93 protein-coding genes and 1 riboswitch (1 of these 94 running past the window's edge) are annotated in these 115,343 nt (G+C 58.1%); of the genes, 37 read left to right on the top strand and 56 right to left on the bottom strand.

Going from position 1 to position 115,343, the window contains the following annotated elements; all coding sequences use genetic code 11:
* The first annotated feature begins 165 nt into the window (after positions 1-165).
* Positions 166-1,317 (top strand): alpha/beta fold hydrolase, encoded by a 1,152-nt coding sequence (locus ACWJ62_RS08935; protein WP_449285862.1) that lies wholly within the window; start codon positions 166-168, stop codon positions 1,315-1,317.
* 153 nt (positions 1,318-1,470) lie between these two features.
* On the opposite strand, the gene ACWJ62_RS08930 is transcribed toward ACWJ62_RS08935, so the two are convergent.
* A complete protein-coding gene (locus ACWJ62_RS08930; protein WP_449285861.1) occupies positions 1,471-2,142 on the bottom strand; it encodes a haloacid dehalogenase type II in 672 nt (223 codons plus the stop codon).
* Between the two features lie 244 nt (positions 2,143-2,386).
* Between ACWJ62_RS08930 and ACWJ62_RS08925 the strand changes: the two genes are divergently transcribed.
* The 5 genes from ACWJ62_RS08925 to ACWJ62_RS08905 all read left to right on the top strand — a co-directional run bounded on the left by ACWJ62_RS08925 (position 2,387) and on the right by ACWJ62_RS08905 (position 8,042).
* Entirely contained in the window at positions 2,387-3,499 is a 1,113-nt protein-coding gene (locus ACWJ62_RS08925) for an alpha/beta hydrolase (protein WP_449285860.1), read from the top strand.
* 33 nt (positions 3,500-3,532) lie between these two features.
* Positions 3,533-4,444 (top strand): LysR family transcriptional regulator, encoded by a 912-nt coding sequence (locus tag ACWJ62_RS08920; RefSeq protein ID WP_449285859.1) that lies wholly within the window; start codon positions 3,533-3,535, stop codon positions 4,442-4,444.
* 243 nt (positions 4,445-4,687) lie between these two features.
* On the top strand, positions 4,688-5,908 hold the full coding sequence (locus tag ACWJ62_RS08915; RefSeq protein WP_449285858.1) for a Bcr/CflA family multidrug efflux MFS transporter: 1,221 nt from the start codon (positions 4,688-4,690) through the stop codon (positions 5,906-5,908).
* Between the two features lie 70 nt (positions 5,909-5,978).
* Positions 5,979-6,476, top strand: a complete 498-nt coding sequence (gene tpx / locus ACWJ62_RS08910) for a thiol peroxidase (protein ID WP_449285857.1) — start codon at positions 5,979-5,981, stop codon at positions 6,474-6,476.
* A gap of 276 nt (positions 6,477-6,752) precedes the next feature.
* Complete coding sequence (locus ACWJ62_RS08905; protein WP_449286168.1) at positions 6,753-8,042, top strand: MATE family efflux transporter; 1,290 nt, start codon at positions 6,753-6,755, stop codon at positions 8,040-8,042.
* Here ACWJ62_RS08905 and ACWJ62_RS08900 read toward each other — a convergent pair.
* On the bottom strand, positions 8,028-8,453 hold the full coding sequence (locus ACWJ62_RS08900) for a thioesterase family protein (RefSeq protein WP_008172718.1): 426 nt from the start codon (positions 8,451-8,453) through the stop codon (positions 8,028-8,030). The two genes, ACWJ62_RS08905 and ACWJ62_RS08900, sit on opposite strands and share 15 nt — an antisense overlap.
* Positions 8,454-8,745: 292 nt before the next feature.
* Between ACWJ62_RS08900 and ACWJ62_RS08895 the strand changes: the two genes are divergently transcribed.
* The 4 genes from ACWJ62_RS08895 (at position 8,746) to ACWJ62_RS08880 (ending at position 13,512) form a co-directional block, all read left to right on the top strand.
* Complete coding sequence (locus ACWJ62_RS08895) at positions 8,746-10,383, top strand: MBL fold metallo-hydrolase (protein WP_449285856.1); 1,638 nt, start codon at positions 8,746-8,748, stop codon at positions 10,381-10,383.
* A 191-nt stretch (positions 10,384-10,574) separates the two neighbouring features.
* Positions 10,575-11,960 carry a succinylglutamate desuccinylase/aspartoacylase family protein gene (locus ACWJ62_RS08890; RefSeq protein ID WP_449285855.1) on the top strand — a complete coding sequence of 462 codons (1,386 nt, stop codon included), beginning with the start codon at positions 10,575-10,577 and terminating at the stop codon, positions 11,958-11,960.
* 45 nt (positions 11,961-12,005) lie between these two features.
* Positions 12,006-12,974, top strand: a complete 969-nt coding sequence (locus ACWJ62_RS08885) for a DMT family transporter (protein WP_449285854.1) — start codon at positions 12,006-12,008, stop codon at positions 12,972-12,974.
* Positions 12,967-13,512 (top strand): carbohydrate-binding protein, encoded by a 546-nt coding sequence (locus ACWJ62_RS08880; RefSeq protein WP_449285853.1) that lies wholly within the window; start codon positions 12,967-12,969, stop codon positions 13,510-13,512. Before ACWJ62_RS08885 ends, ACWJ62_RS08880 begins: the two co-directional genes overlap by 8 nt.
* On the opposite strand, the gene ACWJ62_RS08875 is transcribed toward ACWJ62_RS08880, so the two are convergent.
* Entirely contained in the window at positions 13,506-14,711 is a 1,206-nt protein-coding gene (locus ACWJ62_RS08875; RefSeq protein WP_449285852.1) for a MalY/PatB family protein, read from the bottom strand. The genes ACWJ62_RS08880 and ACWJ62_RS08875 overlap by 7 nt on opposite strands.
* A 211-nt stretch (positions 14,712-14,922) precedes the next feature.
* Here ACWJ62_RS08875 and ACWJ62_RS08870 point away from each other — a divergent pair, with 211 nt between their 5' ends.
* Positions 14,923-15,810 (top strand): AEC family transporter, encoded by an 888-nt coding sequence (locus ACWJ62_RS08870; RefSeq protein ID WP_014578727.1) that lies wholly within the window; start codon positions 14,923-14,925, stop codon positions 15,808-15,810.
* Between the two features lie 16 nt (positions 15,811-15,826).
* Entirely contained in the window at positions 15,827-16,717 is an 891-nt protein-coding gene (locus tag ACWJ62_RS08865; RefSeq protein WP_219121048.1) for a prenyltransferase, read from the top strand.
* Here ACWJ62_RS08865 and ACWJ62_RS08860 read toward each other — a convergent pair.
* Positions 16,707-18,350 (bottom strand): methyl-accepting chemotaxis protein, encoded by a 1,644-nt coding sequence (locus tag ACWJ62_RS08860; protein WP_449286167.1) that lies wholly within the window; start codon positions 18,348-18,350, stop codon positions 16,707-16,709. The genes ACWJ62_RS08865 and ACWJ62_RS08860 overlap by 11 nt on opposite strands.
* A 222-nt stretch (positions 18,351-18,572) precedes the next feature.
* On the opposite strand from ACWJ62_RS08860, the gene ACWJ62_RS08855 reads away from it, so the two are divergent.
* Both ACWJ62_RS08855 and tsaA read left to right on the top strand, forming a co-directional pair.
* Positions 18,573-21,080 (top strand): acyl-CoA dehydrogenase, encoded by a 2,508-nt coding sequence (locus ACWJ62_RS08855; RefSeq protein ID WP_449285851.1) that lies wholly within the window; start codon positions 18,573-18,575, stop codon positions 21,078-21,080.
* A 64-nt stretch (positions 21,081-21,144) separates the two neighbouring features.
* Positions 21,145-21,585, top strand: a complete 441-nt coding sequence (tsaA, locus tag ACWJ62_RS08850; protein WP_449285850.1) for a tRNA (N6-threonylcarbamoyladenosine(37)-N6)-methyltransferase TrmO — start codon at positions 21,145-21,147, stop codon at positions 21,583-21,585.
* Here tsaA and ACWJ62_RS08845 read toward each other — a convergent pair.
* Positions 21,551-22,507, bottom strand: a complete 957-nt coding sequence (locus tag ACWJ62_RS08845) for a LysR substrate-binding domain-containing protein (protein WP_449285849.1) — start codon at positions 22,505-22,507, stop codon at positions 21,551-21,553. The two genes, tsaA and ACWJ62_RS08845, sit on opposite strands and share 35 nt — an antisense overlap.
* Before the next feature lie 226 nt (positions 22,508-22,733).
* Here ACWJ62_RS08845 and ACWJ62_RS08840 point away from each other — a divergent pair, with 226 nt between their 5' ends.
* The gene (locus tag ACWJ62_RS08840; protein ID WP_449285848.1) at positions 22,734-23,684 is read left to right on the top strand and encodes a DMT family transporter; all 951 of its coding nucleotides are present in this window, start codon (positions 22,734-22,736) and stop codon (positions 23,682-23,684) included.
* On the opposite strand, the gene ACWJ62_RS08835 is transcribed toward ACWJ62_RS08840, so the two are convergent.
* The 5 genes from ACWJ62_RS08835 to ACWJ62_RS08815 all read right to left on the bottom strand — a co-directional run bounded on the left by ACWJ62_RS08835 (position 23,641) and on the right by ACWJ62_RS08815 (position 28,391).
* A complete protein-coding gene (locus ACWJ62_RS08835; protein ID WP_449285847.1) occupies positions 23,641-24,096 on the bottom strand; it encodes a hypothetical protein in 456 nt (151 codons plus the stop codon). The two genes, ACWJ62_RS08840 and ACWJ62_RS08835, sit on opposite strands and share 44 nt — an antisense overlap.
* Before the next feature lie 206 nt (positions 24,097-24,302).
* Positions 24,303-25,991 carry a phosphoethanolamine transferase gene (locus ACWJ62_RS08830; protein ID WP_449285846.1) on the bottom strand — a complete coding sequence of 563 codons (1,689 nt, stop codon included), beginning with the start codon at positions 25,989-25,991 and terminating at the stop codon, positions 24,303-24,305.
* Positions 25,992-26,066: 75 nt separating this feature from the next.
* Entirely contained in the window at positions 26,067-26,633 is a 567-nt protein-coding gene (locus tag ACWJ62_RS08825) for a gamma-glutamylcyclotransferase (protein ID WP_449285845.1), read from the bottom strand.
* A gap of 36 nt (positions 26,634-26,669) precedes the next feature.
* Entirely contained in the window at positions 26,670-27,293 is a 624-nt protein-coding gene (locus tag ACWJ62_RS08820; protein WP_349519895.1) for a MarC family protein, read from the bottom strand.
* 93 nt (positions 27,294-27,386) lie between these two features.
* The gene (locus ACWJ62_RS08815; RefSeq protein ID WP_449285844.1) at positions 27,387-28,391 is read right to left on the bottom strand and encodes a GlxA family transcriptional regulator; all 1,005 of its coding nucleotides are present in this window, start codon (positions 28,389-28,391) and stop codon (positions 27,387-27,389) included.
* 112 nt (positions 28,392-28,503) lie between these two features.
* On the opposite strand from ACWJ62_RS08815, the gene ACWJ62_RS08810 reads away from it, so the two are divergent.
* Positions 28,504-29,400 (top strand): alpha/beta hydrolase, encoded by an 897-nt coding sequence (locus ACWJ62_RS08810; RefSeq protein WP_449285843.1) that lies wholly within the window; start codon positions 28,504-28,506, stop codon positions 29,398-29,400.
* Between the two features lie 21 nt (positions 29,401-29,421).
* On the opposite strand, the gene ACWJ62_RS08805 is transcribed toward ACWJ62_RS08810, so the two are convergent.
* From ACWJ62_RS08805 to ACWJ62_RS08775, 7 genes are all read right to left on the bottom strand, one after another.
* Positions 29,422-30,378, bottom strand: coding sequence for a transglutaminase family protein (locus ACWJ62_RS08805; protein ID WP_449285842.1), 957 nt, complete (start codon positions 30,376-30,378; stop codon positions 29,422-29,424).
* A gap of 10 nt (positions 30,379-30,388) precedes the next feature.
* Positions 30,389-32,815 (bottom strand): circularly permuted type 2 ATP-grasp protein, encoded by a 2,427-nt coding sequence (locus ACWJ62_RS08800; RefSeq protein WP_449286166.1) that lies wholly within the window; start codon positions 32,813-32,815, stop codon positions 30,389-30,391.
* A gap of 167 nt (positions 32,816-32,982) precedes the next feature.
* Positions 32,983-36,285, bottom strand: a complete 3,303-nt coding sequence (locus ACWJ62_RS08795; RefSeq protein ID WP_449285841.1) for a transglutaminase family protein — start codon at positions 36,283-36,285, stop codon at positions 32,983-32,985.
* A 35-nt stretch (positions 36,286-36,320) separates the two neighbouring features.
* Positions 36,321-37,259 carry an alpha-E domain-containing protein gene (locus ACWJ62_RS08790; RefSeq protein WP_449285840.1) on the bottom strand — a complete coding sequence of 313 codons (939 nt, stop codon included), beginning with the start codon at positions 37,257-37,259 and terminating at the stop codon, positions 36,321-36,323.
* Between the two features lies 1 nt (position 37,260).
* The gene (locus ACWJ62_RS08785) at positions 37,261-38,721 is read right to left on the bottom strand and encodes a circularly permuted type 2 ATP-grasp protein (protein ID WP_449285839.1); all 1,461 of its coding nucleotides are present in this window, start codon (positions 38,719-38,721) and stop codon (positions 37,261-37,263) included.
* Positions 38,722-38,735: 14 nt separating this feature from the next.
* Entirely contained in the window at positions 38,736-39,797 is a 1,062-nt protein-coding gene (locus ACWJ62_RS08780) for a zinc-binding metallopeptidase family protein (protein WP_449285838.1), read from the bottom strand.
* Between the two features lie 115 nt (positions 39,798-39,912).
* Positions 39,913-41,496, bottom strand: a complete 1,584-nt coding sequence (locus ACWJ62_RS08775) for a flavin-containing monooxygenase (RefSeq protein ID WP_449285837.1) — start codon at positions 41,494-41,496, stop codon at positions 39,913-39,915.
* A 170-nt stretch (positions 41,497-41,666) separates the two neighbouring features.
* On the opposite strand from ACWJ62_RS08775, the gene ACWJ62_RS08770 reads away from it, so the two are divergent.
* The 3 genes from ACWJ62_RS08770 (at position 41,667) to pntB (ending at position 45,408) form a co-directional block, all read left to right on the top strand.
* Positions 41,667-42,299, top strand: coding sequence for a TetR family transcriptional regulator (locus ACWJ62_RS08770; protein ID WP_449285836.1), 633 nt, complete (start codon positions 41,667-41,669; stop codon positions 42,297-42,299).
* A 127-nt stretch (positions 42,300-42,426) separates the two neighbouring features.
* A complete protein-coding gene (locus tag ACWJ62_RS08765; protein ID WP_449285835.1) occupies positions 42,427-44,004 on the top strand; it encodes a Re/Si-specific NAD(P)(+) transhydrogenase subunit alpha in 1,578 nt (525 codons plus the stop codon).
* 12 nt (positions 44,005-44,016) lie between these two features.
* A complete protein-coding gene (gene pntB, locus ACWJ62_RS08760; protein ID WP_449285834.1) occupies positions 44,017-45,408 on the top strand; it encodes a Re/Si-specific NAD(P)(+) transhydrogenase subunit beta in 1,392 nt (463 codons plus the stop codon).
* A gap of 30 nt (positions 45,409-45,438) precedes the next feature.
* Here the strand turns inward: pntB and bamE are convergent, their stop codons facing one another.
* Both bamE and ACWJ62_RS08750 read right to left on the bottom strand, forming a co-directional pair.
* The gene (gene bamE / locus ACWJ62_RS08755; RefSeq protein WP_449286165.1) at positions 45,439-45,744 is read right to left on the bottom strand and encodes an outer membrane protein assembly factor BamE domain-containing protein; all 306 of its coding nucleotides are present in this window, start codon (positions 45,742-45,744) and stop codon (positions 45,439-45,441) included.
* Positions 45,745-45,900: 156 nt separating this feature from the next.
* The gene (locus ACWJ62_RS08750; protein WP_449285833.1) at positions 45,901-47,013 is read right to left on the bottom strand and encodes an NADH:flavin oxidoreductase; all 1,113 of its coding nucleotides are present in this window, start codon (positions 47,011-47,013) and stop codon (positions 45,901-45,903) included.
* Positions 47,014-47,102: 89 nt separating this feature from the next.
* On the opposite strand from ACWJ62_RS08750, the gene ACWJ62_RS08745 reads away from it, so the two are divergent.
* Both ACWJ62_RS08745 and ACWJ62_RS08740 read left to right on the top strand, forming a co-directional pair.
* Complete coding sequence (locus ACWJ62_RS08745) at positions 47,103-47,573, top strand: winged helix-turn-helix transcriptional regulator (RefSeq protein ID WP_449285832.1); 471 nt, start codon at positions 47,103-47,105, stop codon at positions 47,571-47,573.
* A gap of 167 nt (positions 47,574-47,740) precedes the next feature.
* Positions 47,741-48,463, top strand: a complete 723-nt coding sequence (locus ACWJ62_RS08740) for an OmpW/AlkL family protein (protein WP_449285831.1) — start codon at positions 47,741-47,743, stop codon at positions 48,461-48,463.
* 148 nt (positions 48,464-48,611) lie between these two features.
* Here the strand turns inward: ACWJ62_RS08740 and ACWJ62_RS08735 are convergent, their stop codons facing one another.
* Entirely contained in the window at positions 48,612-49,934 is a 1,323-nt protein-coding gene (locus ACWJ62_RS08735) for a DEAD/DEAH box helicase (protein ID WP_014578759.1), read from the bottom strand.
* A 320-nt stretch (positions 49,935-50,254) separates the two neighbouring features.
* Between ACWJ62_RS08735 and ACWJ62_RS08730 the strand changes: the two genes are divergently transcribed.
* Positions 50,255-51,070: a prolipoprotein diacylglyceryl transferase family protein gene (locus tag ACWJ62_RS08730; protein ID WP_449285830.1), complete on the top strand. Its 816-nt coding sequence runs from the start codon at positions 50,255-50,257 to the stop codon at positions 51,068-51,070.
* Between the two features lie 39 nt (positions 51,071-51,109).
* Here ACWJ62_RS08730 and ACWJ62_RS08725 read toward each other — a convergent pair whose 3' ends face one another.
* Positions 51,110-51,565 carry a DUF302 domain-containing protein gene (locus ACWJ62_RS08725; protein ID WP_449285829.1) on the bottom strand — a complete coding sequence of 152 codons (456 nt, stop codon included), beginning with the start codon at positions 51,563-51,565 and terminating at the stop codon, positions 51,110-51,112.
* A gap of 69 nt (positions 51,566-51,634) precedes the next feature.
* Complete coding sequence (locus tag ACWJ62_RS08720; protein WP_449285828.1) at positions 51,635-52,651, bottom strand: lysophospholipid acyltransferase family protein; 1,017 nt, start codon at positions 52,649-52,651, stop codon at positions 51,635-51,637.
* Between the two features lie 93 nt (positions 52,652-52,744).
* On the opposite strand from ACWJ62_RS08720, the gene mltF reads away from it, so the two are divergent.
* Entirely contained in the window at positions 52,745-54,115 is a 1,371-nt protein-coding gene (gene mltF / locus ACWJ62_RS08715; RefSeq protein ID WP_449285827.1) for a membrane-bound lytic murein transglycosylase MltF, read from the top strand.
* Between the two features lie 52 nt (positions 54,116-54,167).
* On the top strand, positions 54,168-55,235 hold the full coding sequence (locus ACWJ62_RS08710) for a transporter substrate-binding domain-containing protein (protein WP_449285826.1): 1,068 nt from the start codon (positions 54,168-54,170) through the stop codon (positions 55,233-55,235).
* 26 nt (positions 55,236-55,261) lie between these two features.
* On the opposite strand, the gene ACWJ62_RS08705 is transcribed toward ACWJ62_RS08710, so the two are convergent.
* Positions 55,262-56,788 carry a flavin-containing monooxygenase gene (locus ACWJ62_RS08705; RefSeq protein ID WP_449285825.1) on the bottom strand — a complete coding sequence of 509 codons (1,527 nt, stop codon included), beginning with the start codon at positions 56,786-56,788 and terminating at the stop codon, positions 55,262-55,264.
* A gap of 154 nt (positions 56,789-56,942) precedes the next feature.
* The gene (locus ACWJ62_RS08700; protein ID WP_449285824.1) at positions 56,943-57,491 is read right to left on the bottom strand and encodes a YgjV family protein; all 549 of its coding nucleotides are present in this window, start codon (positions 57,489-57,491) and stop codon (positions 56,943-56,945) included.
* A 143-nt stretch (positions 57,492-57,634) separates the two neighbouring features.
* Here ACWJ62_RS08700 and ACWJ62_RS08695 point away from each other — a divergent pair, with 143 nt between their 5' ends.
* Positions 57,635-58,669: a histone deacetylase family protein gene (locus tag ACWJ62_RS08695; RefSeq protein WP_449285823.1), complete on the top strand. Its 1,035-nt coding sequence runs from the start codon at positions 57,635-57,637 to the stop codon at positions 58,667-58,669.
* Here the strand turns inward: ACWJ62_RS08695 and rlmE are convergent, their stop codons facing one another.
* Positions 58,670-59,290 carry a 23S rRNA (uridine(2552)-2'-O)-methyltransferase RlmE gene (rlmE, locus tag ACWJ62_RS08690; RefSeq protein WP_014578767.1) on the bottom strand — a complete coding sequence of 207 codons (621 nt, stop codon included), beginning with the start codon at positions 59,288-59,290 and terminating at the stop codon, positions 58,670-58,672.
* A 156-nt stretch (positions 59,291-59,446) separates the two neighbouring features.
* On the opposite strand from rlmE, the gene ACWJ62_RS08685 reads away from it, so the two are divergent.
* Positions 59,447-60,175 (top strand): TrmH family RNA methyltransferase, encoded by a 729-nt coding sequence (locus ACWJ62_RS08685; RefSeq protein WP_449285822.1) that lies wholly within the window; start codon positions 59,447-59,449, stop codon positions 60,173-60,175.
* 116 nt (positions 60,176-60,291) lie between these two features.
* Positions 60,292-60,960, top strand: a complete 669-nt coding sequence (locus tag ACWJ62_RS08680; protein ID WP_449286164.1) for a transglutaminase-like domain-containing protein — start codon at positions 60,292-60,294, stop codon at positions 60,958-60,960.
* A gap of 20 nt (positions 60,961-60,980) precedes the next feature.
* Here ACWJ62_RS08680 and ACWJ62_RS08675 read toward each other — a convergent pair whose 3' ends face one another.
* The 3 genes from ACWJ62_RS08675 to ahpF form a co-directional block, all read right to left on the bottom strand.
* Positions 60,981-62,111 carry an ABC transporter substrate-binding protein gene (locus ACWJ62_RS08675; protein WP_449285821.1) on the bottom strand — a complete coding sequence of 377 codons (1,131 nt, stop codon included), beginning with the start codon at positions 62,109-62,111 and terminating at the stop codon, positions 60,981-60,983.
* Positions 62,112-62,213: 102 nt separating this feature from the next.
* Positions 62,214-62,984: a hypothetical protein gene (locus ACWJ62_RS08670; protein ID WP_449285820.1), complete on the bottom strand. Its 771-nt coding sequence runs from the start codon at positions 62,982-62,984 to the stop codon at positions 62,214-62,216.
* A 175-nt stretch (positions 62,985-63,159) separates the two neighbouring features.
* A complete protein-coding gene (gene ahpF, locus ACWJ62_RS08665) occupies positions 63,160-64,746 on the bottom strand; it encodes an alkyl hydroperoxide reductase subunit F (RefSeq protein WP_449285819.1) in 1,587 nt (528 codons plus the stop codon).
* 259 nt (positions 64,747-65,005) lie between these two features.
* Between ahpF and ACWJ62_RS08660 the strand changes: the two genes are divergently transcribed.
* Complete coding sequence (locus ACWJ62_RS08660) at positions 65,006-65,761, top strand: DUF3581 domain-containing protein (protein WP_449285818.1); 756 nt, start codon at positions 65,006-65,008, stop codon at positions 65,759-65,761.
* Positions 65,742-66,218 carry a redoxin family protein gene (locus ACWJ62_RS08655; RefSeq protein WP_449285817.1) on the top strand — a complete coding sequence of 159 codons (477 nt, stop codon included), beginning with the start codon at positions 65,742-65,744 and terminating at the stop codon, positions 66,216-66,218. Before ACWJ62_RS08660 ends, ACWJ62_RS08655 begins: the two co-directional genes overlap by 20 nt.
* Positions 66,219-66,294: 76 nt before the next feature.
* On the opposite strand, the gene ahpC is transcribed toward ACWJ62_RS08655, so the two are convergent.
* The 6 genes from ahpC to ACWJ62_RS08625 all read right to left on the bottom strand — a co-directional run bounded on the left by ahpC (position 66,295) and on the right by ACWJ62_RS08625 (position 72,698).
* A complete protein-coding gene (gene ahpC / locus ACWJ62_RS08650) occupies positions 66,295-66,858 on the bottom strand; it encodes an alkyl hydroperoxide reductase subunit C (protein ID WP_227519241.1) in 564 nt (187 codons plus the stop codon).
* Positions 66,859-67,023: 165 nt separating this feature from the next.
* Positions 67,024-68,241: a BCCT family transporter gene (locus ACWJ62_RS08645; RefSeq protein WP_449285816.1), complete on the bottom strand. Its 1,218-nt coding sequence runs from the start codon at positions 68,239-68,241 to the stop codon at positions 67,024-67,026.
* Between the two features lie 210 nt (positions 68,242-68,451).
* Entirely contained in the window at positions 68,452-70,137 is a 1,686-nt protein-coding gene (betA, locus tag ACWJ62_RS08640; RefSeq protein ID WP_449285815.1) for a choline dehydrogenase, read from the bottom strand.
* A 27-nt stretch (positions 70,138-70,164) separates the two neighbouring features.
* A complete protein-coding gene (betB, locus tag ACWJ62_RS08635) occupies positions 70,165-71,634 on the bottom strand; it encodes a betaine-aldehyde dehydrogenase (RefSeq protein WP_449285814.1) in 1,470 nt (489 codons plus the stop codon).
* A gap of 63 nt (positions 71,635-71,697) precedes the next feature.
* Positions 71,698-72,291 carry a transcriptional regulator BetI gene (gene betI, locus ACWJ62_RS08630; RefSeq protein WP_449285813.1) on the bottom strand — a complete coding sequence of 198 codons (594 nt, stop codon included), beginning with the start codon at positions 72,289-72,291 and terminating at the stop codon, positions 71,698-71,700.
* A gap of 194 nt (positions 72,292-72,485) precedes the next feature.
* A complete protein-coding gene (locus ACWJ62_RS08625) occupies positions 72,486-72,698 on the bottom strand; it encodes an acetyltransferase (protein WP_449285812.1) in 213 nt (70 codons plus the stop codon).
* Between the two features lie 213 nt (positions 72,699-72,911).
* Here ACWJ62_RS08625 and ACWJ62_RS08620 point away from each other — a divergent pair, with 213 nt between their 5' ends.
* Positions 72,912-75,533 carry an EAL domain-containing protein gene (locus ACWJ62_RS08620; RefSeq protein ID WP_449285811.1) on the top strand — a complete coding sequence of 874 codons (2,622 nt, stop codon included), beginning with the start codon at positions 72,912-72,914 and terminating at the stop codon, positions 75,531-75,533.
* Positions 75,534-75,569: 36 nt separating this feature from the next.
* On the opposite strand, the gene ACWJ62_RS08615 is transcribed toward ACWJ62_RS08620, so the two are convergent.
* Together ACWJ62_RS08615 and ACWJ62_RS08610 are read right to left on the bottom strand one after the other, a co-directional pair.
* Positions 75,570-76,031, bottom strand: a complete 462-nt coding sequence (locus ACWJ62_RS08615) for a methyltransferase family protein (protein ID WP_449285810.1) — start codon at positions 76,029-76,031, stop codon at positions 75,570-75,572.
* A gap of 6 nt (positions 76,032-76,037) precedes the next feature.
* Positions 76,038-76,811 (bottom strand): CLCA_X family protein, encoded by a 774-nt coding sequence (locus tag ACWJ62_RS08610; protein WP_449285809.1) that lies wholly within the window; start codon positions 76,809-76,811, stop codon positions 76,038-76,040.
* A 164-nt stretch (positions 76,812-76,975) separates the two neighbouring features.
* Between ACWJ62_RS08610 and ACWJ62_RS08605 the strand changes: the two genes are divergently transcribed.
* From ACWJ62_RS08605 to ACWJ62_RS08590, 4 genes are all read left to right on the top strand, one after another.
* Positions 76,976-79,078, top strand: coding sequence for a molybdopterin-dependent oxidoreductase (locus ACWJ62_RS08605; RefSeq protein WP_449285808.1), 2,103 nt, complete (start codon positions 76,976-76,978; stop codon positions 79,076-79,078).
* A gap of 329 nt (positions 79,079-79,407) precedes the next feature.
* Entirely contained in the window at positions 79,408-81,681 is a 2,274-nt protein-coding gene (gene ggpS / locus ACWJ62_RS08600; protein ID WP_449285807.1) for a glucosylglycerol-phosphate synthase, read from the top strand.
* 40 nt (positions 81,682-81,721) lie between these two features.
* The gene (gene gtfA / locus ACWJ62_RS08595) at positions 81,722-83,164 is read left to right on the top strand and encodes a sucrose phosphorylase (RefSeq protein ID WP_449285806.1); all 1,443 of its coding nucleotides are present in this window, start codon (positions 81,722-81,724) and stop codon (positions 83,162-83,164) included.
* Between the two features lie 178 nt (positions 83,165-83,342).
* Complete coding sequence (locus tag ACWJ62_RS08590; RefSeq protein ID WP_449285805.1) at positions 83,343-85,058, top strand: diguanylate cyclase; 1,716 nt, start codon at positions 83,343-83,345, stop codon at positions 85,056-85,058.
* A 166-nt stretch (positions 85,059-85,224) separates the two neighbouring features.
* Here the strand turns inward: ACWJ62_RS08590 and ACWJ62_RS08585 are convergent, their stop codons facing one another.
* The 11 genes from ACWJ62_RS08585 to urtA form a co-directional block, all read right to left on the bottom strand.
* Positions 85,225-86,283, bottom strand: coding sequence for a ribonucleotide-diphosphate reductase subunit beta (locus ACWJ62_RS08585; RefSeq protein WP_449285804.1), 1,059 nt, complete (start codon positions 86,281-86,283; stop codon positions 85,225-85,227).
* Between the two features lie 123 nt (positions 86,284-86,406).
* On the bottom strand, positions 86,407-89,172 hold the full coding sequence (locus ACWJ62_RS08580) for a ribonucleoside-diphosphate reductase subunit alpha (protein ID WP_449285803.1): 2,766 nt from the start codon (positions 89,170-89,172) through the stop codon (positions 86,407-86,409).
* A gap of 197 nt (positions 89,173-89,369) precedes the next feature.
* A riboswitch (cobalamin riboswitch) is annotated at positions 89,370-89,548 on the bottom strand.
* Between the two features lie 159 nt (positions 89,549-89,707).
* The gene (locus ACWJ62_RS08575; protein ID WP_449285802.1) at positions 89,708-90,061 is read right to left on the bottom strand and encodes a zinc ribbon domain-containing protein; all 354 of its coding nucleotides are present in this window, start codon (positions 90,059-90,061) and stop codon (positions 89,708-89,710) included.
* A gap of 5 nt (positions 90,062-90,066) precedes the next feature.
* Positions 90,067-91,299, bottom strand: coding sequence for a formamidase (gene fmdA, locus ACWJ62_RS08570; protein ID WP_449285801.1), 1,233 nt, complete (start codon positions 91,297-91,299; stop codon positions 90,067-90,069).
* Between the two features lie 104 nt (positions 91,300-91,403).
* A complete protein-coding gene (locus ACWJ62_RS08565) occupies positions 91,404-92,447 on the bottom strand; it encodes an AAA family ATPase (RefSeq protein WP_449285800.1) in 1,044 nt (347 codons plus the stop codon).
* A 15-nt stretch (positions 92,448-92,462) separates the two neighbouring features.
* Positions 92,463-93,509, bottom strand: a complete 1,047-nt coding sequence (locus ACWJ62_RS08560) for an aliphatic amidase (protein WP_449285799.1) — start codon at positions 93,507-93,509, stop codon at positions 92,463-92,465.
* Positions 93,510-93,535: 26 nt separating this feature from the next.
* Entirely contained in the window at positions 93,536-94,225 is a 690-nt protein-coding gene (gene urtE, locus ACWJ62_RS08555) for an urea ABC transporter ATP-binding subunit UrtE (RefSeq protein WP_449285798.1), read from the bottom strand.
* A 2-nt stretch (positions 94,226-94,227) separates the two neighbouring features.
* Complete coding sequence (urtD, locus tag ACWJ62_RS08550; protein ID WP_449285797.1) at positions 94,228-94,986, bottom strand: urea ABC transporter ATP-binding protein UrtD; 759 nt, start codon at positions 94,984-94,986, stop codon at positions 94,228-94,230.
* On the bottom strand, positions 94,986-96,185 hold the full coding sequence (gene urtC / locus ACWJ62_RS08545; RefSeq protein ID WP_449285796.1) for an urea ABC transporter permease subunit UrtC: 1,200 nt from the start codon (positions 96,183-96,185) through the stop codon (positions 94,986-94,988). Before urtC ends, urtD begins: the two co-directional genes overlap by 1 nt.
* A gap of 9 nt (positions 96,186-96,194) precedes the next feature.
* Positions 96,195-97,121, bottom strand: coding sequence for an urea ABC transporter permease subunit UrtB (gene urtB, locus ACWJ62_RS08540; RefSeq protein WP_449285795.1), 927 nt, complete (start codon positions 97,119-97,121; stop codon positions 96,195-96,197).
* A gap of 92 nt (positions 97,122-97,213) precedes the next feature.
* Positions 97,214-98,485: an urea ABC transporter substrate-binding protein gene (gene urtA, locus ACWJ62_RS08535; protein ID WP_449285794.1), complete on the bottom strand. Its 1,272-nt coding sequence runs from the start codon at positions 98,483-98,485 to the stop codon at positions 97,214-97,216.
* A gap of 297 nt (positions 98,486-98,782) precedes the next feature.
* Between urtA and ACWJ62_RS08530 the strand changes: the two genes are divergently transcribed.
* From ACWJ62_RS08530 to ACWJ62_RS08520, 3 genes are all read left to right on the top strand, one after another.
* Entirely contained in the window at positions 98,783-102,166 is a 3,384-nt protein-coding gene (locus tag ACWJ62_RS08530) for a hybrid sensor histidine kinase/response regulator (RefSeq protein WP_449285793.1), read from the top strand.
* On the top strand, positions 102,153-103,058 hold the full coding sequence (locus tag ACWJ62_RS08525) for a response regulator (RefSeq protein ID WP_449285792.1): 906 nt from the start codon (positions 102,153-102,155) through the stop codon (positions 103,056-103,058). Before ACWJ62_RS08530 ends, ACWJ62_RS08525 begins: the two co-directional genes overlap by 14 nt.
* Positions 103,059-103,166: 108 nt before the next feature.
* Complete coding sequence (locus ACWJ62_RS08520; protein WP_449286163.1) at positions 103,167-103,853, top strand: DUF3047 domain-containing protein; 687 nt, start codon at positions 103,167-103,169, stop codon at positions 103,851-103,853.
* A 13-nt stretch (positions 103,854-103,866) separates the two neighbouring features.
* On the opposite strand, the gene ACWJ62_RS08515 is transcribed toward ACWJ62_RS08520, so the two are convergent.
* The 9 genes from ACWJ62_RS08515 to glmS form a co-directional block, all read right to left on the bottom strand.
* The gene (locus tag ACWJ62_RS08515; protein WP_449285791.1) at positions 103,867-104,703 is read right to left on the bottom strand and encodes a substrate-binding periplasmic protein; all 837 of its coding nucleotides are present in this window, start codon (positions 104,701-104,703) and stop codon (positions 103,867-103,869) included.
* A gap of 91 nt (positions 104,704-104,794) precedes the next feature.
* Positions 104,795-106,300, bottom strand: coding sequence for a sodium/proton antiporter NhaB (nhaB, locus tag ACWJ62_RS08510; RefSeq protein WP_449285790.1), 1,506 nt, complete (start codon positions 106,298-106,300; stop codon positions 104,795-104,797).
* A 341-nt stretch (positions 106,301-106,641) separates the two neighbouring features.
* The gene (locus ACWJ62_RS08505; RefSeq protein ID WP_449285789.1) at positions 106,642-108,795 is read right to left on the bottom strand and encodes a TonB-dependent siderophore receptor; all 2,154 of its coding nucleotides are present in this window, start codon (positions 108,793-108,795) and stop codon (positions 106,642-106,644) included.
* Between the two features lie 106 nt (positions 108,796-108,901).
* Positions 108,902-109,861 carry a helix-turn-helix transcriptional regulator gene (locus tag ACWJ62_RS08500; protein WP_449285788.1) on the bottom strand — a complete coding sequence of 320 codons (960 nt, stop codon included), beginning with the start codon at positions 109,859-109,861 and terminating at the stop codon, positions 108,902-108,904.
* A gap of 55 nt (positions 109,862-109,916) precedes the next feature.
* Entirely contained in the window at positions 109,917-110,387 is a 471-nt protein-coding gene (locus ACWJ62_RS08495; RefSeq protein ID WP_449285787.1) for a hypothetical protein, read from the bottom strand.
* Positions 110,388-110,486: 99 nt separating this feature from the next.
* Entirely contained in the window at positions 110,487-111,119 is a 633-nt protein-coding gene (locus tag ACWJ62_RS08490) for a hypothetical protein (protein ID WP_449285786.1), read from the bottom strand.
* Positions 111,120-111,183: 64 nt separating this feature from the next.
* Positions 111,184-112,887: a S8 family serine peptidase gene (locus ACWJ62_RS08485; RefSeq protein ID WP_449285785.1), complete on the bottom strand. Its 1,704-nt coding sequence runs from the start codon at positions 112,885-112,887 to the stop codon at positions 111,184-111,186.
* Between the two features lie 16 nt (positions 112,888-112,903).
* On the bottom strand, positions 112,904-113,815 hold the full coding sequence (locus tag ACWJ62_RS08480) for a hypothetical protein (protein ID WP_449285784.1): 912 nt from the start codon (positions 113,813-113,815) through the stop codon (positions 112,904-112,906).
* A 570-nt stretch (positions 113,816-114,385) separates the two neighbouring features.
* Positions 114,386-115,343: the 3' portion of a glutamine--fructose-6-phosphate transaminase (isomerizing) gene (gene glmS, locus ACWJ62_RS08475; protein WP_449285783.1), read on the bottom strand. It continues 875 nt past the right edge of the window; only the last 958 of its 1,833 coding nucleotides appear in the window; the start codon falls outside the window, past its right edge; its stop codon occupies positions 114,386-114,388.

The following is a 115,343-nucleotide window of genomic DNA, read 5'->3' as shown; positions in this document are numbered from 1 at the left end:
CTCGTTGGGCAGTGGCCTGAAGTGACCGGTTTGCCCACCGGTTTGGACACTTCTGCCATGGCCCCGAAGGGTGCATTTGCCCTATTCTTGCCCCAGCCTGCGGGTTCAGGCTTTAGCACGTTGTGTTCGTCATCATTCTGAATCATTGTCTTTTTGGATAGTCCCATGGCCAATCTCTTCAAATCAGCCGCTGATCGCGCAGCGGGCGTTACCCGCCAGACAGCGTTGTACGCAGGCAACGCCTTTGACCGGGTATTCCGGGCCGCCAGCCTGGTTCAGGCCGGGCAGACTCCTTTTGAAACCCTGCATACCGACGGTCTGGTCAGTCTGCGTTACTACCCGCCACTGGCCGAGGATTTTATCGAGCTGGACGGGGAGACCATCGCGGTTGAGCGAAAAGCGCACAGGACACCGATTGTGATCGTGCCACCGCTGGCGGTGAATATGCTGATCTATGATCTGTTTCCCCAGCGCAGTCTGGTGCGGTTTCTGCGGGCCAAGGGGTTCGAGGTCTATCTGATCGACTGGGGCACGCCAACCCGGGAGCACAGCCACTATAACTTGCATACCTATGTGGCCGAGTTGTTGCCGGCCTATCTGAACCGGGTGCGGGAACACAGCGGTGAGCAGGAGCTATCGCTGCATGGCTGGAGCATGGGCGGCATGTTCACGCTGTTCTATTCTGCTCTCAGCAACGATCAGCACGTTCGCAACGCCATCGTGCTGGGCTCGCCGATCGACAGTCACGCGTCAGGGATTCTGGGGCTTGTGAATCAGCGCATGGCAGACGTGGCCGGATTTGTCCGGGAACGGACCGGCTTTCGGCTTCACGATGTCAAACCACACTGGTTTCATACCCCGGGCTGGGCCAATACCATCGGTTTCAAGCTGACCAATCCGATTGCCAGCGTGATGAGTTACTGGGAGCTGATCATCCGGCTGGGTGACCGGGAGTTTGTCACCAGCCACGCCACCACGTCGGCGTTTCTTGACCGTATGGTGGCTTATCCCGGCGGGATCATTCAGGACACGGTGGTTCGGGTCTGGATCGACAACCAGTTGTCCAAGGGGGAAATACAGATCGGCGAAGACGTTGCGAGGCTGGACAATGTGAGTGCCAACTTACTGGCCATCGCTGGCGGCGACGATACGCTCGTGACGCCGGGTGCGGCGAAGCGGGTGATGGATCATGTGAACTCTTCGGACAAGACCTTCCGGGTTGTGCCGGGTGGTCATATGGGCATTCTTGCCGGGAGCAAAGCTCCGCGTCAGAGTTGGTTGGAGTTGGCGGATTGGCTGGCTGTTCGGTCAGACTGAGTCCTCTGCCTCGGATGCTTTGGAGATTGCCGGCAGGTGTTGGGGTAGGCTTTCCAAAACACGCTACGAGCACATCCATGTGCGCTTGTTTCGGGCCGTCCTTGGCCCTCTACAGTTTTGGAAAGCCTACCCCAACACCCGCCTCCTCTTACTTCAGAGGTTTTTCAGTGTTGCCTCTAGTTCTGAAAGACTGTTGATCACCGCTGATGGCTTAATCCCCCAGTCTTCAAATACCTTGTTCGGATCCCTCTGTACCCAGATTGCGAGTAATCCTGCAGCTCGGGCGCCGATAACATCCCAGGCATTACTGGACACAAGACACAGGGGTTTTTCCCAGGCACCAGTGGCTCGCCGGGCATAGGTATATACAGCCGGGTCGGGTTTGAAGGTTTTGATGTCGTCCACCGAAACAAGTCCCTCAAACTGGTCCAACAGGTCGTTGTGCCCCAACACCTTCTCTAACGCCGGGTAGCTTCCATTGGAAAACGCAAACAGCGGATACTGCCCTTTCAATGTTTTCAATGCCGTCAACGCATCATCGAACGCGGGCAACGATAAGTAAGCTGCCATCAGGGCGTTTTCGCGCTCTTCGGACAGGGTCAGTTTGTGGGTGGCCATGGCGTAGCGCAGAGCTTGCCGGGTACAGACACCGAAGTCTTCGTAGACTTTCATCAGGCCCTTTCGGAAGGAAAACTCCAGCTGCTTCTCCCGCCACAGAGCTGCAACGGATTCTGCCCTGTCGCCGGCATCCTCCGACAGAAGGCGGGACATGCCCATGGGGTCAACCAGGGTTCCGTAGACATCGAAAGCGAGAGTCATGCTCATCGTTGGGGCTCCTCATCCGGAAGGCGGTTCGGGATCGTATACTGAAATCACAGTATCGGAATTTGAACGATCACTCAACGCAGTCAGCAATGACGACAGTAAAAACGAAAGGAGCGAATCTCACTCGCCGGTTATGACTATTCTCAGGAATTTGCTCGTTTTACTCGTGCTGGCGACCACGGCCGCCTGCGCCACCAGCACTGAACTCTACAGCCCCGGGCCATCAACGTTGGGCGCCAAACCTGTGACTGATTTCGACCGCTATGTGGAATCTGTCCGGGCCTATGTCGATACCAACCTGGTTCCGGTGGAAGGGTTTGAGCGGGAACAGCAGGTTCTTTGGAACCTGCCGTACCAGATAGCACCGGCGGCAAATTGCAGCTCCGGGCAACGAACCGGTCTACTGCTCGTTCATGGTTTGAGCGATTCACCCTTTGTTTTCCGGGATCTGGCCAGACATCTGGCGGATCAGTGCGTGGAAGTCCGGACTCTGTTGCTGCAGGGACACGGCACCCGTCCCGGCGATATGGTGACGGCCAGCGCCGACGTCTGGCGTGATCAGGTACGCCATCACTTCGTCGCCTTGTCGCAGGATGTGGACCGGGCGTTTATTGGCGGCTTTTCACTGGGCGGCGCCCTGGCCACGGATTACGCTCTTTCGGAGACGGGGCCAAGACCGGCGGGCCTGATTGCGGTCGCGCCCGCCTGGCAGCTCAATGGTCTTCGGGATTACCTCTGGCTGGCGCCCATTGCCGACGTCTTTGGTGATTTCGTGGAAAAAGAACCCGAGCTTAATCCGGTGAAGTACGAGTCGTTTTCCTTCAACGCGGGCAGCCAGATCGGCGATGTCATCTCTTCCGCGCAGAGCCGGATGAAGCAACATGAAAGCCTTGAGATACCTTTGTTTCTGGCGGCAACCGAGGCCGACTCGGTGATCAATCTCGAGTATCTGGTCACGCAGTTCCGGGAGCGGTTTACCAATCCCGGAAACGCCATGGTGATTTTTCGGGACATCCGTGAATCCTGGCCGGACGCACAGGCCGATCAGCGCATCCGTTTCCTGAACAGCTATCTGCCTGACGCCAATATCCTGGAGTTCTCTCACCAGTCTCTGCTGATTGCGCCGGAGAACGAACTCTATGGCCTCGGCGCGCCGCTGCAGCGTTGCCTGGAACCGAACAACATTTCCCTTGAGGGGTGCCGGCAATTGCCGGAGCAAGATCTCTGGTTCAGCGCCTGGCACGACACTGAACGACCGGTATTTACCAGCCGGCTGACCTACAACCCCTGGTTCGATAATCTGGCTCGGGCCATCGCGTCCTTTATCCGGTCAAACGAGTCGATAAAGACGCCGTAGCACCGCGGGAGTCCTCGGGTTACACTGCCATTCATGAACCCGATTGATACATTCAACCTGGATTTCCGGGCCCTGAGTACTTTTCTGGCGGTGCTTGACGAAGGCAGCGTGTCCCGTGCTGCGATACGTCTGGGTGTTACCCAGTCGGCGGTGAGCCACACGTTGGAGCGCCTGCGCCAGGCTTTGGGTGACCCCCTGTTCGTGAAGTCCGGGCGCGGCATTGTGCCAACCCGCTACGCACTGCAGGCGGGGCCGCATATTCGCCAGATTCTGGATGACCTGCAGTCCTTGTCATCAGGCCCGCCGTTCAGCCCCGCCACGGCCGAATTCACCTTCACGATTGCTGCCAATGACTACCAGCGGGACCTGCTTTTGCCCGGCCTGGTGCGTACCTTGCGGCAGGAGGCTCCAGGCATCAGTCTCCAGGTGATTCCGTCCGGCATTCCTCGGGCAGACCTGTTGCGAAAGGATGTCTGTGATCTGGTGATTTCTCCGCACGCGCCGGAGGCGACCGACATTATGCAGCGGGGCCTGATGGCCGATCGTATGGTGGTGTTCTATGACCCCGAGTACCGGAAACCACCAGCGGATCTGCCGGAATACCTGAAGGCGGATCATATCGCCCTGCTGTTTGCCACTGGCGAGAAGCCAACGGTGGAAACCGCCATGGATACCCGTGGCCTGGTTCGCCGCAATGTGGTGACGGTTTCCAACTTTTCGGGCCTGCCGGAATTCCTGCGGGGCACGGATATGCTGGCCACGGCGCCAGAAGGCATGAGCAAACACTTACTCCGCGATTTCGCCTGGGTTCCCCTGCCCTTTGATTTCAAACCCTTTACCCTGCTGATGTTGTGGCACCGCCGCAACCAGAACGATCCTGCCCACAAGTGGCTGCGGAACCAGGTGAATGCCGTTGCTGCTACGCTCAACGGTCTGAAAAGTTAATCAATTAGTTTTGCTCATAGGTTGTATGAGCTTTGCTGGCGTTATCTTCTTACCCCCTCTCACCTAGACTGCCATTACTCGGCGGTCGGCCAGGTTGGGAAAGGCTTTCCAAAACACGCTACGAGCACATCCATGTGCGCTTGTTTCGGGCCATCCTTGGCCCTCTACAGTTTTGGAAAGCCTTTCCCAACCTGACCTGTCGTTACTCTTTCGGTAACTCTCTGAAAACGCATTAGGAAACACATGCTGACTTTGACCAGTGTCTGGACAACGGTACTTCTCGCCGCCGCTGTGGCCCTTGGGCCGCTGGCGACTGATATGTATCTGCCGGCACTGCCACAGATAGGTTCTGACTTTGGCACCGGCACCGATCAGGTTCAGCTGACACTGAGTCTGTACATGGTGGGCTTTGCCATTGCACAGCTTATTTGCGGTCCGTTAGCGGACCGTTTTGGTCGCAAGCCGATCATGATTGGTGGTTTCGTGCTTTTCGCCATTGCCAGTATTGGCTGTGCCCTGGCGACGAACATCGAAACGCTGATTCTGTGCCGTTTCCTGCAAGCGCTTGGCGGTTCTGCCGGCCCGGTTCTGGGTCGGGCGGCGATTCGGGATATCTATACGCCCCGCGAAGCCGCCAAGATTCTCGCCATCCTGGCCAGTATCATGGCCCTGGCGCCGGCGGTTGCACCGACCATTGGCGGGATACTGACGGCCAACCTCGGCTGGTCATCGGTGTTCCTCGCATTGGGTGGCTACGCCCTGGTAATGGCTGTGGTAGTCGCGTTTGGCATTCCAGAGCCCATGCGTCCGGAGCATCGCCAATCGCTGAAGCTCTGCAGCCTGCTGCGGAACTATCGGATCATCGCGAAGGACATCAGCTTCGTGGGCTACACCCTGACCAATGCCCTGATCTTCTCCGGCCTGTTCGCCTTCCTGTCGGGCTCTTCGTTCGTGCTTATCGACTTCCTCGGCGTGCCAACAGAACAGTTCGGCCTCTACTTCGCCTGCATGGTGGCCGGCTACATTATCGGTAACCTGACCGCCGTTAGCCTCGGGCGTCGCCTGCTGCCGGACCAGATCCTGGTTCGTGGCCTGATCATCGCCGTCGGCGGCGGCAGTCTGATGGCCGTGCTGGCACTGAGTGAGGTGTTCAACGTCTGGGCGGTCATTCTGCCCCAAGCCCTGTTCATGATCGGTACTGGCATGGTGCTGCCTCAGACCATGGCGGGCGCTCTGGCTAACTTTCCCACCATGGCCGGCTCCGCCTCAGCGCTGTTCGGCTTCACTCAGATGGGCGTCGCCGCCGTCGCCGGCGTGCTGGTCGGCCACCTGCACGATGGCACCTCCCTGGTTATGGCTTTGATCATCGCCGCCTGCGCAGCACTTGCGATGGCCTGTTATCTGGTACTGGTTCAGCGTTATCCTGCGAAAGGTTTCGAACCCCAAAGTGCGACCGGCAATTAAGGCAAAATCATCCAAAATGGTCTACACAGAGTACGTAAGACTCTAAACCCGACACCGAGGAGTAAATACCATGAGCAGCGTTAACCTGGACGGCAACCCCATTGATGTGAGCGGTAAATTCCTCGAGGCAGGCGACAACGCGCCCCCCTTTACCCTGACCAACAGCGGCCTGGAAGAAGTCAAACTCGATAGCTGGGCCGGCAAGCGCAAGATCCTGAACATCATCCCGAGCATTGACACCGGCGTCTGCGCCGCCTCCACCCGGAAGTTCAACGAAAAGGCCGGCAGCCTGGACAACACCGTGGTCCTCGTGGTCTCCGCCGACCTGCCTTTCGCGGCTGCCCGATTCTGCGGTGCGGAAGGTCTGAAAAACGTCGAAACCCTGTCAACCTTCCGGAACTACAGCTTCCAGCAGGACTACGGCGTCGCCATGCAGGACGGCCCCCTGGCCGGTCTCTGCGCCCGGGCAGTGGTTGTGCTGGATGAAGACAACAAGGTTCTGCACAGCCAACTGGTTGATGAGATCAAGGATGAGCCGGATTACGATGCGGCGCTGAAGGTGCTGTAACGCTTCTTATCGTCCTGAGCGCCGGACATATCTCCGGTTTTCGGGGCAGTTGGATGGGGGCGGGCTTCTGAAACCGTGCGGAGCCATGGATGGCGGAGCCGAGCGTACAGGGATGTATTCACAGCGTGTTTCAGAAGCCCGCCCCCAGCCGACTGCATGCTCCAAAACCAGAACCTGTTAGAATCCCCGCCCAAAGCCCGAACCCCAATCGAAGGCCCCATTCACCCCGTGCAGACCAACACTGACAACCGATCACTGGCCCGCCGGCTCTACAGCATGACCTGGCCCATGCTCTTCGGGGTACTGTCCCTGATGACCTTTCAGCTGGCCGACAGTGCTTTTGTGGGTCAGCTGGGTCGGGATCCGCTGGCGGCCCTGGGTTTCACACTGCCGATGCAGCAACTGATCATCGGCCTTCAGGTGGGACTGGGTATCGCCACCACGGCGATCGTTTCCCGCACACTGGGAGCCGGCGATGAAACTCGGGCTTACCGGCTGGGCGGGCTGATCATTACCGTTGGCGGCAGCCTCGTTTTCGTCATTTGCGTGACTCTCTGGTTTCTCCAGGGGCCCATCATGACCGCGCTTGGCGCGGAAGACTCACTTCTACCCCTGATCCGCCAGTACTGGATTCCCTGGCTGATGGCTGCCTGGACCGGCGCGTTCCTGTACTTCGGCTACAGCGTGTGCCGCTCCCACGGCGATACCAAATTGCCTGGGTACATGATGGTGGCCACAAGTCTGACCAACATCGCCCTGGATCCACTCTACATTTTTGTTTTCGGCTGGGGACTGCCCGGCGCCGCCTGGGCAACCATCACGTCGTTCGGAATCGGCTGTCTGGTGATCTACCCGAAACTTCTGAAACGCCAATGGATCCGGTTCGATTTGCGGGAGCTTGCTCTCTGGAAGGCCCTTAAACAGCTGAACGGCATCATGGCCCCGGCCATGGTCAGCCAGCTTATGCCGGCTGTCTCGGCCATGCTGGCGACAGCTTTGGTGGCCGGATTTGGCTCCGCCGCCGTCGCCGCCTGGGGTCTGGGCACTCGCCTGGAATTTTTCTCCATTGTGGTGGTGCTCGCCCTGACCATGTCGATGCCGCCGATGATTGGCCGAATGCTGGGTGCCGGCGATATCGAGCAGATCCGTAAACTGGTGCGCCTTGCGGTCCGGTTTGTGGTGGTCTGGCAACTGGCCATTGGCCTGACCTGGGTGGTCGCTTCCGGGTTGGTGTCGGAACTGTTCTCCAGCGACAGTGATGTTCAAGAGGTTCTCGCCGGTTATCTGGTGCGGGTACCTCTGAGTTACAGCGGTCTGGGCGTGTGCATGCTGATGGTGTCGGTGTGCAATGCCCTTGGCATGGCGATGCGGGCCCTGCTGGTATCCACCCTGCGCCTGTTCCTGTGTTTCCTGCCCCTGCTCTGGATCGGTAGCCAGATCAACGGAGTCTACGGGCTTATGAGCGGCGCACTGGTGGGCAATCTGTTTGCAGGCGCCATGGCTTACAGCTTTTACCGTGCCGGCATGACGCGCCTTAAGGCCAAGATATCCTCAGGCAAAGCGTGAGCGGAAACTCTCGGGCACCGGCACCACTTCCTTGCGGTGGTAGTTGAAGAAGACGAAGCCGTACTTCGCCAGTGCCACTGGCTGGCCGCTCTCGGCCTTGGTGACTCGGAACACGAAATCCCCGCCATACTTGTTGAAGTCCATCAGGCCCACTTCAAAGCGCAGCATTTCCGGGAAGAAGGACTCCGACTGGTACATGGTGGCCAGATCGGTGACGATAATGCCGGTGCCGTCCTTGCTGGCTTCCTGGATGCCATAGCTGACCAGGAACTGGGCCCGGGCCTCGGAGAGCATGGAGATGAGGGCGTCGTTGCCGAGGTGGTTGGCGCCATTGATGTCGGTGATTCTGACGGGCATCCTGGTTTCGAAGCAGAAGACGTCATCCGGGAAGGAGAGTTTGATTCGGGCCACGGGGGTTCCTGTTTTCACTGGGTATCTTGGGGCGAATCATACGCTGTTCGACTTTAGTGTTCATCTCGGGACGTTTTGTGTCAGATCGGTTATCTTGCCTTTTACCCTTGGCGCCTTTGGATTCGGTGTAGCGACGGCGGGGAAAGGCCTTCCAAAACACGCTCCTAGCGGCACGTCCATGTGACGCTTGACTGTCGCCATCCATGGCGACAGACAGTTTTGGAAGGCCTTTCCCCGCCATCGTTCGTACTTTGTAGGCGCACTCTATTATAAAAACTGCGATCGGAGTTTTATGGATATTCGCCCTGCTGCCACATTGGTTCTGGTTCGTGATACGACCGAAGGCCTTGAAGTCTTGCTGCTGCAACGTACCTGGGACGCCGTGTTTATGCCCGGCTATTTTGTGTTCCCTGGCGGACGGGTCGAGGAGAACGAGACTCACGGCCAGGACCATATTATCGGGACCGTAGACGCCGAGATCAGTCAGACCATGAGTGTCGACGAGGGCGGCGCAGACTATATGTTGGCGGCGGTTCGGGAGTGTTTTGAGGAATCCGGGGTTCTGGTTGCGGTGGATAAGCAGGGCAGCCCGATAGCCGGGGATCATCCAGCTCATGCGGATCGGAAATCAGTGTTCGACGGCGATCTGTCTCTGGCCAGTCTGTGTAAAAAGCACGGCCTGGCGATTCCGTTGGACCGGCTGGCCTATCTCGGCCACTGGATCACGCCGCCGGGGCCGCCACGGCGTTTCGATACACGGTTTTTCGTGACGCCCGCCCCGGAAGGTCAGTTGGCCAGTCATGACGGGGTGGAAACGATTGATCATGCCTGGATCCGTCCGGAGCAGGCCCTTGAGGATCATCGCAATGGTCAGTGTTTGCTGGGGTTGCCGACGATCCGGACGCTGCGGGTACTCAGTGATTTCGACACCGCTGAGGCGCTGATGCGCTACGCCCATGCCAATCCGCCGGAGCCCTATCCAAGTAAGCCCTGGCCGGCGATGAAAAAGGGCAAGCCGGTGACGCTGGAACCGGGTGCGCCGGCCTACGATGAGGCGGCCAAGCTGGATCCGGAAGGTGAAGGTTCCACCCGGGCGGAGATTATTCCGGGTGAGGCGGTAGAGGTTGCCGCCAGGGTCGTCCGGCTGACGGCACCCAACCCGGGCATGATGACCGGGCCGGGCACCAACACCTACATCCTGGGCCATGAACGATTTACGGTGATTGATCCCGGTCCCGCCAACGAGACTCAAATCGAGCGGATTCTGGAGGTGACCGGTGGCGTGATTGATCAGGTTCTGGTGACCCACACGCACCAGGACCATTCGCCGGCCGTTGCTGCCCTGAAAGAGCGCACCGGTTGCCGGGTATTCGGTTGGCCGGCACCCCCGGGTGCCGGCCAGGACCAGACGTTCCGGGCCGACGACGAGCCGGAGCACGGTGATCTGATTGTAACCGAAGCCGGGGTTCTGAAGGTGCTGCATACCCCGGGCCATGCGTCGAACCACCTGTGTTTTCTGCTGGTCGACCAGAACCTTCTGTTTTCCGGTGACCACATCATGCAGGGCTCGACCGTGGTGATTAATCCGCCGGACGGCGACATGAAGGCCTACATCGAGTCGCTGTACGACCTGCTAGCGGAATCAACCCGCTACATTGCCCCGGCCCATGGGTTCCTGATGGGCCATCCGGAGGCGGTGATCGATTTCCTGATCACCCACCGCCTGTCCCGGGAGCACAAGGTGGCCCGTGCGCTGGAAGCCCTCACTCCGGTGGACCTGAAAGCCCTTACCGCCAAAGCCTATGACGATGTTCCGGCGGCCATCCATGGCCTCGCGGCACGGTCCGCCCTGGCGCATTTGCTAAAACTGGAGGCCGAGCACAGGGCGTTCCGGGAGAACGAGCTCTGGCATGCCATACACGAGAGCTAACGCGGTCGTAACGAAAGCACACCGGATTTCGCAAAACACCCATACTGTTCATCACGTTTCAGGCGTATAAAAGGATCCGTTATCACTTGCCCGGATTTCATGAAAGTGGCATTAAACCTTTGTCACAGCGGTATTCATGACCGACAGAGGCACTCTATCCTTGAGCGCACACTGACGAACCGTGAGGAATTATGCTGTTTGAGCGGCTTAAAAAACCGTCCCCCCGGATCCTGCTGATCGGCCTGGTGATACCCTGGCTGTCGGCACCGCTTTTGGCCGAAACCGATTCGGCAAAGGCCAGCAAAAAATCCGAAGTGCTGGTTGCCGAACTGGCCGAGGACGAGAGCGTCGAGGACGTTGAGCAGTCGGCTCCCTTGCAGACCAAAGGGCAGGAACAAAAATCCCGGAAACCGGAAGCCCCACAGGGCGGTGCCGGTGTCGATACGCCCTCAGCAGCATCACGGAAAGTGGCGCCGAATATCGATCTGAAACAGGTGGCGCCACCACCGGAGGCTCAGGCCTCAGCGCCGGATGACACGGACGCGGATGCCGCCGAATCCGAGGTCATGGCAACCGAAGCGGTGGCCGAACCCGAGCCGCAACCCGAAATTCGCGAGGGCAAGGTATTCACCCTGCTCGACAACGATGTCATGCCGGGCACGTCTACCCGCCTGGCCTGGACGCCAGGCATCCAGATTGCTGGCCTGTCCCAGACCACGCCGGTACTGGTGGTTAACGGTATCAACGCCGGCCCAACCCTGTGCCTCACCGGCGCAGTCCACGGGGACGAGCTGAACGGCATCGAAATCATCCGCCAGACCATGTACGACCTGAACCCGGAGAAACTGTCAGGCACGGTGGTGGGCGTGCCGATTGTGAACCTGCCTGGATTCCAGCAAGGCAGCCGCTATTTGCCCGATCGTCGGGATCTCAACCGGCATTTCCCGGGCAGCCCCAACGGCAGCCTGGCGGACCGGATTGCCCACTCACTATTCGAGAACGTGATTCGCAAGTGCGACATGCTGGTCGACATCCATACCGGCTCACTGAAGCGGACCAATCTGCCACAGCTTCGCGCCGACATGAACAATCCGGATGTGGCGGAATTTACCCGCGGCTTTGACCGCATGGCGGTGGTGCACAGCTCGGGTTCTGCCGGCATGTTGCGCACGGCCGCGGTGGAAGCCGGCATTCGCACCGTTACGCTGGAAGCGGGCGAGTCCCACCGTATCCAGCAACACCAGATCAGCGCCGGCGTTAACAGCCTCACCAGCCTGATGGAGCGCCAGGGCATGATCTCCCGAATGTTCGTGTGGGGCGATCCGGAACCCGTCTACTACGATTCCGACTGGATCCGGGCCGATCACGGCGGGATCCTGTTCAGCGAAATTGAGTTGGGGGCCAATGTATCGGAAGGTGAGATTCTCGGTTACGTCTCCGACCCGATCACCAACGCCCAGCACCCCATCCGGTCCACCAGTGATGGCCGTGTGATCGGTATGGCCGTGGACCAGGTCGTGATGGCCGGTTTCGCCGCCTACCACATTGGTACGGAGGCAGAAGTTCCCGGAGAGTAGTATGCTAGGCTTTTTTCGGGCATCACCAACCCCAGAGGAGCCTTTGTGTCTTCCGAGAACGCCGGAGTTTTTTCACGTATTCCCGGCCTGGCCTACATCGGGCTGGTTCTCACCCCGCTATTCTGGGCCGGCAACGCCGTGGTGGCCCGGGGTACGGTCGAGAACATCCCACCGTTATCCATGTCCTTCTGGCGGTGGGTGATCGCACTGGCTATCCTGCTGCCCTTCGGGCTTCCCGGTATCTGGCGCCACCGCCAGATTATTCGCCAGCGCTTCGGTTCCATGCTGGCGCTGGCGACCTTCAGCGTGGGAGCGTTCAATACCCTGCTGTATCTGGCGGCCACCACAACCACCGCGACCAACATTGCCCTGATCAATGCCACCATTCCTATTTTCGTAGCTCTGCTTGCCTGGATCCTCCTCGGCGACCGGACCCGGCCGATTCAGGCGTTGGGTATCGCGCTGGCGATTACCGGCATCGTTACCGTAATCGCGCGCGGCGACCTCTCGGTGTTGACCAATCTCCGGGCCCAACCGGGCGATCTGATCATGGTGGCGGCAGTATTCAGCTGGGGCCTGTTCTCGGTACTACTGAGACGACAGGCCGTGCCTCTGCCTGCGCTGACCTTTTTGACCACGCAGATTCTTCTGGGCACGCTGGTTGTGCTGCCGTTCTACCTGACAGATCTGATTTTCTTCTCCGGAGGCTTCGAGCTGTCAAAAAGCACCGCCATGCCATTACTGTACTTCGCGATCTTCCCGGGGATCCTGGCCTATGGATTCTGGAACCACGGTGTGCATAAAATTGGCCCGGCCAGGGCGGCCATCTTTATGTATCTGACGCCTGTCTTTGCCTCGATTCTGGCAGGCATTTTCCTGGCAGAATCACTCGGGCTGTTTCATGTTTTCGGCGGTGCACTGATCCTTGCCGGGCTGGTGCTGGCCACACAAACCCGAAAACGCACCCACTATCCATCCCCAGAGCAATTAGCAAAAGGAGACACCCATGATTGAACGTATCCCAGGAAACTCTCGCAGCTTCTTTTGCCTGGTTCTGGTCCTGTTAACCGCTGGCCTGTCTGCGCCGGCTGCCGCAGATCCCTGCGACCCGGACGCGGCCACGTGGAACCCCGATCATTATTACCCCGAAGACGCCGTGGTTTTCCACAAAGGGCATTGGTACGAATCCAGAGAGATGCACAAAGGACTGGAGCCGGGTATCACGTTTGACTGGATCAAGCTCGACTCAGTGCCCGACTGCAGCAACCTGCCCGAGAGCGGAAAAAGGGCCGATGCAAACGACAAACCGAATGACGGAAAGCCGGGATTCAATCCGACCGACGAGAAATCCCATCGGGGCGAAACAGCGTCAGGGATGTGTGTAAGGCCGGAACAATGGCTGTTTTCGAAAAGCTACGAGGAGGGTGACCTGGCCAGCCACGGTGGGCAGATCTGGGAAGCCACCGGGCCAACTCGGGGAGACATGCCAGACATGGACGAACCCCCTCACTGGAAACTGGTTGAAGAGCACTGTGCCCTTCAAAATCAGTGATCTGACGAGTCCCTGTTCAGGGCCGCTTCAATGCGGCCGATGACCTCCTCAAGGACCGACCTCGGGCAGCCGATATTCAGGCGCATAAACCCACTGCCCGGGTCTCCGAAGGAGAGTCCGGGATTCATGCCCACACCGGCCTTTCGAACAAAAAAGCGTTTCAGATCCGCATCGTCCAGCCCAAGCTCGCGGCAATCCAGCCACATAAGATACGTGCCCTCCGGAGCAGACACCCGAATGCCGGACAGGCGCTGGCCAACCGCGTCCACCACATAGTCACGGTTTGCCTGCAGATAGGCCATCAGATCGTCCAGCCAGGGACCGCCATGGCGATAACCGGCCTCAAACCCGGCAATACTGAACGGATTACACTGGGGCAGATGCATCGATTCGAACACGGCCTTCATGGCCTTTCGCCGGTCCGCATCGGGAATCACCAGCGCCGACAGTCCCAGCCCGGGCATATTGAAACTCTTGCTGGGAGCGACCGCCATGACCAGTGCATCGTCAGGGCCGGCCAGGTTGGCCAGCATCGTGTGGCGGGGTCTATCCGTGAATGTCAGGTCGCAATGAATCTCGTCGGAGACCACCACCAGCCGGTGCCGGCGGGCGATATCCAGTACCGCCGTCAGCTCTTCCTCCGACCATACGCGACCCACCGGGTTGTGGGGCGAACACAGCAGCAGGATCCGGGCATCGGGACGCGCTGCACACTGTTCAAGATGATCCAGATCCATGCGGTAATGTCCCGGGTCCCCGGTGTCCCGGTCTTCCGGTACCAGCGGATTCTCGATAACCAGCCGACCACTGTGCCGGACCGAACTGAAGAACGGCGGATACACCGGCGGCTGAATGATCACACCCTCGCCAGGCCCGGCGTAGGCCATACACGCGGCGTTGATCGATGGCACCACGCCCGGCGCCATCAGTATCCATTCGCGCTGGATCTCCCAGCCGTGACGGCTGGCAAACCAGTCAATCATCGACTGATAAAGACTGTCCGGAAACAGGGTGTAACCGTAAACCGGGTGTGCCGCCCGCTTGGCCAATGCACGGGTGACCGCCTCCGGTGCCGCAAAGTCCATGTCGGCCACCCACACCGGAACTACATCCTCAGTGCCAAAAACGGCCTGGCGGGCGTCGAACTTCACGGAACAGGTGCTCTCACGGGAAACCGGGGCATCGAAAGGGCTGGACACAAGGACTCTCCAGAGCAGATAGCAATATTGGAAACCGGTATTGTGGTGGGCCCGACCAGGCACCGCAAGCGCCTGCACGAACACAACCATTGTGTTCGTCTCCGGCTTTGGTCGAACATCGTCGATTAACACTTGCCCAGATGGGCCGATACTTGCGAACCTAACGGTTTATCCAACAAAAACTTCCAAACACTCTCCCGGAGCCTGTTCAATGATTGGCCAGATTCTGTCCACCATGTTGCCGGTGTTCCTGATCGCCGGATGCGGCGCCCTCTATGGTCGTTATCGGACGCCCGATATTCAGGGGCTGAACGTTCTCAACATGGAGCTGTTTGTGCCCATGCTGGTCTTTGCCGTTCTTGCTGACCAGCAGGCTCCGCTGCAGGAGTATGCCCGGCTGGCACTGGCGGCCACCGTGGTCGTGCTCGGATCAGGTATTGTTCTCTACCCGCTGGCCAGGGTTCTGAAGCTGAACCTGAAAACCTTCCTGCCGCCGATGATGTTCAACAATTCCGGCAACATGGGGATTCCGCTCCTGGTACTGGCGTTCGGTGATGAAGCCCTGCCTGCTGCGATCGTGCTGTTTATCGTGGAAATGCTGCTGCACTTTTCGGTGGGGCTTTACATGCTCGACCCCCATACGTCGATCATCAAACGGCTCAAGCTACCGATCGTTTTTGCCAGTATTGCCGGGCTCTCGGTCAATCTCGGCGGCGTGCCCCTGCCGGAATGGCTGCTGGAAACCCTGAACATGCTGGGGGGTGTCTGCATCCCGCTGATGCTCTTTGCCCTCGGCGTGCGCATGCTTGATATTGATTTCAGTGACTGGAAGCTGGGCATGCTGGGCGCCGTCGCCTGCCCCGCCAGCGGCCTGATACTGGCCTGGCCGATGATTGCGGTGCTGGATCTTCCGGGCATGCAGATAGCCGCGCTGTGGGTATTTGCGGCCCTGCCACCGGCTGTACTCAACTACATGGTGGCGGAACAGTATCGTCAGGAGCCACACAAGGTCGCGTCGCTGGTATTATTGAGCAACCTGGGCAGTCTCATCGTTATGCCGGTTGTGCTCGGGCTGGTGTTTGCCGCCGGCTACGTTTGATCAGAGGAAGGACCCGATGTCTGAAACCGTTGCGGTGGTGCGCGCCTCCCGCCCGAACTTTCTGATACTCGCACCACTGTGTGCCGGTCTCGGTGTGGCCCTGGCCTGGCAGCAGGGCGCATCGCCGGCCCTGATTGACACCTTGCTGGTTCTGATTGGCGCCCTCCTGGCCCATGCCGCCGTTAACCTGCTCAATGAATACGAAGATTTCATCTCCGGACTGGACCTGATCACCCGGCGCACGCCTTTCTCCGGCGGCAGTGGCGCTCTGCCGGAGGTTCCGTCCGCCGCCCGGCAGGTCCTGTTGGCCGCATCCGGTACGCTGGCACTGGTTGTGGCCATTGGCCTCTACTTTCTGTGGCTCCGGGGCCTGCCCATGCTGGTGCTGGGTGCCGCAGGCGTGGTGCTGGTACTTACCTACACCCGCTGGATTACCCGTTCGCCACTGATCTGCCTGCTTGCTCCCGGGCTGGGATTCGGCCCCGTGATGATCCTGGGCAGCCTGATCGCCCTGGGGGCACGGCTCGATGCTGCGGCCGTTGCGGCCTCTGCCATCAGTCTGCTGTTGGTAAGCGAGTTACTGCTGATCAATCAGATTCCGGATGCCGATGCAGACCGGAAAGTCGGCCGGCGGCATCTGGTCATTACCATGGGCCAGCCGGCCGCTGCCCGCCTGGCAGGCCTGCTTTTACTTGGCAGCTACGGCCTACTCGGCTCGGCAATCTGGGTCGGCTGGTTGCCGACCTGGACGGCCATCGCCCTTGCGCCATTGCCGGCAGCGATCTGGGTTAGCACCAGGCTGCGGGGCGCCCTGAGCAATCCCGCACAGCTGAACACCCTTCTGGGCATCAACGTCGCGGTGCTGTTAGCCACCCTCGCGTTGTTGATCTGCGGGCTCAGCCTTTAAACCGGAAGACGCTGACCCGCGAACGCAGCTGCCCGGCAAGCACCGCCAGATCCCGGCTGGCCCCGGCCACCTGCTCGGAACCGGCTGACGTTTCCACCGTGGCGTCGTGGATGCGGCTGATGTTGCGGTTGACCTCTTCCGCAACGGAACTCTGCTCTTCCGAGGCGCTGGCAATCTGGGCGTTCATGTCGTTGATGGCGCCGACTTCATTGCGGATTCTGGCGAGGGCAGCTTCCGCCTCGCTGGTCTTGTCGACCGTGTTACGTGCCAATTCACGACTGCTTTCCATCACGTTGGTCGCCTCGCCGGCACCGGTCTGCAGGTTGCCGATCATTTCCTGGATCTCCCGGGTGGAATCCTGGGTCCGCGACGCCAGGGAACGCACCTCGTCCGCCACCACCGCGAAACCCCGACCGTGAGTACCCGCGCGGGCGGCTTCAATGGCAGCATTCAGTGCCAGCAGGTTGGTCTGTTCGGCGATGGCATTGATCACTTCTATGATCTTCTCGATGTTGGCGCTGTCCTCAGACACCCGCTGCACGGTCCGGGTTGCCTTTTCCAGGGTTTCCGCCAGCTCGCCGATGGAGGCCGCGGTTTCCTGGACCACGCGATTCCCGCTTTCAACCTCGGTATCGGCCTTCTGGGTAGCGGTGGCCGCGCTGGCCGCGAAACCGGCCACTTCGTTTACCGTGGCCGCCATCTGGTTCACGGCTGTGGCCATCTGTTCCGCTTCGCTGGCCTGCAGACGGATCTGACGGCTGTTGTTGTCGGAGGTCGCTTCCAGTTCAGAAGACGAGCTGGACAGTTCCTCCGCCGCTGAGCGGACCTCCCGGATAATGCCGCCCAGTCGCTCCACGGTATCCTGCAACGCGCCCATCACGCTGTCCGGGTAGCGGGTTTGAATATCCTGGTCCAGCTCTCCGTCAGCCAGCTGGCGAATCGCCTGGGCAACATCCTCCGGTTCACCGCCAAGAATCTTCTTCAACCTGCGGATGATTACCAATGCCACAAGTGCACCCAGAACGACCGCAAGACCTGTTACCGACAGGTTCAGGGCATTAAACGTGCTCGCCGCCTCACGCACTTCATCAACACCGGTGGTCACCACGTCTTCCTGGTAGTCGATAAAGGCGTTGACCCGTTTGAGCCACTCCGAATAGGCGCCGGAGACATCGCTGAGAAGAAATGCCCTGGCCTGATCGATGTTGCCGGCCAGTCGCAGCTCGAGCAGTTCATCGGTTAACGTGAGGGCCCTGAGTTCAATGTCTTTTATCGCCGCCAGCAGTTGCTTTTCCCGGCTGGTAGCACCTTCCTCCCGGAACATTTCATCCATGGGGCCAGCAGAATCGCGGTAAAACGCCTTCAACCGTTCGATGTCAGCGAGGTGTGTTTGCAGGTCCCGCTCGTTCTCCACCAGCACCGCATCCCGGATGGCTATCGCCCGATCGTGGACACTGCCGCGAAAGTTGATCGCGTACCGCTGTTTCACGGCAGCGCCGTCACCCACATCGGTCAGGGTCCTGTCGATGAAACCGACCCGCTGGTTGCCAATCAGACTGACCGCAATTACCAGGGACAGAATCAGTCCAAAACCAAGGGCTAGGCGTTTCGCAACGGTAAACTGACCAAGCATCATTAGGCTCCGGGCACATTTTTATTGAATGAGCCTATGACTTCTTTAAAAATGGCAAACTGGATCAATCAATAGAGCCTTCACCCCCGTTTTTTAACAATCCTTTTCATTACTGCAATCAATCTTTACATCTCACGCCCCGAGCCCTTGCAACTGCCTGAACTTTAACCGATGGTTAAAGTAGCTTCTGAGCAATTGCATTCACGATACGGAGGTCTCCCCATGAGTGTTCTTCTCCTGCTGATCAGTGCCCTGGTGCTGATCTATCTGGGTATCGGCGGCACTACAGCCGCTGCCGTCATGTCTCTTGCGACCGTTGTGGGCCTGTTCCAGGATGAATGGCATCTGATCAGCATTCTCTGCGGCGGTGTGCTGCTGGCCCTGGCGTTGATTCTGGTTATCCCTGGCGACTTGCGTCTCGACAAGCTCAGCCGCCCGCTGCTCGGCTGGGTACGCAGCCGACTGCCCAAACTCTCGGACACCGAAGCCGAGGCCCTGAAGTCCGGGTCGGTCGATTGGGACGGTGAGCTCTTTTCCGGCAAGCCCAAGTGGAACAAGCTGCTGGACGCCAAGCCGGCACACCTCACCAGCGAGGAACAGGCCTTCCTGGATGGCCCGGTGGAAAAGCTCTGCGCCATGCTCGACGACTGGAAGATCACCCACGAGCAGTACGACCTGCCGGACAAGGTCTGGAAGTTTATCCGTGAGAACGGCTTTTTCGGCCTGGTGATTCCCAAAGAAGACGGCGGCCTGGGGTTCTCCAACACCGCCCACTCAGAAATCGTGATGAAGATTTCCACCCGGAGCGTATCGGCTGCCGTTACCGTGATGGTGCCCAACTCCCTCGGCCCGGGCGAGTTGCTGATGCACTACGGCACCGATGAGCAGAAACAGCATTATCTGCCTAGACTGGCCGGCGGCGACGAGATTCCCTGTTTCGCCCTCACCTCCCCGGTGGCCGGCTCCGACGCCGGCGCCATTCCGGATAAGGGCATCGTCTGCAAGGGCAAATGGAACGGCAAGGAAGTGTTGGGCCTGAAAGTCACCTGGAACAAGCGCTACATCACCCTTGCCCCGGTGGCGACACTGATCGGCCTGGCCATCAAGGTCTATGATCCGGACAAGCTGCTGGGCGATTCGGATGAGATCGGCGTGACCTGTGTACTGGTGCCGAAGGACACCGACGGCGTCAACGCCGGTGCCCGCCACCTGCCCATGAACACCGTATTCATGAATGGTCCCACCTGGGGCAACGACGTGTTCATTCCCATGGAACAGGTCATCGGCGGCCAGGACATGCTCGGCAAGGGCTGGACCATGCTGCTGGAATGCCTGTCCATCGGCCGCTCCATTTCCCTTCCCGCCCTAGGCACCGGTGCCGGCAAGGTCGCCAGCCTGGCCACTGGCTCCTACGCCTACACCCGGGAACAGTTCGGCCGGACGATCAGTCAGTTTGAAGGCGTGCAGGAAGCCCTGGAGCCCATCGCAGGCTACACCTACATGATGGACGCTGCCCGGCTGCTGACCTCTGGCATGCTGGACCGTGGCGTGCGGCCCTCCGTACCGTCCGCCGTGCTGAAATACCGCAATACCGACCTGATGCGGGAAGTTATCAACCATGCCATGGACGTGGTGGCAGGCCGGGGCGTCATCACCGGTCCGCGCAACTTCCTGGCCCGGGCCTACCAGGCGGTGCCCATCGGGATCACCGTGGAAGGCGCCAATATTCTTACCCGGAGCCTGATGATCTTCGGCCAGGGCTCCATCCGCTGCCATCCGTTCATTGTTGAGGAAATCGAAGCAGCGGGCATGGAAGATGAGGACAAGGCCGCGAAGAAATTCGACGGTATCTTCTACCGGCATCTGGCCCATACCACCCGCAATGCCTTGCGGGCTTGTCTGTTGGGACTGACCAAAGGATGGGCCGAATCGGTGCCACGGCAAGGCAACATCAAGTCCAGCTATCGGCAGCTGGCGCGGTTCTCAGCAGCTTTCGCCCTCATGACCGATGTCACCCTGCTAACGGTCGGTGGCGGCCTCAAGGCCCGTCAGCGGCTTTCCGGCCGTATGGCTGACTGCCTGGTGCAGCTGTACTACGCCACCGCTGTCATCAAGCAATGGCATGAGGAAGGCTATCCGGACGATCAGCGGCCGCTGGTGGAATGGTGCCTGAAGACCTGCCTGCGGGACCTCCAGGGCTCCATGCGCGAAGCCATCATCAACTTCCCGGTGCCGGCCCTGCGCTGGCCCCTGCGCCTGCTGGTGTTCCCGCTCGGTGCCACCGGCCTGAACGGCCCGGACGACAAGCTGGGCGCACAGGTCGCGGAATCCATCGTCAAGGACACCCCGGTACGCCAGCGCATCAGTCGCGGTGCCTACACCACCATGGACCCGGAAGATCCGCTCGGGCGGGTGCTCAATGCTTACAAGCTGGCCAACGAGACCGCGGACATGCGCAGCCGGCTGCATGACGCCATGCGTAACCGCGATGAAGACGAACTGGGCGGCATTGACCTGTTGATGGGGCATCAGCGCAAGGAACTGGTTGACTGGGCCTGTGCCCAGGGCGTGGTCAAGGCAGACGAGTGCGACAAACTGCTGGAAGCCCTGGAAGCGCTCTACGATGTGATCCGCGTGGATGCGTTTGATGCCGATGGCCTGAAAGCACTCTCACGCTGTGCCAAGGGCAAGCGCAAGGTGGTCGAACGCCCACCCAGAGAAGAGAAGTGACGAGCAATAAAGTGTGGTTCAGTCGATGAGCGACCCTGGCGATTTGCGTCCGAATGAGGAGGCCGTGGAACTTGAACCGGCCTCCGATGCAACACTGCGATTCATCGGCACCATTCATACCCCCTGGCGCGATCGCAAGGACTGCCCGCGCCAGGGCCGCCTTGACGGCCCGGAGTGCCAGCTGGTTCTGAACCCTGTCTGGCACAACGCGCTGGCGGGGCTCGAAGACTACGACACCATTGAGGTGCTTTACTGGCTCGACCAGAGCCGCCGGGACCTGATTCGGCAAAGCCCCAGAAGCGACGGCCAGACCTTCGGCACCTTCGCCCTGCGCTCCCCGGTGCGACCCAACCCGATTGGCACGTCCATGGTCAAACTGGTTCGCGTAGAACAGGGAACGCTGACTGTGCGCGGCCTGGACTGTCTGGACGGAACGCCACTGCTGGACATCAAGCCAGACCGCTGCGCCTTCAGCCCGAAGGCACCGCCAAAAGCCGACTCCTGATGGCCTCATCCACCAGCCAGCGTCGCAGGGTCTGGATGCCACGCTCCTGCCGTCGACTGGTCTTCCAGGCAAAATAAAAGGTGTCACCGGTTGCCACCGAATGGGCCGGAAGGCGCACAAAATCCTCCGAATCCCGCCGGGTACTCAGCATGTAATCGTTGGTCAGGGCCACCCCCTGATGAAACCTCGCTGCCTCCAGCGCCAACAGCATATGGCTGAAGTGCTGCACCCGAACGCCACCGGGCAGTCGCTCACCCACTGCGTCATACCAGGCTTGCCAGTCCCCGGTGGCACGGTCAAAAATACTGTGGGTCGATAGCAACGGAAAGCACGCCAGCTCCTCAGGCGACAAAGGCGGCTCATCCCGCACCTCCAACTGATCATCCCGACCAAGTTCCCGCCGCATCCGCTTCCAGTAATCCTGACTGCAGACCGGAAACAACCGCTCCTCATACAGCTTGTCATAACTGAAAGCCGGGGCATCCGTGCGGATAGTGATAAAGCAATCCGCCACCCGATCCGACAACACCGGGTTCCCACTGCTCATTTCAAGCGCCAGATCCAGCTGGGGATGCTGTCGCTGCAGGTAAGGCAGCCGCGGCACCAGCCAGCGCACCGCAAACGAGCTGAACACCGACAACCGCAGCCGGGCCTCCTCATGCCCCAACAACTGCTCACTGGCCCGCTCAATCTGCAACAGCGCTGAACTGACCGCATCCAGGTACTGCCGACCCTCATCCGTCAGCGACAGTGTCCGCCCGCTACGCCAGAACAACTGCTCGCCCAGGTAGGTCTCCAGCTGCTTGATCTGATGGCTGACGGCGCTCTGGCTCACCGCCAGCTCATCGGCAGCGAGGGAAAAGCTGTTGAGACGGGCAACGGCTTCGAATACAGGCAGTGCTTTTAGAGGTGGGAGTTTCATTATCTAATTTTCTAATGGGTTCTGAATAATGATCATTTTATCGGATATTAAAACGCAAATAGACTCCCACTGCGAATCACGGGAGCGCGTTGAGTTGCCTGCTTCCGAAAATGCTCGGAGCCAGGGAAGGCGGAGAGCAAGCGTACACGGACGTACTTGCAGCGGTTTTCGGAAGCAGGCAACTCAACGCGCTCTTCCACTAAGTCAGAAGTCAGGGGGAAATAAAATGTCAGGAAAAACCGTAAACAGCGCCATCCTGCTGCTCGTGATCGGCAACGCCATGGCATTGATCTCTGACGTGTTCATCAAACTCCTCGAACCTGGCGCCCCAGTGTTCCAGTTTGCCTTCCTGCGCTGCCTGATCACCCTGGCCCTCCTGCTGCCAATGGCAGGGCAACTGGACCGGAAAAACCTGTTCGCCGGCCTGAAAATCCACACCTTCCGGGCCCACATCCACCTGGCCGGCCTGCTGTGCATGGTGATCGCGCTGGCCAACCTGCCGCTGGCGACCGCCAACGCCGTGTTCTACGCCGCGCCCATCCTGGTGATGGTGCTCTCGGTGTTCCTGTTCCGGGAAAAGCTCACTCCACTGAGTGTCAGCGCTGTGTTCAGCGGCTTTGCCGGTATTGTGCTCATCCTGCGGCCGGTGGAATTCAACTGGGCGGCCGTGGCGGCGCTTGGCTCTGCCTTTGCCCTGGCCATCAACGCCGTGCTGGTCCGGAAACTGCCGAAACAGCAGAGCACCGTTCACAAACTGTTCCTGAATTACCTGCTGATTCTGCCCGCGGCTGGTGCGCTGGCCTGGTGGGAAGGCGCCCAATGGGATTCTGGCATCCTGATCGGTGCCATAGGCTCGGCGCTGTTTATTCTCGGTTACAACATCACCGTACTGCTGGCCTATCGGCAGGTGGATGCCAACCAGGTCACCAGTGCCGAATACACGGGCCTTATCTGGGCCGTGGGGATTGGCTGGATCTGTTTCGGTGAAGTGCCCGACCTGTGGTTCCTGGCCGGCAGCCTGATGATTGTGGTGCCGCTGCTGCTGATTGGTCTGCAGCACCGGCGCAAGGAACCTGCAAGGGGGTTCAACCCGGCTCCGGGGCAACAGGGACGCCGGAACCAGGAGGAATCATTCAGTGCCGGGAAGATTCAATTAGCACGTGAGTGTCGTGAATAATCCGACCGATACGGGCCTCCGGCGGCAATCCGTCACCATAGCCCAGTTTGATGCGGTAATGGCCCGAATGGTGACCGTGCCAGTCGCGCCGACGATCGTATCTGTCGCGATAGCCATCCCGCTTGTGTTTCTTGCCCCATCCGCGCTTGTCACCGTGGTATCTGTGGCGATCGTGGTACTTTCGGTCCCATTTATGCTGCTTGTAGTGCCGTGGTTTTTGGTGGCGCCGATTGTGACGGTCGTCTCGGTAGTGGGCCTGCAGGAACTTTTTCTGGTGGCCTGGAGGTAGCGCACTCCCCCGCTCATGGTGCGGTTGCCAGCCATGACCGCGGCGGTCATCGTCACCGGCCATCACCGGAGCCGATGCCATCAGGAATGCCGTTACCAGGCTTCCGATCAACAGTCGCTTCATGATGATTCTCCCGTTCTGCTCAGAGACAGATCTCGCATCCGGACCCAGTGCCGGATGCCTCTGAACCCAGATTATCGAAGCGGGAGCGAATGTCAGTGCCTTGGGGCCGGCTTTGCAGGATCTTTACGCAAGGCCCCGTCAGCTTGACGTTTGAATGTCAGGTAGTGTCGTATTTTCGGGCAGAACGCGAAAAAAAGTTCGGCGCCTCAGGTGGTTCTGCAGTCCTCGAAAATATTGAGCGACGGCTTGATCGCCTCGGTCGTCACGTTCATCAGGCCAAGCATGGAGGAGAACAGATTGTCGTGGCTCAGCGGTTGCGATGCGGTCCGGTTGACGCACTCAGCATCAATCCGGTTATCCATCCGGAAACCGTCTGACAACCACACCACCATGGGCACGTGCGTCTGGGCCTCCGGCGCAAACATGAAGGGAATACCGTGCAGGTAGATGCCACCCTCGCCCAGTGACTCGCCATGATCAGAGACATACACGAGGGCGGTGTTGTAATCCGCCTGCATGGATTTCAGCATGCGCACGGTTTCTCCGAGCAATCGGTCGGTTACCAGGATGCTGTCATCGTAGGCGTTGATGATGGCCTGTTGGTCACAGCTCTGCAGTTCATTGCTCTGACACTCGGGCAGGAACTTTTTCTGGTCCGGTTTGCTGCGTTTGTAGTACTCGGGACCATGACTGCCAAGCTGATGCAGCACCATGAAATGGTCATTGTTGTCTGCGGCATCGAGCTGCTGATGGGCACCCTTCAGCAGCACCAGATCATCACAGTACTCGCCCTGGCAAAGGTCGGTATCCTCCGGACGAACGGTCGGAATCCGGTCACACATGCCCTTGCAGCCGGAGTTATTATCCAGCCAGGTACTGACAATGCCGGCGCGGGTCATGACATCCAGGAAGTTATCACTGTTCTTGGCCACGGCTTCATCGTAATCCGATCTGCCCAGCCACGAAAACATACAGGGCACCGACAAGGCCGTTGCGGTCCCGCAGGAGGATACCCGGGGAAAATTGACCAGTGTTCCGCCCGATTGCCGGGCCAGTTTACTGAGCTCCGGGGTGGTATTGCGCTGATAGCCATTCAGACCAAAATGGTCTGCGCGCGCAGTTTCACCAAGAACGAAAACCACCAGATTCGGTCTGCTGCGATCGGAAACCGGGAGAGAAACCGTCGCATCCAGCCCCACCTGCTGGTATTCCTGGGGAAACTGCGCCGCAGCCACCTTGCTACCCAGCGATGCCAGGGCAGCAACACTGTTCACCGGCACCACAAGATCCTTGATGTCGCGGTGATTGCGGAACGTTGAAGCCATCTCCTGATAGCTGGTCAACGCCAGTACCAGAATCAGAGCGATATCAACAATGATCGGGGCCAGCCAATGGGTGATCCTTTTCAGGCCGGCCGGCCACCTCACGCGCACCAGATAGAGCAGCACAACCGGAATCACGAAAAAGAGCGCCATGTGCACAATCAGTCCGAGGCTCAGCAGGCCGCGAGCCTCCTGCACATCGGTTTCGAACACGTTCTGCAGCATGTGCTTGTCGATCAACACACCGTAGGCGTTCATGAAATACCCACTGAGCGCCGCGCTCAAAAACAGAAACACCAGTATCGGTTTCAGGATAAAACGTGCCGAAAACAGGCTGATCAGGAGATGGTTGGCCAGCAGCAACAAAAACGCGAGTTTGAACATCAGCATCGGCTGATCAAAGCCGACGTATCGATTAATGGCGGTGTAGAAAGGAACGTTGTACAGAGCGGTCAGGGCAAGGGCACTGATCAACACCAGCCAATGAGGTTTGATTGCAGGCCATTGAAACCGACCGGTTTCGCCATGCAAAAACGGCTGCGCGTGAAGAGTGCGTTTCGAGGACAAGCCCATGGGATTTCCCGGGATAAGTGTTATTCAAGATCTGGCGAGTGTGCTCTCCGAACCTTAAAGCAAACTTAAACGGACTTAGCTCAACTCATCACGCAGGTGGGCTTCGATGGCAAAGGTGTGCGGGCAATCCGCACCCATTGCCCTCAGGGACTCTGCAAGGCGCAAGAGATACTCGGCATTTGGGCCACTGGGGCCCGAGGCTGAGGCGATCTGGCGGGCAATATCCGCATCTGGCGCGTGGCCCAGGAAGGCTTCGTTGTCCTCGGTGGCAATGTAAACCAGGCCCTCGGCATGGCTGCCATCGTTGAAGGTGAGCGTGATGCTCAGGCGCAGATAACCGTTCTTTTCACGGACATCCAGGTGCTCGAACACCCTGGGCGATACCCGAAAGGCCATGCCCTTGCAGACCGCATTCGGCTTTTCTACCAGGGTAACCACGCGGCCGGGAGCCTCCGGCGTGCCCCGATGATCGTGGGAACCCTGCCAGAACCGTCTTTCCCACCCGCGAATCGACGCCGGGCGCTGCTCCAGAAAGGGGAAATCCACCTTGTAGATCAGCGAGCCGTAACCAAACAGCCACACCGACTCCACGCCGGAGAAATCGTATCGTTTGCGATTGTGCTCAATGGTATTGGCCGACATCAGACACCCTGCAGCGAAAACCTGTCCCGCGATACTCTAGGTGGAGGCAATGAAACCCGCAATGCCCGTCAGCACGATTTCAGCCGCCATGGCAGAGAGAATCAGACCGCTGATCTTGGACATGATGTTCAGGCCGGTCTTGCCCAGCACCTTCTCGAGGTAGCCGGACAGGTGCAGCAACACCGCGAGGATCAACAGGCTCGATACCAGCCCCAGAAGCCCGCCTGCCACTTCGGATACCCGGTTAAGCTCGGCGCCATACACCATGATCGCACCAATGGTGGCCGGCCCGATCATCACCGGAATGGCCAGTGGCACAACGGCAATGTCATCCCGATCCTCATCCGGCAAACCGGTGGCATGGTTCCGGGTGCCACTGGTTACCAGGCTGATGGCGGTCAGGAACAGCAGACTACCGGCACCGATCCGGAACGAATTGAGGGTAATGCCGATGGCACTGAACAGCAGCGGGCCGGCAAAGAACAGAATCACGCCCATCATAAAGGCCGACACACAGGCACGGCGGATAATCGATGTCTTTTCGGTTGCTGGCAGGCCTCGGGTCAGCGCCAGGAACATGGTCACCACGAAAAACGGCGCCAAAAGGAACAAAAAGCGAATGGTGCTGCTGATATAGGTGGAGAAAAAGGTTTCAAGCATTCCGAGTATTCCAGCGGTCAATGAAAGCGGGCAAGCATAGCTTGCTACCACGTTTTCTGCCGTAAGGAAGTGGACGTATGACGGCTCTTCGAATCACACGGCCAACGGTGTCACATAACTGAAGCGCTTACGATACTGTTCCATTGTGCAGCCCACCGTTCGCTTGAATAAACGCCGGAACGAGCTGGCATCCTCATAGCCCACGCTCCAGATAATGCGGGCGGTCTGTTCACGGCTGGATTCCAGTTTGTGTTTGGCGGCTTCAATTCGCAGATGCTGGAGATAGCCAATGGGCGTTTCCCCCGTAGCCTCCCTGAACCGGCGCTTGAAGGTGCGCGTACCCAATCCGGCGACCTCGGCAATATCATCGATGCTGACCGGGTCGGAGTAATGATGCTCCAGCCAGGTTTGAGCCTTGCGGATGGCATCGTCCTGATGGGCCTTCCGGCTGTAGAAGGCCATATACGGCGTCTGTTCGACTCGGCGACCATCCAGAACCAGCATCTTGCTACAGGCCAGGGCAACTGAGGGAGAGGCAAAACGTTCCACCAGGTAAAGACACAAATCCACAAACGCCGTCGCACCACCGGCACAGATAATCTGGCCGTTATCCACCAGCAGTTGATCTTCATCCAGCCGAATATCCGGGTAACGGCCGCGAAAGAGCGGTGCGGCCCGCCAGTGTGTGGTGGCCACCTGATCGCCCAGCAAACCGGCCTCCGCGAGTACAAAACTGCCCGTGCACACACTTGCCAGAACAACACCCTGCTCAAAGGCCTCCTTCAGCCAGCCATACAGAGGTATGGCTGGCGCCAGGGTTCGTTCCAGCAGCTCCGCGCTGACAGCAGCTTCAACGGACGAGCCAACCACAATCAGGTCTGGCCGGAAGCTTTCACGACAAACCGTTGGTGTGACCAGAGCACCGCTGTAACCACGGACCGGCTGATTATCCACGGTCACCACCTGACAGTTGAACAGGGGATCACTGCGGACGCCTGGTACGCGAGCGCAATAGTTCGCCACGGTGAAGAAATCCATCACACCGTGTACACCGGAAGCATGGCAGTTAGGCAAGGCAACGATAGCAATGTTCATCATGGGAAAATGGCCCTTTCCGCACTTTATATGTCAAATATGACACTCCTGCTGACAACCGGCAAGCCCTAACCTGAAGCTGTCATCCACTACAGCTCGAAGAAGGACTTTCTCCATGACCTCACAACTGAATACACAGACACAGATCCCACGCCACTCAAGCCAATCCAGAAAACCCGTCACTGCGGGGCTTTCCGCGACTCGTCTGGCGCTGCAACTCTATGCCCGGGTATCGCCGCAAAAAGCCGGAAAATTGGTGAACCGTATGGCCTTCAGGCCCTCCCGTCTGTCTCTGCCTGTGCGCTACGAGCACTGGCTGGACAACACCGACAGCTATACTCAGCTTCAACACGGTTCCCGAACCATTCCAGTCTATTCCTGGGGAGAAGGTCCGGTGATTCTGGGGGTCCATGGCTGGGGAGGCGCGGGCGTTCAGTTCGGCGCCTGGATTGAACCGCTAATTGAAGCCGGTTATCGGGTGGTTCTCTTCGATGCTCCGGCCCATGGCCGGGCACAGGGGGAGAGCACAGACCTGCTCGAAATGGCAGACGTGACGACTCACGTGTCTGCCAGCGTGGGCGGTGTCCGAGGTGTACTGGCGCATTCCCTCGGATGTATCGTAGCAGCGCGGGCCGTCACCAACGGGCTTCACACCGACTACCTGGCTATGCTGGCACCACCGGTCAGCCTGAAGGCTGCTATGGAGAACCTTGGCAGGCAGTTGGCCCTCAGTCCCGAAGTACTGGCCGTTCACCTCGAACTCATGGAAGACCGGTTCGGCCCCTCGATTTGGGAGAAGCTGAATCTTGAGACGCTGTGCCGCGGGCTGAACCAGCCCGGCCTGGTTGCCATTGACGACACCGACACGTCCATTTCACCGGATGAGAGCCAACGCGTGGCTGAAACCTGGGCTAAGGCAGATCTTCTGCGCACCAGTGGTCTTGGCCATCATCGGATTCTCTCAAGCCCAATGGTCATGGAAACGGTGCTGAAAAGTCTGGGCCGGGGGTGATGCCGTGCCAGAAAGCCGCGGTCACCCGGGTGACAGTTCTTCCAGGTAGGTTTCGCCATCGGCGTACAGCGAGGCGAACTCCTCCTCGGGCACCACGGTGACCGCAATCTCCGGTTCATGCTCGCCGCCGCCGAGGAGCACGCCCCGCATCGGGGTGATATCGGAAAAATCCCGTCCCCAGCCGAGGGTAATGTGCTCCAGATCCGGGCTCAGGGCATTGGTGGGGTCCAGCTCCAACCAGCCGAACTCCGGTACGAACACAGCAACCCAGGCATGGGTGGCGTCGGCACCCACCAATCTCTCCTTGCCCTCGGGCGGGTGCGTAAGTATGTACCCGCTCATATAACGGGCGGCCAGGCCAATCGAGCGCAGACAGGCAATCATGATGTGGGAGAAATCCTGGCAGACGCCTCGGCGGGCCTTGAAAGCCTGCTCGACCGGGGTGAAGGTTTCCGTTGCCGTCGCATCAAAACTAAAGTCGCGATGAATCATCCGCATCAGCGCATCCGCTGCCTCCACCAAAGGTCGCCCCGGAAGAAAGGCCTCCCGGGCGTAAGCAGCGTACTGCGAATCTATAGGCACATTAGTGGAGACAAACCGGAATGCCGTGGCCTGAAGATGGTCCGGCGGAAACTTCCTATCTGCCCGATACCGCAGGCTGTCGCGCACGCTCTCCCAAGGGGCTTTTGCAGCGGATGCTGAAGGTTTCGGCCGGTCGCGTAGCTCTACCCAGAACTCGCTGATGATCTCCAGGTACTCGTGGTCGGCGGTGAAATGAATCTTGGTAATCCGGTTGCCAAAGCAGTCCAGGAAGGAACGCCTTGCCGAGGGTTCCGGTGAGATCGCCAGGTGATGCTCAAGATTCCGCTGCCAGGGCAACGCCCGCGGCGTGAGCCTCAGCAAATGGTGGGACTCCCCCACCACCTGATCGTACTGGTAGAGGGTCTCATGACGCACATGGTAACGGACAAATGTCATGACAGGCGCCTTAATCCGGTTTCACAGACCGGTCGGAATACCGGGTGTGAATAAAACACTGCCGCTGGATTTCATCAGACACACGATAGGCCTCCGACCGGATGTCACACAATAGCTCCGCCAGGGCTTCACAGGCTTTGTCCGGGCGCTTGCGCTCAAACGGATGTAAATCAAGCGCTCGCAGCCGCTGCAGCGATTCGTTCAGATCCGGCGGAAACAGCTGGCCGGTTTTACGCCCCATCTCCGGCAGGTCCTTCTGCAGCTGCCGCAGCTGGAACATCACCGAATGAGGGTTGCTCGCGTCTATTACCAGGGTATGGAGTACCCCCAGAAGCTCCGGAGTCCGGCGGTACCGGGTGCGGTAGGTCACTTCCGAGTTGGCCACTTCCAACAGCCACTCGAGCATGGCATGGCGGCTGAACCGGTCGCTGAACAGGGGCACGCAAATCAGCGTACAGAGATTGGCCAGTCGCTCCAGACGCCGGCCGATCACCAGGAAAACCCAGCTGGCATCCCGCGTGATGTCATCCATGGCAAAGCCTGCCAGTGAGATGCAGTCAAGCAACACCAGATTCAACGCCCGGATCGACTGGTCCGGCGTGGTTGGCGCAGGGCTCAGGGGCTTACCCACCCGATTGAGCGTGTGCCAGTTGTCGGAGGACAGCCGGTCACGGACCTGACTGGCATTGAACAACAAGGCCTGGAGGATGGACGCGATCGAGCCCGGAAACTTGAGATCGCTGACCGCCCTGAGCAACATTCCGGGAAGCGGCTCCGGCACCGCATCCTCTTCCGGTTCCGGAAGCGTCCCGAACTGCTCGGCTGCCTGTTGCAGCCCGAGCAGGGCTTCTTCACTGGCCTGATCGTGGCCCGACAGGCGGTTGAAGGCCGCCCGCAATAACCGGGCAGTCCCCTCGGCCCGCTCCGAGTGCCGGCCCATCCAGAACAGGTTTTCACCCACCCGGGAGGGCGTGTCCCGCTCTCCGTCGAGCAGGTCAGACACCTGCAGCCGTTTCTTGATCAGCGACTTGGAGGGGGCCGTGTAGCGGGCCTGGACCCAGGTATCCTTAGACAGTCCGCCCCTTTGCATGGAGATCACCTCAACGCCCTCCTCCACGGCCACGCGGGTCAGGCCACCGGGCATAACCCGCCAGCCAGAGGGCGTGGCAGCCGCAAATAGCCGCAGGCCGATGGACCGGGTGGCCAGCGGCTGCTCCGGATCTCCCTTCCAGACCGGCGCCTGGGAAAGATGGACGAGCTCCTGGCCGACAAAGGCATGGGGATGGGCATGCATCTTCTTGATCAGGGCGTCCCGCTCTGCACCTTTCACCTGGTAACCGAACACCGGCTCCATTCGCATGCTCGCGAAGGCCGGTTTAATGACCAGCTCGTCCAGGTGCTCGATGACATATTCCAGAGCCGGTTTCTCACCACACCACCAGGACGCCACCGAAGGCATAGCCAGAGGCGAACCCAGCAATTTCTTCGAAATCTCCGGCAAAAACCCGAATAACGCCGCACTCTCAAGCACCCCGGAACCCAGGGCATTTGCCATCAGCACCTTGCCTGCACGCACCGCGCCCAGAAGCCCGGGAATCCCCAGCACGGAATCGGCGCGAAGCTCCAGGGGATCACAGAAGCCATCGTCCAGCCGGCGATAAATGGCGTGTACCCGCCTCAGGCCCTGAAGCGTTTTCAGGTAGACCGTGTCATCTCGCACGGTCAGATCCTGGCCCTCGACCAGCGGCAAACCCAGGTAACGGGCCAGGAACACATGTTCGAAATAGGTTTCGTTGAAACGGCCCGGGGTCAATAGAACACAGAGCGGCGATTCGGCTCCCGCCGGCGACATGCTTGCCAGACTGCTCTGGAAACCCTGGAAGAACTCCGACAGGTTGGTCACCGGCAGGTTGTGGAATGGCGCCGGGAACGCTCGGGAAATCACCAGCCGGTTCTGCAGGGCGTAACCGGCGCCCGAGGGCGCCTGGGTACGATCGGCCATCACCCACCAGCCGCCGTCCGGTGCGCGCGCCAGATCCACGGCATACAGGTGCAGGAACCGGCCACCAGCAGGCTGAATCCCCTGGCAGGGCCACTGGAAACCCGCCTGCCCATAGACCAGGGCCGGAGGCATGAGACCTTCTTTTAACAGCGACTGCTCGCCGTAAAGATCGGCCAGAACGCTGTCCAGAAGCTCTGCACGCTGGGCGACGGCTTTCGAGAGCCACTGCCACTCATCGGCGCCCAACACCAGCGGCAGCAGATCCACTTCCCAGGGCCGGGAATCTCCACGAGGGTCCTCGTAGACGTTGTAGGTGACACCGTCTTCGGCAATGGCATTCGAAACAGCCTGGGCCCTGATGTTGAGACTGTCCACCGACTCAAGGTTGAGCTGCTTCAGCAATGGCCGCCAGTGTGACTTCGGTCCGGAGCCCATGGAACCAAGCTCATCAAACCGATCCGGCACCGGGTGGTACTGGCGTAGGATGTCAGTTTCTGCGCGCTGCTTCGCCACCGTGAATTCAGGCTCCGTTGGTCAATGAGCTGGAAGCATAGCCGCTTTGCAGTCTCCCGGGCCAGTATCAAACGGTAAGTTCCCGCGTGTTATTTGTGATATCGCAGATCCAGGGTGAACGGGAACTCCCGATGCTCCGGAACCGGCCGCAGGGGTTGTTGTCCGGAGCTGTGACCCATCCGGAAGAAACGCGCCATACGCCGGCCTTCGGCCTCGAACGAATTTACCGGCAGAGTCTCGAAATTCCGGCCACCGGGGTGGGTTACGTGGTACTCGCAACCCCCGAGGCTGCGTTCGTTCCAGGTATCCACGATATCAAACACCAGCGGCCCATCCACACCAATGGTCGGGTGCATGCACTGCGACGGCTGCCAGGCCCGGTAGCGGACACCGGCGACCGATTCACCCACCATCCCGGTTGGCTGAAGTGGCAGCGGCACCTGATTGCAGGTGATCTGGTAACGATCCGGGGCAGCGCCGCGCACCTTCACCTGCAAGCGTTCCAGGGAAGAGTCCACGTAGCGGGCGGTGCCACCGATCGCGCCGTGCTCCCCCGTCACATGCCAGGGCTCCAACGCCGAGCGCAGCTCAAGGGTTATGCCTTTGACCTTGTAATCGCCGATCCGGGGGAACCGGAACTCGAAATGGGGCGCGAACCACTCGCTCTCGAGCGGGTAACCCTGGGCCTTCATATCGTCGATGACGTCTTCGAAGTCCTGCCAGACATTGTGAGGCAGCAGGAACCGGTCGTGCAGCTCGGTCCCCCAGCGCACCAGCCCGCTGGGTTTGTAGGGCTGCTCCCAGAATCGTGCCACCAGCGCCCGAAGCAGCAGCTGCTGGGTCAGGCTCATGCGGGCATGAGGCGGCATCTCGAAGGCCCGCAATTCGAGCAGACCATGACGTCCACCCGGGCCATCCGGGGAATAGAGCTTGTCGATACAGAACTCGGCCCTGTGGGTATTGCCGGTGACGTCCGTGAGCAGGTCCCGGAGCAAGCGATCTACCACCCAGGGTGCGACTTTTTTGCCCGCCGGGCATAGCCGCTCCATCTCCCTGAACGCCAGCTCCATTTCGAACACATGGTCGTTGCGCGCCTCATCAATCCGCGGCGCCTGGGAACTGGGGCCGATAAACAGGCCGGAAAACAGATAGGACAGGCTGGGGTGGTTGTGCCAGTAGCTGATCAGGCTGCGCAGCAGATCCGGACGCCTCAGGAACGGGGAATCCTCTGCCTTTTGCGAACCCAGCACAAAATGGTTGCCGCCACCGGTGCCGGTATGACGGCCATCCATCATGAACTTCTCGGAGGTGAGCCGGCACTCGTAGGCGTCGGCATAGAGCGTCTCGGTCTGTTCGACCAGCTCGTCCCAGGTCCGAACCGGCTGCACATTCACTTCGATCACCCCGGGGTCCGGCGTGATGCGGAAATGACTCAACCGGTGATCCGAGGGCGGTTCGTACCCCTCAAGCAGGACCGTCTGCTGCAGCTCTTTAGCGGTGTTCTCGATGGCGGAAACCAGGGCAAGGTAAGGCTCCAGCTTTTCCAGCGGCGGCATAAAAATACGAAGAACGCCCTCCCGGGGCTCCACGCACAGGGCGGTGCGGACAATCTCCGGTGCCGACTTTCCTTTTTTCGGCGGCTCCCGTTCCGGCAACACCTGCCCGGCCTGGCCCCGGCTGTTCCATTGCCGGATCTCCTCGCTGGCCGGCAGGGGGCCACGGGGGGCAAAGGGGTCCTGTTCGTGGATCCAGGGGTAATCGGCTTCTTCCACCCAGGGCTGGCTGTCGAGGGGCAGCCGGTGGCCCATGGGGGAGCCGCCCGGAATCAGGTAACAGCGTTCACTGCGCAGGAACCAGGGGCCGGTTTCCCAGGCCTGCTCCTTTTCCGAAACACGCAGTGGCAGCACATAGCCGACGGGCTCATCCAGACCCCGGCTGAAAATCTGCTGAAGCTGCTTGCGCTCAAGAGCGTTCTCGAGTTTGGCATCGAAAGGATCAACGTTCACCGGCAGCCGTCGTTCCCGCCAGAGGTAGTAGAAGGCATCCTCAAAGGCCGGAAACAGCTGCTTATCGTCAACACCCAACTGTTTCGTCAAGGCCAGCAGAAACCGATGCGCCGCTTCCGGGGTCGCCTTGCCTTCGGCGCGTTCATCCGCCAACCAGCGCTCGTCCCGCCAGATCGGCTCGCCATCCTTGCGCCAGTAACAGTTCAGGGACCAGCGGGGCAGCGGCTCTCCCGGGTACCACTTACCCTGGCCGAAATGGACCAACCCGCCGGCACCGTAGCGGTCCCGCATCCGGTGATAGAGCTCGATGGCCTTCTTCCGCTTGGTAGGACCCATCGCCTCGGTGTTCCACTCCGGCTCGTCCCGGTCGTGATTCGCCACGAAGGTGGGTTCACCGCCCTGGGTCAGGCGCACATCCAGCTCTGCCAGACGCTGGTCCACGTCATGGCCCAGCCCAACGATGCGTTGCCACTGGGCCTCGCTATAGGGTTTGGTCACCCGTGGTGCTTCCCAGATGCGCTGGACGCTCATCTGGTGCTCGAACTCGACCCCGGACTCCTCAACCATGCCGGTAATCGGCGCCGCTGAGGACGGATCAGGGCTGCAGGCCAGGGGGATATGCCCTTCCCCCGCAAACAAGCCGGACGTCGGATCCAGACCTACCCAACCCGCGCCGGGCAGAAAGACTTCGCACCAGGCGTGCAAATCGGTGAAGTCTTCCTCAGCGCCCGAAGGGCCATCCAGTGCTTTCTGATCCGCCTTGAGCTGAATCAGGTAGCCGGAGACAAACCGCGCCGCCAGCCCCAGATGCCGAAGCGTCTGAACCAGCAACCAGGTCGAATCCCGACAGGAGCCGGAGCCGTTTTTCAGGGTTTCTTCCGGGGTCTGTACACCCGGCTCCATCCGGATCAGGTAATCAATACGGTCAGCAAGGCTCTGGTTCACACCCACCAGGAAATCCACGCTGGGGGTTTCCTTGCGGTCTATGGTGGCCATCCACTTCCGGAATTCCGGGGTTTCCGGCAGTTTCTGTAAATAAGGCGCAAGCTCTGCCGTCTGCCATTCCTCGTAGTCAAAGGGGATGGTCTCCGCCCGGGGCTCCAGAAAGAAGTCGAAGGGATTGATCACGGCCATCTCGGCAACAAGGTCCACCGTGATCTTCAGCTCGCCAGTTTTTTCCGGGAACACAAGGCGAGCCAGATAGTTGGCCTGCGGGTCCTGTTGCCAGTTGAGAAAATAACCTTCGGGCTCAACCTTCAGCGAGTAACTGAGGATGCGGGTACGCGCGTGCGGACAGGGACGCAAACGAACGATCTGGGGCCCCAGGGTGATCGGTCGCTCATAGCGATAGTGGGTGGTATGACTCAGGGCAACATGAATCGACATGGAACCTATCTCGCAGGCGAATAAAATTGGGAGTTTCAGGCTGTCTCGTAGACAGGAAACCACGTCTCTACAATATCGTCGTGAAGCTCACCGATCTCCAATTGCAGGTTTTCCAGGAACAGGATCACGTCTTCCTTGCGGATCAGCGCATCCACGTCGCCCTCTCGGGTGTGACGAACCGCCTGCAAAGCCGTGCGAAGCGGAATCTCGTTCCTGGGCAGGCGGCCAAGGGCACCGGCCACTTCGCTGAGGCTGTGTAACACAGACCTCGGAAACGGCTCGTTCTGCAGTAGGAACCGAATCACCAGAGGCCCGCTGACCTTGCGCCTTACGTTGTGTCGGTACATCTGGAAGGCACTCTGATAACGCAGAACACTGGTCCACAGAAGCCCGCCGTAGGTTTCGGTGCCATCCCAGCCATCCAGGAACTGCAGGGCTCCCACCTCAATCTGCCGCGTGGCCATATCCGCGCGCTCCAGGTTGCGACCGACCCGGATAAAGTCGTACCCCGCATCGTGGCTCATACAGCCGGCCAGCAGGCCATTGAGCATCTGGCAGCGACCCACGATTTCGTTGAGGAATTCGTACCTCGCCCGCTTACCAACCCCCTGATCTATGTGCTCCAGAATGTACCGGTATAGCTCGTTGATCACCTCCCAGGCGTCGGTTGGAATCTGGTCCCGGGTGGTGCGCACGTTCTCCCGCGCGGCCTTGATGCAGGACGCAATGGAGCTCGGGTTGTAGCCATCCGCCATCAGAAACTTCACACAGTTGCGCTCATCGGCCTTCTGATGATGCTGGTCAAACAGTGCGCCCATGCCCGTCACCGCCACCAGTCCCTTCCAGGACAGTTGGGTTTCCCGGGGCATATCCAGGGCCAGGGAATTAAAGGCCATGATCATCCGGGCACTATTCTCGGCCCGCTCAAGGTATCTGGCCATCCAGTACAGTCGTTCCGCTACACGTGACAGCACATCAATTCTCCTCGTCCACGATCCAGGTATCCTTGCTTCCACCGCCCTGTGAAGAATTCACCACCAGGGAGCCTTTTCGCATTGCCACCCGTGTTAGCCCACCGGACGTTACGTAGGTTCTCACGCCCTGCAGCACGAAGGGCCTCAGGTCCAGATGACGGGGCGCCAGGCCCTCATCGCAAAGGGTTGGAGCCACGGACAAGCTCAAAGTGGGCTGGGCGATGTAATTGCGCGGATTCTTCTTGATCAGTCCGGCAAACTCTGTGCGCTGCTTCTTGGTGGAATGCGGCCCCACCAGCATGCCGTAGCCACCGGACTCATTCGCCGGCTTGACCACCAGTTCATCGAGGTGCTCAAGGACATACTCCTGATCCTGCTTGTTCACACACAGCCAGGTGGGCACGTTCGGGATGATGGGCTCTTCATCCAGGTAGTAACGAATCATGTCCGGCACGAATGCATAGATCACCTTGTCGTCGGCCACACCGGCACCCGGCGCATTGGCGAGGCCAACCTTACCGTTGCGCCACGCCCGCATCAGGCCGGGCACGCCCAGAGTGGAATCGGCGCGGAACTCTTCCGGATCGAGGAAATCGTCATCAATGCGGCGATAGATCACATCCACACGTTCCAGCCCTTCAACCGTGCGCATGTAAACACAGTCATCCTCGCCAACCACCAGATCGGCCCCCTCGACCAGTTCAGCGCCCATGCGCTGGGCAAGGAAAGAGTGCTCGAAATAGGCAGAGTTGAAAATACCCGGCGTCAGCACCGCAATTTTCGGATGGTCCTGGGGCCGTGGGGAGATCGACGCCAACATGTCGAACAGCTGGTTGGTGTAGTCATCCACCGGCAGGATGCTGGTGTTCTCGAACAGCTCCGGGAACACCCGCTTGGTCAGCTGGCGGTTCTCCAGCATGTAGGAGACACCGGAGGGAACCCGCAGGTTGTCCTCCAGGACGTACACGGTGCCATCCTTGTCCCGAACCAGATCTGATCCGCAAATGTGCGCCCAGACCCCCAGTGGCGGCGTAAACCCCCGACACTGCTCGCGGAAGTTCTTGGAGTTGGCGAACACGTACTTGGGGATAACCTTGTCCTTGACGATATTCTGATCGTTGTAGATGTCGTTGATGAACATGTTGAGCGCCGTCAGGCGCTGCGCCAGACCCTGTTCGATGGTTTCCCACTCCCTCAGCGAGATCACCCGGGGAATGATGTCGAAGGGCCAGGCCCGGTCGATGTTCTCGCCCTCGCTGTAGATGGTGAAGCTGATCCCCGTTTCCAGGATCGCCAGTTCAGCCGCCTGCTGGCGCGCCTGGATTTCTTCAGAGCCGAGATTGCCCAGGTAGTCGGTAATCGCCGTGGCCGCAGCCCGGGGACTCCCCTTTGCAGCAATCAGCTCATCGTAGAAGTCATTTGGATCGTAGTTTTTCCAATCAATCGATTTGTTCTTTTTCATTTGGGGTCCTTTCGTTAACCACCGTGAGCTATTCGGTGTACCAGGCGGAGCTTCTCCACCACCGGAGCCGCAAGCACGAAGGGGTAGGCGTCCTCATGCCCCATGCTTCGGTTAAGGCTGTTGAGCGCAAGCGTCAGGGGTAACCAGTGCTTGATCAGTGCATCGAAATCGTGAGCCTGGTAGGGATCAAACGCAGGGTCTGCTTCGCTGTTCATTACCGGGCGCTGCCGGGCATTCACACGCATCCCGAACTGCCAGGCAGTCTCTAATGTATCCACCATATGCAGGTAATGTGCCCAGGTCTCGGCCCAGTCCTCCCAGGCATGGCTGCTGGCATAGGCGCTGATGTACCAGCTCTGCCAGTCACCGGGCGGCCCGTACTGATAATGCTGGTCCATGGCTTGTCTGTAATCTCTGGTGTCGTCACCAAATACTTCCCGCACCGGGCTCAGCCAGGACCCGGACCGCACCAGCAGATCCCAGTAGTAGTGGCCGGATTCGTGGCGGAAGTGCCCCAAAACAGTGCGATAGGGTTCGGCCATCTGGCTCCGCATTCGCTCGCGCTCCACGGGGTCCGCCTCGGCAATGTTCATGGTTATCACACCATTGGCGTGGCCGGTTTTTACTTTCGCGCGTTCATCGAACATCGCCGGCTGGTCGGCCAGAAAATCAAATGCCAGCCCGTACTGGTCCTCATTACGGGGTTCGCAGGGCAGCTCCAGGCGCAACACCGAATACACCAGACGCCGCTTTTCCTTCTCCAGACGCCGCCAGAAATCATTGTTCTTCGGGATGCTAAGATCGGGGATGGTGCGGTTCAGTCGGCAGGCGACGCAGAAGGCATGGGAGTCCGGGCCAGGGATCAGCCAGTTGCAGGCACCCTGGGTCTGATAGTTGCCACACAGGCGGTAAAGTGCGCCCCGGGCGACGGCCGCCCAGGTGCCATCATCGTTTGGCTCGATAGCCAGCAAGTCCATGACATCCGGGGCAAAGCCGAGGCCACACCCGCAATTGGTACAACGGCTGTTTTCAAAATACAGCAGGTTGGCGCATCGGCCACAGTGAAACAGCTTCATCAGGGGACATCCTTGGCCGAGAGCGGCAAGACCGTCCTTTCAGTATTGGCCAAAAGGGCCAAAACGCAACCTGGGCAGGCGCGAAAACTGCCCGAAAGTCCCCTGCTGCCAACCGTTAAACGGCCAAAGCCGATTCGCTCTCGCTAACCCCGGATTCTGGTGCACAAACCAGATATTGAGCCGCATCAAAGCGTCGTGTCTGCTGGCGGAACTGCCAGGTGAAGCCCGGCCAAAGGGTGGTGTTCTTTCCATTCTCGTTCACATACCAGCTTTTGCAGCCGGTTTGCCACACGGAATCACCAAGCTTGGCATGAATGGAGGCATTGTAGCGGCTCTGGGCGTCCTGCCTCACTTCCAGGGTGCTCCATTGATGCCGCTGCTTTTGTTTGAGGGCATCCAGCACGTACTGAATCTGGCTCTCAATCATATACACCATGGAGCTGTGGCCGAGGCCGGTATTCGGTCCCATCAGCATGAAGAAATTTGGAAAGCCACTGATGGTGGTGCCTTTATACGCTTCGGCGCCATCCTTCCAGGCATCGAGCAAATCCTGACCATTACGGCCAAAGATCATGCCCGCCGGGATCGGATCCTGGGCCCTGAAGCCGGTGCCGTAGATGAGGCAGTCCACCTGTCGCTGGTTACCTTGACCGTCGATCACGGTGTTACCCTGAACCTCACGGATACCCTCGGTCACCACATCCACATGGTCCTGGGCCAGCGCCGGATAATAGTTGTTGGAAATCAGCACCCGTTTGCAGCCGAAATGGAAATCCGGGGTCACCTTTCTGCGCAAAACCTTGTCCGGAATCTGGTTGCGAATATGCCGGCGGGCCTGCAGTTCACCCAGCTTCAGAATCCGCGGGTTGCCCACAAAACCCAGTACCCGCGCCTCAAGCGACCAGTAAATACTCTGCCGGAATGCATTGAGTGTTTGCGGGAACATCCGGAACAGCCGCTTCTCCATTGGCCGGATGGCACGGTCCGGCTTGGGCATGATCCACGGTGGTGTGCGCTGGTACAGGTCTACCTTTGCCGCCTGCTTCGCCACTTCCGGAACAAACTGAATGGCCGAGGCACCGGTGCCAATCACCGCCACCCGCTTGCCCCTCAGGTCATAGTCGTGATCCCAGTCCTGGGAGTGGAAACGCTTGCCCGTGAAGGACTCAATCCCCTCGATCTCCGGATAGGCAGGCGTGCTCAATCCCCCCATCCCGGAAACAAGGATATCGGCCCTCAACGTACTGAATTCCGGCAGTTCCTTATCGGTGCGATCCAACCGGTCTCCCGGCTTCACGCCTCTCTTTTGCATGTACGACCAAAGCGCCGGGCTATCACAGGTTTCAACCATCCACCGATGATCGTTCTCGTCAAATCGCGCCCCCACCACGTGGGTGTTCAGCCGGATGTGCTTCACCAGCCCGTATTTCTCGGCACAATGCTTCAGGTAGGCCTTGATCTCGCGCTGCTGGGCGTACATCCGGCTCCAGTTCGGGTTCTGCTCGAAGGAGAAGGAGTAGAGTGCAGACTGTACGTCACAGGCACACCCCGGGTAATGGTTCTGGTGCCAGGTGCCGCCGATGTCGTCGCTTTGTTCGAAGATCACGAAATCGTTGTAACCGGCTTCCTTGAGTTTGATGGCCATGCCAAGGCCGGAGAAGCCCGTGCCGATGATGGCGATCTGTCTGCTCTGTGTCATTGCTGCACTCCTGCTGGCCTTGTCTGTTGTTGTCCGGCGGGTCATCATGGCCGGTAGACACATGTATACACAGACGGGTAGACAGCTGTATACCAACGGAGCAGCAAATGGCCTACGTTGACTAACACTTGGCCCAGGCTGCAGGCCCGATGTCCAAAAATGAGAAAAAGATGAGCGTAATAACCGGCGGAAAACTGAAACTCATCCAGGCGGCGCTTCGGCTGATTACCGAAACCCGTAGCCTGACATCGCTGGGATTGCGGGAACTTGCCCGGGAAGCGGGGCTAAATCCGAACACCTTCTACCGGCACTTCAAAAGCCTGGACGAATTCGGCCTGCAGGTGCTGGGTTACATTGCCGAGGAAATGAAAGCCGGAGTCCGGGACTTGCGCCAGATGGCCGATTCTTCCGAACAGGCGTCACGGGATACGGTGGCCTTCGTGTACCACTATTTCCTGGCCAATCCGGCGGCCACGACCGTCGCCGTCCGGGAACTTCACGGCCCCTCGCCGGCACTGCGCCGGGCGCTCGAATCCCAGCTGGAGGCCAGCGCCCGCGAGATGGCCGAGGATATTATCGAGCGACAACTGGTCAGCGACGTGCCACCGGAGACCATTCATGAAATCTCGCGCATGACCATTCGGTACATTCTGTTCCGGGCGATGGACTACATCGAGAAACCCGCACAGCGGGAAACCATCCAGGCCGAAACCGAGCGTTTCATCAATCGGCAATTCCGGGGCGCCATTCTGGACGGCCTGTCGGAATCGGTGATTCACTCGCTGCGCCACCGCCTTCCCTAACCTTCGGTCCCGTCATTTCACCGTAAAGGTTCTCATTTAGGTGTTTCTCAGCAAATCTGGTACCATCTCCGGCTACGTAAAAACCGAGACATCCATTGAGTCGGTCGTTCCGGAGGACGCGCTTAACATGAAAATCGGTATCCCCAAGGAAATCTTCGAGGATGAGAGGCGGGTGGCTGCAACGCCACCCTCCGCTCACAAATTAGTCGGGCTTGGTTACGACGTGATCGTGGAGGCCGGCGCCGGCGAGGCGGCCAACTACTCCGATGCTGCCTATGAAAAAGTGGGCGCAGCCATCGCTTCAGACACCGGTTCTCTCTGGAAAGAAGCCGACTTTATTCTGAAAGTCCGCGCGCCCATGGAAAATCCGGCGCTGGGTAAACACGAAGCGGATCTGATGAAAGAGGGCGCGTTTCTGGTCAGCTACATCTGGCCAGCGCAAAACCCGGAACTCCTGGAGAAGCTGGCCGCCAGAAAGATCACCTCTTTTGCTATCGACAGCCTGCCCCGCATCAGCCGCGCCCAGAAGATGGACGCCCTCAGCGCCATGGCCAACATTGCCGGCTATCGGGCGGTGATCGAAGCGGCCAACCATTTCGGGCGTTTCTTTACCGGCCAGGTTACGGCTGCCGGCAAGGTGCCACCGGCCAAGATCATGGTGATCGGTGCCGGCGTTGCCGGCCTGGCTGCCATTGGTGCTGCCAACAGCATGGGCGCCATCGTGCGGGCCTTTGATACCCGCCTGGAAGTGAAAGAACAGGTTGAAAGCATGGGCGCCCAGTTCCTGGTGCTGGACTTCGAAGACGAGGACGGCAGCGGTGGCGGCGGCTACGCCAAGCAGATGAGCGACGAGTTCATCAAGGCGGAAATGGAACTGTTCGCCGAACAGGCCAAAGAGGTGGACATCATCATCACCACCGCTTTGATTCCCGGCAAGCCAGCGCCGAAGCTGATTACCGCAGACATGGTGAAATCCATGAAGCCCGGCAGCGTGATTGTGGATCTGGCGTCCGAACGGGGCGGCAACTGCGAGCTCACCGAGCCCGGCAAAGTGGCGCACCAGCACGGCGTTACACTGATCGGCTACACCGACCTGCCCAGCCGCATGGCCAAGGTGGCCAGTGAGCTCTACGCCACGAACCTGGTGCATCTGCTGACCGAGCTGACACCCGAGAAGGACGGCAAGCCGGTGGTGAACATGGAAGACGATGTCATCCGTGGTCTTACCGTGGTTCATGAAGACGACATCACCTGGCCACCACCACAACCGGAGGCGCCGGTCAGTCCCAAGCCGGCACCAGGTACGGAGGAGCCGTCGGCCGCTGACAAGGCAGCCGCCAAGAAAGACGCCGATCGCCGAAGCCTTATTGGCAAAGGTGTGCTTCTGGCCGTGACCGCTCTTGCACTCTATGGCGTTGGCGCCCACGCGCCAGAAAGCTTCCTGCAGCACTTTACCGTGTTTGTTCTGTCCTGCTTTATCGGTTGGCAGGTTATCTGGAACGTCACGCCGTCCCTGCATACGCCTCTTATGAGCGTAACCAACGCGATCAGTGGCATCATCGTGATCGGTGCCATTCTGCACCTCGCGCAGGCGGAAAACGTTGCCGTCGGGATCATGGCCTTTGTCGCGGTGCTGATTGCCAGCATCAACGTAGGGGGCGGCTTCCGGGTCACCCATCGCATGCTCAAAATGTTCCGCAAGTAGGAGACGCCCGATATGAGCACAGGACTGGTGAGCGTGGCCTACGTGGTCGCAAGTATCTTGTTTATTCTCAGCCTCGGTGGCCTTAGCCACCAGGAATCGGCACGACGCGGCAATCTCTACGGCGTTGCCGGCATCATCATCGCTGTGGGGGCAACCCTGGCCAGCGTTGACGGCGGCATCGTCTCGATCGTGGTTGCCGTCTTGCTGGGTGCCGGCATCGGCATTGCCATCGCCAACAAGGTGGAAATGACCCAGATGCCACAGCTGGTGGCCCTGCTTCACAGCTTTGTGGGCGCGGCAGCCGTGTTTGTCGGCTTTTCAGGCTACATCGAACCGCTGATTGCAACCTCAGGAGCCGAGCACACCATTAAACTGGTGGAAGTCTTCGTTGGTATCTTCATTGGCGCGGTGACCTTCACGGGTTCCCTGGTGGCCTGCGGTAAACTTGATGGTCGCATCGACAGCAAAGCCCTGACCCTTCCCGGCCGGCACCTGATGAACCTGGCAGCCGTCATAGTCTGTGTCTTCCTCGGGGCCTGGTTCCTGGGTACCGACAGCATGGCTCTGGGCATCGTGGCGCTCGTCCTGATGACCGTCATTGCCTCGGTCCTCGGCATTCATCTGATCATGGCCATCGGCGGTGCCGACATGCCTGTGGTGGTCTCCATGCTCAACAGCTACTCCGGTTGGGCGGCGGCCTCCATCGGTTTCATGCTGGGCAACGATCTGCTGATTGTCGTTGGTGCCCTGGTGGGCAGCAGCGGTGCCATCCTCAGCTACATCATGTGCAAGGCGATGAATCGCTCGTTCATCAGCGTGATTCTGGGTGGCTTCGGCCAGACCAGCAGCAGCTCGGCTGCAGCCGATGCTGACCAGACCGTGCATGAATCCAGTGTGGATGAAGTCTGTGAAGAGCTGCGCAACGCCCAGTCGGTGATCATCGTGCCCGGTTATGGCATGGCGGTCGCCCAGGCTCAGAACGGCGTCAGCGAAATGACCAAGATTCTTCGGGACCGTGGCGTCAACGTGCGCTTTGGCATCCATCCGGTGGCCGGCCGTCTGCCAGGACATATGAACGTGCTTTTGGCGGAAGCCCACGTTCCTTATGACATCGTTCTGGAAATGGACGAAATCAATGATGATTTCCCGGATACCGACGTGGTGCTGGTCATTGGCGCCAATGACACGGTAAACCCGGCGGCAGCAGAAGATCCCGGTAGCCCGATTGCCGGCATGCCGGTGCTGGAGGTCTGGAAGGCTGGACAGGTTGTCGTGCTCAAGCGGGGCATGGCCACCGGCTATTCCGGCGTCGAGAACCCGCTGTTCTTCAAGGACAACACGCGCATGTTGTTCGGCGATGCCAAGGACAGCATCGACAAGCTGGTAGGAGGTTTGCGGGGCTGAAGGCAGCCCCGCGCCTGATCTTTTGCCAGTTTATTCGGTGGTGTTGTAAACGTAAGACGAGACTGTGCCGTCCTGGTTGAACCGAACAACCAGGTCGGTAGTTTCTGCATCACCGAAGGCAGACCACTTGTACTTGCCATAGGTCCAGGTGCGTTTGCCGTCTTCAATACCGGTGCGCCACGGCTCGCCAAACATCTCCTGGATATCCGCCCGCGTGGTTTCACCAATCTGGATCTGATCCACATTGTGGGTAGCAAAATCTTTCCCGACGGTCGCACAGCCCACCATGACCGCCATAAGCAACGCCACCGTCAGTGTTTTGATCAAACCAATCATAGACATACCAATCCCTCATATCGGGGTGAATTTCACCCATCATAACGCGTCTCTGATCAGACGCGATTACGAAGACGACAGATTCACCGGACACAAAAAAGCCGCAGGCCCGAAGACACTGCGGCAGGTTTCGATCGTCCGATCGAAAGGGGTTAATCAATAAAGCTTGGCGAGGGACTTCTTGGCGAAAGATTCCACCTCGTTCAGTCGGCCTTCTTTCACCTTGATCAGCCATTCTGGATCCTGCAGAAGTGCCCGACCCACGGCGATCAGTTCAAACTCGTGGTTGTTCATTCGCTCCACCAGCTCATCGATGCCGGCTTTCTCAACGGCTTCCTGCTTGCTGGCAAAGGTGCCGCTGATGAAGTCTTCCGTCAGTCCGACACTGCCCACAGACATGGTCGGTTTGCCGGAAAGCTTCTGGGTCCAGCCTGCGAGATTCAGATCCGAGCCTTCAAACTCCGGCTCCCAGAAACGACGGGTGGAGGCGTGGAAAATGTCCACACCGGCTTCCACCAGAGGCTTCAGGAACCGCTCGAGTTCCTCAGGGCTATTAACCAGTTTGGCTTCGTAATCCTGCTGCTTCCACTGAGAAAACCGGAGCATGATCGGGAAGTCCGGGCCTACCCGATGACGCACCGCCTCGACGATTTCCACCACGAAACGCAGGCGGTTTTCCAGGCTTCCGCCGTACTCATCATCGCGCTGGTTAGTGCCTTCCCAAAGGAACTGGTCCAGCAGGTAGCCGTGGGCGCCATGGATCTCGACACCGTCAAAACCCAGGGCCTTGGCATCCTGGGCCGCATCGGCAAACGCGACAACGACATCCTCGATGTCTTCTTTGCTCATGGCCTTGCCGTTGGGCTTGCCAGGTGCGAACAAACCGGAAGGACTGTAACCGGGCACCGAAGGATCCGGCGGTGTGCCCTCCTTCCTGACAGCGCCCACGTGCCAGAGCTGCGGGAAAATCGCGCCGCCGGCCTCATGGACCGCGTCGACCACATGTTTCCAGCCCTCGAGAGCGTCGGTGCCATGAAACGCCGGCACATTCGGATAGCCATTGGCGGCCGCGTGATTGACGGTCGTGCCTTCAGTAATGATCAGGCCAACGCCCGCTTCGGCCCGACGGCGGTAATAGGACACCACGCTCTCGCCCGGGACTCCCTCTGGGGAGAAGTTACGGGTCATGGGCGCCATCGCCACTCGGTTTCGCAGTTTGAGGTTGTGAAGTTCAAACGGTTCGAAAAGCGGGCCAAGATTCATGCTCATGGTAGTGTGCAACCTCACTAATTTGGTTTCGTTAAGCAACCCTATTAAATCTGGTTTTAAAATGCAACCCTATTCGGTACACTCCGGTTATGGCCAGAAAACGTTTTGATGACTCCAGCTGTTCCGTCGCCCGCGCCCTCAATGAAGTGGGCGACTGGTGGTCCCTCCTGATTGTGCTACACGCCATGTATGGCACCCGCCGGTTCGTGGATTTCCAGCAGGAACTGGGCATTGCCAAAAATATCCTGTGTGATCGCCTGGCACGGCTGGTGGACAATGAAGTGCTGCGCAAGGTGGATGTGGGCGAACACGGGTCACGCTTTGAATACCGCTTGACCGAAAAAGGCAGGGATCTTTTCCCGGTCGTTATCGCTCTTCGTCAGTGGGGGGACAAGTGGAACCCTGCTCCGGATGAGGCCCCGCTGGACCTGCGCGACCGCGCCACCGGTCGACCAATTCACACGGTGGAGGTCCAGAACGCCGATGGCCAGACCCTGTCCATCCGGGATGTGTTTGTTCCGGACGAGAACCTGCCCGTGCGTAAAAAGAACTCTGCCTGACTATTCGAAATAACCGCAGCAATCGAATCACCGTCCGTTTTTTTGAGTTGAATCAATCCGCTGATCAAACTCGCTCACCTGCCCGGACATTCTTGCGCTAAATCAAGTTTCCATTTCCCGATGTCATTAATCTGCAGTCATCAACGATTCAGGTTAAGGAGATGGATATGTCCCGTACATTCAAACTTGGTGTTCTGGCTGCAGCGGTAATGGCTGCTGCTCCCGCTGTTCAGGCGTACGAAGCTGGTGATTTTATCGGCCGCGTTGGTGTGGCAACGGTTGATCCGGATTCTTCCAGTAGCAACTTGAACTCCAACGCGCTTGGCGAAATTGACGGCGCCCAGGTCAGCGTCGATTCCGACACCCAGCTTGGACTGACCGCAAGCTACATGCTGACAGACCAGATCGCTGTTGGCGTGCTTGCCGCGACCCCGTTCAAGCACGACATCAACGGTGACGGAGCGGCGCTCGGTGGTACCGGCAAGTTGGCAGAAACTAAACACTTGCCGCCCACCATCACACTGCAATACTTCCCGATGCCCAGCGGTAGCAAATTCCAGCCCTATGTTGGTGCTGGCGTGAACTACACCAACTTCTTTGAAGAGAAGACCACCCAGACGCTAACGACCACCTATGACGCTGTAGCAGGAAATCCGGGTATTGATGGTACAGACATCAAGCTGGATGACAGCTTCGGTCTGGCAGCCGAAATTGGTCTTGACTACATGATCACCGAAAACGTCGGTATCAACGCGGCGGTCTGGTGGATCGACATCGACACCGAAGCCACCATCAATGCCTATGCGGGCAATGCGGTAGCCGATACCAGCACGATCGACGTGGATATCGACCCCTGGGTCTACATGGTAGGCGTGTCCTATAAGTTCTGATCCCCGTGCCTCTGCCAGTCGCCACGGTCTGTTGGCTGGCGGAAGGTGCGTTTTCCTATGCGGGGCTTCTCCGGCCCCGCTTTTTTTGCCTACCTGAAAACAGAAAAACGGAGCCGAAGCTCCGTTTTTAGTAACTGCCAATCAGCCCTCAGGCACTCTGGCGCTGAGCCGGACGACTCCGCTGACCACCGCCATTCTGGCTACGGCCACCGCTGCGACCACCCGGCTTGGCGCCGAAGCTCTTCGGCTTTCCGCCGGGACGACCATTGCCGCCGCCATTACCATTACGGTTACGGGCGCGACTGGGATCGGCCTTGGCCTTGGGCTTCAGCGGCAGGTTGTTGGTAGGCTCGAAGCCTTCCACTTCCGTGCGCGGCAGCTGCTTTTTAATCAGTCTTTCGATACCGGCGAGCATCTTGCCTTCATCGGCACTGACCAGCGACAGGGCGTGACCACTTTCACCGGCACGGCCGGTACGGCCGATACGGTGCACGTAATCTTCCGGTACGTTGGGCAGTTCAAAGTTCACTACCTGGGGCAGCTGCTTGATGTCCAGGCCACGGGCGGCGATATCCGTCGCCACCAGCACACGTACTTCGCCAGCTTTAAAATCCGCCAGCGCACGGGTACGGGCACCCTGTGACTTGTTGCCATGGATGGCAGCGGCGGTAATACCGTCCTTCTCCAGCTTCTGGGTCAGGCGATTGGCACCATGCTTGGTGCGGGTGAAAACCAGCACCTGATCCCAGCTGTTATCGCGAACCAGCTTGCTCAGCAACGCTGTTTTCTGGCTCTGATCTACCGGATAGACAGACTGCTTGATATTTTCGGCAGAGGTATTCCGAGCCGCGACTTCAACCTGAACCGGGTTATCCAGCAGACCTTCTGCCAGAGTCCGGATCTCGTTGGAGAAGGTGGCGGAGAACAGCAGGTTCTGGCGCTTGGCCGGCAACAACGAAAGGATCTTGCGAATGTCGCGGATAAAGCCCATGTCCAGCATGCGATCGGCTTCGTCCAGAACCAGGATTTCCACTTCGTTGAAGCGCACAGCATTCTGCTGATACAGGTCCATCAGACGACCCGGTGTTGCCACCAGCACGTCCAGGCCTTTGCGCAGCTTCATCATCTGCGGATTGATTTTCACACCACCGAAGACCACGGCGGCCTTGGTTGGAATGTATTTGCTGTAAAGATTCACGCTGTCATGAACCTGCGCCGCCAGTTCACGGGTGGGCGTCAGAATCAGGGCGCGGGGGCCTTTGCCAGTGCGCGGGTTTTCACCCAGACGCTGCAGCAAGGGCAAGGTAAAACCGGCTGTTTTGCCGGTACCGGTCTGGGCAGCAGCCATAACGTCCCGGCCAGAAAGCACGGCAGGAATGGCCTGGGCCTGAATGGGAGACGGGGTTTCATAACCCTGGTCAGACGTGGCACGGACCAGCTGCTCGGACAAACCGAGTGAAGAAAAACTCATATAAGATCAACTCTTGATTATTCTGCCTCCACGACCACCGTTTTCGGCGAATGCGGGCAGATGCCATGAACATTCATGGAATAAAAGACGACTACGGTCACGCGCCGTTATCGGGGTGACGTCCTCTGACAGGTCGTATGGAAAGGTCGCACGGGCTTAAAGCCTTAAACTGCGGAATCCCTAGAGGCAGGATGCAGGCACATTAACAGAGGCCCGGCGAATTAGCCATAGGTGATTATAATAAGCATCCGAAGGAACCTGGATTGCATCTTCGAGTCAGACTGCCTTCACGAAACCGAACCACAGAGGGATTTGTCAGAATGAGCGTCAGTATCGGCCCATTGAGCCTGTCCATCGGCCACCTGCTCCTGGTTATCGCCTTCGGCCTGGCTCTGCTGGTTGGAGGGATACTCGGCCGCAAATATCGGGTGCCGGTGGCCGGATCGGTGGCCGATATCTTTGTAGTCGCGATGCTGAGCGCCCGGATCGGTTTCGTAATCAGCTACTTCGAGCATTACCAGAACGACCTGCTGGGCATCATTGATATCCGTGACGGCGGTTTCGATGCGCTCTGGGGTGTCATCGGCGCCATCATCTTCACCGGCTTTCTGATGTGGCGCAGAAAAGCACAACGCAAGCCACTGGCCACGGCCGCGATAACAGGCGCCCTGTTCTGGGCCGGCACCGCAGGCACCATTACACTGATCGAACAGCAGGCCCGCGGCATGCCGGACGTTACCCTGCGCTCGCTCAATGGTGAAGTGATCAATATGTCCCAGTTGGCTCCGGGCCGACCCATGGTGGTCAATCTCTGGGCGACCTGGTGCCCACCCTGCATCCGGGAAATGCCCGTGCTGGAGGGAGCTCAACACATCTATCCGGATATCGCGTTTGTGTTTGCCAACCAGCGGGAACAGCCCGAGACCATCCGTTCCTTTCTTGAGGAAAGCCGCCTGAACCTGAACAACCTTTACCGGGACGATCAGGCTCAGCTGGCGCGAGCCGTGGGCAGCAATGGCTTGCCAACAACGCTTTTCTACAATGCCCAGGGCGAACTAATCGATTCCCACATGGGCGAACTGTCACGGGCAACCCTGGCCAGGGGCCTGAAAAAAATCCGGGCACCCGACGAGTGAATCAGGCCCGCTGTGCCCTACAACCGGGTGGGGTTTTATCTATTGGGTTGCCGCTTTGGCAAAATTTCCCAGTGCGCCGCTCACTTTCCCGAGCACCTCATCGCATCCTTCAATGCCATGGCGGCTCTTGAGGTATTGCGGGTCGTTGTACCCCAGCCACACGTCTCCGTTGGCATCCTCCCAGATCAGGGCTTTTTGGGGCAGGTCGATGGCGACACTCTGGGCGCACTGCATCAGCGGTGTACCGACTTTGGGGTTGCCGAAAATAACCACTTCGGTCGGACGCAATTCCAGACCGGCTTTTTCGGCGCCCTGCTGATGATTAACGCGGGCCATGACCGTCATGCCCTTCTCTTTTAGCACAGACTCGAGTTTGTCCGCCGTGGCTTTGACATCGTGACTGCTTTTGACCGCGACCAACCCATCTGCAGCATGAGTGAGCGTGGCGAACAACAGAGTCGATGCCACCAGAACCAGTCTGAGAACGCAGCGCATAGTATCCTCCCAAGCGTTTTCTTAAGATATCAGGATAGAACAGCGGCGGGCGTTACGCATGAAAGCGCATCAGTAAATCCCTGCCGCACCCTCTGGCCTGCTCTTGAATCGCTTGTGCAGCCATAGATACTGATCGGGCTGCTCCCGAACGGTGGCTTCAATAAAGCGGTTCCAGACTTTGGCGTCCTGTTCTGGATTTTCTCCGAAGGATTCCTGAATCGGAGAGAACACGACCCGGTAACTGCCATCGGGCATTCGCAAGTGACTCACGCAAATGACCGCGGCGCCGGACTCCCTCGCAATGTAACTCGGCGACGTAATACAGCCGGCACTGACCCCGAAAAAGGGCACGAACACCTCGGACTTCTTGCCAAAATCCTGGTCACAGGCAAACCAGACCTGCCCACCTTCTTTCAGGAACGACAACATGGGTCTTATCTGACGCTTGGTGAATGGGCGGATACCAAAATGCCGCCGGCGGCCACGTTCGATCATACGGTCGATCACCGGATTGTTGTTGGGGCGATACATGTAACCCGGCTTCTCGAGCTTGCAGGCAATCAAAGGCAGTGCAAAATCGAAAATACTGTAGTGCCCGCCGATCAGCAGTACCCCCTTACCGCGTCGTTTCGCTTCTTCAAGGTGCTCGGTGCCATGTACCGAGGCGCTCTCGCAGTAGGGGGCCATATCCCGCCACCAGGCATGAACGCTTTCCAGAACGCCACGGGCCGAGGCCACAAACGCATCCTCCACCAGTTGGCTACGGGTCGCTTGATCGAGTTCCGGCATGCAGGCCGCCAGGTTGGCGTCCGCAACCCTGGCACGGGACCGCATTTTTCTGGAAAGCAGCCTGCCCAGCCAGCGACCAAAACGCTGCTTGAGCCCCATCGGAAGAAACGATAAAAGCCAGAGCATAAAGACAAGGACCCAGGCACCCCAGAAGACAGGATGCCAGAGCGCAAGTTTTTTACTTTTTCTGCCGGACGCCATACAACGGTCGCCTTTGGTAATGAGGAAGCGGTTGGCCAGCCTGACACATTCCAGGTCAGCTGGATACTTGAGTTCCTCACCCTCCCTGATTGACAAAAGGGGATCCAATTCCGGAATTCTAGAGTATGGTTTAGAGGAGATACGTGTTTATACGTAGAAGTCATTTCAAAAGATAGGAAATTCCTCGCTATGTTCCGATGGAAGTTCGCCGCGGGTCTTGTGATCCTGCCACTCCTGCTTTCCGGCTGCAGTGACAACACCAGCACCAGCCAACCGACGACAACGGATATCAAGCCACCGTCGGAAACGGGAGTACTCAAAGTGGCTACCCGCAATGGCTCCACAACCTATTACGTGGATCGGCATGAGAACCCCGTCGGTCCAGAGCACGCACTGATCAGCGCCTATGCCGAGAGTCGGGGCTGGCAGGTAGAATGGACCATGCTTGATTCCACCAGCGACGTTCTGGCGGCGTTGGAATCTGGCAACACCCATCTGGCCGCAGCGGGACTGACGCACCTCGCCTCCCGCGATGAGCAATTTGTTCGAGGCCCTGCCCACACCGAGATTACCGAACAACTGGTTTGCCATCGCGATGCGCGACCCATGCCCCGGAAGCCTGAGGACATTCCGGGCACCGATATTGTGGTAACCGCCGGCTCCAGCTACGTCGAAACCCTGAACAAGCTGAATGAACAGCATCCGGGAATCGAGTTTCAGGAAGATGCAGATCGCACTACCGAAGTGATCCTCTCGGATGTTGCCGAGCGGGAGGTCGGCTGCACTGTCGCCGATTCCAACATTGTTCAGGTGATGCGCCGGCATTTTCCCCATCTGGAAGTGGCGATGACGCTCACGCAGGGTCGGAATCTGGGCTGGTATATGCCCAAGGCTTCCGGGGATCTGGCCTCCGACGCCCACGAGTGGATGAACAGCGTCGATGGCGATGAGGCCATAGGCCTGATGGAGAACCGCTACTATTCCTACATCGGCGACTTTGATTTCGTGGATCTGCGGGCCCTGAATCGCCGGATTGAGGATCGGCTGCCGGAATTTATTGATCAGTTCCGGGAAGCGGAGGCCAAAACCGGGATGCCGGCAGACCTGCTGGCCGCTCTCGCTTATCAGGAGTCCCATTGGGATCCGGCGGCAAAATCGCCCACCGGTGTCCGCGGCATCATGATGCTGACCCGACGGACCGCCGAATCCCTGGGTGTCACCAACCGTCTGGACCCCGAGGCCGCCATTGATGGCGGCGCCCGTTACCTGGCCGACCGGCACCGCCGCCTGCCCGAGACCATTCCGGAGCCGGACCGCACCTTTCTGGCGCTGGCCAGCTACAACATTGGCCGGGGGCACCTGCTGGATGCCCGGGAGCTGGCCCGGAGCCTGAACCGGAATCCGGACTCATGGCAGGAAATGACCGAGGTTTTACCCCTCAAGGCGGACAAACGGTACTATCCAAGCACCCGCTACGGATACGCTCGGGGCTATGAGCCCGTGCATTACGTGCAGCGCATTCGCAACTACCGGGATGTAATACGTTCCGCCTTCGAATAAGCAATCGATTATTAACAGGGAGAGCGGCCCGAAACCGGGGCCGCACACAGATATGGCACAACGGATTCTGCTTTGTTTTCTTCTGTTCACGCTGGCGGCCACCAACCAGCTTCACGCCCAAAGTACCCCGCTGAAGGTCGGCATCACCGAGGTGCCGCCCTTTGTCATGCAAACCGAAGACGGACGCTGGGAGGGCATCAGCGTTGACCTCTGGCAGGAAGTGGCAGCCGGGATGAACCGGGAGTTTGAATTCATCCCGATGAGTTTCAACGAACTGTTGGATGCCACCGAAAACGGCCAGATTGATGTGGCCGTCGGCGCTCTGACCATGACCGCAGATCGGGAAAGCCGGTTTGATTTCAGCCACCCTTTCTACCAGACCGGGCTATCCATAGCGGTTCCACCGGTGCCGGAGCAAAGTCTGCTGGCCAGCCTCAAGGCTCTGATAAGCTGGCAGTTTGTGAGCGTCGTAATGGCCCTGGGCGCCCTGCTACTGGCAGTCGGCTTTTTGCTTTGGCTGGTTGAGCGTCGTCGCAATCCGGAACAGTTCGGCGGCTCCACCGCCGAGGGTATAGGTTCAAGCTTCTGGTGGGCGGCCGTGACCATGACCACAGTGGGCTATGGCGACAAGGCTCCGGTCTCGTTTGCCGGGCGTCTGATCGCCCTGGTCTGGATGTTTGCCGGCTTGATCATGGTCGCCAGTTTCACCGCAGCAATCACCTCCTCACTGACCGTTAGCAATCTGCGCACCGGTATCGAAGGCGCGGGTGATCTGCCCGGCAAGGTCGTTGCTACCATTGGCAAGACCGCCAGCCAGCGCTACCTGGAAGAACAACGCATTCGCTATCAACCTTACCCGGACCTCACTACTGCCATGACCTCGGTTGCCGAGGGCAAGAGCGATGCCATCGTCTACGACCGGCCGCTGATGCAGTATCGCAACCAGCAGCTGGGCGACCAGCGGCTGACCATCCTGCCAGGGGTATTCGCAGAGCAACTGTATGCACTGGCACTGCCCGAAGGCAGTGCACTACGAGCACCGGTTTCCCAACAGATTTTGCGGGTAACGGAGTCCGACGATTGGGGCGCCATTCAAGCCGCGTACCTGGGCAACAACTGATGTAACAGATGGGCCCGCTTCCGCGCTCAGGTCCCGAACAGGGCCGAGCGCAAGGGCCGCAAGAAGCCGCCGGATTCTTTGTGACTCGCGTGAGTCCGCTTGCCGTCGAATTCCAGGTAGCCATCCTCAATCGGCTCGAAACGCAGAACTTTCACATCCTCCAGGTAATTCTGAGACGACTTCCAGGGCCCGTGAGTGCCCTGGCGGGGCAGACGATCGGCGGCCCGGCGAATATAGCCGGCGTCGAGAGAGCCAAGCACGGTGTCGTCGCCGCGACTGTTCTCAGTATCTCTGGCCACCACGGTATGATAGCCACGCTTGTCCATCAGGTTCATAAGTCGGCACAGATACTCGGCGGCAATGTCCACCTTCAGGGTCCAGGAGATGTTGGTGTACCCGAAGATCATGCCGGCATTGGGCACCCCCTCTACCATCACGTTCTTGTAGATGACCTTGTCTTTCATCACGACGTCCTGGCCATTCACCGTCGGCCGGATTCCGCCCAGCATCTGGATATCCAGGCCGGTTGCCGGAATGATGATATCCGCTTCCAGTTCCTCGCCGGATTTCAGGCGTATGCCGGTTTTCGTAAAGCGATCAATATGATCGGTGGCGATGGAGGCCTTGCCCGCTTTCATGGCCTGGAAAAGATCCCCGTCTTTTACCACGCACAGGCGCTGGTCCCAGGGATTGTAATCCGGGGTGAAATGCCGCATGTCGGCGGTGTTGCCAACCTTGCGTTTGATGATGCTAAGGAACAGCCGGCGCATGAACTGCGGGCTCTTTCTGGAGCGCTGGTAAAGGAAACGGGAAATGGAAATATTCCGGGCCCTGGTCAGCCGGTAGGCGGTCTTCTCGGGCAGAATTTTCTGCAGGAACAGGGTCACCTTGTCGGTGGAGGGCAAAGGCATCAGATAGGTCGGTGAGCGCTGGAGCATGGTTACATGCGAGGCCTTCTCGGCCATCGTCGGAACCAGGGTTATGGCGGTTGCGCCGCTGCCAATAACCACCACTTTCTTGCCCGCGTAGTCCAGATCCTCCGGCCAGTGTTGCGGTTGCACAATCTGGCCGCGGAAATCGCTTTCGCCCGGAAAGTCCGGTTTGTAGCCCTGATCATAGTTGTAATAGCCGGTACACCCGACCATGAAGTTGGCGGTGTAGTGCTCGGTTTCGCCGGTTTCTTCGTTCAGGGCCGTAAGCTTCCAGCATTTTTCGACGCCCGACCAATCCGCCGTTTTGACCGCCAGGCCAAAGCGGATGTGGCGCTCGACATCATGCTCCCTGGCGGTCTCCGCCACATAGTTCTTGATCGATGCGCCGTCCGCCAGCACCTTGCCACCAGTCCAGGGGCGGAAATTGTAGCCGAAGGTGAACATGTCGGAATCCGAGCGGATACCCGGGTAACGAAACAGATCCCAGGTGCCACCCAGTGACTGCCGGCGCTCAAGTATGGCAAATGACTTCCCGGGGCATTCACGTTTCAGGTGGCACGCCATGCCAATGCCGGAAACGCCGGCGCCGATGATCAGTACATCGAAATGCTGGTTACTCATTACCCGTCCTCTCGGATTCCAGTCCGTTTTTATAATTGATGGCCTGAAATCAAGATAGCTCAGGCCAGGCTGCGCGGGAATTGGCCAAAGTGGTCCCGGCCCGCGGTTGTTTCAGTCAGTCTTGAGATGAGAAACCGCAAACCAGCAAAACCTTTCAGCTCCCGGGAGTGAAATCCGGATACTTCTTCTGCAGCCGATAGAGCCGGATAATGGTGATGATGTTGGTGACCAGCACCATGCCCTCGGCCAGGGTGCCACCCACGGAACCAATAACGATGTTGTTGAGCATCCAGGCCAGGGCCGCAAACCCAAGCACGATTCGCAGGGGAATACCCCGGAGCATGAACATGCCCACGGTGCCGAAAACCGCAGCGGCGAGGGGGAATACGTCGGTGATGGATTTCCAGGTCGCCCAGGCGACCACCAGATTGATCGCCAGCATGACCAGCATAATGGGCCAGTTGCCCTGATACTTGCGCGCCAGGGTAATGCGAACAATCACCAGAACGGTCAGTGCCGAGGCGGTCCAGCTCTCGAAAAACGCGAACATCAGGGCAAAGGCAACGTTGGCGGAGATCAGCAGCACCATCAACCGGTCGTCATTCTTGTTCGCGAAGCCGGCAATGCAGAAACCCAGCGCTACAAGACCGCACACCTGGCCCAGCGCCTCGGCGAGGGTCATGTCCGCGATCAGATCAATCATCCTTCACCGGCCTGTCGCTCGTCGCCATATCGGTAATCCCCTCTGCCCGCAAAAGCTTTCAGCCTGCCACAATCAGGGCCTTTGAGCCATCAAGCTCCCTGTGCCAAAGTGCTCACGTCATTCAGCAAGGACCACCCAAGACCATGAAAACCGTATTCTCTCCCCTGCACAGCCGCCGACATGTCAAAACCGAACTGGATGGCGGACTGCTGATCGAGCCCCACGAGAAGCCTTCCCGTGCCGAAACCATCCTGGCACGGGTGAAGGACCAGGCCATTGGAGAAATTCTGGAACCGGAAGAATTTGGTCTGGAGCCTGTCAAACGGGTGCACACAGCCGATTACGTGGCGTTCCTGGAAACCTGCTGGGGGGAATGGCTCGCTGCCGGCAAACCGGGCGAAGCCATCCCGGCAGTCTGGGCCGGGCGTGGCATGCGCCATCGGCTGCCCAAAGACATCGACGGCCGTCTGGGCTACTACAGCTTTGCAGCGGAGACGTCGATCTCGGATGGCACCTGGGAAGCCGCCCGGGCATCCGCCAATGTGGCCCTGACCGCCCAGAAACTGGTTGCCGAAGGCGAGCGCGCCGCCTTTGCCCTGTGCCGGCCGCCCGGACATCATGCCCACGCCGATCTGTTCGGCGGTTACTGTTTCTTCAACAATGCCGCGATCGTGGCCCAGGCCTTTCGTGACCAGGGCTATGACAAGGTCGCCGTGCTGGATGTGGACTTCCACCACGGCAACGGCACCCAGGCGATCTTCTACGATCGCAACGACGTGCTGACCATCAGCCTGCATGGCGATCCGGACCTGGTATTTCCCCATTTTCTGGGCTTTGAAGATGAAACTGGCGAGGGCGCCGGAAAAGGCTACAACCTGAATATGGTCTATCCGCCCAACACGCCCTACAGCGTCTGGAGTCAGGGGTTGGAGAAGGCCTGCGAGCGGATAAAGGCATTCCAACCGGACGCCCTGGTGGTTGCCCTGGGTGTCGACACCTTCGAAGAAGACCCGATTTCGTTCTTCAAACTGACCTCCGGCGACTACCTGACCCTGGGCCAGCGTCTTGCCCGGCTTGGACTGCCGACGGTCTTTACCATGGAAGGCGGCTACGACGTCGACGCCATCGGCGTCAATGCGGTGAACGTCATGCAGGGGTTCGACCGGGCTGCAGCTTGATCAGCCCTTGAAGCCCTTGCCAAGGATGTAGACTTCCCGGGAGCGGGAACGGGAGGAATCCGGCTTGCGCACCACAACCTTGTCGAATACGGCGCGCACGGATTTCAGGTACTCGTCGTATCCTTCGCCCTGAAACACCTTGGCCAGGAAGCTGCCCTTGGGCTTGAGCACCTGGCTTGCCATGTCCAGGGCCAGTTCCACCAGATACATGGACGAGGCCTGATCGGCAACGGTCACGCCGCTGATGTTCGGGGCCATGTCGGAAATCACCACGTCTACCGGGTCATCGCCCAGGGTGGCCATGATCGACTCGAACACGTCATTCTCGGTGAAATCACCCTGGATGAAATCCACACCGGCAATGGCATCCATGGGGAGAATGTCCGAGGCAATGACACGGCCCTTGTGGCCCACCAGTTTGGCCGCCACCTGTGACCAGCCACCGGGCGCCGAGCCCAGATCCACAACCACCATATTGGGATGGATCAGCCGGTCCTTCTTGTTGATTTCAAGGAGCTTGTAACTGGCGCGGGAGCGGTAGCCATCCACCTGCGCCTGTTTCACGAAGGGGTCGTTGACGTGCTCTTCAAGCCAGCGGTTACTGCTTTTGGATCGGGCCATGGGGTCTCTTCACAACGGGAAAGCCGAGCCGTAATTGTACGTGCCGCGCCGGGCGGCGGCAAAATCCTGACAACCGGGACGGCCACACGTACAATCCTGCCTGCATTTTGTGATTTTTCAGAACCCACCAAGCCCACCTGACGGGAGACCGCCCTCGTGAATCTGGCCGACATCAAAAAACTGCACCAGAAAAAGTACCGGCAGTCGTTTGGCCACTACCTCGTGGAGGGCGAGCACCTGATTCTTGAGCTGCAAAAAGCAGCCGCCCGCCAACCCGCGCTGGGGGCCTCGGAGCTTTACGTCACCGGCGCCTATGAGCACTGGCAAAGCCCGTTCAAGAGCTATGTCATCACCGATCGACAGATGGCACAGCTTGCCGATACCCGAACCCCACAGGGAATCCTGGCGGTGGTTCCCATCCCCGAACGCTCGACGGAACCCGTGCCCGGCGAAAAAGCAATCTATCTGCACGAGGTTCAGGACCCCGGGAACCTGGGCACGATATTGCGCACGCTCGCCTGGTTTGGCGGTTTCCGGTGTCTGTTGAGCCCCGGCAGTGTGGACCCCTTCAATCCGAAGGTGGTGCGTGCCAGCATGGGCGCGCTCTTTCACGTCCCGCTTGAAACCGACGTTGATCTGGCCAGCCTTCCCGACCGATACCAGAGCCTTGCCTGCCTCGACCTCAATGGCGGGTCAATGGCCTCACCGGCCTTCCGCCAGCACAACTGTTATCTGTTTGGTAACGAGGCCCGGGGTGTGCCACGCGAAGCTCTCGACCAACTTCAGGCAGTGCCCTACAGCATTCAGGGCCAGGGGCAGATCGAATCCCTGAACCTGGCCTCGGCGGTTAACATGTGCACCTACGAATTAATGCGAGACCAGTAAACTGCAAATCTCATGCTATGAGCACTTTCCCCAATCGTTCTGGCGGATACCGCCATTGCCTGTGCATCGACAATTGAGCACGATCAGATTCTGATCCCGAGACCGGACTGATGACTATGGAACGCTATCTCCAGCCCACCGCCTTTTTTGACTATGACCATCCCCGGCTGCAGGCCTGGATCGAGTCACAGCTGGAGGGTGTTCCTGATGAGCCGGTGGAACAGATCAAGGCGCTCTATCTCGCTGTTCGTGACAGCATCAGCTACAACCCCTACGTATTCCGGACCGATGCCAACACGTTCAGTGCCAGTTACGCCCTCGAAAACGGCGAGACCTACTGCATCCCGAAGGCGGTTCTGCTGGGCGCCGCCGCGCGATCCATTGGCGTTCCAAGCCGGCTGGGTCTGGCCGATGTGCGCAACCATCTCTCAAGCCCGAAACTGATCGAATGGCTGCAGTCGGACATTTTCCGGATGCACGGGTTTATCGAGCTGCACCTGAACGGCCAATGGGTCAAGGCGACGCCGGCGTTCAATCGCCAACTGTGCGAGCTGATGAAGGTGGAGCCGCTGGAATTTGATGGGGTGCACGATTCCATGTTCCAGGAGTTCACCGAGGACGGCCACGCGCATATGGAGTATGTGAACGACCATGGCCTGTTCGACGACGTGCCCCACGAGTTCATCGTCTCCGGTGTCCGGGCAGCCTACAGTCATCTCTTTGCGGACGAGGAGGAACCTGAAATGCCCGAGGGGAGCCTTGAGCAGGATATATCGAGGCCCTAGAGTCTGCTCTGATTCAGGAACTAGTCTCTACCCTGCAGCGCCCTCGCCATTGCATCCAATAGGGCATCAGGATTGGGCACGGGCTTCGCGATCCCTGTCTCATCGACGCGGCTGAACTGCCGGAAATCAACAGCGCTCCAATCTTCCGGATCCATAATACGTTGCACCCGGTCTACATTTTCCCGGGTTGCAGGTTCCAGCTGGTATCTGAAAACATAGTCCGGCGACATATCACCGAAATCCCGGCCATGGTGGTAGTCGTGCAGCAGGAGCAAGGCAAGTCCACCGCCCATAAAATGTCGGCCCAGGCTGACCAGCAACTCACCCTGCCGGATTTTTTCCAGAGCCTCTGGTTCCCAGTCGATGCCGCCCACCAACAGATCTTTCCCCGGATCCCGGCCGGCATTTCGGGCGGCTTCGATGGCGCCCAGTGCCATGCCATCGCTTGCGCTCCAGATGGAGACAGTATTCGGATAGCGTTCGAGCAGGACTTCTGTTTTTTCCCGGGCCAGCTCACGGCTCCAATTCGCATACACAAGCTGCAGGAGTTCACTGCGCTGCTGGACGGCGGCCGCCAGCAACCCCCGGTTCCGATCCTTGGCGGCAGAGGAATCCAGTGTTCCCGAGAGGGCCACCATGGGAAGAGTGGACTGCAAGGCGAGACCCAATTGTTCGGCTTGTTTGCCCAGCAGCGTTACCAGTACACGACCAGCGGCAATATTGTCCGGCGAAAGGTGGCCGAGCCAGCTCGGCAAGACGGTTCGGGGCATCCCAATGCTGGCTCGGGCGGCGTCAGGCACATCAGTATTGAAGGTGAACGTCTTTACACCGGCCCCATCCGCGAGCCTGAGCATGGATTCGGTGACATGCTCCTTGCACATGAACAGCAGGTAGTCCGGCTTCTCTTCACGGCTCAACACCTCCTTTGCCATGCGAAGATAGCTGAATCGATGACTTTCCCGATCGTATTGAACCTCCAGGTCAACCTCGAGATCCTCCGCCACCGCCTCCATGAAACCGGCCACCAGTTGCCAGAAACGGGAGTCGTCCGGGGACAGAAAAACAACGCTGGGCCTGGTGCCGGCGTCTGCCAAAGGACCTGTGAACAGGAGCAGGAAACTGATCAGCAAGCGGGCTGAAAAGGACTTCATGTAATGAATCACCCTCTGGACTATCTGGCGGCGTTGGCTTTTACGGGGCCTAAGCTACCGAGCTGTCGTGTAACAGACAAGCGCGGATCCGTAACCAATGTCTCAGTTCAGGAGGGAATGTTCAGCGGCCGGAGCGGGGTCTTCAAACTCGACATACAGCTGGCCGGCCAATTGCTCGTAAAGACCGGCCTCTTTGAGTCCCTTCATTTGAGCCGAGAGTTTGCTCAGGAATTGCCGGTTTGCTTCAGTGTTATGGCAGGTTAGCCGATCGTAACTTTCAAGAAGGGGCGTCTTCGGATCGTAGCTGAGCTGGTCCATGAAAGGCCGGACGTCCGGAACCGCAGCAATCATGGCGCCGAATCGCTGGTGCTCGAGCATGGCCAGGTTCTGGGCATCGCTCTTGGACCAGATCACATTAACGTCGTAGCCCTCCAACGCTCCGTCCAGATAGGTCTCATGACCAATGACCGCACCCACGGTTTGCCCCTCCAGTTGCGACAGGGAACTGATGGGATCTTCCTCTTGCGGGGTAAACAGGTAATAGGTGAATTTGCCGAGTGGAAAACTGGCGATAACCGCATCTTCGCCCAGCCGCCGCTCCAGGACCTCGGTAAAGGAATAGATGCAGTCTGCGCCATGCTGCTCGAACACCATCATGGCCCGTTTGTAGGGAAAGAACTGCTCGGTCACAGTCACATCAAGGTTTTCCAGGGCCCTTTGCAGGATTTTCTGGTAAACACCGTCCCGGTTTTCGGTCAGCAGACTGGTGATATCCGGAACCGCGATCCGTACCACCGGATCCGCCACTGCAGGCGCACTCAGTATGATTGCGGCAAACAGGAGTATCCGGAATGCAGAGAGGTAGCGTTTCATGACTCGCGCATCAGTCCATGACGACAAATAAGTGACTATTTTTCATACAGGTTCCGCAGTATGGCAATGTCGTTTTCTATACGCCAGAAAAACCTTGTTAAATATGGGGGTTTGAACAAAAAAGGCACCGGATAGCTCCGGTGCCTTTCTCTCTCATCAGGCGGCATCCAGTCGATTACGCCGCTTCGTCCTCGCTCTCGTCCACAGAGTTGCGGATCAGGAAGTCAAAGGCGCTAAGAGCAGCTTTGGAACCTTCACCCATGGAGATCACAATCTGCTTGAAAGGCACGGTCGTCGCGTCACCCGCTGCAAAAACGCCCGGAATGGAGGTTTCATTGCGGTCGTTGACGATGATCTCGCCGTGCTGGCTCAGTTCGATGTCACCCTTCAACCATTCGGTGTTGGGCACCAGGCCAATCTGAACAAACACACCTTCCAGGGAGATGTGATGCTGCTCACCGGAGGTCCGATCGGTGTAATTCAGGCCGTTGACCTTGCCATTTTCCCCAGTAATCTCGGTGGTCTGTCCGGAAGTGACAATTTCCACGTTCTTCAGGCTGCGAAGTTTCTTCTGCAACACCTCATCAGCGCGCATCTCGGCACCGAACTCGATCAGGGTTACATGGCCCACGATACCGGCCAGGTCGATGGCTGCCTCGACACCGGAGTTACCGCCGCCGATCACCGCCACGCGCTTGCCCTTGAACAGAGGGCCATCGCAGTGCGGGCAGTAGGCCACACCCTTGTTGCGATACTCTTCCTCTCCCGGAACGCCCATCTGGCGCCAGCGGGCACCGGTGGACAGAACCAGGCTGCGTGCCTTGAGCGTGGCACCGTTTTCCAGCCGCACCTGGTGGGGCATGCCCGGGCGTGAGGCCGGGATCAGCTTCTCAGCGCGCTGCATGTTCATGATATCCACGTCGTATTCCTTGACGTTCTGCTCCATGGCCGCCACCAGTTTCGGGCCCTCGGTGTAGGGTACGGAAATCAGGTTCTCAATGCCCATGGTGTCCGCCACCTGGCCACCGAAACGCTCGGCCGCGATGCCGGTGGAAATGCCCTTCCGCGCAGCGTAGATGGCAGCAGAAGCGCCAGCCGGGCCGCCACCAATGATCAGGACTTCAAAGGCCTCTTTCTGATTGATTTTCTCGGCGTCTTTCTCGCTGGAGCTGGTGTCCAGCTTGGCGACAATTTCTTCCAGGGTCATACGGCCCTGGCCCCAGGGCTCACCGTTCATGTAGACGCTGGGAACTGCCATCACTTCGCGCTGCTCCACTTCATCCTGGAACAGGGCCCCATCGATAGAGGTGTTCTTGATGTTCGGGTTCAGCACGCTCATCAGGTTCAGGGCCTGAACCACGTCCGGGCAGTTCTGGCAGGACAGGGAGAAATAGGTTTCGAACTCGAATCGACCTTCCAGAGACTGTATTTGCTCAATTACATCCTGGGATGCCTTGGACGGATGACCACCCACCTGCAGCAATGCCAGTACCAGCGAGGTAAATTCGTGGCCCATGGGAATGCCAGCAAAGCGAACGCCAATGTCAGTTCCTACACGATTGATAGCAAAGGATGGACGGCGCACATCATTGGATTCCTCGGTGCGCAGGCTGATCTTGGAAGACATGGGCTCCAGTTCTTCCAGCAACTCACGAAGTTCCTGGGATTTCTTGCCGTCGTCATAGGCTGCGACCAGCTCAATCGGCTGCTGCAGCTTGTCCATGTAGGCTTTCAGCTGTTCCTTGATGTTGGCATCCAACATAGTCTGACTTCTCCTTTAAATTTCGAAACTAAGTGTTTGAATTAAATACGGTGATTAACTTGAGTTGGTGCAAAGATACGGCCCTGCAACCCAATGCTCAAATTAATTGACCCAAACTGTTTGATAGGGCTTTGCTATGCCTTCAGACTCACCGCTGCTCGGAGCTTGACCAATAGCTCATATCCACCGAAAGCCTGCCGCAGTATGATGTTGTCATATCGTCGCAACATCATTCTCTGGTACCCAGAATAGGCAACGCATGTTTCTAGACCGTTTCCACTCCGTCCAGGACGGACACGTCGTAATTTCCGCCCTACAGGCAAGCCAGTTCGCCAAGGAAATCGCGGGGGATTTCAATCCCATCCATGATCCGGATGCCCGCCGTTTCTGCGTTCCCGGCGACCTGCTTTTTGCCATCGTGCTGGCGCGCTTCGGGCTGTCGGAAAACATGACCTTCCGGTTCCGCAGCCTGCTCGGAGAGAATGTACCACTCAAGTTCGTTGAAACCGGGGACACGATTGAAGTCTGCGACGATGCCGGCAAAGTCTATATCGAGGTGGTTCGCAGTGGCGCGACCACCGACGACGAACAGCTGATCGAGACCATTTCCCGCGCCTATGTGGCCGCCTCCGGAAAAAACTTCCCCCATACTCTTAAACCGTTAATGGAGTCGAACGGGGTGATGTTCAATCCCGACCGGCCCATGGTGATGTACGAGAGCATGAGCCTGGCCCTGGATAACCTGGATCTGCCCTCCCCCGGTCTGGAATTGCACAACGCCACGCTCGAGGCAGCCGGCAAGCGCGGGAACGTTCTTCTGGAATACCGCCTGACCGCAAACAACAAACCGGTGGGCGAAGTGACAAAACGGCTCGTATTAAGTGGCTTGCGGCCCTATTGCGCAGAGGCGATGGCAGGCGTGATTGAAGAGTTCTATCGCCTCAAGGCCCGTGGCGCCGACTATTTCAACGAGGACAACAGTGGAGACCACAGCAATGCCAATTCAGCCCGGTGACACCCTGCCAGACATCGAACTTCAGGTAATGGGCGAGAAAGGCCCCGAGAAAGTCCGCACCAGCGAACTCTTTGCCGGCAAGAAAGCCGTCCTGTTTGCCGTACCGGGTGCTTTTACCCCAACCTGTTCAGCCGCCCATTTACCCGGCTTTGTGGTAAATGCCGACAAACTGCGCGCCAAAGGCGTGGACAGCATCGTCTGCACATCGGTCAACGATGCCTTCGTAATGGACGCCTGGGGCAAGGCCCATAATGCCGAAGAGATCGTCATGCTGGCCGATGGCGTGGCAGAGTTCGCCAAGGCTCTGGATCTGACTCAGGATCGGACCGCGAACGGTATGGGTATTCGCAGCCAGCGCTACGCCATGATCGTGAACGACGGTAAGGTTGAGCTGCTGAATATCGATGCCCAGGGATTGGACCAGACCAGCGCCGAAAGCATTCTCGAGGCCCTCTGAGCCTCACTTTTCGCCAGACACAAAAAACCCCGGAAATTCCGGGGTTTTTCGTTCATAAGCTTTCCGGAAGGAGAGCTTAGATCTTGCCAACCAGGTCCAGAGACGGAGCCAGTGTTTCTTCGCCTTCTTTCCACTTGGCCGGGCAGACTTCACCCGGGTGCTTGCGCACGTATTGGGCAGCCTTGACCTTGTCCATCAGGTAGTCGGCGTCACGACCAACGCCTTCGGCGCTGATTTCAACAGACTGAATGATGCCATCCGGATCGATCAGGAAGGTAGCCCGATCTGCCAGGCCCTGGCCTTCACGCATCACACCGAAGTTGTTGGTGATGGTGCCGGTCTGGTCTCCTACCATGTAGTACTGGATCTTGCCGATAGTCTCGGAATTGTCGTGCCACGCCTTATGGGTAAAGTGGGTGTCAGTGGACACGGAGAATACTTCAACGCCCAGCTTCTGCAGCTCCTCGTACTTGTCTGCAACGTCGCCCAGCTCGGTGGGGCATACGAAAGTGAAGTCGGCCGGGTAGAAGAAAAATACCGCCCACTTGCCTTTCACGTCGGCTTCGCTGATCTCGACGAACTCGCCGTTTTTGAAGGCGGTGGCGTTGAACGGTTTGATCTCGCTGTTAATGATGCCCATTAAAAAACTCCTTGTTGGTGGATTCATAGGTTAATGAATTGATGGCGCACACAGTACGGATATCGGCGATGCGGATAAAATTGATAATTCCCAACCCAGAGATAGGCAAAACCTATCCCTGGCTTCCATCCGGGAATTTTCTTCCGCCACCCCATCTATGGGGCCTTAACCCGCCAGTTCAATCTTTCCGAAGTCCAGAATATTCTCTTTCGGTGACGCTTTAATGGCAGCCACTTCCGCCCGTTTCTTCGCCAGGATAAAGAACAAACAGCTGAAGTAAAGTGCAATCACCAGGGCGCCAACCCACTGAATTCGAAGGAAATCCAGCTGGAACAGCATGGTCAGGCCGACCATCGCCAGGAAATTGAACACCACATAGTTCACCCGGCCCAGGCGCTCGGCGGTGAGATTGAGGTTGTCTGTGTACAACCGGATCAGTGAATCCAGCGAGTTCACTACCATCAACACACCTACGGAGATCATGGCAAGGTTGGTAAACGCCGCAATCTGCAGGCCCTCAGCATGGTAGTGGTAAAGCACGGTAAACCACACACCAATGGCGATGGACGGTACCACCAGCATGGCAATCAGCAGCTGCCAGGTACGGATACCACTCACAAAGCGGGCCGTAAACTGGCCGATCATGATGCTCCAGGCAAACCACCAGAACAGGTAGAACTCGTGGTAGTCATTGATGGGCAGGGCAAACTGGTGGATGTTGGCGAAGTACTCGCCGATCAGTCCGGCGGTGCCAAAGAAATCCGCCGGTGAGCCCGCACCCATCACAAACGCCCGGAACCACATACCCACGATCAGGGCAATAAACAGCAGGCTCGAACCGAGGCTGAGGATGCGCACATACTTGATCTTGGAACTGGAGTAGACCGCCAGCGCAATCGCCGCAAACACGATGAAGTAGAACGCCGGCACCACGGACTCGCCATCACCCAACATGGGCAGATACCAGGGCAGATTCACCAGCAACAGATAAGCGGTGAACGCGCAGGTGCCGATGATCACCACGTTGTTCACAACCTTCACCAGTGGGATTTCAAAGAACTGCACCCGCGGCTCGATGATCGCGAAGTAAAAACAGGTCAGGAAATAAAACCCCCAGATCAGGAATGCCCAGAACCCGAACTCTATGGCCAGCGGGTTGGCAAAGCCGTACTCAGGGCTGGCAGACAGATCGCCGTAGCCACCGAACTCGGTCAGCGGGAACATGATCAGCCCCACATCCAGACCGGAGGTGAACAGGATGGCAATAAAGGTGAAAGTTCTGACCGGCGTTACGCCGATGCACTGGATGTCCCACCATTTGTACAGGATCAGCACAATGGCGGCGAAGGTGAAGATCAAACCTGCAGATAACCAGAGTGTCATAACGTCCTCCGGTTGCTTTGTTTCTTTGTAATGAACAGCATGGGTGTTCCTCCTCTACTTTGTAAGCGCTGCTTCTTTCGAATCGGACACAAACCCAGGACTTGCCTATCGGGCGCCCGAAAACGGCAGAACACCGTCGCGCTGATAGGGAAATCCTGAGGGCTTGCAAAACCCCGGGCGCGTTGCACGCCCGGGTGGGATGACGACGCGCTAAACCAGCGCGCGCTTTGCCTGTCCCGGTCGCTGACGTGTCTGCCACTGGTCGTCCATCACCACAGGCGCGTCAGAAGGTTGCAGGGGCTCCCTGCCCCGGATCAGGTCGGCTGCCCGCTCGGCCACCATGATGGTGGGCGAATTCAGGTTGCCGTTGGGTATGGTCGGGAAGATGGACGAATCCACTACCCTGAGATTTCGGATGCCGTGTACCCGCGTGTCCGGGTCCACCACGGCCAGCTCGTCGGTGCCCATCTTGCAGGAGCAGGACGGGTGATAGGCGCTCTCCACCGCCTGGCGGACAAAGGCATCGATTTCCTCGTCGGTCTGGACCTCGGCACCGGGCTGGATCTCCGCTCCCCGATACTCGTCCATGGCCGGCTGACTGATGATTTCCCGGGTCAGGCGAACACAGTCCCGGAAGCCCTCCCGGTCTGCCTCGTGCTGGAGATAGTTGAAGCGGATGGTCGGCGCCTGTTTCGGGTCGGCCGATTGCACATGCACAAAACCCCGACTTTTCGGCTTGTTGTGGCCAATGTGGAGCTGGAATCCGTCTCCGTTGAAAGCTTCTTTACCGTCGTAGCGCATGGCTGCCGGTAAGAAGTGATATTGCAGGTCGGGCCACTCGACGCCGGCCTTGGACCGGATAAAGCCACAGGACTCGAAGTGATTGGTGGCGCCCAGACCGTCCTTGCGCAGGATCCAGCGCACACCAATCTTGAGCTTGTTCCACCAATCCAGCTTGCCGTTGAGAGACACCGGCTGTTTGCAGCGGTACTGGAAGTAGAACTCAAGATGGTCCTGCAGGTTTTCACCGACACCGGGTAACTCGTGCTTTACCTCAATACCGGCCTGCTCCAGCACCTCGCGCTTGCCAATCCCCGACAGCTGGAGCAGATGCGGTGAGCCGATCGAACCGGCCGACAGTATGACCTCCTCGGCGGCCTTGGCCTCGTGTACCTTGCCACCCTGCTCGTAACGGACACCGGTGGCGGTCTTGCCATCCAGCAACACCTTGTGGACCAGGGCATGGGTGACCACAGTCAGGTTCGAGCGCCCCATCGCCGGGCGCAGGTAGGCGTTGGCGGTGGACCAGCGACGACCGTTCTTGACGGTCATGTGCATGGCGCCGAAACCTTCCTGCCGGTTTCCGTTGTAATCATCGGTCTCAAAATAACCGGCATCGGAACCCGCGTTGATAAACGCCTTGTAGAGCGGATTCTGCATGTTGTTGCCGTTATTCACACCGAGCGGGCCTTTATCGCCCCGGTAATCATCGGCGCCAAACGCCCAGGTTTCGGCCTTTTTGAAATACGGCAGCACGTTGCGGTAATGCCAGCCGGTGGCGCCCTCGAAATCCCATTCGTCAAAATCCCGGGCGTGGCCACGGACATACACCATCCCGTTGATGGAGGAGGAACCGCCCAGAACCTTGCCCCGGGGGCAGTGCATGCGGCGGTTGTCCAGGAACGGTTCCGGCTCGGTCTCGAACTGCCAGGCGTATTTCTTGGTGTTCATGGGAATGGACAGGGCGGTGGGCATCTGGATAAAGATGCTCTTGTCGCTGCCGCCGGTTTCCAGCAGCAGCACCCGGTGGCGCGCGTCCTCGGTCAGACGGTTGGCCAGTACACAACCGGCGGAACCCGCACCCACAATGATGTAGTCGTATCGGTTTTCTGTCATACGCGTTCTCCTGTGTCGAGTGCGGGCTTAAAACGGGGCGTCCAGATCCTGCATTCCGATATAAACGGACTTGATCTGGGTGTAGTGAGCGATGGTCTCGCGCCCGTTTTCCCGGCCAATACCGGAGAGCTTGTAGCCGCCCACCGGCATTTCCGCCGGGGAGGCACCGTAGCTGTTGATCCAGCAGATGCCGGCCTCGATCTGGTGAATCACGCGGTGAGCCCGGCGGATATCGTTGGTGAACACGCCAGCGGCCAGACCGGTATCGGTGTTGTTGGCCCGGGCAATTACCTCGTCTTCGTCGGAGAAGGTCAGTACCGACATCACCGGCCCGAAGATCTCTTCCTTCACGATGGTCATGTCATCGGTGCAGTCGGTGAAGATGGTGGGCTCAACGAAATAGCCCCCTTTCGAATCCTCCGGCTCAAAGGCCCGGCCACCGTGGCTGAGGGTGGCGCCTTCGGAAAGGCCTTTGGCGATGTAATCAAGCACCAGATCCCGGTGTTTTGCGGAGATGAGCGCGCCGAAATTGGTGTCCGGATTCATGGGGTCGCCAGGCTTGATATTGTTGCGGGTGCGTTCCAGCAGACGTTCGATAAAGCGCGGGTACAGATCTTCATGAACAAACACCCGGGTGCCGTTGGTGCAGATCTCACCCTGGGTGTAGAAGTTGCCCACCATGGCGGCAGAAATGGCGTTCTCGAGGTCCGCATCGTCAAAGATGATCAGCGGTGACTTCCCGCCCAGCTCCATGGTGACGTCCTTCAGGGTGGAGGATGCCGCTGCCATCACCTTCTTGCCGGTAGCAACTTCTCCCGTGAAGGAGACCTTGGCAATCTCGGGGTGGTGGGTCAGCCACTGGCCCACTTCGGCGGCGCCCTGCACCACGTTGAACACGCCCGCCGGCACGCCCGCTTCGGTAAAGATTTCCGCCAGCTTCACCGCACCCATCGGGGTTTCCTCGGAGGGTTTGAAAATCATGGCGTTGCCGCAGGCCAGAGCCGGCGCGGATTTCCAGCAGGCGATCTGGATCGGGTAGTTCCAGGCGCCTATGCCGGCGCAGATTCCCAGGGGCTCACGGCGGGTGTAGTAAAAATCACCGCCCAGGTCCTGCTGGTTACCTTCGATGGACGGCGCCAGGCCGGCAAAGAATTCAATCGCGTCGGTAGCGGTGACCACATCCACGGCTTCCGCCTCCTGCCAGGGCTTGCCGGTATCGCGTACTTCCGCTGCGGCCAGCTCATCATTGCGCTCCCTCAAGAGCGCGACCGCCCGCAACAGGATCCGGCTGCGTTCAATGGCAGTCATTGCCGACCACTCGGCAAAGCCGGCGCGGGCACTTTCGATGGCGGCCTGCTGAACGGACTCATCCGCCACCTCGACCTCATAGATAACCTGACCGGTGGCCGGATTCACCACGGGGAAGGTTTCGCCGGTGCTGTTGGCCAAGAAACGGCCATGGACGAAATTCTGAACAACAGGAAGAGATGCAGACATAGTTGGTAATTAACCTCGGTTCGGTGTCTTCAGGCCTTGTGGGCCGTTCGAATCTATCGCGGCTCAGGCGGTGGCCTGGGCCAGTGTCTCGTGGACAAATTTCTTGCAGAGCCGCTCGCCGGCCTCAAAACTTTCTAACGGGTCCAGGCTAAGCGCACTGCGCAGCCAGAACCCGTCGATCATTGCCGCGGTTTGCCGGGCGGCCTCAGTCGCTGCGCCAGGTTCAAGCGCCTGTGCGAAGGAATATCGCAGGTTGCTGTACAACCGGGCGTTGTTGATCTGCTGCAGCCGCTTGAGCCCCGGCTCATGCATCGACCGGGCCCAGAAGCTCAGCCAGGTCTTGGCCGCCAGCGCAGAGCGCTGAAACTCGGAAAAGTTCGACTCGATGATGCAATTGAGCCGCTGTTCCGGGGAGCGGTCGGTCTTGGCCATACGCTCCCGGAGTTCCTTGCCCAGTTGATCGAGCAGATAACGCAGGGCCGCTTCAATCAGACCCTGCTTGCCGCCGAAATAATGGCTGATAATCCCGGAGGACATGCCCGCCCGTTTGCTGATGCTCACAATCGTGGTGTTCTGCATTCCCAGCTCGGCAATCGAATGCATGGTAGCTTCAATCAGCTGCTGCTTGCGTGTGTCTTTAACCCCAACTTTTGGCATGGCGGCTTCGGTTACTCGTCTTGATTCCGGTGTTGAAAAGCAGCGTGAATTAGCCCTGCTTTTATTAATTGAACGTTCAATTAATAAAAAGGTTACAGAAGCCAAACGAGGAATTCAAACCTGTTTAAAAACGGACAAGCTGAGGACCACGCTAACGTGGCCCTCATCACTGATGCGGCAAGGGAAAGCGAATATCAGCTATGGCGCCGGTAGTCGGGGTCTGTCCAGCACATTGGCAGAGCTTCGCCGGAAGGAAAAGCCAACTCGGATTTGGAGTAGGGTTCAGGATCCTGCGCCTCCTCCCCGTAATGAAGACTGCCACTCACCTGCTGGATATGGGGATCAAACAGTGCCTGGGTGTCCAGTACCTCAATCAGGTGCCCGGTTGCTTTTTCAGCGACAAACATAGAGGCCTCCGTGGGAAAGGATTTATCCTTTCAACGTAGCAGATGGGGCGCAATCCAGACAGGCGCCCTGGGCCGTCGGTAGCACCAAAGAAACGGAACACAGCGCCTGGAAACTCGAAATATGAGACATTTCGCTACATTAAATATGGGTTCTCGGCTTTTCTAAGGGGGAAACATTGTTAAGCTGAACCGTACGATAAAAAGAAAAGCCTGATGGCGATAAAACGGGGTCTACTGTTCGTGATCCTCAACACTGCTCTGCGTATCCTTGTTCTGATCCTGGTTTCCTGCGCGTTCCAGTTTGCCCGTGCGGATGCCGGCCCGATTACACTCGCCCCTGACGAACCGATCGAAAGCCATTTCCAGTATTGGGAAGACACCAGTGCCGAAGCCACCCTGGAAGCTGTACGCGCCCTTCCCGCGTCGGCATGGCAGGCAAGACCCTCCAGCAAGGCCACCTTCGGCATCACAGATTCCGCCTACTGGTTGCGGCTTCAGGTGCGTAACCAGACAGAACATGATCAACTGCTGATCGCGGAGCTGGCCTACTCCCAGCTCGATGACGTAGTGTTCCACGAGCTCTCCGGAAACACTGTACTTCGCGAATACCAGACCGGCGACACCCGTCCTTTCTATCCAAGGGATGTAGACCATCCCAACATGCTGTTGAGATTCCAGGTAGCCCCGGACACCTTGAAAACACTCTACATTCGGGTCGCTACCCAGGGGACGATGGTCGTGCCGTTGCGGATATGGCAACAGAATGATTTTTACGAGGCCGCTGCCAACGAGCAGAAACTGCATTTCTTTTATTACGGCAGCCTGGCAGTCATCATTCTGATCAACCTGGCCGTGTTCCTGACACTTCGCGAAAAGCTATACCTGTACTACGCCCTGGCCATCTTCGGGTATTTCCTGTTCTTCGCCGCTCTCCGCGGCTACACGCTTCAGCATATCTATCCGGATGCACCAGCCCTTCACGCCCATCTGCTGATGCTCAGTATCCCCTTCCTGGCGATGTTCTCAATCCTGTTCTGCATGGAGTTCCTGAAAGTTCGCTCACACAGTCCGCGGCTTTACCGGGCCCTGCAAGCCATGCTGACTTTCGAACTCCTGTACTTCCTGAGCGCCCCGCTTTTGAACTACGACACCGGCATCCGGGTGGCGGCGGTCTCTGCGTTCGGGTTCTTCTCGCTGCTGCTGCTGGCAGGCCCTGTTGCCTGGGCTGCCGGTGTTCGTGCAGGGGTATTCTTCACGATTGCCTGGACACCTCTCACGGTGGGGGTATCGGCAACGGCAGGTCGGGCGCTCGGTCTGTTGCCAGAGAATTTCTTTACCGAATACGCCATGCAGATTGGCTCCGGACTTGAAGCCTTCATTCTGACCCTTGCCCTGGCGGACCGCCTGTACCGGGAAAGGGAGCAGAAGATCCAGGCCCAGGCCGACATCCTTCAGCAGCAGAAAGCCCGGAACCAGGCCCAGAACAAGCTAAACGAAGCGCTTACCCATGACCCCGTTACCGGCCTTCCCAACCGGAACCGGTTCGAATGGATGGTCGATGAGCAGCTGCAACAGCATCCCAATGGCCGCTACCTGGTGGGGGTGACCCGCGTAACCCAGTTAACAGAAATCAACCGGACCCTGGGCCTTGAGCGCAGCGAGCGCTTGCTAAAAGCGATGGCCGAACAGATGACAAGACTGGCAGCCGCACTGCCTATGGTGCACTCTGCCATCAATTCCGATGGTAAAGAGGAGCGTGTCTATCAGCTGTCCGGAGACAGCTTTGGCCTGCTGGTGGATGTCAGCAAAACCGGAGACGACTTCAGGTCGCTGGATAATGCTCTGAAGCAGCTGGCTGAACCGGTTTTGCTGGATAACATCGCCATCGAGCCCAATCCGCGGTTCGGCGCGGCCAGCTACCCGGAACACGGCAAAAAAGCGGCCCTGTTGATCCGCAATGCCCATGTCGGGATGGAAATGGCGCCCCTCGGCCCCTATCAAACCGGCCTGTATTCCAGGAAGAACGACATCTACGACGAAAGCCGACTGACGTTGATGTCAGACCTGCGAGAGGCGCTGCACAGAAACCAGACCCAACTCTACTATCAGCCCAAAATCAGCCTTCTGACAGGCAAGGTGGTGGGTGTTGAAGCCCTGATCCGCTGGCACCACCCGGATCGAGGCTGGGTGCCGCCGATTGAGTTTGTTCCGATGGCGGAGAAAACCGGTGTGATCAAACATCTGACACGATGGGTAGTGGATCAGGCTCTGAACGATCTGAAGGAACTCCATACCCTCGATCCGGCTCTGACCGTTTCTGTGAATATCTCTGCCCGGGATCTAAGCTCTCCAGAACTGATAGGCCTGTTCGAAACCCGCATAAAGCGATATCAGCTGCGAGCAGAACAGGTCATCGTCGAGCTCACCGAAACCGCGGCCATGGATGATCCCCACAGAGGCCTGAAAGCCCTGAACGAATTGACGGCTATCGGGCTTAAGCTCTCGATTGACGACTTTGGCGCCGGCTACTCGTCGCTCTCCTATCTCAAGAAACTGCCCGCCAGCGAAATCAAACTGGACCGGGCCCTGCTACAGGACATCGAGTCCAGCGAGGGCGCCAGGATGATTGTCGAAACCGCCATCAGGATGGGCCAGGGCCTGGGCTATCAGGTGGTGGCCGAGGGTATCGAAACCGAAAACTCGGCCCGCCTTCTGAACCAGTTGGGAGCAGAAATGCTCCAGGGCTACTGGATCTGCTCGCCGAAGTCGCTGGACGATCTCAAGACATGGCTGGAGGTTGAAAGCAAGGCTTCTAGCCTGGAACGGCTCCGTTAGTTGGGTTGCTCACGCGCACTGCCACTGAACTGCTGCTCATATCCAGCGGCGAACCTCGGCACTGTAGGTCGCATAGGTGGCACCAAATTTGTCCCGCATGAACCGCTCTTCCGGAACGATCTGGAAATGATTCATGTAGAGGACAAATGCTGGCAAGAAAAGCAGGGCCGGCAGGTTGCCAAGCCACAGCCCCCAGGCGCAAAGCACCAGCAGGAATCCCAGGTACATCGGGTTTCTGCTGTACCGATAGACACCAGAAACCACGAGACTTTCAGACTGCTCGGGAGCCCTGGGGTCTACCGTTGTGCCCGCCTTTCTGAACGCCGAGACACCAAGAACCGCGATCGCTATGCCCGTCAGTGCAACGCCGGACGCCAACCAGCCTGCCGCTGGAATGGCGATTGGGAAGTCTGGCGAAATCCGGGACAGAGCCCACATCCCAACCGCCACAATAGCAACAAGAACCACCGGCGGTAATTTCAGCTCAAGCGCTGTCACAAGCCATTACTCCTCTGCTGAACGGAGCGCCCGGCCAAGGGCGGTATAATAATTGTAAAAAGCGTTGTTGACGCGTTCGCGTTCCGCGCCCACCGGGTACAGACCCAGTTTTGCCTCTTCAGACTCCCGGGTTCCGCTCACCAGAAAAGCGTTCTTCACGTCGGCATCCTGCACAAACGCTTCAAACGCCCGGGCGCAAAGCTCTTCGGGCAAGCTGAAATATTGAGTCCCTGCCGCTTTGTCCGCCTTCACCGAGCGCCGGAAGAGTTCACTGGGCTCTGAACCTTTTTCGTCCAGAAGAATCGCCTTGAAGCAGGCCTGCAGTCGATCATTCAGCGGATGCCTGACCGCGTCGTCGCGGCCGAGCCAGAGTTTTGAAGCAAACTGGCCTCTCTGTGACTCGCCGAAAAGCTTCTCGCCAATGTAGTGATCGAAAGCGTGAAACCACTCGTGGGCTATGCTCCCGGGGCCGGCGTTCTTGGCCAGGGAGAAACTGCGGGTGGCAGGCGTGTAATGGGCCGACACGCCAGGCCGACCGCCAATGCCGTATTGCAAAGCCAGGGTTCCACGCAGGGAAACCAGCGACTCGGTCCCGCCAAGAATGGTCATCAGGTCGCACAGGGCATCGTAGAACAACGACGCACTGCGCTGTTTCTCCGGCTCTGTGACCCAGCGGCCAATCTCGATGGAACGGAACTGGAAACGACGTCGCACGTCGAGAAATGTTGCCTGCGCTCCGGCACGATGGTCCGGGCCCCGACGGTAAAAGGATTTAGCCATGGCGCTATTGTACGATGAAATCCCAGCCTGTCTTTCAGGCACCGGGAGAAACATTATTTGGCGAGATTGACCGGTTTTATGTGAATTATGACCGTCTGATTTTCCGCCGGCTTGTGCCACACTGCCAGAACCAATAACGACAATATCCGGACCGAGTGTTTGCCATGACTGACACCCAGACCCATTACCGCACCTGCAACATCTGTGAAGCCATGTGTGGCCTCGAAATCAAGCATCGGGGTAACGAGATCCTGTCCATCAAGGGCGATAACAACGACCCGTTCAGCCATGGCCATATCTGCCCGAAAGCCGTCGCACTGCAGGATTTCTACAACGACAAGGACCGCCTGAAAACACCCATGAGGCGCACCGCCGACGGCTGGCAGGAGATCAGTTGGGATGAAGCTTTCGGGGAAATCGCCTCGCGGTTTCGCGGCATTCAGCAGGAACACGGGCAGGATGCGGTCGGGGTTTATCTGGGTAATCCAAACGCCCATAACTTCGGCAACGCCATCATGCTGCCGCGGTTCTTCAAGGCTATGGGCACCAATAACCGCTACAGCTCCGCCTCCGCCGACCAGTTACCACACCACGTGGCCTCCAATTACATGCTCGGCGCCGGCATGCTCATTCCGGTCCCGGACATCGACCACACGGATTTCATGCTGATCATTGGCGCCAACCCGATTGTCTCCAACGGAAGCCTGATGACCGCGCCGGGGGTGGGTAAACGGCTGAAAGCCATCCAGCAACGGGGTGGCAAGGTAGTGGTGGTGGATCCGCGTCGTACTGAAACCGCTAAAAAAGCCGACCAGCACCTGTTTATCCGCCCGGAAACCGACGCCCTGTTCATGCTGGCTATGGTCCACACGCTGTTCCAGGAAAAACTGGTTACCCTGGGCCACCTGGAAGACCGGATCGACGGGCTTGAGCAATTGGCCGAGGCCGTCAAACCCTATTCCCCCGAGACTGTGGCAGAGGCCTGCGGCATGACCGCCGATGCTATTCGCGAGCTGGCACGGGATATGGCCGCCGCCAAAAGCGCCGTTTGCTACAGCCGTATGGGCGCCTCGACCCAATCGTTCGGCGGTCTCTGCCAGTGGCTGAACAACGTGCTGAACATTCTCACCGGCAACTTCGATAGCCGCGGTGGCGCCATGTTCCCCCAGCCGGCCTTTGATCTGGTGCGGGACAAGAAGGGCAAGCCCAGCTCTTATGGCCGTTATGAGTCCCGGGTGCGAAAACTGCCCTACTTCAACAACGAGTTCCCGGTCGCTACCCTGGCTGATGAGATCCTGACCCCGGGAGAGGGACAGATTCGCGCGATGATTACCATCGCCGGCAATCCCGTGCTCTCGGCGCCTGGTGGAGCTCGCCTGGAAGAAGCCTTCGATGCGCTGGATTTCATGGTGTCGGTGGATATCTATCTGAACGAAACCACCCGCCATGCGGACATCATCCTGCCGGCCACTACCGGGCTGGAAGTGCCCCATTTTGATGTCTTCTTCAACTCCTTCGCGGTTCGCAACACCGCGAAATTCTCGGAACCGATGTTCGAAAAAGCGCCAAACCAGAAACACGACTGGGAAATTCTGCGGGATCTGGCCCTGCAGTTAACGAGCCTGGAAGACGATGGCGTAACGCCGGAGGCCATGCTGGACCTGGGCCTGAAACACGGCGCCTACGGAAAAGAGGGCATGAGCCTGGAGACCCTGAAAGCCAACCCCCATGGTGTGGATCTGGGACCACTGCAGCCCTGCCTGGCGCAGCGCATCCAGACCGAAGACGGCAAGATCCGGTTGGCTCCGCAGCTGTATCTGGACGACCTGAAACGCCTGGATGCCTCAGGCCTGTTGCAGGCAGATGAGAACAGCGACTATCCGTTCACGCTGATCAGCCGCCGCCTGCCCCGCAGCCACAACACCTGGACCCAGAACTCCCACCGCTTGGTCAAGGGCAAGAACCCGTGCACTTTGCAGATGAACGCCTCAGATGCCCGCAAAATCGGGCTTGAAGACGGACAGCTGGCAGAGGTCCGCTCGGTGACCGGTAACATCCGGCTGCCGGTCGAGATCGACAACGATATGTTTGAAGGGGTGATCAGTATTCCCCAGGGTTGGGGCCATAACCGCGCCGACACCCGCATGTCGGTTGCGGAGTCGCAACCCGGTGCCAGCATGAACGATGTGACGGACTCCCAACGAATTGACGCTCTGACAGGCAACGCCGCCTTCAACGGAACACAGGTAGCGGTAAGCGCCGGTTAAACACACCGATATCGGGGCCGTGAAAAAGCCCCGAAATAACGCATGCCGGATCTCTCCGCACCAATATAGACCTATATGCGCTGGTCATTCTGACCCTTGCCGGCGCTTTCCGTTTCATTGCAATACTTTGTTTTTACACTGTAAATTTTTTGTTTTCTGCACAAAGCCCGCCATTTCTCGTCATCGCCCGGTACAAAACCTGCAAGCACTCTGACCAGGGTCCCCGGTTCAGCAATGCGCTTTGCCTTCACTGAGTGGTTACCCATCTCTGTGCATCGGTGCGCTGAACCACTGGACAAAAGGAAACACTCACACAGGAGTGCACCACCATGTTGCTTGCCACCGATCTCGACGGAACCTTTCTTGCGGGTGATCCGGGCGATCGTCTCAGGCTGTACCAGCTGATTTCGGCCCACCCGGAAATCCAGCTGGTGTTCGTGACTGGTCGAGGGCTGGAGTCGGTATTGCCCCTTCTCTCAGACCCCACCATTCCCCAGCCTGACTACATTATCTGCGACGTTGGCTGCACTGTGGTGCACGGCGGGTCCCAGCAGGCCATCCAACCCTTACAGGGCGAGATTGACCGGATCTGGCCAGGTGAACAGGTGGTCGAGGCGGCACTTTCTTCGTTTGCAGGTCTGCAGCGTCAGGAAGTGCCCCAGGAACGTCGGGTTTCCTATTTCTGCGACGTTTCCGCAGTTGGTGAAGGCCTGCTTGAAAAGGCAGACGAACTGTCCTGCGAAGTCCTGTTCTCTGCCAGCAAATACTTGGACATCCTGCCCCGTGGTGTCAATAAAGGCAGCACCCTGACTCGCCTGGTTGAACACCTGGATGCGGATCCTGAATCGGTCCTGGTGGCAGGCGACACTCTGAACGACCTGTCGATGTACCAGCAGAGCTTCAAGGGTGTCTGTGTCGGTGCCTCCGAGACCGGCCTGCTCGAGGAGACCGAGCTCCAGGCACGGGTGTTCCATGCCGAGGCCACCGGCTGTGGCGGCATTCTGGAGGCCTTCGAACACTTCGGTTTCCTCGGTCATGCCGGTATCGATGCCGAGATTCCGGATCCCATGCGCTTGGGCAAATCCGACCTGGTCATCGTTTACCACCGGTTGCCCTACGAAGAGGTGATCGAGAACGGAGAACTGATACGGCGCCGGCCCCGATCTCCGAATGGCATCATCCCTACCCTGTTGAGCTTCTTTGCCGACGGCAAGGCCGGTTCCTGGGTGGCATGGTCCATCGATGACCCTGATCTGGGGCCTTTCCAGACTCACACCGAAGTCGACACCGGCCGCTATGAAAAACTGGTCGCCGCCCGAGTACCGCTAAGCGCGGAAGATGTCGATATTTTCTACAAACGGTTCTCCAAAGAAGCTTTCTGGCCAACCCTGCACACCTTCTGGGAACGGGCCACGTTCCGGGATGATCACTGGCAGGTATTCCTGAAAGTAAACCGGCTCTTTGCTGAACGCACCGCAGCTGAGGCGGCGGAGAACGCCGTGGTCTGGATCCACGATTACAATCTGTGGATGGTGCCGGCATTCCTCCGGGAACTGCGTCCGGATGTCACTATCGCTTTCTTTCACCACACCTACTTTCCTTCGGCCGATGTATTCAACGTGCTGCCCTGGCGCCGGGAGATTATCGGCAGCCTGCTGCAGTGCGATCACATCGGGTTCCATATTCCCCGGCAAGCCGAGAACTTTGTTGATGTGGCCCGTGGCGTTACACCCCTGGAAGTCACCCAACGGGCCGGATGTGCACCGCGTTTTCTGACTTATGGCTGTGCAGTGGGACTGGATGAGATGAGCACCGAGATCAAGATCAATGATCGGACGATCGGTCTCGGGGCTCACCCTGTTGGTCTCGACCTGAGCCGGGTTCGAAACGCTCTGACTGATAACGACGTTATCGCCCGCATGGAAAGCCTTCGGGAAGAACTGGACGATATCCGACTGATTCTCTCCGTGGAGCGACTCGATTTCACCAAGGGTATTCTCGAGAAACTCCACGCCTACGAGCGCATGCTGACCGAGCACCCGGAACTGGAAACCAAAGTCACCCTGATGATGGTGTGCGTGCCGGCTGCGAAAGGGATGACCATCTACGAGGAACTGCTGGCCCAGATCGAACAGACCGTGGGCCGTATCAACGGCCAGTTTGCCCAGGTGGGCTGGACCCCGGTGCAGTTCTTCTTCCGCGCCCTGCCGTTCGAGGAACTGGTTGCTTATTACACCATGGCGGATGTCATGTGGATTACCCCCCTTCGGGACGGTCTCAACCTGGTCGCCAAGGAATACATCGCCACCCAGGGGCTGACCAAAGGCCGTGGGGTGCTCGTGCTCTCGGAATTTGCCGGCGCCGCCGCCGAACTGCGGGGCGCCATCCTGGCCAACCCCCACCATCCACAGGATCTGGCCGACACCTGTTACTACGCGCTGGCCATGAGCCGAAGCGAAGCCCAGAGCCGACTGGCCGAGGCATATGGGGCCGTGTGTCGATATGACATCGAATACTGGGGCCGGGAGTTTATCGAGGCCGTGGAAGAGCGGCGTGACACCAAGCTAAAGAAGATCGTACCGCTGGGGAAAAACGCAGCCTGAACTGGCCGCCACCTATAAGCTGACAACCAGGAGCAACGCCATGCTGCTCAAAAACGCAGTGCAGCTGATCTGCTATCCGGACCGGATTGGTAAAGATCTCAAAGACCTCCACACCATGGTGGAAACACACCTCTCGGAGGCCATCGGCGGTCTTCACATTCTGCCGTTCTTTCCCTCGAACGCGGATAGCGGTTTCTCCCCCCTCACCCACAAGGAAGTGGACCCTGACTTCGGAACCTGGGACGACATCGAAGCCTTTACACAGAAATACGACCTGTGTGTGGACCTGACCGTCAATCATATCTCCGATGAGTCGCCGGAGTTCCTCGATTTCATTGCCAAGGGATTCGACTCGGAACACGCCGATCTGTTTGTCCACGTCGACAAGTATGGCGAGATCTCCCCGGACGACATGGCCAAGATTCATATCCGCAAGGAAAAGGAACCGTTCCGGGAAGTGACGCTGGCCGATGGCACCAAAACCCGGGTCTGGTGCACGTTCACCGAACAGCAGATCGACCTGAACTACGATTCCGATCTGGCCTATCGCCTTATGGAGAGCTACATCGGATTTCTCACCTCCAAGGGCGTAAACCTGCTGAGGCTGGACGCGTTTGGCTACACCACCAAACGCATCGGCACCAGTTGTTTCCTCGTGGAACCGGAGGTTTACCGGATTCTGGACTGGATTAACGAGGTGGCCCTCAAGCATGGAGCTGAATGCCTGCCAGAGGTGCACGATCACACCAGTTACCAGTACGCTATCAGCCGGCGCAACATGCATCCCTATGGCTTTGCCTTGCCGCCCCTGCTTCTCTACTCGCTGCTGGATGCGAACAGCACCTACCTGAAAAACTGGCTACGCATGTGTCCGCGTAACATGGTGACGGTGCTGGATACGCACGATGGCATCTGCATACCGGATGTCGAAGGGGTGCTACCGGATGAAAAAATAAGAATACTCATCGACAACATAGACGCACGCAGTGCCGACCCGATTCTGCGCCGATCAGCGGCGAACATTCACAGTGTAGGCGCGATCTACCAGTTAACCTGCACCTTCTACGATGCCCTGATGCAAAACGACGATGCCTACATCGCCGCCCGGGCGATCCAGTTCTTCGCTCCCGGCATTCCTCAGGTGTATTACGTTGGCCTGCTGGCCGGGTGCAACGATCATGAACTGATGGAACAGACCGGCGAGCTGCGGGATATCAACCGGCACTATTACACCCTCGAAGAAGTGGACGAGGAGATGCAAAAACCGGTGGTACAACGCCTGCTGAGTCTGATGAAGTTCCGCAGCAACTATCCGGCCTTTGATGGCCATTTCGAGCTGAACTACTCCAATGACTCCAGCGTGGCCATGGCCTGGCGCCATGGTGATTACTACTGTCACCTGTTTGTCGATCTGAACTTCAAGACCGTAAAGATTGAATACGTCGACGTGGAGTCCGGGGAGAGAAAGCGCCTGGAGTGCTAGGCGGCACTGACTGTATTCTGACGAACGCACTCCGGCTGGTTTTGGTCCGCATGACATATGACAAGTTCCGAATTTGCCTATATTCTAGGCAATTCGGCGAAAACGAGTACATTGCATAGTGCGATCGCAGGGCCTTTTCTTTCTCCTCCTGACACTTCTGGGTCTGGCGACACACGTTTTGGCTGAATCGCCTCCCGGTGATGGCTTGGTTCCGGTTATCGACGCGCAAACCGACCATCAGGGCTCCATAGTCGATCGCATGGCTTTTCTGGTTGAACACGAGCAGCCTCTCTCATTTGATGACGTGCAGTCCCTCATTCGTCGAAATCCCGCTGTTCTGCAAAAGCCCGAATCCAGTGTATTAACCCGTGGCATCAATTCCGAGGCGGTCTGGGTGGTGGCTAACGTTATCAATTCAACCAACGACACCATCGTACGGCGCGTGTCCGTCGGAACCGGCTGGCTCGAGCATGTGGATTTCTTCCTGGTGGCTGACAACCGTCTGCTGCAGCACTTTGTTGCCGGTGACCGTATTGCGCTGAATGAACGCTCCCTTGCCAAGCGCCTGCCGAGCGCGGATTACTCGTTTCCACCCGGCAAGACGCGTCTTTTGGTGCGGGTGGAAACGGCGGACCCCATGAAACTGCCGCTTTATTTTTCGAGCATTGCCAGTAGCCACAACCAAGAGCAGGCACAAACCGCATTCTACAGTTTCGTCTACGGCCTGATGTTCGCACTTTCGGCCTACACGCTGATGCTGTTTTTCAGCCTTCGGCAGCGGCGTTACCTGTACTATTCACTGTACACGGGCACTTTTGTGGCCATGACGGCTTCCTACAACGGGATCGGAATGGTCCTGCTCTGGCCCGAGGCGGTCGTCTGGCAGCAGTGGGCACCTCCCCTGTTGATGCTATGTTTCGCCAGCTCCGGACTGGCGTTTGCAACAAACTTTCTCCGCACCAAACTCTACCGCCCACGGCTTCACAGAGTCATCCAGGTCCTGTGCATATCTTACTTCGTGCTATTTGGCATCTGTTTCGCGCTAAACGAACAGGGTCCGGCACTTCGCCTCGCATTCCTGATCGTTCCGGTGTTCAGTGTATTGATGCTGTACATGGGAGTATCGAGCTGGATATCCGGCAACGAGTCCGCACGGTATTTAATGCTGGGCACCCTGGCCTCCGCCGTGGGTGCTACCATTACCGCTCTTACGGTAACCGGCACCATTTCATATACTCAGGTTGGCTATTACGCCGTGGACATCGGCATGGTGGTGGACGCCATGCTTTTGATGTTGGCCCTGGCCGATCTTGTTCGTAAAAACGTCGATGCCCGTGTGATAGCCGAACGAACGGCCCAGGTTGATCTGCTGACCGGACTGAACAATCGGCGCGGTTTTTTGCCTGTTGCGCAGTCACTCTGGAGTCTGGTCACACGAAACCATCGGAACATCTGTGTGGCGATGATCGATATCGATAACTTCAAGAGTATCAACGATCGTTACGGACACGCCGCTGGCGACAGAATTCTGAAAAAAATTGCCAGCGAGCTTGATCGCTCACGTCGCCATGGCGATCTCCTCGCCCGGTGGGGAGGAGAGGAGTTCACTCTGTTACTGCCGGAGACAGATCAGGCCGAAGCCCACAAAGTGGCCGAACGTTACCGCCGGAGTGTTGAGCAGCTGGTGATCAATGACCACGGCAAAGTAATCCAATGCACCATCAGCGTAGGCGTCGCCAGCCGCCATTCCGAACACGTCACCCTGGAGCACGCCATTGCAACGGCCGACCAGAGGCTCTACCAGGCCAAGGTCCAGGGGCGGAATCAGGTCTGCATTGGCAGCACATCGGACGAGCCGAAGAGACGCTCACCGCCACCTGAAAAGAGTCGTTGACGTCTTAATCAGCCAGCCCTTGTAGAGCATAGACTTCCGGTTTTGAATCGACTCGTACCTTTGCACAAGTTCGGAAAGCCGCCGCATGGAGCTTGCGGCACATGGAGCAGTGGCAGTTTTCCCCGGAGTTTTGCGACACCTTTCGCCGAACTCCGGGCCTAATCCGCTACCACTCCAACTGAGCCCCGGTCTGGTATTCAATCACCCGTGTCTCGAAGAAGTTCTTCTCCTTGCGCAGGGTGGCCTGCTCGTCCAGCCAGGGCGAAACATTCTTCGCACCCGGGAACGGCTCTTCCAGGCCCACGGTACGGGCACGGCGGTTGGCCACGAAGCGGAACTGCTCGCTGTGATACTCCGCCGAGTAACCGAGAATCGGATCGCGAAGGATGTAGTCCGCATAGGCTCTCTCGGCGGCCTCGGATTCGTCCCACATGTCACGCACGGCTTTCGGATCGAAGGTAATGTTCTCCTCTTCCACGATCTGGTTGACCACTTTCAGGCCGAATGAGAAGTGCATGGCCTCATCCCGCAGGATGTACTGCAGCTGCTCGCCGGTGCCGCGCATCAGGCCCCGGCGCTGCAGGGCAAAGATGGGGCTGAAGCCGTTGTAGAACCAAGTGCCTTCGAACACCGCCGCGAAGAACAGGTAGGACATGATGAATTCCTGCAGGTCGTCCTTGTTGCGCAGGTTCATGTCCGGGCGCATGGCGGCGTCCAGCCTTCGGTTGGCGATCTGGATCTTGCCGTTGATGGCGGGCACCACCCGGTAGCGGTTGTAGATCTCGCTCTGGTCCAGGTTCAGGGTTTCGATGCAGTGCTGGTAGGCCCAGGTGTGCATGGCCTCCTCGTACACCTGCCGGGCCTGGTAGATCTGCAGTTCCGGCGCGCTCATCTTCTCCATCACCGCCAGGCCGATGTTGCGCATGGCCAGGATGTCGGAGGTGGTGAGGTAGGCCAGCACGTTCTCGTACACATGTTTTTCCGGTGCGGTGAGCCGGTGGTGGTAGTCGTGAACGTCCTGGGCCATGTTCACGTCCAGCGGCGTCCAGTGGTTCTTGTTGGCGTTCATGAAGTACTCCCAGGCCCAGGGGTACTTGAATGGCGCCAGCTGGTTAATGTCGGTCTCGCCGTTGATGACGCGTTTGTCGTCCACGTTCACCGGTGCCGGGGCTGCTGGGGCTTCGGGTCTATTCTGAGTGATCTGATCGTCTTCCCAATTGAGCATTTTCTTACCTTCACATTCGATTCATCGTGGTTCGGATTAGCGGAGCGTAATCCGACTTCGTTCCTGAACTCTGGATTGGTTGTCGGATTACGCTGCGCTAATCCGACCTACGGCATCAAAAACCTACTGACAGGCTTCGCAGTCCGGATCGTCGATGCTGCACACCTGGGGCTGCGGCGCGGCGACCGGGGCGGTTTTCTCGGCGCCGGTGGCACCCAAAGAGCGCAGGTAATAGGTGGTCTTAAGGCCACGCTCCCAGGCCAGCTGATACAGGGCGTCCAGCTTTTTACCGCTGGGCTCGGCCATGTACAGGTTCAGGCTCTGGGCCTGGTCGAGCCATTTCTGGCGCCGGGCGGCGGCTTCCACCAACCATCGCGCATCGATCTCGAAGGCCGTGGCGTAGCGGGCTTTCAGCACATCCGGGATACGGTCGATCTGCTGCACGGAACCGTCGAAGTATTTGAGGTCGTTCACCATCACGTTGTCCCACAGGCCTTCGGCCTTGAGATCCTGCACCAGGGAGGGGTTTACCACGGTGAACTCGCCGGAGAGGTTCGATTTCACGAACAGGTTCTGGTACGCCGGCTCGATGGACTGGGACACACCCACGATGTTGGAAATCGTGGCCGTCGGGGCGATCGCCATCACATTGCTGTTGCGCATGCCGTTTTTTGCGATCAGTTCGCGTACGGGAGACCAGTCCAGTCGGGCTTTGGTATTTACAGACAGATCCCCTTCCCTGCGGTTTTCCTTCAGCAGTTGGATGGAGTCGATCGGCAAGGTGCCCTGCTGCCAGAGTGAGCCCTCATAGCTCTCATAGGCGCCTCGCTCACCCGCCAGCGAAGCCGAGGCGCGGATGGCGAAATAACTGAGCTGCTCCATGGCAACGTCAGCAAACTCAACCGCTTCCGGGCTGGAATACGGCAGGCCCAATTGATAGAGCGCATCCTGGAAACCCATGAGGCCGAGACCGACCGGGCGATGCTTCAGGTTGGAATTGCGGGCCTGCGGCACTGCGTAGTAGTTGATGTCGATAACGTTATCGAGCATGCGCGCGGCGGTGTTCACCGTTTTTTCCAGACGCTGCACGTCCAGCTCGCCGTTGGCGATGTGGGCCGCCAGGTTCACGGAACCGAGGTTGCATACAGCGATCTCGTCGGCACTGGTGTTCAGGGTGATTTCCGTGCATAGGTTGGAGCTGTGCACCACACCGCGGTGCTGCTGGGGAGAACGCAGGTTGCAGGGGTCTTTGAAGGTGATCCAGGGGTGGCCGGTTTCGAACAGCACGGTGAGCATCTTGCGCCAGAGCTGCTTGGCCGGGATTTTCTTGAACAGTTTGATTTTGCCCTGCTCTGCCAGGGCTTCGTAGTGCTCGTAGCGTTCACGGAAGGCGTTGCCATACAGGTCGTGCAGATCCGGCGCATCGCTGGGGGAGAACAGGGTCCAGTCACGGTCTTCTCGCATGCGCTCGATCAGCAGGTCCGGCACCCAGTTGGCGGTGTTCATGTCGTGGGTACGGCGGCGCTCGTCCCCCGTGTTCTTGCGCAGTTCCAGGAACTCCTCGATGTCCAGGTGCCAGCTTTCCAGGTAGGCACACACCGCGCCCTTACGCTTACCGCCCTGGTTTACCGCCACGGCGGTGTCGTTCACCACTTTCAGGAACGGTACCACGCCCTGGCTCTGGCCGTTGGTGCCCTTGATGTGGGAGCCGAGCGCACGCACCGGAGTCCAGTCGTTGCCCAGGCCGCCAGCCCATTTCGACAGCATGGCGTTATCGCGGATGGCGCCGTAGATGTCTTCCAGGTCATCACCCACAGTAGTCAGATAGCAGGAAGACAGCTGTGAATGGCGGGTACCACTGTTAAACAGGGTGGGCGTGGAGGCCATGTAGTCAAAGGACGACAACAGGTTGTAGAACTCGATGGCCCGAGCATTCGGGTCGTCTTCGCGCAGGGCCAGGCCCATGGCAACGCGCATGAAGAATACCTGAGGCAATTCCAGGCGGGCCTTGTTCCAGTGCAGGAAGTAACGGTCGTACAGGGTTTGCAGACCCAGGAAGCCGAATTGAAGATCACGCTCCGGTTTCAGGGCAGCGCCAAGGCGCTCCAGATCAAAGGCAGCAAGGGCTTCGTCCAGCAGCTCATAACGAATACCTGCCTCGATGAAGGCCGCCAGAGCCTGGGGGTAGATCTCTGCCAGCGGCAGGCTGATGGGCAGACCCAGGGCAGCCGCATTCTCCAGCCGGAGCTGCTCCAGGAGCAGGCGGGCGGTGACCGCGCTGTAGTCCGGCTCCCGCTCAATCCGGCTGCGGGCCGTCATGATCAAGGCCGACAGCACGTCTTCCTCGGCAATGCCGTCATAGAGATTGGTCAGGGCATCGTCCACCAGGGAATCACCATCAATGCCTTCCAGCCCCGTGGCCGCCTGTTCTACCTGCAGCTTCATCAGTCCCAGATCCAGCGGAGCGATCTCGCCGCTGGTCTTTTTCACGGTCAGGTGCGGGTGGGCCTCAACCGGGGCATGGCGGGCACGCTCCCGGGCATGCTCTTCCCGATACAAAACATAGGCCCGGGCTACCTTTTGCTCTTCAGCTCGCATCAGAGCCAGTTCCACCTGGTCCTGAATGTCTTCGATGTGCACCTTGCCGCCGGCTTTAAGGCGTCGACCAATGGCCTGGATAACCTGGTCGGTGACACGGTGCACCGCGTCGTTGATACGGGCGGAGCCGGCGGCTTGTTCACCTTCGACGGCCAGGAACGCTTTGGTCACGGCAATGCTGATCTTCGACGGGTCAAAGCCCACGAGGGTGCCGTTGCGTTTGATGACCTGAAGGGATTCGGTATCGGTGTGCGAGGTTGGCCGGGGTTCGGCCAGGGCTGAGGCAGACATGCTGTGTTCTCCTGAATACGCGTTGAAATCCTTTCACCATCGCGTAGGCAGAGAAACGGAACGCCACCGTAGGTCGGATTAGCGAATGCGTAATCCGACGAAAGCGGCTTTGCGCAGGCAGGGATGTCGGATTACGCATTCGCTAATCCGACCTACGAGTTTGGCCTGAGTCCGGTCTGCTCACCTTGAAACGCGAAGGTGCAGTTTTCTCCCTGGCAGGTCTTCGGACTCAGGGGCGTGAATCGTTCGATTCGGCCTTGCGTGGCGACTTCCCGGCTTGCGCCAGTGTCTTTATGCCACGCTTGTTCCCCAATACCGCTGCGCGTCAGTTCCGGATTCTCACCGGATTCCCGATACCAGAATGCATCGGGTGATCACGTGCTGACCGAGTTGGTTACGCACTGATCACTACATCTGGTATTTGACCAAGGATGGAGACACTATATACACGATATCTGGAAGGGACAAGGTGGGCAGGCACAAAAAAAGGCCCCCATGAAGGGGGCCAAACACGTGACAGCATCTACTCAGCCGATCAGTGGCTGATCATCCAGGGCCGCATGGAAGGAAACATCTTCTTCCCGTCGGCGGTGTAAAACAGCATGGACTTTCCGGGCTTCGGAGAGCCACAGCCGCAGGCACGGCTATGCTCTTTATCATTGGCCCTTCGGTCTGCGGTGGAGAACACCGGTTCATGCCGCGACCGTTCGTTCCTGTCCTCAGCTGCCCTTTTGGCCGGGTCCATGGCCGCAATGTGCGAGGGCAGTACGATCACCCGTGGCGACAGGGCCTTGCAGCTAGGGCACTCTGCCGGCTTGGCGGCATCGTCCATGGTTGCCAGGGTGTTAAACAGGCCGTGCTCTCGGCACTTGTAGTCATACACAGGCATGGTGATTACTCCTTATCTTTCGACAACGGTACGTCCATGCCCCCACTGACTTTCTTCTGGGGTCCATCGGCGGACGGGTTGATGTCGAAGTCGAAGATGCCCGTTGGCAGCCAGAGCGTGGCGCAGGCGTTGGGGATATCCACCACGCCGCTGATATGGCCTTCCACGGGCGCACAGCCGAGAATTGCGTAGGCCTGGGCCTTGGTGTAACCGAACTTGGTCATGTATTCGATGGCGTTCAGACACGCCTGGCGATAAGCCACGTGTACGTCCAGGTAATGCTGGCCGCCGTCCTCGTCCACCGAGATGCCCTCAAAGATCACGTAATCGTCGTAACGGGGCTTGATCGGGCTGGGCTTGAACACCGGGTTCTTGATGCCGTATTTTTTCACGCCATCCTTGATCAGGTTTACCCGCAGGTGAATCCAGCCAGCCATTTCGATGGCACCACAGAAAGTGATTTCGCCGTCGCCCTGGCTGAAGTGCAGGTCGCCGACAGACAGACCTGCGCCGTCCACGTACACCGGGAAATAAACCTTGGAACCCCGTGACAGATCCTTGATGTCACAGTTACCGCCGTGCTCACGGGGCGGCACGGTACGCGCGCCTTCGGCACCCGCAGCCTTGGCCGCGTCGCCGGTCAACTGGCCCATGTGGGCGGTGTCGCCATTTGGCAAAGTAGCCAGTTCCGGTACGCGCTCCGGATCGGTCGCGACCAGTCCGGCTTCACGCTTGTTCCAGGTGTCCAGCAATTCTTTGGAGGGCAGGCAGCCGATCAGGCCCGGGTGAATCAGGCCGGCAAATTCCACGTTGGGAATGTGGCGGGATTTGGTGAACATGCCGTTAAAGTCCCAGATCGATTTCTGGGCCTCCGGGAAGTGTTCGGTCAGGAAGCCGCCGCCGTTCTGCTTGGAGAAGAACCCGTTAAAGCCCCACTGGCTCTCTTCGAAGGTGCCGATATCGAGAATGTCCACTTCCAGCAAATCACCCGGCTCTGCGCCTTCGACACCAATGGGGCCAGACAGGAAATGCACCTGGCTGAGATCCACATCGCGAACGTCGTCAGCACTGTCATCGTTCTTGATCTGTCCGCCGGTCCAGTCGTAGCACTCCACGATGAAATCATCGCCCGGCTTGACGGTCGCCACCAGAGGAATGTCCGGGTGCCAGCGGTTGTGGATTTTGTCGTTCTCGTAGGCCGACTTGTTCAGATCGATCTTGATAATGGTTTCAGCCATAGCGGAGGCTCCTTGGTATTATTGGCTTACACGTTTAGGTAACAGCTTCACTATCCGAAATCCGGCCCCGGGAAGGTATTCGCGAAATGCCCCCGGTACCTACGTCATTCGACGTATTGGTGCACGGTTATCTCGTTGCCCTGAAGATCCGCTTTGAATAACCGACTCTCGGGATTGGCCAATAAAGCACGGGCAACCAACGGTTCCAGCCGCTGACGAAAAGCGCGAAGCATTTCCCGGGCGCCGTACCGGCTGTCGTATCCTCGGCAGAGTTCGGCCCGCAATTCTGGCGATAACGAAAGCTCAGCGTGCTTGCGGGACAGGCGCTTGTTGAGGCCAGCCAGCTCAATGTCCAGCAAGGCATCCAGCCAGTTTTCACCAAGGTTGTTAAACGTGAGAATCTGGTCGATTCGATTGAGGAACTCCGGATCAAAATGCTTTCGGAGGGCGGTGTCGCGAATGGCGTTCGCATCGCCCGGTCGCAGGCCCAGCCAACGTCGCCAACCCCGCTGATACCGATATTGATGGGCTTCCGCATCGAGTGCGCCCGCATTACTGGTCATGAAAATCAGGGTGTTGCGGAAGTCGATCTCGCGGTTGCCGGACGGAAACACCAGCCGGCCGGTGTCCAGCACGTTCAGCAGCGTGCGCACCACTTCCTTGCTGGCTTTCTCGATCTCATCGAACAGGACAATGCCGGGCTTGCTGAACGAGCCCTGAACCTTGTCCAGATCAAACAGGCTGTGGCCTTCCTTGCTGCCCACGTAACCGGGCGGGGCACCGGTGAGCGCAGCGGCGTAATGTTCCTGGGCCAGTGTGTTCATATCGATGCGGCACACGCCATCACGGTTGCCATGGATGGCTTCAGCAATCAGGCGCACGGTTTCGGTCTTTCCGACCCCGGTGGGTCCGAGGAACAGGTGCACCGCCAGCGGCCGGTTGTCGTCGCCGATGTCGGCTTTCACCCGCACCAGCATGGCTTCCATGGCGGTCAGGGCCTCGTCCTGGCCAACAATGTTGTCCCGCAGGCGGGACATGACGGCATCTGGCTCAAAGCGGAACCGGGAAGCACGAACCGGGCCTGAGGCGGCCCGGTCCTTTTCAATGGATTCCCGGTTGGCTTCCAGCCGTTCGTTGATAAACGGCACTGGCGCCTCCCGGCTTTAAGCCCCTGCGGATTTTTCCTTGCCATCAACAGGCAGGTCGCCCACCGGACACTCGGCGGTTCCGATGGTTTTGCGAGTCATGGCTTCCACGTCCTGCTGTGCCTTCTCGGCATCCATCACCCAGGTACGGTAGAAATCGAATGGGCAATCGGCCACGCCCTTGTCACCATCGCCTGACGCATGAACGCCGCTGTAGCCGCGGTGAAGCAGCTTGAACAGATGGTTCTGGGACTGGTCGTTCTTGCGCGCGTCGCGAATCTGGCTCACGGACAGCTGGGCGTACTGAATGCCCATGTCTTCCTCGCCACATTCACCCAGAGTACGGCCATCAAAGCCGATAAGTGCTGAGTGGCCGAAATAGGAATACACACCATCAAAACCAGAGGCGTTGGCCACTGCCACATAGCAGTTGTTGGCCCAGGCCATGGTCTTGGACATCATGATCTGCTGTTCCTTGGCCGGGTACATATAACCCTGGCAGCGCACGATCAGCTCGGCACCCTTCATGGCGCAGTCTCGCCAGATTTCCGGGTAGTTGCCGTCGTCACAGATGATCAGGCTGATCTTCATGCCCTTGGGGCCTTCGCTCACGTAGGTGCTATCGCCGGGATACCAGCCTTCAATCGGGCACCAGGGGATACACTTGCGGTACCTCTGAACGATTTCACCCTCGTTGTTGATGAGGATCAGCGTGTTGTAAGGCGCCTTGTTCGGATGATCTTCGTGGCGTTCACCCGTCAGCGAAAAGATGCCCCAGGTGTTGGCTTCACGGCAGGCTGCGGAGAAGATGGCGGTTTCGTCACCGGGCACGGTGGCCGCGGTTTCCATCATCTCGTCGTTGTCGTACATGATGCCCATGGTGCTGTATTCCGGGAACACCACCAGATCCATGCCCGGTAGGCCCACCTTCATACCCTTGATCATCTCTGCGATATTGCGGGCGTTGTCCAACACCTCGGCCTTGGTATGCAGCCGGGGCATTTTGTAGTTCACCACCGCCACGCCGACGGTATCGTTACTGCTGGAAATATCACCGTGTCTCATTGTTCGTCTCCTGATGTCTCAATCGATCAAACCGCCAGATAGCTGGCAATCTTGTCCTGGTCTGCCTCGGCACGGCTCTCTTCGTGCACAATCGAGCCCTTCTCGATGACCAGAATCCGGTCCGCGGCATCCATCACAAAGCTCAGTACCTGCTCCGAAACCACAATCGACAGCCCCCGCTCATCGCGAATGCGCCGCAAGGTCTTGGCAATTTCCTTGATGATGTTGGGCTGAATGCCTTCGGTGGGTTCGTCCAGCAGCAGCACTTTCGGGCGCGTGGCAAGGGCGCGAGCAATGGCCAGCTGTTGCTGCTGGCCGCCGGACAGGTTACCGCCACGCCGGCCCTGCATTTCCTTGAGCACCGGGAACAGATCGTACAAATCCTCCGGCACCTTCTTCTCACCTACCGCAGCCAGGGCGGTCTCGATGTTTTCCCGGACCGTCAGGGTGGGGAAAATCATCCGGCCCTGAGGTACGAAACCGATTCCTGCACGAACCCGCTGAAAGCTCTTCATATTGGTCAGTTTGGTTCCGTCCAGGCTCACCTCGCCGCCCTTCGTGGGGGTCATCCCGACCAGGGATTTCATCAGCGTGGTCTTGCCCATTCCGTTACGGCCCACCACGGCCACAATCTCGTTTTTCGCCACATCCAGGTTCAGGTCGTCAATGATGGTGCTTTGGCCATAGGCCACCGAATGATGTTTGATGCTCAGCATGATCAGTGCCCCAGGTAGACTTCGATGACTTTCGGGTCCGCCTTCACGTGCTCGATGGACCCTTCCGAGAGAACCTTGCCCTGATGCATGACCGTCACCCGGTCGGCAATGTCGCCGACAAACTGCATGTCATGCTCGATCACCAGTACCGTGTGGTCTTTGGTAATCACCCGCAGCAGTTCCGCCGTTTTCTTGCGCTCGGTGACGGACATGCCCGCCACCGGCTCATCCAGCATCAGCAGGTCCGGTTTCTGGATCAGCAGCATGCCGATCTCCAGCCACTGCTTCTGGCCGTGACTGAGCGACGCCGCCGATTCGTTCAGGACATCCGTGAGAAAGATGGTCTCCGCCACCTCTTCCACCGCTTCAATAACCACCCTGTCCCGCTTGAAGGCCAGGGCGCCCATCACGCTGTGGCCCTGTGGGTAGGACACTTCGAGGTTTTCGAAGACGGTCAGGTCCTCGAACACGGACGGCGTCTGGAATTTCCGGCCCACGCCCGCGTGGACGATCTGATGTTCCTTGAGTTTGGTCAGCTCTTTGCCGGCAAACTTGATGGACCCGGTGGTGGCCTTGGTCTTGCCGCAGATCAGGTCCAGTACGGTGGTTTTACCGGCGCCATTGGGGCCGATGATGACCCTGATTTCCTTGGGATCGAGGTAGAAGGACAGGTCATCGACGGCCTTGAAGCCATCGAAGGACACAGTCAGGCCTTCGACGGCCAGCAGGAAATCACCGCTCTTGCTCTTGGCTGCATTCATCACGATTTCTCCGGGCTGTAGGAATCGATCATCGGATCATAGTCATCGGTCTTTTCAGCGGTCGGCTTGACGGCTTCAGGTTCCGCTGCGGCTGTGTCTTTCGCCTTGTTACGCTTGAAGATCTTGTCTTCCAGTGGCATGACATAGGTCTGGTAAAGACCGGCCATGCCATTCGGGAAGGCCAGCACCACGCCGATGAACAGGGCGCCCATCGCGAAAGGCCAGAGTTCCGGGAAGGATTCGGAAAACCCGCTCTTGGCCGCATTGACCAGCAGCGCGCCGTAGACAGCGCCAAGGATGGATAACCGACCACCGAGGGCACAGAAGATGACCATTTCGATGGAGGCGACGATGCCGATGAAAGACGGCGACATGAAGCCGACGATCAGGGTAAACATGGCGCCACCAACACCAGCAAAGGCCGCTGCCAGACAGAACACGAAGATCTTGAAGGCGGCAACGTCATAGCCGGAGAAGCGCACCCGGGTCTCCTGGGCATTCATCGCCACAAGGATACGGCCGAGCTTTCGGTTCTGGACTAAGCGCGCCACGAACAAACAGAGGAAGAGCATTCCAACGCAGATGAAGTACAGTGTGGTTTTGGCTTCATCCGTGCGAATGTCCCAGCCATTCAGGGTCTGCAGGTCGGTAATCCCGTTTACGCCACCTGTGAAGCCCTGTTGCCCGATAATCAGGATGGTCAGGACAGCGGCGATGGCCTGGGTGATGATGGCGAAGTACACGCCACCCACCCGACGGGTGAACATGGCAAGTCCGATAACCAAGGCCAGCAAGACCGGCACACCAATCACCGCCAGCAGGGTGAAAGAAAAGCTATGGAACGGTTCCCAGAACCAGGGCAGCGCCGTGAGCTGGTTCCAGTCCATGAAGTCTGGAATACCGGGAGTAGACTGGATGGCGGTGGCTTCCGGTGTGGACGCCTCCAGTTTCAGGAACATCGCCATGCAGTAGCCACCCAGGCCAAAGAACACACCCTGGCCCAGGCTGAGGATGCCCGCTTTACCCCAGCACATGACCAGGCCAATCGCGACAAAAGCGTAGGTCAGATACTTGCCCACCATGTTCAGGCGGAATGGGTCCAGTATCAGCGGCAGTATGATGACCAGCAGCGCCGCCAGTCCCAGGTAATACAGTCCCTCACGGGAGACAAACCATTTCATTGGGGATGCAGTTTTCATCACAATCTCCTAGCGACGGACCTTGAGGGCCATGAGTCCTTCCGGACGCAGCATCAGAATGCCGATGACGACCAGCAGGGTGAGTACCTTGGCCATGGAACCACTGAGGAAGAATTCCATGGTCGACTGGGCCTGGGAGATGCCGAAGGCAGACACGATGGTGCCAATCAGACTTTGCGCGCCGCCAAACACCACCACCAGGAAGGTATCCACGATGTAGGCCTGGCCGGATGAGGGGCCTGTTGACCCGATCATGGTGAATGCCGCGCCCGCCACACCGGCGATGCCACACCCGAGGGCAAAGGTTGCCCGGTCAATACCGGCACTGTTGATACCCACCGCTTCAGCCATAGGGCGGTTCTGCACTACAGCGCGGACCTTCTTGCCATAGCCGGAGCGGAACATGAGGAGGTAAAGTCCAACGGCGATAGAGAGCGCAATGATCATCACGAACAGGCCGTTAATCGGCAATTGCACCAGATCGGTCACATTAAACGCGCCCAGCATCCACTCCGGCAGTTCGACACCCACTTCCCGGGCACCAAAGATGGAACGGTAAGCCTGCTGCATAATCAGGCTCAGACCCCAGGTTGCCAGCAGGGTATCGAGAGGTCGGTGATAAAGGTGCCGTATCATGAGCCACTCTATGAGTGCCCCTAATGCGGCGCAGACCAGAAAGGCCAGGACCATGGCGACAAAGAAATAGCCGCCAAAAAGCCCCGGCAGATAAGATTGGAAAAAACCCGATGTCAGGTAGGTTGTGTAGGCACCGAGGATCATGAACTCCCCGTGGGCCATATTGATTACACCCATCTGACCAAAAATGATCGTCAGGCCCAGAGCCATCAGCACGAACACTGAAAACAGGGAGAGCCCGGCAAACCCCTGCATGGCAAATATCGACATCAATTCACTGCTGGTGTAGCCATCAAACATGACCCTATCTCCCATTCAAACCAACGTGCTTCGCGTTCTGGCAACAAAAGGCGCCGGTGCCCCCCTATCCGAGAGGCACCGGCTATCCGGTCTTACTGGTAACCTTCCGGGAAAGGATCTGGCTCCATCAGTTCTTCGGTCTCGAAGACTACTTTGTACTGGCCGTCAGTCTGAGCCTGGCCGATACGGGTCTTGGACCACAGGTGATGGTTCTCGTGGATGCGCACGTAGCCTTCTGGTGCCTTCTTGAACTCGATGCCTGCGAACTCTTCGCGGATCTTGTCGATATCGAAGGAGCCGGCTTTCTCAACCGCTGCTTTCCACAGCCATGGACCAAGGTAAGCCGCCTGGGTCACGTCGCCGATGACCATGTCATCGCCGTAAGCTTCTTTGAAGGCCGCAACAAACTCTTTGTTGTTCGGGTTATCAAGGCTCTGGAAGTACTTCATGGAGGCATAGATGCCGTCTACGTTCTCACCGCCGATACCGCGGATTTCGTCCTCGGTCACGGAGATGGTGAGCAGCAGTGGCTTCTCATCGGTGAAATCGATACCGGCGGCTTTCATCTGCTTGTAGAAGGCAACGTTGGAGCCACCAACAACAGAGGCGAAGATCACGTCCGGCTTACGCAGTTTGATCTTGTTGATCACCGAGTTGAACTGGGTGTGACCCAGCGGGTAGTACTCTTCACCCGACACCTTGAGGCCTAACTTATCTTCAATGTGCTTACGGGCGATTTTGTTGGAGGTACGCGGCCAGATGTAATCCGAGCCGAGCAGATAGAAACTTTTAGCGCCTTTGGTTTCTGCCGCCCAGTTCAGGCTGGCGAGAATCTGCTGAGTCGCTTCCTGACCGGTATAAATCACGTTAGGAGACTGCTCAAGACCCTCATAGAAGGTGGGGTAGTACAGCATGCCGTTGTACTGCTCCATCACCGGCAGGACTGCCTTCCGGGAAGCGGAAGTCCAGGCACCAAAAATGGCAGCGACGTTATCCTGACGCAGCAACTTGCGGGATTTTTCAGCGAAGGTCGGCCAGTCACTGGCGCCGTCTTCCTGAACGAATTCGATCTGGCGGCCCAGAACGCCACCGGAGGCGTTGATCTGATCAATCGCCAGCTTTTCCGCCTGCACCGAACCGATCTCACTGATGGCCATTGTGCCGGTAATGGAGTGCAGGATGCCCACTGTGACGGTGTCGTCGGTGACGGCCAGTCCTGTGGTGTTGACCTCCGCCGTGCTTGGCGTCGCCGCTTGCGCGGAAGTGGCCAGCATGACGGACGCCGCCAGTGTCATCAGGCTCTTTCGAACCCCCAGTCCCTTGCCAAACGACCGCCCGCTGGCGGTTGTATCTGTCGTACCCATGGTGAATCCTCGCAGTGTTTGAAATCCGGTACCGCGCTTCCTTCCGAAAGCACAGCGCCCACGTCAAACATTCTGCTTGGCCCCCTGGTTGGTGCCCATTCGGCAATCGCCCCAGCGCGCTACGTCATTTGACGCATTCCTGTTACAGGCGAGACAGGCTAAAAACGCAGGCATGCAAAATAAGAACATCCCTGCACCGGCCTATGGCACGGATATTGATCCGGCTTTCCTATCCGGTGCATTTCAGTTTGAAGCTGCACTAACGCGGGGCGTCCAGAAACCAAAGGCAAGGCAGTCATGGCGGCAAGACAGAATATTTTTCGGGTTCGGCGTAGCTACAACCAATGGGTAGCCAACCAGACCCTGGAAGACTATGCGCTTCGCTTTACTGCCAAGAGCGCCCGACGGTGGTCTGCGGCTCGGGTGAGCAACACCGCCCTGGGCGCTATTTCCTTCCTGGCGCTGGAAGCCATTGGCGGCTCCATTACCCTCCACTACGGGTTCGACAATGCGGTCGCCGCGATTCTCGCCGTCAGTCTCGTGATTTTTCTGACCGCCATACCCATCAGTTACTACGCGGCCCGATACGGCGTTGACATAGACCTGCTGACCCGCGGCGCCGGCTTTGGCTACATCGGCTCCACTATTACCTCCCTGATCTACGCTTCGTTCACCTTTATCTTTTTCGCCATCGAAGCGGCGATCATGGCCATGGCACTGGAAATGCTGTTTGGAATTCCTCTGGTCCTTGGCTACCTGATTTGCTCAGTGGTGATCATTCCCTTTGTGATCCATGGCATCACTGCCATCAGCCGGTTCCAGGTCTGGACCCAGCCAGTCTTCATACTCTTACAGCTCGCGCCCTTTGTTTTCATCATCTACGCCGATGCCTCTCTGGTCAGCGACTGGACTCAGTTCGAAGGGGTTAACCCGGCCAACACCGGTGGCTTCAGTATCGTCATGTTCGGGGCGGCGGCGGCGGTGGTTTTCTCGTTGATTGCCCAGATCGGTGAACAGGTGGACTTCCTGCGCTTTATCCCTGAACCCCGCAACGCGAAGGAGAAGCGGCGCTGGTGGGCGGCAGTAATGGCAGGCGGGCCCGGCTGGATTGTCATCGGAATGCTGAAAATCCTGGCAGGCTCCTTCCTCGCCGTCCTTGCCCTGAAACAGGGCGTCACAGCCTCCGAGGCGGCTGATCCGACCCAGATGTATCTGATCGCCTTCAATTACATTACCCATTCGCCCGAGGTCTCCATGGCGATGGCGGGCATCTTCGTCATTCTTTGCCAGCTCAAGATCAACGTGACCAACGCCTACGCAGGATCCATTGCCTGGTCAAACTTCTTTTCGAGGCTGACCCACAGCCACCCCGGGCGCGTGGTCTGGCTCTTTTTCAACGTTGCCATTGCCCTTCTGGTGATGGAGCTGGGCGTTTACAGGGCCCTTGAAGAAACCCTCGGCTTCTACGGCATCGTTGCGATTGCCTGGGTTGGCGCACTGGTAGCGGATCTGGTTATTAACAAGCCCCTGGGCCTGAGCCCCGCTCACATCGAATTCAAGCGTGCTCACCTTTATGACATCAATCCGGTCGGGGTTGGCGCCATGCTGACTGCCTCAGTTGTTGGCATTACCTGCCATACCGGCGTACTAGGAGACTATGCGCAGGCCCTCTCCCACTTCATCGCCATGGCCGTCGCTCTGATCATGGCGCCGTTGATTGCCTGGCAGACAGGCGGCCGCTTTTACACAGCGCGGCCATTCGTTCCTCTTGCGACCGATCACCAGCTGGTTCAATGCACCATATGCGAACATCATTTCGAACCAGAAGATGTCACCACCTGCCCCGCTTATAGTGGCACCATCTGCTCCCTCTGCTGCTCTCTGGATGCGCGGTGTGCAGATGCCTGCAAACCTGGAGCCGGCTACAAGGAGCAGCTCAATCAGTTTCTTGGAAGCATGATGCCAAAGCCCATATTGGCCAGCCTGCATTCACGAGTGGGGCATTTTCTGAGTCTGCTGATACTGATCAACGGCTTGTCCGGCGTGCTGCTGTCACTGATCTATTTCAAGACGCCGGTCGCGTCACCCGCGGAAGGCATACTCCTGTCCGTTACCCTGTGGAAAGTATTCTTTATCCTGGTCATTGTGACTGGCGTGATCTGCTGGCTGTTCGTACTCGCCCATGAAAGCCGGGTGGTGGCGGAGGAAGAGTCCCGTCGCCAGAACCGTCTGTTGATGGAAGAGATTGTCGCCCACGAACGCACTGACCAGGCCCTGCAGCAGGCAAAAGAGCACGCAGAGGCAGCAAATGGTGCGAAAAGTCGCTATTTAACCGGAATCAGCCACGAACTACGTTCACCGCTCAATGCCATCCTCGGCTACGCCCAGTTGATGGAAAACGACGAAGCCATCCCCACCCACCGCAAGGAAGCCCTGGGTGTGATTCGCCGAAGCGGTGAATACCTGGCCGACCTGATTGAGGGGCTGCTAGACATTTCCAAGATCGAAGCAGGCCGTCTGGACCTCCACCGCGACCAGGTCCGAATAGAGTTGTTGATGGGGCAGCTGGTGACCATGTTCCGGCTGCAAGCTGAGGATAAGGGCCTGGCCTTTGATTACCACTGTCCGAATCCGCTTCCGGAAATGGTCACAACAGACGAGAAGCGGCTGCGGCAGATTCTGATCAATCTGCTGTCCAACGCCATCAAATATACCGACCGAGGTGGCGTTTCCCTGACCTTGCGCTATCGCAGTCAGGTTGCGGAGTTCACGGTGCGCGATACCGGCGAGGGCATAGCCTCCGAGAATGTGGAACGCATCTTCCGGCCATTCGAGCGTATCCGGACACCGGGACAAAGCCGGGCCGGCACCGGTCTGGGTCTGACCATTACCCGCCTGCTCACCGAAGTCATGGGCGGTGACATCTCGGTAGAAAGTGAACCCGGCCAGGGCAGCGTGTTCCGGGTGAGCCTGATGCTTTCAAGCCTGCATTCTTCAACACCCCGCTCCATCTCACTCCCCGCCAAACGGATCTACGGCTATCACGGCACCCGGCGCAAGGTGCTGCTGGTAGACGACGACCTTTCCCACCGTCAGGTCATGCGCGCCATGCTTTCGCCCCTGGGCTTTGAAATCGTCGACATTGGTAATGCGCTGCAGGTACTGGAGACCGTAGAGGCCGAGCACCCCGACCTTGTGCTTCTCGACGTATCCATGCCGGGCATGAGCGGCTGGGAAGTGCTGACATTGCTGAGAGAACAAAAGCATTCCATCCCGGTCGTGATGGTCTCGGCCGACGCCAATGAGGGTCACCACGCGGCAGATTCCCCACGTTTGCATGATGGCTACATCATAAAACCGGTGCGACTGAACCTGCTACTCGACACCATTGCCGGCGTACTGGATCTGGGATGGCGTTTTAACAAGAGCGCGGATCCCCTTGCCACTATCCCTGCCCCAGAGCACGGAGCCCTACCCTTACCCGATATAGAGCACCGCCTGGCGCTGGCTGATCTGGCCCGGATCGGTCACCGAAAAGGTCTGCTTGAAGCACTCCATGCCCTGAAACACAGCGGCGATGCCACCGAACCCTTTGCGCTTGAGCTCACAAGACTCACCAACGATTTCCAGTTTGAGAAAATTCTTGAACTCCTCGAGGTAGCCGAACATGAAGCTTCATAATGACCGGAAGACTGTCGTGATGGTCGTGGATGACGCGGTCGACTCGATTCGGATGATCAACGACGCCATGGAAGAGGCTGGCATGACCGTTCTGGTTGCCCTGGAAGGCAACCAGGCTCTGACCATCAGCCAGAACATCACTCCGGATGTGGTGCTGATGGACGCGCTGATGCCCCATATGGACGGGTTCGAAACCTGCCGGAGATTGAAAGAGAACCCGGCATTCGCCGATATTCCCATCATTTTCATGACCGGGCTCAGCGACACGGAACACGTTGTAATGGGTCTCAATGCCGGTGGCGTGGATTACGTGACGAAACCCATCAACACCACAGAACTCCTGGCCAGAATGGATGTACACCTGACCAACGCCCGCATGACCCGAAGCGCTCGCAGCGCTCTGGATACCGCCGGTCAAAACCTGTTTGCGGTGGATCGAGAGGGAAACCTGCTTTGGGGAACACCGCAGGTCTGTCAGTACCTGCCCGACGCTGCACATGCCGAGTTTTCCGACGTTCGGGCTCGACTGGGGGAATGGCTGGGCCATAGCCCTGATCCGGGACACAGCATGGCGTTGGAGATCATGGGCGTTGCCCGCTCTGTCGAGTTCCTGGCCCTGGTGGATAACCGGGAATACCTGCTGCGGCTAAAGACACCACAGAACCAGAACAGCGCCACGGCCGCCTTGCGGCAACGGTTCGAACTGACCATGAGAGAATCCGACGTGTTACTGTGGATCGCCAATGGCAAGACCAATCGGGAAATTGGCCAGATACTGGATATGAGTCCACGCACCGTAAACAAACACCTTGAGCAGGTATTCCGGAAGCTGGGCGTGGAGAACCGGACGGCAGCGGCGGCCAGTGCAATCCGCTTGCTGGCGATTCAATAATCGCCTCGGGCACTTTTGCTCATAGCGTCTGTCCATCGGGGTACTATGAACCTGAAAGCGAGAAGCTGGATGAGAAAGACTGCCACATTTTTATCAGTGCTGGTTCTGATGGGCCTGTCAGGAATTTTGTTGGCACAGACACCATCCCCGCTCACACCTTTCTCGGAAATGCAGTCCCTGAATGATGGCTGGGAGCCTCTGGAATTCCCCAAGATAGATCAGCTCAGCCGCTATGAACTGACAACCGAAGACGGTCAGCAGGTCGTGCGGGCGACCACGGACGGCGGAGCGTCGGGACTGATCGCACGGGTCAGGCTGGAGCCAACCGATTCGCTGATTCTGCAATGGCGCTGGAAGGTCTCAAATGTTTTCGAAAAAGGCGATGCCCGGGAAAAGTCCGGGGACGATTACCCGGCGAGAATCTATGTGGCGTTCGAGTTCCAGCCCGAGAAGGCGGGGTTTTTCGAGCGCGCCAAACGCAAGACCGTCGAGGTGTTATTCGGTGAGTCCCTGCCGGGCAATGCCCTCAACTACATCTGGGCCAATACTCTCCCGAAGGGCGAGATTGTGCCCAACCCGTACACCGAGAAAACCATGATGATTGCCGTTAATTCCGGACCAGAACAGGTCGGCGAATGGGTCACGGTGGAGCGGGATATCATGGCCGACTATCGGGAAGCGTTTGGCGAGGAACCACCACCGGTGGTGGGTATTGCCATCATGTCGGATTCGGACAACACCGGGGAAAAGGCCACGGCCTGGTATGGTGACATCCTTCTTAACCCGGGTTCCTGAGCCCTCAACACTACTAACGGTATTGCTCGGGAAATCCAGGGATCACAAAGCTCTCTCCAAGCTTTCGTATCGGCGGTACTTCACCCTTTTCAGCCAAACGGATATAGGCATCATCGAACTCTTCCCGCAGTATCGCTGCCCGGGGATTGGCTAGCGAGAACAGCCAGGTCAGATTCCTCAAACGGATCGCCGATTCACGGATTTTCTCGTCTTTGGGCATGGTCAGGGTTTCCACAACCGGATCCCGATGGCCAAACAGGTAATGTCCACGGCCAAGCTTGAGCATTTCCAGAGCAGCCCGATAATTTGGGGCCTCCGTGACGTCAATCGAACCTTCCGCCTCCAGCCAGTACAAGAGCCCTCCATAGGTGTAGCCGCCAATCGTGATGACAGTCTTACCCTGCAGTTGATCAAAATGGATGAGTGGTTCGGTTCCCTCCAGATACCAGGCGCTAAGCTGGGTCGCAAGGGGAGTGACCCAGGTCTCGAGAACTTCACCGTTGAGAGCAGGAACGTTGGCGGAACCTGGCCATACGTCAATCCGACCGTTGCGCAGATACAGGTATACCCGACTGATGGGCAAGAAGAGAAATTCCGGTTCGTAACCCGCTTCCACAGCGATCTTCCGGGTAAGCTCTATAAAGCTGCCAGCAGCGCGGCCATCGCTGGACTGGTATGTAATGGGGGGAAACTCCACATAGGCAATGCGGAGAGTTTTGTCTGCGGATTCCGGCTCGGCAAGCGAGGCAGAAGTAAACAATAAACCTGCCAGCAATATCCAAAGCCGGACACCGATCAAATGCATGGCTTCAGACATTGAGGAAAGATGAGCTGGGCAGTTTCTGGGCATGGAATCCGTATTGTTGAAGTCTGTTTAGGCAAAGATTAACAGACCCGAACGAATCTGCACTGACACCGCGCGCAAAAATCCAAACAGAATGTCAAATATGGTTAATAACCATGTACAGACCGACTCCCCCCATCACCAACATATAGGGAAACGCCATCACTACCATCTTGCCGTAAGACAACCGAACCAGCGGCGCAATGGCAGAAGTGAGCAGGAACAGGAAAGCCGCCTGGCCATTCGGGGTCGCAACGCTGGGAAGATTGGTACCAGTGTTGATGGCAACTGCCAGCTTCTGGAAATGCTCGTAGCTGATGGCACCCGCATCCAGAGCCTGTTTCACTTCACTGATGTACACAGTCGCTACGAAGACGTTATCGCTGATCATAGAGAGCACACCATTGGCAATGAAGAACATGCCAGGCTGGCTGGCTTCAGGAAGCGACAGCACGTAGTCAATGATCGGCTTGAACAGATGCTGTTCGTGAATCACCGCAACCACCGCGAAAAACACCACCAGCAGCGAGGTAAACGGCAGGGATTCCTGGAAGGCCTTACCAATCTGGTGCTCGTCGGTAACCCCGGTAAAAGAGGTAATCAGGATGATGACCAGCAAGCCAATCAGGCCTACCTCGGCGAGATGGAAGGCCAGGCCCACCACCAAGATCGCAGCGGCTACAGCCTGTACCCAGAGCGCGGCCTGATCAGCCTTGGTACGCTTGGTCCGCTCGTTCTCCGCAAACTCTTCCAGCACCTGACGCACAGGCTTGGGTAAGCGCCCGCCGTAGCCGAACCAACGCAGCTTCTCCAGGGCCCAGCAGGTGAATAATCCGGCCGCCAATACCGGCAAACTCACTGGCGCCATGTGCAGGAAGAAACCGGCAAAGTCCCAACCCACGACTTTGGCAATCAACAGATTCTGGGGCTCGCCCACCATGGTGGCAACGCCGCCCAACGCGGTACCGATAGCACCGTGCATCAAAAGGCTGCGCAGGAACGCCCGGAAGTTCTCCAGATCTTCCCGATGCAGCTCGATCACCTCGTCATCGCTACCGGTGTTGTGATCCTTGTGCTGATAGCCCTTACCGGAGGCCACCTTGTGGTACACCGCGTAGAAACCCACCGCTACGCTGATGATCACCGCAGTAACCGTCAGTGCATCCAGGAAGGCCGAGAGAATCGCTGCCGCGCAGCAGAACAGAAGAGACAAAGCCGATTTGGAACGTACCCCCACCAGAATCTGGGTGAAAGTCACCAGCAGCAGCTCCTTCATGAAGTAGATGCCCGCCACCATGAACATCAACAACAGGATAACCGGGAAGTTGGTGAGCACTTCCAGATAGACCGCATCCGGCGTGGTCAGCCCGATCAGCAGTGCCTCCACTGCCAGCAGGCCACCCGGCAGAAGCGGGTAACACTTCAGGGCCATGGCCAGGGTAAAAATAAACTCGGCAATCAGAAGCCAGCCAGCCGTCCCGGGCCCCAGCGTCCACATGACAATCGGGTTGGCGACAAGAAACAGCAGGATCACCTGCTTGTACCAGACGGGCGCCTTGCCAAGGAAATTGTGGGTAAAGCCTGAGATTACGGTATTGGGCATTACGGAAATCTTCTGAGAAACGGGTTATTGGTATTGTGTGCCAGCAAGCCCGCATCTTCCTTGATATTTACGTACCGGGGTATGGGCCAAAGGTACAAATTGAAGACCGGATTTAGTCTTACTAACAAGAAAATGAGGAAATTGCGCTGATCAACACAGGTAACTTCGTAATATTACTTAATCAACAGGGGTCCAGCGCACGCATTTTAACCGATTTGCGTGTCTGTGAGGTCGCTTTGTGAAAAAAATACACAAATGTTCTGACGGATGGGAACGGATGGGGTTCTATTGAAAGAAATTTGTTGGAGCTGGCGCGTCCCTGCGCCAGGAGGATAATGTAATCAGAACCGGTAAGTAACCGAACCTGTGACTTCACGGCGGGTGCCGTAGGTGCCCGAGCTGTCGAAGGCCGTTGCCACGTATTTCTCGTCCAGCAGGTTCTGGGCATGCAGGCCCAGTGACACCTGGCCAATGTCGTAGGTAATAACAGCATCCACCAGGGTGACATCCGGTACTTTGAGGGCAGAATTATCCGCGTTGAATGCTGCACCAAAACTCTCGCCGATGTAACGGACGCCGGCGCCAAGACCCAGTCCATGCAGCATGCCGCCCCGGAAGCTGTATTTGCCCCACAGCGCTGCTTCATGCTCCGGGGTGTATTCCAGCGGTTCGCCTTCTTCCACCGGGTTGCTGGCCTTGGTGATCTCGGCATCGGTGTAGGTATAGCTGGCAACCACATCCAGCGCCTGGAACAGACGAGTGCGGGCTTCCATCTCAAGGCCCCGCGAGTTGGCCTCGCCCTTCTGCTCGCTGGCAAAACTGGTTGGGTTGGTGGTCAGGTAGTCTTCCCGGGTCAGGTCGAACCAGGCCAGTGTGACCAACGTGTCCGTGTTGGGCTGGTACTTCAGGCCCACCTCATATTGATGTGCGGTTTCCGGCTCGAACGGGTTGCCTGCCGCATCGGTACCTGTGGTGGGGAGAAAAGATTCCATGTAGCTCACATAGGGCGCAAGGCCATTCGCGAGCTGGTAACTGACACCGGCACGCCCGGTGAAGGCCTCGTCTTCCCGGCTAGCTGTGGCGCCGGTGAGATTATTGAGTGTCTCGGAACGGGCCACGTCATACCGGCCGCCAAGGGAAGCTGTCCAACGGTCTACCCGGATCTGATCCTGCAGGTAAACGCCGGTCTGCTTGAGTTGGCCGTTCTCGTCTTTAAACAAAGGGGCATCAGGGATAGGCGCGCCATAGACGGGATCATAGATGTCCAGGTTACTGGCGGCTCCGAAGAACTGCCGGGATGACACGTCGATATCCTGATGATCCAGGCCAACCAATACCGTGTGTTCTGCCGCCCCCGTCTGGGCGCTCAACTGCAGCTGGTTATCCATGACCAGCCCGTCAATGCGACCGAAACTGTCAAAGCGTGACCGGGTAATGGTTCTCTGATCCGCCAGCAAGCCGGTGGTGTAGATGGTCTGGTCGTCGACATCGTTGCGGTAGTCCCGGACATTCTGACGCAGCACCACCTGGTCATTGATGCGGTGTTCAAACTCGTAGCCTAAGGCGCTCTCGCGACGCTCGTAAGCGTCGTACCCCGGCTCGCCGGTGAACCGGTTGTCAGGAATCGGACCATTCGGGTTTGGCTCAAGAGTCCCCTGCAACGGGTAGCGCTGGGAGGGCTGGGTATCATCATACTGCCAGTGCGCCAGTAGCGTCAGTCGGGTGGCGTCCGTGGGTTGCCAGGTCAGGCTGGGGGCCAGGTACTTCCGGTCGTCGTTGACAAAATCCACTTGGGTTTCGCTGTCGCGAACCAGGCCAACGAGGCGAACGGCCAGGGTATCACTGTCATTCACCGCCCCACTGATATCAAACTGGCCCTGGACCAGATCGTTGGTGCCTGCCTCAACGCGCACTTCTCGACGAGTGTCGAAGGTAGGTCGCTTGGACACATAGTTAACCAACCCACCCGGGCCCGCCTGTCCGTACAGTACGGACGAGGGTCCCTTGAGCACATCAATGCGCTCGGCACCATAGGGCTCCAGGCTGTAACCGGCCGCGAAGCCGGGGTTGGCCAGTTTCAGGTTGTCACGGAACAAACCACTGGTGGCCACATCGAAGCCACGTATTCTCAGAAAGGTGGTGCGCGGTTCAAAACCAAAGGTCTCGCCACGGGCGCCAGCTGTGTAACGCAGAACTTCGCCAAGGTTGGCCGCATTCTGGTCCTGAATCTGATCCGCGGTGACCGTTGAAATGGACTGGGGTGTTTCAACCACACTGGTGGCTGTTTTTGTGCCGGTGACGGTAGCCTCTGCGGTGTAGCCATCACTCGGTGCGGTACCACTAGGTTCGGCGGCATCTGCAGAAACCTCGATTGCATCCAGCTCGGCAACATTCGCTTTCTGCGCGTACAACATCGGGCTTGCCAGAACCCCGGCTATGGCCATGGCCAAGCCTGACCGGTGAAAGTACTGGCGATTATCATGTGACAAATTCATTAATCAGCTCCAAACAAAGCGCTTTACAAGTTTTACTGTAATGCGAATTATTGTCGTTTAGATCTGAGTTTTGGTATTCGAAAGGACAAAAAATCTATGCCGAGTGCTATTTTCCCTGGGCGACCGTGCGTTGTCGGGGAGAAAACCCGAATTCCCGGCGAAACGCCGTCGAAAAGTTGGTCGCGTGAGTGTAACCCACCTTGTTCGCGCTCTGCTGAACGCTGAAGCCTTGCTCCAGATAGTGTTTTGCCAACCGAAGTCGGCATTTTCTCAGGTAGTCGAACACTGATATTCCATACATCGCCCGGAATTTCGCTCGCAGGCCGCTCGGGCTCATCGCTGCCATACGGGCAAGGTCCTTCAGGGTGTGATGATGGTCCGGGGTGAACTCCAGGTGCTGCCTCACCAGCTCAAGTCGCTGACGTTGCTGGACCGGAACCACCGGAACATTCGGCGATTCCTGCTCTTCGGCTACCAGACCCAGTCCGGCAAGCTGCAGTGCAATCCCCTCCAACACCAGGTTTTTCTGGGTGCCCGTCATCAGGAGGCTGGCATAAGTCCTCAGCAGCTCCTGGAGCGCGTGTGGCACATTCCATTGCCGCAGGGGAATTCGAGGAAGAATGGTCAGGCCATGCAAACTGGGTGAGACATGGCCTAATGTTGCACCCCGGGGATCGAAAGCGAGCGCCACAATTTCCAGATGCGGTTGCTCGGGCTGGCGGGCCCGTAACGGGTAGTCCGAATGCAGCTGCATGCTGACCGCATTACCCGGCATCAGAACATGTTCGACAGAACCGAGGGTAAGCTCAACGATGCCATCAAGGACTACCAGGACCAGCAACGGTGCGTGTCCACAGGAAACCGATTCGTAGGCCTCCAGCACTTGAAGCGAGGAAAAGGTAAACCGAAACCCCGATGCCAGACTGTGTTCGGTAATCTCACCCCTGGCCACGATACGGTCATCAGTTCTGGTGCCGCCTTGGATTGCCGGAAACCGAAATTCAATGTCGTAAGGCTGGCTGAAACGTTCGAAATCTGCCTGACTGAATGTGTGCAACCTGTCCACTCCGAGCCTATCCAAACTGGTTTGCTGGCTATGCCTCTGTTGTCCAGTTATGAGATCAGTGAAGCGTCCTCACCATGGTTACCCGTTTCCGTGGAACAAATGGTAAAGAGGGCCAGTTCAGATAGTCAGCAAAGAAGTCTGCGTGCCGCGAAGGGTCGATGAGCACGGCAACGCATTCATGGATATCGCAGCAACTTTCAGTGGGGGCTGCATGGTCCGGGTGGTGCAGGCTCTCCAGTGCCCGGAGAACCACAACATCCATACCTACCCGATCGCCGCGATCGGACAGAGCCCGGGAAACCAGGATAGCTGAGAGGGTCAGTTCAATGTGCATACAAGACTCGTGCCGCGGTCCGTGCAGGCAAGCAAGATCGAAGGCGCTGCCAGCCAGGGAGATGACATCACGCCACTGCCCCTGCTCACTGCAGGCTTGGGCATTCTCCATCCAGAAAAGCCACAGGTCTTTGCGTTCTTCCAGCGGAAGCTCGGCGAATTGCTGACGGTGATTGGGGCATAGAAATTCCATGAGGCTCTCCTTGAATGTCTCATAAATGATAATAATTATCATTATCGTAAAATTCAAGAGAACACATCATTGTTGAATGCCAGCTTGTTCCTTCAAGAACTACTGGATGATTTCGCCACCATTCAACCAAACTCCACCCTCGTGTGGCAGATACATAAAAATCGAACTTGGCAGGTTGGCTGATACAAGCTTCGAGAAGGCCAGCTCAGGCAGAATGCGGCCATCGTTGGCTTGAAGCTTTATGAAGTGGTCCATGCTCTGATCGAATTCCCAGGCTCTGCTGGTGACCAGTGGCACACCATCAGGCGGTTGCACTCCTTCGAGTCCTCCCGCGTTCACGTTGACCAAGCAGTTCGAGAGGACACGCTTATTCTCTTGCACCGTGGTCTCGCATCCGATGTCCGGTGCATCAATGCTGTAACGAGATGTGGACCGATATTGCGTTGGATCAAAGGTGGTCGACAGGTTGCTATCGTTGGTTAAAACGAGCTGCTTGAGCGTCCAACCCATTTCAGAGGCTGCTGACTTTACCGCTTCGTTGTAGTTCTGGTGGAGTTTTCTATGCGCATCCTTATCAGAGATTTCCGAAGTTATTGGTTGCCAGCCCAAGATAAAAGGTCGATCTACCTGGGGTTCAGGCAGCAACGCGAGCTTTTCGGTTGAGGAAAGACATCCTGACAAGACCGCTCCAGTCAGAACCGTCAGGATCAATCCGCGATAGTTATTTAACATACAGATATCTCATACCAGTGGATGGTGAGAAGACTAAGTGGGGCGCCGAAACGCCCCATGTGGATCAGGTGCAGATTGCTGGCAGCGAAATATCAGCAGGATCGAAAGCCTTCACGTTGTCTTTTACTGAGCAGTTGGAACCCGTCGCTATATTGCAGTTAGCAACCCCAATCTGACGATCGCTAGCCGTTGCCGCATCGATATCAGCCTGAGTGATGATTAGCTTGTCGGCGCCAGTCGTGCTGTTGATGATCATTGCGGTTGAGTCTTTCGGATTCAGTGGCTCACCCGCAGCCACGCTGAATACCGCGATTGAGTCTTTGGCTCCCTGACTTTCGAGAAAACGGCCATCGGCCTGATAAAGCTCACACGCGCCCGAGGTACCGGTTTGCGCCTGAAGGTATGCTGTAGCGGTCGGATGAGTCAGCGCTTCCTGGTATCGCTCACGCTCACCAGTCAGTGCGGATTGAGCCGTTACCGCCTCACGCGGCACGCCCGCACCATCCATGAACAACATCGAATCGAGGATTCCAGAACCAATTCCAGTTACCTCATCGTTCAGTGGCTTCCCGGATTGAGCAATGATTGCATCAACTTCTGCTGGGGTGAGGTTCGGGCGCTCGGATAAAGCTGCTGCAATTACACCAGTGACCAATGGAGAGGCGAAAGAGGTTCCATAGACAAAACTGATTCCTCCATCTTCCGTGAAAACATCCATTTGTGAGCCTTGGGCTGAGACGGATACCGCATCACCAAAATTCGAGTAACCAGCGAGGTCGCCTTCCGCCTTCGTGGCTGCCACAGTAATGACACCCTCACAATTTGCAGGAGCGTAATAAGCGGTGTCGGCAGTGTCATTGCCTGCGGCAACAACGACAATGATGCTCCGGGCCCGAGCGTAATCAATAGCGTCCTGCATGTAGGTCGGGCAACTGGTTGGGGCGCTTAGCGACATATTGACAATGTCTACGGGCGCGCTGATATCTCTCAGCCCATTAACACTGGCCCCCGCAAACCATCGTACGTGATCCGCAGCATCGCTGAGAAAGCCACTTCCGTAGCAGCCAAGCGAATTGCCCGCGACTAGCTCGACGTTGCGAGTTGCACCTGCAATGCCCAGCCCGTTATTGGAATTTGCCGCAGCAATCTGGGCAACCTGATGTCCGTGAGTGCTTGGATTATCGGTTTGGCTTGCACAATCAATCTCAGGATCGCTGTTATAGAACTGATCTGACGGAGATCCCAAGGTAAGGCTGGAACCTTCGCTAAAAGTAACTTCAGGAGACTGAATGAAACCACCATCAGCAATCCCGATTCTAATTTTGTTGGTGAAACGGACGCGGCCATGCGCTTCACTTAAACGCGTATTGTAGGTTTCTCCGGCGCGAAAATAGCGCTGATTGGCGTATTGTGGGTCGCTGTATTCTACCGGATCACCACCATTTAGAACTGCCTGGATAGCTGTGCTTACGGGTTCGCTGGTTGGAATGGGGTTGAACGAAACTGTATCCCGTTCAACTAGAAGCACAGAGGGATCCTGCAGAAGCTGCGCTTCCCGGGCATCGGCCTCGTCAGCCGGGACAGTTATTTTCTCGTAGCCGATTTCTCCATTCACGAACTCACGTTTTACGATCAAGCGGATCTCTCCGTGAACCTCCTGAATACTCAGAGCCACCGGCTCAGCCAGCGTCTTCGTCGCTGCGAGTGAGTCAGCACTAAATAATGCCGCAAGCGCGGATACTGCAAAGTGTGTCTTGAGGATTTTCATGTTGATCTCCCGCGGCTTATTGGCTGGCATAGTGAAAAACAGCGTTCAAGAAGTCATAGCTGTTGCTGAATGTGAAGTTGCCGTTTGAGTCGAAAGTGCCGAAATTGGCGTTCATGAATCGACTGAAGCGATCAGCTTGCTCGACATAAGCTAGAGGGTTGGTAGCCTCAAGATCTTCGGGAAGCGCGATTCCCATTGCTGTGAGCGTGTCGGTCACATTATCGATAGCGGATTCACCAGCGTTTCCGATATCACTCAGCGCGCCCGAGGCTGCGGAAAGACGTTGTTTCAGGTCTGTTTCGGGGATATCCCCAGACTCGTAATTAGTCAGGGCCTGATTGAGCAGGGCAATTTCATTTTCAAGGGAAGTTGCAAAGTCGTTTATGTCAGACTCCGCCGCTTGGCTTGTTGTTACCTTTTCCGACTCACTGATACTGCCTGACAGGTACTCAAGCTCCAGCACAATATTCATCAAACGAAGATCGTCTGCCGCCAACGTTCCTGGTGATGTGATTTCAGTCAGAGTCTCAGCTTGATCCACGATTTCCCTGGCGCTCGTGTTCTCTGCATCGACAACGATGGTGTAAGTCAGGCTAGCGCTCGTTTTGAGTGTGAACCGTTCGGTATCCGAATTCGCCAAATCACCCACGGTGATGGTGAGGATATTCTCCTTGGTGCTGACGGAGATATTCGGACTGTCGAAGCCAGAAATGGCGGTGATTGAAGCTTCATCAATCTCACCATTGAGCTGGCGGGTCTCGATGGTGTTTTCAGATATGCTCACCTTAACGGTCTGCTGCTTGGCGGCAGTTGAAGAGGTGCTTCCGCCTCCGCCTCCGCAGCCAGTAAGCAGGACGCCTGTAAAAGCACAGACAGTAAGTGTTTTTAAGGGCTTCCTTGCGAATAACCCGGGTTCGGAGTAATTCATGGCATTGCCTCTCCATTAAGGGGATTTGTTGATTCCTGCGCGTTTACCCGGCCGCTATTCGCTTCCCTGGTTGGCGCCTGCACTGTCATATAGGAAGCTCATGATACTTTATTTAAAGGGAGCAAATGTCATAACACTGTGAAATAACAGGGGAAAAGGATCGGCCTCCTAGACCAGAGGTCTGAAAGCGTTAACTAGTTGGGGGGAGTGCGAGGGACCAGTTTCGGACCTATTCCTTCCGATTTGGGTCGTTACAGTGATACTGAAAGGTCTTTCCAGTGGGTGGTGGTCCGGAAAGTGTCTTCTATTGGGAGGGGGAAGCTTTTTGGGAATACCGATGACGACAAAGATTCATTGCAGCAGGAGAAACGCGACAAGCCCTGCATCAAATGAGATGCGCGAGTCGATATGCCCCATTGCCTTTCGATTCAATTTCCAGCCGCCTGTCGTGTGTCTAGTCGGCCATTCCCCAGGACTCAGGAGGGGAATAGCCTGACTTTTTCACATCAAGAACCCTGACTGACTTTATTATGGCCTCAAAGCAACTGAGGCCCGCCCGCCAGGCCTCGCTTACTCCACCGTCACACTCTTGGCCAAGTTCCGCGGCTGGTCCACATCGGTGCCCTTGAGCACCGCCACATGATAGGACAAAAGCTGCAGTGGCACGGTGTAGACGATCGGAGCCGTAATCGGATGCACGGACGGAATCTGCATCACGTGAATGCCGTCTTCCGCTTTCACATCGGCCTTTTTGTCGGCGAAGACGAACAGCTCGCCACCACGAGCCCGGACCTCTTCCAGGTTGGATTTGAGCTTCTCAACGAGCTCATTGTTGGGCGCGACAGTGACCACCGGCATTTCGCTGTCGACCAGGGCCAGGGGACCGTGCTTGAGCTCACCGGCCGGATAGGCTTCGGCGTGAATGTAGGAGATTTCCTTGAGCTTCAGGGCTCCTTCAAGGGCGACCGGGAACTGGGAACCGCGGCCCAGAAACAGGCTGTGGTTCTTGTCCATGAACGCCTTGGACATCTCGGCAATCTCGCCATCCAGGGCCAGCACATCGCTGACCTGGCCAGGCACGAGATGGAGGGCCTCGACGATTTCAGCTTCCTGCTCCTCGGGCAGCCCATTGTGACGGGCGAGGGCCAGGGTGAAGATCAGCAATGCCGTGAGCTGGGTGGTGAAGGCCTTGGTTGAAGCCACGCCGATTTCCGGTCCGGCCTGGGTCATGATCACCAGGTCGGACTCCCGAACCAGGGAACTACCCGGCACGTTGCAGATGGCCATCGCCGCCCGGAAACCGGCTTTCTTGGCCTGACGCAGGGCTGCCAGGGTATCGGCAGTTTCGCCGGACTGGGAAATGCACAGGAACAGGGTGTCCTGCTGGATCACGTGTTTGCGATAGCGGAATTCGGAAGCAACTTCCACCGAGCAGGCGACGCCGGCCAGCTCCTCAATCCAGTAACGCGCGACCATACCGGCATGGTAACTGGTGCCGCAGGCAATGATCTGGACATGGCGAACGTTC

It is taken from the genome of Marinobacter sp. PE14, assembly GCF_053566155.1.
This window is presented reverse-complemented; position numbering and strand designations above follow the sequence as displayed.

Bases quoted from the DNA above. Each gene is read 5' to 3' on its own strand.
- ACWJ62_RS08935 (WP_449285862.1), top strand. From the start codon at position 166: ATGGCCAATCTCTTCAAATCAGCCGCTGATCGCGCAGCGGGCGTTACC.
- ACWJ62_RS08930 (WP_449285861.1), bottom strand. From the start codon at position 2,142: ATGAGCATGACTCTCGCTTTCGATGTCTACGGAACCCTGGTTGACCCC.
- ACWJ62_RS08920 (WP_449285859.1), top strand. From the start codon at position 3,533: ATGAACCCGATTGATACATTCAACCTGGATTTCCGGGCCCTGAGTACT.
- ACWJ62_RS08915 (WP_449285858.1), top strand. From the start codon at position 4,688: ATGCTGACTTTGACCAGTGTCTGGACAACGGTACTTCTCGCCGCCGCT.
- tpx (WP_449285857.1), top strand. From the start codon at position 5,979: ATGAGCAGCGTTAACCTGGACGGCAACCCCATTGATGTGAGCGGTAAA.
- ACWJ62_RS08905 (WP_449286168.1), top strand. From the start codon at position 6,753: ATGACCTGGCCCATGCTCTTCGGGGTACTGTCCCTGATGACCTTTCAG.
- ACWJ62_RS08895 (WP_449285856.1), top strand. From the start codon at position 8,746: ATGGATATTCGCCCTGCTGCCACATTGGTTCTGGTTCGTGATACGACC.
- ACWJ62_RS08890 (WP_449285855.1), top strand. From the start codon at position 10,575: ATGCTGTTTGAGCGGCTTAAAAAACCGTCCCCCCGGATCCTGCTGATC.
- ACWJ62_RS08880 (WP_449285853.1), top strand. From the start codon at position 12,967: ATGATTGAACGTATCCCAGGAAACTCTCGCAGCTTCTTTTGCCTGGTT.
- ACWJ62_RS08870 (WP_014578727.1), top strand. From the start codon at position 14,923: ATGATTGGCCAGATTCTGTCCACCATGTTGCCGGTGTTCCTGATCGCC.
- ACWJ62_RS08865 (WP_219121048.1), top strand. From the start codon at position 15,827: ATGTCTGAAACCGTTGCGGTGGTGCGCGCCTCCCGCCCGAACTTTCTG.
- ACWJ62_RS08860 (WP_449286167.1), bottom strand. From the start codon at position 18,350: ATGCTTGGTCAGTTTACCGTTGCGAAACGCCTAGCCCTTGGTTTTGGA.
- ACWJ62_RS08855 (WP_449285851.1), top strand. From the start codon at position 18,573: ATGAGTGTTCTTCTCCTGCTGATCAGTGCCCTGGTGCTGATCTATCTG.
- ACWJ62_RS08845 (WP_449285849.1), bottom strand. From the start codon at position 22,507: ATGAAACTCCCACCTCTAAAAGCACTGCCTGTATTCGAAGCCGTTGCC.
- ACWJ62_RS08840 (WP_449285848.1), top strand. From the start codon at position 22,734: ATGTCAGGAAAAACCGTAAACAGCGCCATCCTGCTGCTCGTGATCGGC.
- ACWJ62_RS08835 (WP_449285847.1), bottom strand. From the start codon at position 24,096: ATGAAGCGACTGTTGATCGGAAGCCTGGTAACGGCATTCCTGATGGCA.
- ACWJ62_RS08830 (WP_449285846.1), bottom strand. From the start codon at position 25,991: ATGGGCTTGTCCTCGAAACGCACTCTTCACGCGCAGCCGTTTTTGCAT.
- ACWJ62_RS08825 (WP_449285845.1), bottom strand. From the start codon at position 26,633: ATGTCGGCCAATACCATTGAGCACAATCGCAAACGATACGATTTCTCC.
- ACWJ62_RS08820 (WP_349519895.1), bottom strand. From the start codon at position 27,293: ATGCTTGAAACCTTTTTCTCCACCTATATCAGCAGCACCATTCGCTTT.
- ACWJ62_RS08815 (WP_449285844.1), bottom strand. From the start codon at position 28,391: ATGATGAACATTGCTATCGTTGCCTTGCCTAACTGCCATGCTTCCGGT.
- ACWJ62_RS08810 (WP_449285843.1), top strand. From the start codon at position 28,504: ATGACCTCACAACTGAATACACAGACACAGATCCCACGCCACTCAAGC.
- ACWJ62_RS08805 (WP_449285842.1), bottom strand. From the start codon at position 30,378: ATGACATTTGTCCGTTACCATGTGCGTCATGAGACCCTCTACCAGTAC.
- ACWJ62_RS08800 (WP_449286166.1), bottom strand. From the start codon at position 32,815: ATGGGCTCCGGACCGAAGTCACACTGGCGGCCATTGCTGAAGCAGCTC.
- ACWJ62_RS08795 (WP_449285841.1), bottom strand. From the start codon at position 36,285: ATGTCGATTCATGTTGCCCTGAGTCATACCACCCACTATCGCTATGAG.
- ACWJ62_RS08785 (WP_449285839.1), bottom strand. From the start codon at position 38,721: ATGAAAAAGAACAAATCGATTGATTGGAAAAACTACGATCCAAATGAC.
- ACWJ62_RS08780 (WP_449285838.1), bottom strand. From the start codon at position 39,797: ATGAAGCTGTTTCACTGTGGCCGATGCGCCAACCTGCTGTATTTTGAA.
- ACWJ62_RS08775 (WP_449285837.1), bottom strand. From the start codon at position 41,496: ATGACACAGAGCAGACAGATCGCCATCATCGGCACGGGCTTCTCCGGC.
- ACWJ62_RS08770 (WP_449285836.1), top strand. From the start codon at position 41,667: ATGAGCGTAATAACCGGCGGAAAACTGAAACTCATCCAGGCGGCGCTT.
- ACWJ62_RS08765 (WP_449285835.1), top strand. From the start codon at position 42,427: ATGAAAATCGGTATCCCCAAGGAAATCTTCGAGGATGAGAGGCGGGTG.
- pntB (WP_449285834.1), top strand. From the start codon at position 44,017: ATGAGCACAGGACTGGTGAGCGTGGCCTACGTGGTCGCAAGTATCTTG.
- bamE (WP_449286165.1), bottom strand. From the start codon at position 45,744: ATGATTGGTTTGATCAAAACACTGACGGTGGCGTTGCTTATGGCGGTC.
- ACWJ62_RS08750 (WP_449285833.1), bottom strand. From the start codon at position 47,013: ATGAGCATGAATCTTGGCCCGCTTTTCGAACCGTTTGAACTTCACAAC.
- ACWJ62_RS08745 (WP_449285832.1), top strand. From the start codon at position 47,103: ATGGCCAGAAAACGTTTTGATGACTCCAGCTGTTCCGTCGCCCGCGCC.
- ACWJ62_RS08740 (WP_449285831.1), top strand. From the start codon at position 47,741: ATGTCCCGTACATTCAAACTTGGTGTTCTGGCTGCAGCGGTAATGGCT.
- ACWJ62_RS08735 (WP_014578759.1), bottom strand. From the start codon at position 49,934: ATGAGTTTTTCTTCACTCGGTTTGTCCGAGCAGCTGGTCCGTGCCACG.
- ACWJ62_RS08730 (WP_449285830.1), top strand. From the start codon at position 50,255: ATGAGCGTCAGTATCGGCCCATTGAGCCTGTCCATCGGCCACCTGCTC.
- ACWJ62_RS08725 (WP_449285829.1), bottom strand. From the start codon at position 51,565: ATGCGCTGCGTTCTCAGACTGGTTCTGGTGGCATCGACTCTGTTGTTC.
- mltF (WP_449285827.1), top strand. From the start codon at position 52,745: ATGTTCCGATGGAAGTTCGCCGCGGGTCTTGTGATCCTGCCACTCCTG.
- ACWJ62_RS08710 (WP_449285826.1), top strand. From the start codon at position 54,168: ATGGCACAACGGATTCTGCTTTGTTTTCTTCTGTTCACGCTGGCGGCC.
- ACWJ62_RS08705 (WP_449285825.1), bottom strand. From the start codon at position 56,788: ATGAGTAACCAGCATTTCGATGTACTGATCATCGGCGCCGGCGTTTCC.
- ACWJ62_RS08700 (WP_449285824.1), bottom strand. From the start codon at position 57,491: ATGATTGATCTGATCGCGGACATGACCCTCGCCGAGGCGCTGGGCCAG.
- ACWJ62_RS08695 (WP_449285823.1), top strand. From the start codon at position 57,635: ATGAAAACCGTATTCTCTCCCCTGCACAGCCGCCGACATGTCAAAACC.
- rlmE (WP_014578767.1), bottom strand. From the start codon at position 59,290: ATGGCCCGATCCAAAAGCAGTAACCGCTGGCTTGAAGAGCACGTCAAC.
- ACWJ62_RS08680 (WP_449286164.1), top strand. From the start codon at position 60,292: ATGGAACGCTATCTCCAGCCCACCGCCTTTTTTGACTATGACCATCCC.
- ACWJ62_RS08675 (WP_449285821.1), bottom strand. From the start codon at position 62,111: ATGAAGTCCTTTTCAGCCCGCTTGCTGATCAGTTTCCTGCTCCTGTTC.
- ACWJ62_RS08670 (WP_449285820.1), bottom strand. From the start codon at position 62,984: ATGAAACGCTACCTCTCTGCATTCCGGATACTCCTGTTTGCCGCAATC.
- ahpF (WP_449285819.1), bottom strand. From the start codon at position 64,746: ATGTTGGATGCCAACATCAAGGAACAGCTGAAAGCCTACATGGACAAG.
- ACWJ62_RS08660 (WP_449285818.1), top strand. From the start codon at position 65,006: ATGTTTCTAGACCGTTTCCACTCCGTCCAGGACGGACACGTCGTAATT.
- ACWJ62_RS08655 (WP_449285817.1), top strand. From the start codon at position 65,742: ATGCCAATTCAGCCCGGTGACACCCTGCCAGACATCGAACTTCAGGTA.
- ahpC (WP_227519241.1), bottom strand. From the start codon at position 66,858: ATGGGCATCATTAACAGCGAGATCAAACCGTTCAACGCCACCGCCTTC.
- ACWJ62_RS08645 (WP_449285816.1), bottom strand. From the start codon at position 68,241: ATGACACTCTGGTTATCTGCAGGTTTGATCTTCACCTTCGCCGCCATT.
- betA (WP_449285815.1), bottom strand. From the start codon at position 70,137: ATGACAGAAAACCGATACGACTACATCATTGTGGGTGCGGGTTCCGCC.
- betB (WP_449285814.1), bottom strand. From the start codon at position 71,634: ATGTCTGCATCTCTTCCTGTTGTTCAGAATTTCGTCCATGGCCGTTTC.
- betI (WP_449285813.1), bottom strand. From the start codon at position 72,291: ATGCCAAAAGTTGGGGTTAAAGACACACGCAAGCAGCAGCTGATTGAA.
- ACWJ62_RS08625 (WP_449285812.1), bottom strand. From the start codon at position 72,698: ATGTTTGTCGCTGAAAAAGCAACCGGGCACCTGATTGAGGTACTGGAC.
- ACWJ62_RS08620 (WP_449285811.1), top strand. From the start codon at position 72,912: ATGGCGATAAAACGGGGTCTACTGTTCGTGATCCTCAACACTGCTCTG.
- ACWJ62_RS08610 (WP_449285809.1), bottom strand. From the start codon at position 76,811: ATGGCTAAATCCTTTTACCGTCGGGGCCCGGACCATCGTGCCGGAGCG.
- ACWJ62_RS08605 (WP_449285808.1), top strand. From the start codon at position 76,976: ATGACTGACACCCAGACCCATTACCGCACCTGCAACATCTGTGAAGCC.
- ggpS (WP_449285807.1), top strand. From the start codon at position 79,408: ATGTTGCTTGCCACCGATCTCGACGGAACCTTTCTTGCGGGTGATCCG.
- gtfA (WP_449285806.1), top strand. From the start codon at position 81,722: ATGCTGCTCAAAAACGCAGTGCAGCTGATCTGCTATCCGGACCGGATT.
- ACWJ62_RS08585 (WP_449285804.1), bottom strand. From the start codon at position 86,283: ATGCTCAATTGGGAAGACGATCAGATCACTCAGAATAGACCCGAAGCC.
- ACWJ62_RS08580 (WP_449285803.1), bottom strand. From the start codon at position 89,172: ATGTCTGCCTCAGCCCTGGCCGAACCCCGGCCAACCTCGCACACCGAT.
- ACWJ62_RS08575 (WP_449285802.1), bottom strand. From the start codon at position 90,061: ATGCCTGTGTATGACTACAAGTGCCGAGAGCACGGCCTGTTTAACACC.
- fmdA (WP_449285801.1), bottom strand. From the start codon at position 91,299: ATGGCTGAAACCATTATCAAGATCGATCTGAACAAGTCGGCCTACGAG.
- ACWJ62_RS08560 (WP_449285799.1), bottom strand. From the start codon at position 93,509: ATGAGACACGGTGATATTTCCAGCAGTAACGATACCGTCGGCGTGGCG.
- urtE (WP_449285798.1), bottom strand. From the start codon at position 94,225: ATGCTGAGCATCAAACATCATTCGGTGGCCTATGGCCAAAGCACCATC.
- urtD (WP_449285797.1), bottom strand. From the start codon at position 94,986: ATGAATGCAGCCAAGAGCAAGAGCGGTGATTTCCTGCTGGCCGTCGAA.
- urtC (WP_449285796.1), bottom strand. From the start codon at position 96,185: ATGAAAACTGCATCCCCAATGAAATGGTTTGTCTCCCGTGAGGGACTG.
- urtB (WP_449285795.1), bottom strand. From the start codon at position 97,121: ATGTTTGATGGCTACACCAGCAGTGAATTGATGTCGATATTTGCCATG.
- urtA (WP_449285794.1), bottom strand. From the start codon at position 98,485: ATGGGTACGACAGATACAACCGCCAGCGGGCGGTCGTTTGGCAAGGGA.
- ACWJ62_RS08530 (WP_449285793.1), top strand. From the start codon at position 98,783: ATGGCGGCAAGACAGAATATTTTTCGGGTTCGGCGTAGCTACAACCAA.
- ACWJ62_RS08525 (WP_449285792.1), top strand. From the start codon at position 102,153: ATGAAGCTTCATAATGACCGGAAGACTGTCGTGATGGTCGTGGATGAC.
- ACWJ62_RS08520 (WP_449286163.1), top strand. From the start codon at position 103,167: ATGGGCCTGTCAGGAATTTTGTTGGCACAGACACCATCCCCGCTCACA.
- ACWJ62_RS08515 (WP_449285791.1), bottom strand. From the start codon at position 104,703: ATGCCCAGAAACTGCCCAGCTCATCTTTCCTCAATGTCTGAAGCCATG.
- nhaB (WP_449285790.1), bottom strand. From the start codon at position 106,300: ATGCCCAATACCGTAATCTCAGGCTTTACCCACAATTTCCTTGGCAAG.
- ACWJ62_RS08505 (WP_449285789.1), bottom strand. From the start codon at position 108,795: ATGAATTTGTCACATGATAATCGCCAGTACTTTCACCGGTCAGGCTTG.
- ACWJ62_RS08495 (WP_449285787.1), bottom strand. From the start codon at position 110,387: ATGGAATTTCTATGCCCCAATCACCGTCAGCAATTCGCCGAGCTTCCG.
- ACWJ62_RS08490 (WP_449285786.1), bottom strand. From the start codon at position 111,119: ATGTTAAATAACTATCGCGGATTGATCCTGACGGTTCTGACTGGAGCG.
- ACWJ62_RS08485 (WP_449285785.1), bottom strand. From the start codon at position 112,887: ATGAAAATCCTCAAGACACACTTTGCAGTATCCGCGCTTGCGGCATTA.
- ACWJ62_RS08480 (WP_449285784.1), bottom strand. From the start codon at position 113,815: ATGAATTACTCCGAACCCGGGTTATTCGCAAGGAAGCCCTTAAAAACA.